Genomic DNA, 115,343 nt, shown 5'->3' on the forward strand with positions numbered 1-115,343 from the left:
CGCCATTGCCGCCGGCCCCGACCCACGGCGTACCGATGTTGGCAGGCATGCCGTTGGAGTAGGACAGGCACTTGCCGTCCTCTTTGTTGCCGAACCAGGCCAGGCAGGCCGGCTGGGCTGTGACCTCGGAACCAGATGTGGATGTCGCGACGAACGCCGGGGCTGCCGCTGCGGCCCCCGTGGCCAGCGCAAATGCGCCAACTGCGACGAACCGTCGCGTCCGCGTGCTCAACAGTGTCACCAGGTCTGCCTCTCTCGCCTGAAGATGCCCGACTGCACCTCACCCTATCGCGATGTGTCTGATCACGCAGTCAGGTCGTCGCCACTGGCCTGCTCGAGCAGGCTGCGCCGGTAGGACTCCATGGCCACCAGGTCGCCGAACAGGGCGTGATATTCGTCTCCCTGCTCCACCGGCGACATGCGCTGCAGTTTGGACTTCACCTCGGCGATCTGGCGGCCCACCCAGACTTCCTGCAGGCGGGCCAGCACGCTGCTGATGTAGCGAGGCAGATGCTCGTCGTCCTCGACGTTGATGGCCTCGACCCCCAGTTCGTTGACCAGGCTGGCCGCCGCCGGGGACGTGGTCTGCTCACGTGCAGCCTCGATCCACTGGGCCCCCGATTTGCCCGATGCCATGCCGCCGGCCGCCTCGATCGCCGAACGCACCGCGGCGTACCCCGGGTGGGTGAAGCTCTCGACTGTCAGCGAGTCGAACACCGGACCGGCGATCGCCGGATACTGCAGGGCAGCCTTGAGCGCCTCGCGCTGAGGCCACAGTGTCGGATCGGTCGGATTGGGCCGCGACACAGGAGCCGCCGCGGGTCTGGCCTGTTGCCGCGCAGGCTGGCGCCGCGAATCCTTGCGACCGCCGCTGGCTTCCTCCCGCACCCGGCCGATCACCTGCGCGACGTTGTCCCAACCGACCCAGCCCGCCAGCTGTCTGGCGTACTCGTCACGCAGGGTCTGGTCCTTGATGCGGGCCGCGATCGGTACGCATCGCCGCAGCGCCGCCACCCGGCCCTCCGCGCTGTCCAGGTCATGTTCGGCCAGTGCGCTGCGAATCACGAACTCGAACAACGGGGTTCGTCGTGCGACCAGATCGCGCACGGCACCGTCGCCGGAGCGCAGTCGCAGATCGCACGGATCCATCCCGTCGGGCGCCACCGCCACGAACGACTGCCCGGACAGGTTCTGCTCCCCCTCGAACGCTTTCACCGCGGCCGCCTGGCCGGCAGCGTCACCGTCGAACACGTAGATCAGCTCGCCTCGGAAGAAGTTGTCGTCCATCATCAGCCGGCGCAGCATCGACAGGTGCTGCTCGCCGAAGGCGGTGCCGCACGAGGCCACCGCGGTGGTCACCCCGGCCATGTGCATCGCCATCACATCGGTGTAGCCCTCGACGACGACGGCCTGATGCCCCTTGGCGATGTCGCGCTTGGCGCGATCAAGCCCGAACAGCACCTGCGACTTCTTGTAGAGCACCGTCTCGGGGGTGTTGACGTACTTGGCCTGGTTCTGGTCGTCATCGAACAGCCGGCGCGCACCGAAGCCGATGGTCTCCCCCGAGGACACCCGGATCGGCCACAGCAACCGGCGGTGGAACCGGTCCATCGGCCCGCGCTTACCCTCCCGGCTGAGCCCGGCGGCCTCCAGCTCCTTGAACTCAAAACCCTTGCGCAGCAGGTGTTTTGTGAGCGTGTCCCAGCCCGACGGGGCGAAACCACAGCCGAACTGGGCCGCCGCGGTGGCGTCGAAGTTACGCTCGGTCAGATACTTGCGCGCCTCGGCGGCCTCATCGGAGGCCAGCGCCTCGGCGTAGAACTCCTGCGCGGCGGCATTAGCGGCCAGCAACCGGCTGCGGCTGCCGCGGTCACGCTGCACGTTGGTCGTCGATCCGCCGGTGTAGGTGACGGTGTAGCCGACCTTGTCGGCCAGCAGCTCGACCGCCTCGACGAACGTGACGTGCTCGATCTTCTGGATGAAGGCATAGACGTCGCCGCCCTCACCGCAGCCGAAACAGTGGAAGTGACCGTGATTCGGCCGCACGTGGAACGACGGCGACTTCTCGTCGTGGAACGGGCACAGACCCTTCATCGAGTCGGCCCCGGCCCGCCTCAACTGGACATAGTCCCCGACGACATCCTCGATGCGGACCTTTTCACGGATCGCGGCGATATCGCGATCAGGAATCCGGCCGGCCACCGGCATAGTCTATGCGCGCGGGGATGTCGCGTTGACCGGGTTGCCCGAGGGCGCTCACACGATCGAAAGCAGGGTGACTCCGGCGTGGTGCAGATGACCGAAGGCGTGGTCGAACACGGCGGGCGCCGAGTGGCCTATGCGGCGTACGGCCCCGCCGAGGGCACACCCGCGCTGTTCATCCCCGGTGCCGGCTGCGGCAGACGGATGTCGTTCGGCCACGAGCAGCTCGACGACCACGGAGTTCGCCTGATATCGGTGGACCGCCCGGGGCTCGGATCGTCCGAATCCGATCCCGGGAAAACCCTCGATACCGTCGGTGCGGACTTCGCCGCGGTGATCGACCGCCTCGTCGGCCGCCCGATTCCCGTGGTCGCCAACTCGCAAGGCGCACCGTTCGGCCTGGCGCTGGCCGGCACCGGGTGGGCTGCTCGGCTCGTGCTGGCATCCCCGATCGACGACCTGGGCTGTCCATCGGTAGCCGCCTTGCTGGCACCCGCGCACCGCGAATTTGTCAGCGCGATCGCGGCCGACCCGGACGGCGCGATGCAGGATCTGTCCGCCTACACCGCGGGCGCCCTCTTCGACATGATCATGGCCGACTATCCGCCTTCTGACCGCGCCGTCTACGACGATCCGGGTTTTCGCACGATGTTGCGCGCCGCGCTCGCCGACGGCTTCGCCCAGGGAGCGCAGGGATATGCCCGCGACACCGTGCTCGCCACGTCGCCCTGGCCGGTTCACCTGCTGACGCCGGGAGTCGAGGTACAGGTGTTGTTCGGGAGCGACGACAGCGTGCATTCGCCCGACCGCGGCGTCACCCTGGCGGACCGGATCGAGGGGGCGACGCGAACCGTCGTCGAGGACGTGGGGGGCGCGTTGCTGTGGGCACGCGCGGATGCGGTCTTGAGCCGGCTCCGGCTGCCGGAACGCTGACGCTGCCCGGGAAATGTCGACCCGGGCCGGCATTCGGCGCCGGGCAGGTTGTCGGTGCAGCTATCCCAGCGGTCTGGGCGAGCGTGCCTCGTGCACGCGTTCCAGCCGGCTCTCGGTGTAGGACGCGATCTGATCGACCACCACGCGCAGCCGGGCACCGTCATCGGCAGCGAGGTCGAACTCGGGCGCGAACTGCGGGTCCAGGCTGCTCGGGGCCTGCGCCCACAACGCCAGCGCAACCTCGTGGACCAGAGTGCGCTGATCGGCCTGGATCTGCAGGTGCCGGTGATCGGACATGATGAACTGCAGCGCCAGCATCTTGAGCAACACCACCTCGGCCCGCACCAGCGGAGGCACGGCAAGGTCGGCAGCAAAACGCCGTACCGGCGCTCCGCCGGCGACCGCCCGGGTCTGGGTGATCGCCGCATTGGCGAACCGCCCGACGAGCTCGCTCGTCATCGTCTTCAGCGCGACCGAGGCCGCCAGGGTGCCATCGTATTTTCCGGCCGAGGCCAATACCGGTAGGTGGGACAGCCGCTCGGCGGCGGCCAGCAGATCGTCGTGGCTGACGCTCGGAAAGTTTCTGGAGCCGAGTTCCGCGAGCGAGGCGGCGGCATCGGGATCGCCGAGCACCCGCAGATCGATCCGGCCGGAGATGACGCCGTCCTCGACGTCGTGCACCGAATACGCGACGTCGTCGGCCCAGTCCATCACCTGGGCTTCCAGGCACGGCCGCTCGGCGGGGGCATCGGCCCGCATCCACGCGGCGGCCTCCGCGTCGTCGTCGTAGAAGCCGTACTTGCGGCGGGTGCCGAAGCTCGGCCACGGATACTTCGCCACCGCGTCCAGCGCGGCCCGCGTCAGGTTGAGCCCGGCCGAACGGCCTTCGGCGTCAAGAACTTTGGGCTCCAGCCGGGTGAGGATCCGGAAGTTCTGCGCATTGCCCTCGAACCCGCCGAACGGTTTGGCGATCTCGTCGAGCGCACGCTCACCGTTGTGCCCGTATGGCGGATGTCCGATGTCGTGGGCCAGCCCGGCCAGATCCACCAGGTCCGCATCGCAACCGAGTCCGATCGCCATGCCCCGCCCGATCTGGGCCACCTCGAGTGAGTGGGTGAGGCGGGTGCGCGGGGTGTCGCCGTGCCGGGGCCCGACGACCTGGGTCTTGTCGGCCAGCCGCCGCAGCGCCGCGCTGTGCAGCACGCGGGCCCGATCGCGGGCGAAATCGGTGCGGTGCTCGGTGGCGGTCCCGGGCAGCGCAGCACCCTTCGGCGACTCGGCCACCAGACGTTGCCGATCGAAGTCGTCATACCAGGACTGCGATTCCCCGTTCACCGACGCACAGTCTGCCAGGAAGCGACGCGCCGCCCCTGCAGCACACTAGATTGACGGTCATGCGTATCGCCCGTCTGCTCTCCATGCTGCTCGCGATCATGATGACCGGGCTGCTGGTGGCCCCGGGGGCGACCGCCGAGCCGCCGCTGCGCCTGGCCACGCAACTCACCGACAACGCGGGGGTGCTGTCACCGACCCAGCGGGCGAGTGTGGAACGCGCCCTCGACCAGCTCTACGACACCAAACACGTTCAGCTGTGGGTGGTGTTCGTCGAAGACTTCTCCGGGCAGAACTACCTGGGCTGGGCCCAGAACACCATCCGGCTCAGCGATCTGGGCGATGACGACGCGTTGCTCGCGGTGGCCACCAAGGACCGCGCCTATTCCTTCCAGGTTCCCGACACGCTTCCCGGCGGCAATGCCAGGGCCGAAGAGATCCGGCGCGACAGCGTCGAACCGGCGCTGCGACGCCAGGACTGGGCCGGCGCCGCGATCGCCGCCGCAAACGGCCTGAGGACCGAACCGGCCACCAAACCGGTTGCCACGCCCGGCGTGTCATGGTCTGCGATGTTGATCGGCATCGGTGTGGTGCTGGTGCTGTTCGGACTGGTGTGGTGGTGGGCCCGGCGGCGGCGGGCCAAGCGTCGCCGCGCCGAATTCGAGGCCGCCAAACGTGTCGATCCGACCGACGCCAACGCGTTGGCGTCGGTGCCGCTGGAGGCGCTCGACGAGCTTTCCCGTTCGATCGTCGTCGACGTCGACAATGCCGTACGCACCAGTGCGGCCGAATTGGAACTGGCGGTCGAGGAGTTCGGCGCGAACCGCACCGAACCGTTCAGCGCGGCCCTGGAAAACGCGAAAAAAGCTCTGGCTCAAGCCTTCAATGTGCGTCAGACCCTCGACGACGATGCCCCCGAGACGCCGCTGCAGCAGCGTCAGCTGTTGACGCAGGTCGTGGTGTCTGCGGCCAGGGCCGACCGTGAGCTGGAAGCCCAGAGTCAAGCCTTCGAACAGCTACGCGATCTGGTGATCAACGCTCCGGCCCGGCTCGACAACATGACCCAGCAGATGGTCGGCCTGACCGCCCGCCTCGAGCCTGCCCGCGAGACCCTGGACAAACTCCACACCCAGTTCGACGCGGCGGCGCTACGTTCGGTGGAGACCAACGTCGAAACCGCCAAGGAGCGGCTGGCGTTCGCGGACCGCAACATCACCACCGCCCGCAACCTGGTGTCGCGGCCCGCCACCGATCAGACCGCACTGGTGGACGCGGTGCGCTCAGCCGAATCCTCGCTCGACCAGACCCGCGTCCTGCTCGACGCCGTGGACAGCGCGGCTTCCGACATCAACCGGGCGCTGGCCGAGCTGCCCGCGGCCATCACCGACATCCAGGCCGGTATCGATCAGGCGACTTCACTGCTGGCGCAATCGGGTACACCGCAGGCCGACAAGCTCAGCACGGCCCGGGACGCCGCCGTCAAGGCTGCCGATGACGCAAGGGCCAACGGCAAGTCCGATCCGCTGGGCACGTTCACCCGGCTCACCAAGGCCGATGCCGAACTCGATCAGCTGCTGGCCGGGGTGCATGAGCAGCAGGAGGCCGCCGAGCGGCTGGCCCGCGCGCTGGAGCAGGCACTGTTCACCGCCCAGTCACGGATCAAGGCGGTGTCGGACTTCATCGAGACCCGGCGCGGCAGCATCGGGCCGGAGGCCCGCACCCGGCTAGCCGAGGCGCAGCGGCAGCTTCAGGCCGCCGAGGCCAAGCGGGCCGCGAATCCGAACGAGGCGGTGGCGCACGCGAACGGGGCCTCGACGCTGGCCGCACAGGCGCAGGGCCTGGCCAACGACGACGTGCGGGCCGCGCAGCGGTCCTACACCTCGCAGTACGGCGGGGGTGGCGGCTCCGACATGGGCGCCGTGCTCGGCGGCATCCTCATCGGCAACATCCTCCGTGGCGGCGGTGGCGGTTTCGGCGGCGGCTTCGGTGGTGGGTACGGCGGCGGTCGCGGTATGGGCCGTCCGACCTCCTACGGCGGCTCGTCACATTCGTCGGGCCGCAGCTACAGCGGCGGTGGCGGGCGCTTCTAGGCGCGTTTCCTTGGCGAGCAGACGCTCCGGTACCCCGGAACGCGCGACAACGGGTACCGGAGCGTCTGCTCGGCGTCAGAGGGTGAGCACCACCTTGCCGGAAATGGCCCGGTAGGACTGCGCCTCCCCCGCATGTTCCAGCGGGAACGTCGCCGCGATCGTGCGCCTGAGTTTCCCGGCCGTGACGAGGGTGGCGAGCGCGGTGAGTCCCAGCCGGTCCGCCTCGACGAACAGCCGGCCAGCGAACTCTGTTGTGGTGTAATCGATCACTTCATCTGCGCCCAGAGACCGCACGTGACCTTCCGCGTCGGGCACCGTCATCCCGATGACAGACGCTCCGGAGGCCTTGGCGATCTGTACGGCCAAGTGTCCCGCCCCGCCGGCCGGAGCGGTGATCAGCACACGGCTTCCCTCGGCGACGTGGGCGGTATCCACCAAGGCCCGCCACGCTCAGCCCCGCCAGGGGCAGCGCCGCGGCGTGCACATGGTCCAGGTTGTCCGGTTTCAGCACGAACGGTGGCGCCTCCGACCAACACCCCGCTCTCGCGGTTCATGGTGTCGACAGGATTCACCCCTGCGTCGCGCACCCGTACCAGAATCTGGCCCAGACCCGGTTCGGGGCGGTCGACGTCGACGTCGACGTCGTGCAGTACGTCAGGTCCACCGAGTTCGTTTTGACTGATGGCTTTTATGACGCTCAGCCCAGGAACCGGTTGATGTCGTGGGCGAAATCGGTGATGTGCTGGAACAGGAATCCATGTCCGGCATCACTGTAGAGCAACACCTTGGCATCGGGCAGACGCTGCGACATCGCGTAGCTGGCATAGGAATTGATCATCACATCGTGTGCACCGTTGGCCACCAGCACCGGCAGCTTCAGCTCGGCGAGCCGGTCATAGTACCCGCCAAATGCGGCGATGGCGCCAAGCTGCGCGCGGTAGGTGTCCGGCTGGACCGCAGCATGCGAGTGCCCGAGCCGAGTGTCCAAACGACGCAACGACACCATACCCGCCGACCGGCCCTCGTCGGTCTCCGGAAAGAAGAGATACAAGTAGTCCTCGTCATCGTTGACCGCGTGACCGAGGATTTCGCCGACCCGAGGCCCGGGCGCCGGCTGCTCGGGCACCCCGGCCGGGGTGCTGCCCGCAACAATCAAGCGGCGCACCAGCTCCGGGGCCCGCAATGCGATGCCCTGCGCGACAATCCCACCCAGCGACCAGCCGAGCACGTCGACCTGGGGCAGGCCCAACGCGCGGATGAACGCGATCCCGCCGTCGGCGAGGCCGTCGATAGTGGTGGGCGCGGGTCCACTGGATGCGCTGGTCCCCCGGTTGTCGAACACGATGACCTCACGTTCGGCGGCCAGTTCATCGAGCAACTTCGGATCCCAGTGGTCGATCGTGCCGCGCAGCCTCATGCACAGCACGAGCGGAACCGTCCCGGGCCTACCGAAGCGGCGGTAGTGGAAGCGTTCCCCCTCAGGCCCACCGACGAAACGGTCGTCGGCCTGATCGGACAGGTATGGCATCGTGGTTCCCTTCTGGTTGGAATCTCATTCGACGTTCACATCGGGCGGTCTGGTGCGGTATCCGTCAAATGACCATCACCACCGTGGCTTTCCACCGCGGCGCCGAGCAGGAGCCGCAGGATTCTGACGACGCGGTTGATCGAGCACACCGCCGCCGTCGCAGCCAGAAGTCGAGATCGTCCTCCCCCTGCAGCGGGTGGTCGGCGGGCAGGCCCGGAGCGCCCATGTTCGTCCAGTAGATGTGGCGCCGGTCGGTGTCCACCACGATGCCGTCCGGGAAGGTGGCCAGCCCGGTGACGATCGGTGTGATGGAGCCGTCGGCGATGGTGACCCGGACGATCCGTTGCCGCGGAGTTTCAGTGCGATGAGGCGCGTGAACATGTCAGCCCTCAGCCCAAGGTGAGGTCAGTCAGTTCGATGGACACCACGAGTTGCTCTGGGACCGGGTGGTTGTCGGCGTCGCGGACGTAGATCATCCGGGTACGTGGGATCACCAGACCGTCGATCTCATCGAAATCCGAGATGTAGTGCGCGCCCGGGGATCCCCCGGCAATGTCGACCTGGTAGTCGCGTCGCCGGATCAATCCGTCGGCATCGACGTAGAGGATCTGGTGCGGGCTGTGGGTGGCGATGGTGTCGGGATAGTCGACGTGCAGCGTGCGCCACCGCTGCCCGTCCTCGGTCCAGGGTTCACCTTCTTCGGCACGCACTCCGGGGAAGGTGAGGTTGAACGGTTCGGCGGTGTAGGTCCACATGGCATACCCGGTGAAGTACGCCAACTGCAATGTGGTCCAAGGTGTTTCGAGGGCGTGTCCGGAAAATGACGCGCGCGGGTCGTCGAGTACCTCCACCACGTCCCCGTCTGTTGTCTCGATACCCACCCGCTGCGGGGTGTAGGCGGTCTTCAGATCCGGCGCGGTGAAGGGCCCCAGCGAAGTGCGTTGGTCTTTGATCCAGACGGTGATCTCACCGTCGTCGACGATCCCGGGGACGGCCTTGATGTCCCAGATGGCGCCGCCGAACCGCTTGTGTGCGGTGACCGAGGTCAGTTCGCGCCAGCGGTCGACTCCGCCGTAGGTGTTCAGGACAGTGGTGAGCAGGTCGGTCATGAGTTCTCCTTAACGGCCGAGGAATTGGCGGATGTGCTGGCCGAACTCGGCCGGGTACTGGTCGAGGAATCCGTGGCCTGCGTCGGGGTAGATCCGCAGCTGGGCGCCGCGGATCTTCTCCGCCAGCAGGTAGCTGTTCTTGGTGGACATCATGGTGTCGTTGTCGCCGTCGGCGACCAGCGTCGGCTGGGTGATGGCCGAAAGCCGCTCCAGTTTTGACGATTCCGGGATACCCCAGGTCATCAGGGCCTGGTACTGCGCATCACGGCAGGCCAGACTGGTTTCAGGGTCACGGTCGGTGTCGCGGGCATGGGTGCGGGCCAGGTACTCCCGGCCTCGTTGGACGCTCTGGTCGGAGCCGGAGAAGAACAGCGCGATGAATCCCTCGGCGGTGATCTCGTCGGCGCAGGCGTATGTGTAGACGTCCTCGGACCAGCGGTGCAGATCGGGGGCACCCTGCGGCGCGGTGCCCGCGAGCACCAGTCGGCGCGGCAACCGCGGGCGCACCAGGGCGATCTCCTGGGCGATGTGGCCACCGAGTGAGAAGCCCAGCAGGTCCACCGTGGCGATGCCCAGCGCATCGATGAACTTCAGGGCGTCGCGCGCCATATCCGTGACGTTGTCGGGGGTGGTCCCGGTGGAGCCACCGACACCGCGCAGGTCGACGGTGATCACCTCACGGTCGGCGGCCAGAACGTCGAGCAGTGCCGGGTCCCAGTAGTCGAGGTTGCCGCGGAAATGCTGGAGGAGCACCAATGGGGGCACCGTGGCTGATGGGTTACCGACGCGCCGATATGCGAACCGTTCGCCGTCGACCTCGATGTCGAGGTTGAGTGCGTGTGCGGCGCCCACCGCGGTGACGACGTCCGTCATCTGGAATCTCCCTGCCGTTGTCGATGACACCAGCCTCGGGACCCTCGACCCTCCGTGGGTATCCGTCAATTGACCACGCAGCCGAGAGGACGCGGTAGCACCTGGCGATGGTCGTTTGACGGATGACCCAATCGGGTGCTTGAGGTCAGACTTGCAGCCATGCCGTATATGGAGGGCTCCGACGGGGCACAGCTGTACTACAAGGACTGGGGCAGCGGGCCGGCGGTGGTCTTCAGTCATGGCTGGCCGCTCAGTGCCGACGCCTGGGATGTGGAGCTGAAACTGCTTGCCGACAACGGTTTCCGTGCCATCGCTCATGACCGGCGGGGGCATGGCCGGTCCGAGCAGACGTGGTCGGGCAACGACATGGACACCTACGCCGCAGACCTGGCGGCTCTGATCGACGGACTCGGATTGTCCGATGTCGTCGTGGTGGGGCACTCCACCGGAGGTGGCGAGGTGGTGCGGTACGCAGCGCGCCACCGCACTGGCCGGGTGCGCAAGGTGATCACTGTCGGCGCGGTACCACCGGTGATGCTGGCATCAGCGGAAAACCCTGAGGGCACACCGCTGTCGGTGTTCGACGACATCCGGGCCCGGGTCCTGGCCGACCGGTCCGCGTATTGGCGGGAACTCGCGGTGGCGTTCTACGGTTTCAACCGGGACGGTGCCGCTGTCTCACAGGGATTGATCGACCATTTCTGGCTGCAGGGCATGCAGGCAGGGCTGGCATCGGCGTACGACTGTGTCAAAGCGTTCTCGGAGACCGACCTGGCCGAGGACCTTCGAGCCCTCGATGTGCCGATCCTGATTGCCCACGGTGACGATGATCAGATCGTCCCGATCCACGATGCAGCGTCGAAGGCGATCGAGCTGGTGCGGTACGGCACCCTACGCGTGTATCCGGGTGCCTCGCACGGGATTCACGGTGACTATCAGCAGCAGTTGGGTCGCGACCTGCTGGACTTCATCCGGAGTTGAGCGTGTCGATGAGGGTGACGTCCCGGGTGGTTACGCCGACGCCGTCACGCCGCCGGAATACCACCAGTGCATGCTCACCGGTGGATTTCTCGATGAACCGGTAGCTGCGGCGTTTGGTGGTGGCCCGGTGTTTGTGACCCCACTGCCCCATCGCGGCGAGCACCGGCACCAGATCATGCCCGGCGTCGGTGAGCACGTAGCGACTGCGCGTTCGCTCGCCGGGCTCCCGGTAATCCTCGACCGCCAGGATGCCGGCGTCCACCAGCTCGGCCAGTCGCGCGCTCAGCACATCGGAGGCCACCCCCAGCCGTTCCCGGAACTCGGAGAACCGGGACCGGCCCAGCAATGCCTCACGGATGATCAGGATGGCCCACCGCTGCCCCAGCACCGCCATGGTGCGGGCGATCGGGCAGGCGTCGTCGGACCACGGGTCGGTGCGCATCCTCACACTCTACCTGGGTTGGCAATGCCAATTCAGCCTGCTAACTTGGCGAGGGTGATAATCGGTCGGTCAGCCGAGTTGGCCAGCGTCACCGACACGCTCGCCACGATCTCCACCACCGGCACAGCGCTGGTCGTCGATGGTGAGGCCGGCATCGGCAAGTCCACGTTGCTATCGGCGATCGCCGACTGGGCGGTGGCCAACGGCTACCGCAGACTTGGCTGTTCGGGCCTGCAAAGCCAGAGCGAGGTGGGCTTCGCCGGCGTCCACGAACTCATCCACCCGGTGCTCGACCACACCGCAGCACTGCCACCCCGCCAACGCACGGCCCTGCTGACCGCCTTCGGGCTGGACGACGGTCCGACACCGGACCGGCTGCTGGTCAGTCTCGCGGTGCTCGGTCTCCTCGAAGAAGCCGCCAGCCGACGCCGAATCATCCTGATCATCGATGACGTGCAGTGGCTGGACCAATCCTCACTGGAGGTTCTGGCGTTCGTCGCGCGCCGACTCGGTAACGCACCGCTGATGATGTTGTGTGCCGAACGCACGGGACTCGACGGCGCCGCACCGTATCTGGACGGTCTACCTCGATTGTCACTGGGCCCACTGGCTCCCGAACACGCCCGACAACTGTTGAACACCACCGCACAGCACGCGGACACCTTGCTGCAGCAGCGGGTGCTCGACCAGGCGGGTGGCAACCCGCTGGCAGTCATCGAGCTGTCCGGCGCCGTCGACGAGCGCGGCAACAGCGCGGTTTTCTCCGGTGAGCCGCTGCCCACCACCCGCCGGGTCGAACGGGCCTTCCTGTCCCAGCTCGACGGGCTGACCGACAACAGTCGCCTGCTGCTGTTACTGATCGCGTCCAGTGATGGGCAGCTGCGTGACATCGACGTCGCAACCGATCTTCTCGGCCTGGCACTCACCGATGAACTGGCCCCGCTGGAGCGGGCGGGTCTGATCACAGCGAGCGGCGGCCGGCTCCACATGCGCCATCCGCTGATTCGGTCGACGGTCTATGGCTCGGCCCCACTGGCCGCGAGGACCGTCGTTCACCGGGCACTCGCCGATGCGACGGTCGACCCGGTCCGTGCAGCGTGGCACCGCGCCGAAGCCACCTTCGGCACCGACGAGCAGGTGGCCACGGACCTCGAAGCCGCCGCCCGCCAGGCCCACGCGCGCGGTGCAGGCGCCGAATCCGCCGCCGCCCTGCGCCGGGCAGCCGTATTGTCCCCCGATCCCGCCGCCCGGGTGCGGCGGTTGGCCGAAGCTGCCGAGATCGCCCGTAGCTCCGGGCTGACCGCCGAGTCCATCAGCATTCTCGGCGAAGCCGAGAGTCTGGGTGACCAGCATTGCAGCACAGGGCAATTGGTGCTCACCCGATTCGTCCTCAACGTCACCGCCGCGATACCGGGCCAGTCGGCCACCGAACTCGTCGCGCTCGCCGGCAAGTTCAGTGACGGCGACATCGAACAGCGTCGGTTGCTGTGGGCTGCAGCCATCGAGTGCCGCCTGCACGGCCTCGCCGAGGAACCCCGTCGCGACGTCGTTGCGGCCCTTCGCCACCTCGATGACGGCGCAGACGATCCGGTGGTGCGCATGGCATTGGCGTTGGTGGACGACACCGGCGCCGGTCAGGACCTGCGCACACGCCTGCCCCGGCTGATCGACGAAGTTGCCGACGACCCCCTGTTGCTGATGGCGCTGGGGTTCGCCGCCGAGGCGGTCGCCGACCGCATACATGCGCTGCAGTGCTGGAACCGCGTGCAGAGCTTATCCAGGACATCAGGGTCAGCTGCCGACGAATGCGAAAGTCAACGCGGTGCAGCGCAACTGCTGTTGGGACAAGGCCGCATCCAGGCCGCGGCAATCGCTGCCGAGAATGCGCTGCGGCTGGCTCAGGACATCAACCTGCCGATGACCGCGGCCTCGGCGGCGGCCACTCTCGCCCGGGTGCAGGTATGGCAGGGCCGGTTCGATCAGGCCCGCGAGACGGTTGCCACGGCGCGTCGGCTGCTGGCGCCCGACCCGGCGATCCTGTGGCATGACGATGCGCACTGGGCGGCGGGTCTGCTGGCGCTCTGCACCGCCGACCCAGCCGACGCATTGGGACACCTGTTGAAGATGACTGGGCACCGGACCTCGCGGCGGTGGGCCATCGCCGATCTCGCCGAGGCTGCGGCCGGAAATGACCGCGCCGACCTGGTGCGGCCGCTGCTCGCTGACATCGAGGATCAAGCCCGACAGCTGGGAACAGGCCTGGAATTGATGCTCACGCATCGTGCACACGCGCTCCTGGCACAGACCGATGCCGAGGCGCAAGAGCATTTCCTGGCCGCCCTGGCCGCTGGCGATGACGCGGCTGCCGAACTCGAAACGGCCCGAACGCATCTGGCATATGGGCAATGGCTGCGTAGACAACGCCGGATCACCGAGGCTCGCACCCACCTGTCGTCGGCGCTGGCCGTGTTCGACGCTGCCGGCGCGGCGCCGTTCGCCGACCGGGCCGCCGCCGAGCTGCGTGCCGCGGGCGTGGCCATTGCCGGTACGCCCCGCCAGGGGCCGGTTTCCAGCCTGACCTCCCAAGAACTTCACATCGCTCAATTAGCCGCCGCCGGCCTGACCAACCGGGAGATCGCCGACCGCATCTACGTTTCACACCGCACCGTCGCGGCCCACCTTTACAAGATGTTCCCCAAACTGGGCATCACCAACCGCAATCAACTGCATACCGTGCTGGACGAACAGTAGTCGTTTCACCGATACCTACGACGCCCACCTTCGATGTGTGCTGAGGACAACCCAAAGGAGATCGACATGACAACAGCAGGGACCCCGGTGAAGGGTGCGGTCGCCCTGGTAACCGGCGGACAGCAAGGCCTGGGTAAGGCGATCGTCGCTGCGTTGCTGGAAGCCGGCGCAGCCAAGGTGTATTCGACCAGCCGCCGCAGCGGAAGCAGCGATGACCCGAGGGTGGTCGTGGTGCAGGCTGACATCACCGAGACCGAGTCCGTAAAGCACCTGGCGCGGGTCGCCGCCGACGCCACCATCGTGGTGAACAACGCCGGCACCCTCGGTGGCCAGTCCCTGGTACGCGATGACCTCGACGATATCCGCGCGGTCCTGGAAACCAACTTCTTCGGCGCGATCCGGGTCACGCAGGCCTTTGCACCGCTCCTTGCCGGCAAGGGCGGTACCATCGTCAACATCGCCTCGGTCCTGTCCTGGCTACCCGGCTACGGTTCGTACGGTGTGTCCAAGGCCGCGCTGTGGTCGGCGACGAATTCGGTGCGACAGGAGTTGAAAGAGCAGGGCACCAACGTGATCGGAGCCTACCTCGGCTACACCGACACCGACATGATCGCCGATCTCGATGTCCCCAAGAACTCCCCCGACGATGTGGCTCGCCAGATCGTCGACGGAATCATCTCTGGCGTACCGGAAGTCCTGGCCGACGACCTCACCCGTCAGGTACACGCACCCATGTTCCCGGTCGCCTAATGTCCGCCTACCGCGCCTACCAAGTCACCGGACAACGGCAATTCGCACTCGTCGAACGTGAGATTGTCCCACCCGCACCTGGCCACGTCAGGGTCCGGGTACACAGCTGCGGTGTCTGCCACAGCGATGTGCTGGCCGTCGAGGGCCTGCGTGCCGACCCGCAGCAACCGGTGGTGCCCGGTCACGAGATCGTCGGCGTCATCGATGCCGTCGGCGACGGTGTCCATACCTGGGTGCCCGGCAACCGAGTGGGCCTGGGATTCCTCGGCGGGCAATGCAATGAGTGTGAGTTCTGCCGCCGCGGGGACTTCGTCAACTGCACCGATCAGCCGACGCCCGGCACCAGCGTGGACGGCGGGTACGCCGAGATCGTCTACGCACGTGCCACCGGACTGGTGCGGGTACCGGATGCTCTCGACGCGTCGGTGGCCGCTCCCCTGCTGTGCGCAGGAATCACCACGTTCAACGCGCTGCGTCACGTTCCGGCTGCGCCGGGTGCATTGGTCGGTGTCCAGGGCCTGGGCGGACTGGGCCACCTCGGCGTGCAATACGCTCATGCACTGGGGTTCCGGGTCGTGGCGATCGCGCGCGGACCCGAAAAAGCTCAACTGGCAACCGATCTCGGCGCGGACATCTACATCGACAGCGCTGCCGAAGACCCGGGCGCTGCGCTAACCGCGCTCGGCGGAGCCGCCGCTGTAGTAGCTACCGCAGCCAGCGGGGCCTCGATGAGCCCGTTGGTAGCCGGGCTGGCTCCCCGCGGGCAGCTCGTCGTGGTCGGCGCCGCACCGGATCCGATCGAAGTGAGCACCTCGGAGCTGATCTTCGGGGGACGGAGCATCGTCGGCAGCCTCACCGGATCGGCTGCCGAGAACGAGGACAATCTGGCGTTCAGCGTTGCCAACGGCATTGCGCCGATGATCGAGCCGGTCCCATTCAAGGATGCCCCGAAAGCATACGACCGCATGATGAGCGGCAAGGCCCGGTTCCGGGTGGTCCTGGAGATCGCAAGGTGAGCACCTTCGTCGAACATCTGAGCCGTCGACTGCTGATCAGCCTTCCCGACAGTTATGAGGATGCGCGTGATCGCTACGAAACACTGGTTCCCACAGTAAATCTCGCGGCGTTCACCAAGGCGACCAACTGGGACGACGTTCTTTCCGAGGCAAAACGGCAAGCACCACATGGCTTTCTGCGGTACTTCAGCACCGAAGTCGCACCGGCGATGAGCGGCTCAGCATCGGCATGGACGTGCAGCGAGTACCTGATGGGTAATCACACCATCGCCGAACGTATGTACCGGTACGACCCTGGCGTCATGTTGCATGCTCCGCTGCGCACGCTGTTGTACGACGCCGGGCACGGCACTGTCTTCGCAGTCGACCAGCCCAGCCTGTTGTTCGGCAGTTACGGCCAACCCGAGATCGCAGCTGTCGGAATAGAACTCGACGGTCTACTGGCGAATCTGATCGAACTGCTAGGCGGCAAGCTGCCTCGTACCGAAAGCAGGTGACGATATGAACACCATGTCCGCGGTCGGCTCCTTCGCGGGACTGTCGATCGACGACCCACAATCATTGCAGGACATCACCGTCGAACTACCCACCCTGCGGCCGCACGACATCCTGGTTCGGGTGCTTGCCGTTTCGGTGAACCCGGTCGACATCAAACGACGAGCTGCGCTGCAGGTCTCGGATGTCCCGACAATCCTCGGCTACGACGCCGCAGGCATCGTCGAGGCGATCGGGCCGGCAGTTACCACACTCGCCGTCGGCGACGAGGTCTGGTACGCGGGCGATGTCAGCCGTGCGGGCACCAATGCGGAGTTCCACGCGGTCGATGAACGCATCGCGGCGCGCAAACCGGCATCGCTGTCGTTCGCCGATGCGGCGGCGCTGCCGCTGACGACCATCACAGCCTGGGAGGCGCTGTTTGAGCGGTTCGCTCTGACCGCCGACTCCACCGGCGACCTGTTGGTGCTCGGCGCGGCCGGCGGCGTGGGTTCGATCATGGTCCAGCTCGCCAAGGCATTGACCGGTGTGCGGGTCATCGCCACCGCCAGCCGGGACGAATCCCGGTCCTGGGCAACCACTCTGGGCGCGGACGTGGTGATCAACCACCACCGCCTACGCGACGAGGCACTGGCCGTCGCCCCCGACGGAATCGACTATCTCTTCTCACCGCATTCAGCGGGCAACGTCGACACCTATGCCGAGATCACGCGTCCGTTCGGACACATCACCGCCATCGACGATCCCGTTGGCCTCGACCTCGGGGCACTGAAAGCCAAGAGCATCGCCTGGCACTGGGAGCTGATGTTCACCCGGCCCCTGTTCGAGTACGACATGACCTATCAGCAGCAGTTGCTCATTCGCACAGCACAATTGGTCGACGAGGGCACCATTCGCAGCACAGTGACCAAGACAATCGACGGCTTCGACGCGGCTGGGCTGCGAGAAGCCCACCGTGATGTCGAGTCGGGCCGTATGGTGGGCAAGGTCGTGGTCACCCGTTCTTGACTCTGTGATCCGACGCGGGGCGGCACTCGCATTGCGGGTGCCGTCCGGTGTACGCGACAAGCCTGTCCAGTGCTGCCGCATCGGTGGTGACGGGCACGGGTTCGTCGAACCCGGCGGTGCGGCGACTGTCGGGAGTGATGATCTGACGGGCCAGGCCGAGCACGAAGTCGGCATGCGCGGCGGTGATGGGCAGTGGGCGGTGCAATGCCTGAGCGAAGTCCCATCCGTGCACCACGAGTTCGATCGACAGTACACCCAGCGCCAGGCGGGCGGCGGTGACATGGCCGGCGAAGACTACGTCACCATCGGTACCCCGACGCCGCCAGGCTTCGATCGTGGTTTCGGCCGCGTCTGCGACGCGAACGTCGATCGGCCGACCATCCGTCACCGAAACGTCCTCGCCCGCCGAATCACCCACCATCGTCACGGTTCCGACCAGATGATCAGCGAGACCGGCCACATCGAAACCCTCACACGGAGTGGGTAGGTGCAGCATGTCGACGGTGATCGTGCCGAGTACCGGCACCAGTGCCGCCAACGCCACCTCGGCGCTCGATAGTTCGTCCATGCCAAGGAATTCTTGTCGGTCCGTGTCCTTCCCGGCATACGACACCTGACTGCAATTCGCAGGCTCAAACCCGCCTCTGTCAGCCGGGATCGGTGACGGCCGCACGGAAGTCGACGTCCGCCGAACAACCGTCAATGTGCTCATACCGCGTCCGTCAGAGATCTGGTGACGTGGTGGCTTAGACGCTCAATCAACCGAGAGGCACTGAAACGATGTCTGCTACCTACCGTTCTGTTGAGGTCGTGGAACCCGGCGGCGCACTGCACCTCGTGGATCGGCCGGTGCCGGAGCCGGCCACCGGTGAGGTCCGGGTACGGGTCGAGGCCTGCGGGGTGTGCCATTCGGACTCGCAGATCGCCGCAGGGTATCTGCCCGGCACCGTGTTCCCGGTGACACCGGGGCATGAAGTTGCCGGTCACATCGAGGCGATCGGTCCAGGCGTCATCGACTGGCACCTCGGCGATCGGGTCGCCATCGGTTGGTTCGGTTTCTACTGCGGAACCTGCTACCGCTGCCGGCGCGGCGACTTCGTACACTGCCAGCGGTCCAAGATCACCGGGGCTGCTTTCCCCGGCGGCTATGCCGAGACGCTCATTGTGCACCAGTCGGGCCTGGCGCGAATTCCCGATGTTCTCAGCGCTATTGAGGCCGCACCGTTGGCGTGCGCCGGCGTGACGATGTTCAACTCGCTGCGGCACACGGGTGCGCGGCCCGGCGACCTGGTCGCGATCCTGGGCATCGGGGGGCTGGGACACCTCGGTGTGCAGTTCGCGGCCCGGATGGGATTCGAAACTGTCGCCATCGCCCGCGGTGCCGAAAAGGAGGTCATGGCACGCCAACTCGGTGCACATCACTACATCGACGCCACCGAAGCCGATGTAGCAGCGGAACTGCGCAAGCTCGGCGGCGCCCGGGTCGTCGCCGCCACCGCCACGAATCGGGCGGCGATCAACGCCACAGTCGACGGTCTGGCCCCGCATGGGGAACTGCTGACGCTGGCCGTGCTGGACGAGGCGCTCGATGTCACACCACTGCAACTGATCAACAGTTCAGGGACCGTGCACGGACATCCCGCGGGCGTCGCGGCCGACACCGAAGACACCCTCGAATTCGCTGCCCTACACGGGATCCGGCCATGGGTTGAGCCGATGCCACTGAGCGACGCCGCCGCCGGATACGACCGGATGATGCAAAACAAGGCGCGTTTCCGGGTCGTGCTCACGATGGCGGACTCTGCGAATGCTAGGTGAGCATCCCCAGGAGTTGGTTGAAGCACTCCGCCATCGAAGGGTGCGTGTAGATCTCGTCACGCAGAGCGGCGGCCGTGATCCCATGCCGCATCGCCAGCGCGACCAGATTGATGATCTCCTGGGCATCGTGGCACAGCAGAGCGGCACCCAGGATCTGGTCGGTGGCAGCATCGACCACCACCTTCATCATCCCGGCGGTCTGGCCGACGATGCGGGCCCGGGCCACGGTGGCCAGCTCGACCACGGGGCTCGCAGCGACGCGGATGTCGTAACCTGCGGCGCGGGCCTGGGATTCGGTCAGACCGACCCGGCCCAGCGGTGGCGTGAGGAATAGGCAGTTGGGTACCGCAACCCGCTGTGAGGCGCTCCGGGGCGCGGCGGCACCGGTGAGCTGATCGAGAACAATGCGATAGTCGTCGAGAGAAATGTAAGTGAACTGCGGCCCACCATTGACGTCGCCGACGGCGAAAATGTGCGGTGCACTGGTGCGGCGGTGATCGTCGACCACGATCGCGCCGGCGTCGGTAATCTCCACCCCGGCCAGGTCGAGCCCCAAATCGGCGGTCTTGGGTTTGCGGCCGAGCGCAACGAGTACATTGTCCGCGTCGACAGTGGCGGAACCGCCGTGGATCAGATACTCCACTCGCGCCGCCGGCGGACCGCCAGGACGCATGATCGTCTGTACCCCAACCACACTCGCCTCCGTGATGATGTCAACCCCACGATCGCCCAACAGTGAACGGGCTGCGCCGGCGACATCGGAGTCCTCGTTCGCCAGCACCGCTGGACGTTGTTCCAGCACAGTGACAGCGCTACCGAACCCGGCGTACATCGATGCGAACTCCAGACCGATGTAGCCGCCGCCCAGCACCACCAACCGGTCCGGCCGCGCGGCCAGCCGCAGCAGTTCCGCGCTGGTGACCGCCACCGGACAGTCGTGCAGCCCCGGCAGGTCCGGAATCACTGGCGTCGACCCGGTACCAATGACGATCCTCTGAGCGGTAACCACTACGGGTCCGGTGTCGGTGCTGACGACCACGCTGTGGGCGTCGACGAAGCGCGCCCTTCCGGTCAGCACCGTCGCCGTGCGCACGAGGGAGGCCAGGTTTACGGCGCGCAAGCCCGCGGTAAGGCGCTCCACCGACGCGACCCCGTCGGCATACGCTGAGGCGCCGGACACGCCGGGCACACGCTGCTCGCCGTGATAGACCATCGACTTGGTCGGGATGCACCCCGTGTTGATGCATGTGCCGCCGTACATCGCGGCCGACTCCTCGACCAGGACCACGTGCTGGCCGAATTTGCCCATATCGGCGGCCAGGGTTTTACCGCCTTTGCCGAAGCCGATGACCAGAAGGTCGGCGTCGATACGTTTCTGTGCTGGACTCGGTTCCATGCCGAAGATGTTGGCCCAGGTGCAGTGCGATCAGGTATCCGTACGATGACTTATTCCAGCGATGTGGTGATCGGCCGAATCCCGGTGTGTCACTGCCAGACACGCACGCTGGCGACAGACTCAAGCGCCCTTGAGCCGCACCGCCAGGTAATCCGACACCTTGTCCAGCGCGATGCGCTCCTGGGTCATGGCGTCGCGCTCACGGATGGTGACCGCGTTGTCCTCCAGGGTGTCGAAATCGACTGTCACGCAATACGGGGTGCCGATCTCGTCCTGGCGGCGGTAGCGCCGGCCGATCGCACCGGCGTCGTCGAATTCGACGTTCCAGTTACGGCGCAACTCCGCGGCCAGGTCGCGGGCCTTGGGTGACAGGTCGGCATTGCGCGACAACGGCAGCACCGCGGCCTTGACCGGGGCCAGGCGCGGGTCGAGCTTGAGCACCGTGCGCTTGTCCACGCCGCCCTTGGCGTTCGGGGCCTCGTCCTCGGTGTAGGAGTCGACCAAAAACGCCATCAGCGAGCGGGTCAGACCGGCTGCCGGCTCGATCACGTACGGCACGTAGCGGGTGTCGGCGCCCTGATCGTAGAACGACAGGTCGACACCGGAATGCTTTGCATGCGTGGACAAGTCGAAGTTTGTCCGGTTGGCGATGCCCTCCAGCTCACCCCACGGGTTGCCGGCGAAGCCGAACTTGTACTCGATGTCGACAGTGCCGTCGGAGTAGTGCGACAACTTCTCCTTCGGGTGGTCGTACAGACGCAGATTGTCCCGATTGATACCGAGGTCGACGTACCACTGCAGCCGCGTCTCGATCCAGTACTTGTGCCACTCCGGCGCGGTCGAGGGCTCGACGAAGAACTCCATCTCCATCTGCTCGAACTCGCGGGTGCGGAAGATGAAGTTGCCCGGGGTGATCTCGTTGCGGAAGCTCTTGCCGATCTGGCCGATACCGAATGGCGGCTTCTTGCGCGCCGTGGTCACCACGTTCGCGAAGTTGACGAAGATGCCCTGGGCGGTCTCCGGGCGCAGGTAGTGCAGACCTTCCTCCGACTCGATCGGGCCGAGGTAGGTCTTGAGCATCATGTTGAAGTCGCGCGGCTCGGTCCACTGCCCCTTGGTGCCGCAGTCGGGGCAGACGATCTCGTCCATGGAGACAGAGTCAGGGTCATCGAGACCCTTCTTGGCCGCGTAGGCCTCCTGCATGTGGTCCTGACGATGACGCTTGTGGCAGTTCAGGCACTCCACCAGCGGGTCGTTGAAGACGTCGACGTGACCGGAGGCCACCCACACCTGGCGCGGCAGGATGATCGCGCTGTCGAGGCCGACGACGTCGTCGCGGCCCGTGACCATCGACTTCCACCATTGGCGCTTGATGTTCTCCTTGAGCTCGACACCCAGTGGGCCGTAATCCCACGCGGACTTGGTGCCGCCGTAGATTTCTCCGGACTGGAAGACCAGGCCGCGGCGTTTCGCCAGGTTCGCAACGGTGTCGATGATGGATGCCACGGTGCATCAGAGTAGCGACCGGCGCGCCGGCAGCGATAATCCACCGCGCCCGGCGGAGCGGTTGACATGCAATATCGCGCATGTATCCTGACCCGTAATGGAAACGATTTCCAATTTCACGGCGAATCAACACGACGACGCACGCGGACACAGCACCGCGCCGGCGCCGGAGTTGCCCCCGCGCGAGGTCCTCGACACCGCGGGCGAGCTGTTGCGCGCGCTCGCCGCCCCGTTGCGGATCGCGATCGTGCTCCAGCTGCAGCAGTCGGCGCGCTGTGTGCACGAACTGGTCGACTCGCTCGACGTGCCGCAGCCACTGGTGAGCCAGCATCTGCGGATCCTCAAGCAGGCCGGAGTGGTGTCCAGCGAGCGCGCGGGACGTGAAGTGCTTTACCAGCTGGTCGACCACCACCTGGCCCACATCGTCGCCGACGCCGTCGCCCACGCCGGCGAGGACCACCGGTGACGGGCGCGGTCCGGTCCACCCGGCAGCGTGCGGCCATCGCCGACCTGCTCAACGAGACCGACGGATTCCGCTCAGCCCAAGAGCTGCACGACGAGCTGCGCCGCCGCGGCCAGGGCATCGGACTGACCACGGTGTACCGCACCCTGCAGTCGATGGCCAACACCGGCAACGTCGACACGTTGCGCACCGACACGGGAGAGTCGGTCTACCGGCGTTGCTCCGAGGACCACCACCACCATCTGGTGTGCCGGGCCTGCGGCGCGACCGTCGAGATCTCCGGCGGCCAGGTCGAGGCCTGGGCCGCCGACGTGGCACGCGAGCACGGTTTCTCCGACGTCAGCCACACGATCGAGATCTTCGGCATGTGCCGCGGCTGCGGCGACGGGGTCAACTGACCGACTTTCCGCCATGGCGCTTCACGCAGGGACGCTAAGCCCGATCGCGGACCAGCGCGAACACGGCATCGCGGGTGAGTGGCGCCAACTCGACGTCACCGGGCGCGTGGGGGTCGATCCACGTCATCTCGTCGATCTCGGCCTGCGGCCGCGGCTCGCCGTCCAGGCTCACCCGGTAGAGCCACGCATCGACTGCGTGGCCGGGTTCATTGGCGGCGGGTGCGGTGAAGTGGCCGAGTTCTTCGGCCGCCGGAACATCAAAACCGACCCCGAGCTCCTCGCGAACCTCCCGGGCCAACGCTTCGATCGGCTGCTCCCCCGGCTCGATCTTGCCGCCGGGCTGCATGAACGCCGTCGTACCGCGCTTACGGACCAGGAGCAGCCGGTCGTCCTCACCGAGCACCACGGCCGCGACGATGCGGATGACCGGCCCGCTCACGACATCAGGTCCCGACGCACGTCGGCGCCGGTGGCCAGCACCATCAGGATCAGGGTGCGCAACGCGTCGTCGGTGAGCCCGGCCGCCGGAAAGTTGTAGCGCAGCATCACGTCGGCCACCTTCTTGGCCGGCCGCTTACGTGCCGCACCTTTGGGCGTCGCGCCGTTGGTCGGAGTGTCGACCAGCTTCTCCACCAACACCACCGTGCCCAGCATGGTCTTGCTGGCATGCTCGGACACCCGCTCGCGAATCTTGTTGTTCAGCGGCAGATCCCACGCCAACGGCTGCGTCAGCGAGACCATCTCCAGGTCCTCGGCGATGGCTACCACCCGCACCGAGGCCACCGAACCGTCGACCGTCACGGTCAGCGCGTCGTCGTCTTCCTCGACGACGGACATCACCTCGCCGAGCGCCGAGGACAACTGCTGCAGGAGGCCGGGCATGTCAGGCCCTGCCGAAGCGACGGTTGCGGTTCACGTACTCCTCGCAGGCGGCCCACAGGTCGCGCCGGTCGTAGTCCGGCCACAGCTTGTCCTGGAACACGAACTCGGCGTACGCCGACTGCCACAGCAGGAAGTTGCTGGCCCGCTGCTCCCCCGACGTCCGGATGAACAGATCCACGTCGGGGATGTCGGGGCGGTGCAGATGCTTGGCGAAGGCAGCCTCGGTGATCCGGCCCGGGTTGATCTTGCCCTCGGCAGCTTCGGTGGCCAGCGCCTGCGCGGCCTCGACCAGCTCGGTGCGACCGCCGTAGTTGACGCAGTAGTTGACCGTGATGACGTCATTACCGACGGTCATCTGCTCGGCGATGTCGAACTCTTTGATGACGCTGCGCCACATCTTGGGCCGCGACCCCACCCAGCGCATGTTCACGCCCATGGCGTTCAGGTTCTCCCGGCGGCGACGCACCACTTCCCGATTGAACCCCATCAGGAACCGGACCTCTTCGGCGCTGCGCTTCCAGTTCTCGGTGGAGAAGGCGTAGACGCTCAAATGTTTGATGCCCAATTCGATCGCACCGCAGGTGATGTCGATCAGCACCGCCTCACCCATCTTGTGTCCCTCGGTGCGGCCGAGACCACGCTGGGTGGCCCACCGACCGTTGCCGTCCATCACCACGGCGACGTGATTGGGTACTTGATCCGCCGGGATGCGAGGCGCGACGGCTTTGGACGTGTGTTGTGGCGGGCGGGCGAAGCGGCCGTTGGTGCCGGCCGGAATCTCCGGGAAGACGACGGGCCAGGTCGAGGTGTCCGGAAAGACCGGATAGTCCTCAGGCGCCGGGGGCAGCTGTGGGTAGGTCTGCTTGTCCCGCTTCAAAGCCATGGGTCATATCCTGCCTGACCAGCGTGGCGCGCTGCTCGGCGACTGTCCGATCGATCCGGTACACCCGTTCGACCAGAGGCAATGTCCGCAACTGGCGCTCCAGGTGCCACTGCAGGTGCGCGGCGATCAGCCCGCTGGCCTGGCTGCGATGCGTCGATGAGGACGCCTCGGCGTACTCCCAGTCCCCCTCGTGCAGCGCCGACATGAGTTCCAGCACGGGTTGGGGCGGAGTACTGGATCCGCTGGGTCGACAGTGCACGCACACACTGCCGCCGGCCGCGACGTGAAATGCCCGGTGGGGACCCGGCGCGGCGCAACGGGCGCACTCTGTCAGGGCCGGCGCCCACCCGGCGATCGTCATCGCCCGCAGCAGATAGGAGTCGAGCACCAACTCGCGGGCCCGGCGGCCGTCGGCGACGGCCCTCAGCGCGGCCACCGTGAGCCGGTGCAGGTCGGGCATCGGTGCCCGCTCCTCCCCGGCCAGCCGCTCGGCGGTCTCCAACATCGCGCACGCACTGGTGTAGCGGCCGTAGTCACTGACGATGTCGGCGGCGAACGCGTCGATGGCCTGCACCTGGGTGACGATGTCGAGGTTGCGCCCCGGATGCAGCTGCACGTCGATATGGGCAAACGGCTCCAGCCGCGCGCCGAACTTGCTGCGGGTACGCCGAACACCCTTGGCCACCGCGCGCACCAAACCATGGTCGCGGGTGAGCAGGGTGACAATCCGGTCGGCCTCGCCGAGCTTGTGCTGGCGCAGCACCACCGCCCGGTCCCGGTACAGCCGCATCGTGACAGTGTCGCACCATGGCCGGACAGGTTCCGTTACGCACCGCCGATATCCTCGAAAGTGATGGCCAAATTTGCGACTTCCGACCCTTTTTCCCGCAAGCCCCCCACCCGTTTCCCCACCCTGACCAACCGGCTCTATCAACTCGCCAGCGGCGCAGTCACTTCTGAGCAACTGGTACAGGAGTCGCTGCACGCCATCACCGCGAGCCAATCCACCCTCAACGCATTCCGCGTCGTGCTGACCGAGCAGGCGCTGGCCGACGCCGCCAAGGCCGACACGGCTCGGGCAGCCGGCAAACAACTCCCGCTGTTGGGAATCCCCATCGCGGTCAAGGACGACGTCGACGTCGCCGGGGTGCCCACCCGGTTCGGCACCGACGGCTCCACCCGCGTCGCCACCGACGACGCCGAAGTGGTGCGCCGCCTGAAGGCAGCAGGCGCGGTGATCGTCGGGAAGACCAATACGTGCGAGCTCGGACAGTGGCCGTTCACCGGCGGGCCGGGGTTCGGCCATACCCGTAACCCGTGGTCGCGCAAGCACAGCCCCGGCGGATCCTCCGGCGGCAGCGCCGCGGCCGTCGCCGCGGGCCTGGTGGCCGCGGCCATCGGATCCGACGGCGCGGGCAGTGTCCGCATCCCCGCCGCGTGGACGCATCTGGTCGGCATCAAGCCGCAGCGCGGACGCATTTCCACCTGGCCTCTGCCCGAGGCGTTCAACGGCATCACCGTCAACGGGGTGCTGGCTCGCACCGTCACCGACGCGGCCCTCGTACTCGACGCCGCATCCGGTAACGCCGACGGCGATCTGCACAAGCCCGCGCCGATACAGGCCGCAGAACACGTCGGCCGCGCGCCCGGGCCGTTGCGGATCGCGATGTCGACGAAGTTCCCGTTCACCGGTTTCCGGGCCACACTGCACCCCGAGATTCGCACGGCGCTGCAAACCACCGCCGATCACCTCGGACAGCTGGGCCACACCGTGGAGGAGAAAGACCCCAACTACAGCCTGCGGATGTCCTGGGACTTCCTGGCCCGCTCCACTTCCGGCCTGCTGGACTGGTCCGACCGCCTGGGCGACGTGGTCTACGACGAGCGCACCGCCACCAACATGAGGATCGGCCGGCTGCTGTCGCAGGACGTGCTGCGCAAGGCCCGGGCACACGAGGCCGCCGTGCAGCGCCGCATCTCCTGGATCTTCAACCTCGTCGACGTCATCATCGCGCCGACCACGGCCCAACCACCGCCGCTCACACACGAATTCGACCGCCGCGGGTGGTCTGCCACCGAACGCGCCGCGATCGCCGCCTGCCCGGTGACCTGGCCGTGGAACCTGCTGGGTTGGCCGTCGATCAACGTGCCCGCCGGGTTCACCTCCGACGGGTTGCCGATCGGCATCCAACTGATGGGGCCGGCCGACAGTGAGCCGTTGCTGATCTCGCTGGCCGCCGAACTCGAGGCGATCACCGGCTGGGCCGCCGAGCAACCTGAAGTCTGGTGGACCGCCCCGTCGCAGACCGATGCATCCCAGGCTGCCGCCGCGATCAACGCGCTCGACGGATAGGCGAACTTCTGACCGGAGGTAAGAAATCGGTCGTGTAGCGTTTTGCCGGGCGATCGAACGTGTGGGCAGGGGGCAACCGCAGTGAGCTATCCGGATCCGTACTATCCGCAACAGCAACCTGCACCGGGGCCCTATCCGCCGGCTCCGCCCGGGCCGCAGGGATATGGCTACCCGCCCAACGCTTACCCGCCCAACGGTGGTTACCCACCGGCTCAGCCCTACCAGGCTTACCAACCGTACGGCGCGCAGCAGCAACCGCCGTACTACCCGTCGCCCACTGCCCCTCCGTCCACAGCTGAGCGTGACAACGGCACTACCTGGCAGATCCTCGATGGCCTGTTGTTCCTGTTCAACGGCCGCTCGATGCGGAGCCTCGGCAGAAATCCACGGGAACGGGTCGTCGCCTGGCTGGCGATTGTGGGCATCACTCTCGCCGGAATCGCGATCATGGTGCTGGTTATCGTGTTGGCGAGCAGATAGCGACGACCGCTGAGCCGATCAGAAGCCCAGTCGGCCCAGCTGCTTCGGATCGCGCTGCCAGTTCTTGGCAATCTTTACCCGCAGGTCGAGATAAACCTTTGTGCCGAGCAGCTTTTCGATCTGGGTGCGCGCGGCTGTGCCGACTTCGCGCAGTCGCGCTCCGCCCTTGCCGATCACGATGCCCTTCTGGCTGTCGCGCTCGACGTACAGGATCGCGTGTACATCAACGAGGGGGTTCAGATCGTCACGGCCTTCTCTCTCTTCGACCTCCTCGATGACAACAGCCAGCGAGTGCGGCAGCTCGTCGCGCACGCCTTCCAGTGCTGCCTCGCGGATGAGCTCGGCCATCAACACTTCCTCGGGCTCGTCGGTGAGCTCGCCGTCGGGGTAATAGGCAGGCCCCGGCGGCAGTTTGGAGACGAGGACATCGGTGAGCACATCGAGTTGTTCGCCCGCGGTGGCCGAGACCGGCACGATGTCGGCATCCGGTCCCAGGAGTTCGCTGACGGCCATCAGCTGTTCGGCGACGCGATCCTTGGGCACCTTGTCGATCTTGGTGACGACGGCAATCAGGGTGGTCCTCGGCGCCACCGCGCGGATCTGCTGATAGATCCAGCGGTCCCCTGGGCCGATGCGCTCATCGGCGGGGATGCACAGACCGATCACGTCGACCTCGGAGTAGGTGTCCTTGACCAGGTCGTTGAGCCGTTGCCCGAGCAGGGTGCGTGGACGGTGCAGACCGGGGGTGTCGACCAGGATGATCTGGAAGTCGTCGCGGTGCACGATGCCGCGGATGGTGTGACGGGTGGTCTGCGGCCGGTTCGAGGTGATCGCGACCTTCTGGCCCACCAACGCATTGGTCAGCGTCGACTTGCCGGTGTTGGGCCGGCCGACGAAACAGACGAAGCCGGAACGGAATTCGCTCATACCGGAGTTCCCGCCCGATCGGTGACGATCACCGCGGCGTTCGCGGACAGCTCCCGCACCGCAGCGACACCTGCGTCGTCGGCGGAGCCGCCGACCAGCACCGCGGCCTCGATTCCGGTGGCACCGCTGGACACTGCGGCGGCCACTGCCGCCTGCAGGGCGGTCAACTGCATCGCCGCGAGGGTCACCGGGGCGCCGGCGTAGGTGCGACCGTCCTGGTCGCGCACCGCCGCGCCGGTGGGAGCCTCGGCGCGGCCCATCGCGCCGCGGGCCAGCACGACGAGCTTGTTGTCTTCTGCGTCAAGCTCACTCATGGCTATCTCGGGTCTCCTGTTTCTCGGATTCAGCTGGGCTGACCAGAACTGTGCCGATCCGCACCCGACCACGGTGGTCGGAACCGCCCTCGGCGCGCAACCGTAGACCGTCCCAGGTGACTTCGGCGCCGGGCAGCGGCACCCGGCCCAGCTCGAAGGCGACCAGGCCACCGACGGTGTCGACGTCGAGATCCTCGTCGGGCTCCATTTCGTAGAGCTCGCAGAGGTCTTCGAGCGGCAGCCGCGCCGACACGCGGTACCGGTGCTCACCGAGGTCCTCCACCGGAACGACCTCGCCGGCGTCGTACTCGTCGACGATCTCGCCCACGATCTCTTCGAGCACATCCTCGATGGTGACCAGACCGGCGATCGCGCCGTACTCGTCGACGAGCAGCGCCATGTGGTTGCGGTCGAGCTGCATCTCCTTGAGCAGTTCGTCGAGCGGCTTGGAGTCCGGGACGAACACCGCCGGACGCATCACTTGTGCCACATTGGTGTCACGACCGCCGTTGGTCGAGTAATAGGTCTGCTGGACAAGGTCTTTCAGGTAGACGACGCCGACGATGTCGTCGACGTTCTCACCGATCACCGGGATGCGGGAATGCCCGCTGCGGACCGCCAACGACGTCGCTTGGCCTGCCGACTTGTCGCTCTCGATCCACACCATCTCGGTGCGCGGCACCATGACCTCACGGGCCGGGGTGTCGCCGAGTTCGAACACCGACTGGATCATCCGGCGTTCCTCGTCGGCGACGACGCCGCGCTGCTGGGCCAGGTCGACGACCTCGCGCAACTCGATCTCGGAGGCGAACGGGCCGTTGCGGAAACCGCGGCCGGGAGTCAGGGCGTTGCCGATCAACACCAGAAGGCGGCTGATCGGCGTGAGCAGCACCGAGATCGCCTGCAGCGGCAAGGCCGACATCAGCGCGATGGAGTAGGCGTTCTGCCTGCCGACCGTGCGCGGGCCGACGCCGATGGCCACGAAACTCGTCACCACCATGATCGCGGCCGAAGCCACCAGACCCCATCCGACACCGAGATGCCCGTCCAGGAAGGAAGCCAACAGCACGGTCGCGGTGATCTCGCACGTGATCCGTAGCAGTACAACGAGATTGATGTAGCGAGGCCGTTCGGCGACCACCCGGCTGAGCCGGGCCGCACCCGGACGTTCCTCACGGACCAGTTCTTCGATGCGCGCGATCGACACGGTCGAGAGGGCGGCGTCGATGGCGGCGAACAGGCCGCCGAACGCGACCAGCACCACGGCACCGAGCAGCGGAAGTAAGCCCGTCACGGTTCGTCGAAATATCGGGACTTGTCGAGCAGGCGCTGGTCTTTCTCGCTCTGCCGGTCGGCGTGGTACGCCTCCACCTGATCAGCCACCCATTCCTCGAGAAGCTGACGCTGCAGCGCGAACATCTCTTTTTCCTCGTCCGGCTCGGCGTGGTCGTAGCCGAGCAGATGCAGCACGCCGTGCACGGTCAGCAGGGCCAACTCCTGACCGAGCGAGTGCCCGGCCTTGGCCGCCTGTTGCTCGGCGAACTCCGGGCACAAGACGATGTCGCCGAGCATGGCCGGACCCGGCTCGGGCGCATCCGGCCGACCCCCGGGCTCCAGCTCATCCATCGGAAAACTCATCACATCGGTCGGACCGGGCAGGTCCATCCAGCGCATGTGCAGGTCGGCCATCGCCGCACTGTCCAGCAGCACCATCGACAGCTCAGCCGCCGGGTTCACGTCCATCTTGGCGATGACGAAGCGCGCGACGCTGATCAGCTCGTCCTCGGAGACATCGATGCCCGACTCGTTGGATACCTCGATGCTCATGATCGGCGGGGCCGTCCGTTCGATGAACGGCGTTGGGCACGGTTGAGCAATGCCGGCTCCTCATGTCGGGCGTACGCGTCGACGATCTCGGACACCAGGCGGTGCCGCACGACGTCGGCGCTGGTGAGTTCGGCGAAGTGGATGTCGTCGATACCGTCGAGGATGTTCATCGCCGCCCGCAGGCCCGAGGTGTTGCCGCCGGGCAGATCCACCTGCGTGATGTCGCCGGTGACAACGACTTTGGATCCGAACCCGAGACGGGTGAGGAACATCTTCATCTGTTCGGCGGTGGTGTTCTGCGCCTCGTCGAGGATGATGAACGCGTCATTCAACGTCCTACCACGCATGTACGCCAGCGGCGCGACCTCGATTACCCCGGCGCTCATCAGCTTCGGAATGAGCTCGGGGTCCATCATGTCGTGCAGTGCGTCGTACAGCGGCCGCAGGTACGGGTCGATCTTCTCGCTCAACGTGCCCGGCAGGAAGCCGAGGCGCTCACCGGCTTCCACCGCGGGGCGAGTCAGGATGATCCGGCTGACCTGCTTGGTCTGCAGGGCGCTGACCGCCTTGGCCATCGCCAGGTACGTCTTGCCGGTACCGGCCGGGCCGATGCCGAACACGATGGTGTGCGCATCGATGGCGTCGACGTAGCGCTTCTGATTCAGCGTTTTGGGCCGGATGGTCTTGCCGCGGCGGCTCAGGATGTCGAGCGTCAGTACCTCGGCCGGGGACTCGTCCTCGGCGCCGGTCAGGATGGCGACGCTGTGTCGCACCGCCTCGGGGGTCACCGCCTGGCCGCTGGAAGCTACGGCGATCAACTCGGCGACCACGCGCTCGGCCAGTGCCACGTCGGCCGGTTCGCCGGTAAAGGTGATTTCATTGCCGCGCGCATGGATATCGGCAGTCAGAAGTCTTTCGAGTGCCCGCAGATTCTCATCAGCCGAGCCGAGCAGGCCCACGATGATGTCGGGCGGAACAGTGATGCTGCTGCGGACCGATTGAGATGCGGTGGCCGACGAGTCAGCGGTCGTGTCGCGGGGCGTCACGTGGAGTTTGTGCCTGCTTTCCGTGTTTTCCTGACGGCCGGCTGCCGTCGTACTGTGGCCAGTTTACCGCTGGTCAACGACGCGCCCCAATGGTTAGGCGCGCCGACGGTGATCGGCGCTCTGAACGGCCTGCGAATCTGGCCGGTGATGTGCCCGCCAGGCCCTGTGGCGAGCGTGTCGCCTGTCCTCGCATTTCCGCCTTTGGAGCACAACAGGCTGCACATTCGTCACAGTGCTCAGCGATGCCTATATGAACTCCGGACGTTCCTATCAGCCTGCAAACGCATCCAGCTTGGCCTGCACCGCGTCGTTGTCCGGGCGGGCGTACGCTTTCCGCGATCCGCGCTCGTAGGAGATGAGCTGGGTACAGCGGTCGGCGGTCCCGGGGACGGTTTCCCCGCTCTTGATCACCTTGCCGGTCCTGGCCTCGCGAAACGTGATCTCGTATTCGACGGAGTAGTAGTCGACTTTGATCTTGTTCCCGTCGTCGTCGTCGACGCACTGGACGGATTTCACCTCGCTGCCCCGCTTTCGCTCCAGGCAGGCGACGACATTTATCTTGGAGAAGTCGTCGGACATTGCCGAATCGGAGGCCGAGAGCCAGATTTCATCGATGAGTCCGAGGCCCTTGAAGTAGGCGACGGCGTTGTACGGCTTGGCGTATTCCGCGGCGTTGGTGATGTGGTCGTTGTCGCACACCTGGGAGAAATCAGATGCCGACTGGGCGACCCGGTCCTGCCCCTCACCACTTACCTTGACGACCATGTAGCCCATGAATCCGACGAACGAGATGCTCACCACGGCAATGACCGCGACGATCACGATGCCGAGGCGCGATTTCTTCGGCGGCATCGGCGGACCGGCCTGAGGCCACTGCGGCGGCTGCCCGTACGAGGGCTGGCCGTAGGGCTGGCCGAATGGCCCCGAACCACCCGGCGCCCCGGGCCACTGCGGCGGTTGCGGTGGGGGCCAGTGCGGAGGCTGCTGCCCGTGCGGGGGTTGCCCGTAGGGCGGCGGACCTTGGGGCGACGGGCCCTGGGGCGGCAAACTCACGGTTGCAGCGTAATGCGAAGCCGGGCAGGCCGACAGCGCGAATTGCCCGATCACAGCGACCGTCGCCGGACTCCGCGCGAGGCAACGGTCCCGGCCCAAAGAAGTGACCGGTGGCGCCACAAACCGCTGTTACGCTCCCTCAGGCAATCTTTGGATGAGTCTCAACACAACGCTTCGGGGGAACGCAAGCATGGCGGGTGGTAAACACGGTTCGAGTAGTTCTCACCACAGCGGCGGCAACACCCACAACCGGTCCGACAGCGGAGACCACCACTCACGAGACCGCGGATCGAATCGTGGATCCGACGACGGCGGCGGGGACGGCCCGTTCAGCAAGTTCGAAGACATCAAAGATGCCGTCGATGGGGTCGGCGACATCGTCGATGACGTGAAATCGATCCTCGAAGGCGATCCGATGGGCGTGGTGGGCCTGGTGTCCGACGGTGCCCAGCTGGCCCAGAGTTTGATGCCCGCGGCCTACGCCACCCCGATCATCGAGGGCGGGTTGATCGGGCTGAACGTGATATCGAAAACGCTGGGCTTCGGCAATCCCAACTCCGGGGAGGACTTCAACGAAGGCGCCACCGGGCTCGAGTCGACCGGTCGCGGCCTCGAGCAGGCCTACCCGAGCTCGTGGGAGGGGTCAAGCTCCAGTGCTTACAGCAGCCAGAACTCGAAGCAGATCGACCGCACCTCGACGCTGATCAAGGCCGACAATCAGGTCATTTCCATCCTGAAGGCCGAGGCCGAGCAGGTCGCCAACACCCGCGACAACATGGACAACATCGCTACGTGTCTTGGCGCGGCCATTGCGCCTGCGATGGCTCTGATGGCGATCCCTATCGGCGGTGAGCCGGCGTCGCTTGCTTTCCAAGCGATCGCCGTCGGCGTCGCGACGGGCGCGGCCAGCATGACCATGAATGAGATGGTCTCCAACGCGATGAGCAACTCCAGTCAGCTGCAACAGGCCATCGCGCAATACCAGCAGGTGAGCAGCGAGGCGAAGCTGGGCGGCGGCTCGATGTCCGGCGCTCCGAGCATGCCAGGCACGGGTAATCCGAATACTTCCGGGAACGGTGACACGCCCACCGGGAGCTCGCCGGGCGGCAGCGAACCGACCGGAGGAACCCCCGCCGGTGGCGGCGGCACGTCGGGCGGTGGCACATCGGGTAGCGGAGGCGGCGGCACATCGGGGGCCGGCGGTGGCGCGTCATCCGGCGGCGGGGGCACACCCAGCAGCTCGGGAGCCGGAGCCACACCGTCGACGAGCGCGAGCTCTCCCAGCGGTGCAGCCGGCGGCGCATCGGGAAGTGGCGCGGGCGGCGGTGCCGGAATGCTGGGGTCGTTGGGATCGCTGGTCGGCCAGGTCGTCCAGGCGGCCACCCAAGCCGCCGGTCAGGCGCAACAAGCTGCCACCCAGGCCGCCCAACAAGCCGCCAGTCAGGCTCAGCAAGCCGCCGGCCAAGGCCAGGAAGGCGATCCCAACGCCGACGGCGAGAAGATTCAAACCGTCGGACGCGAGGAACCCAGCGCTGAACAGGAGGGCGCAGCCGGGGCGGGCAGCGAGGCCCCCGGTGAGCGGGCGCCGATCCACATCGCCGTTGACTTCGACGCCGAACGCCGCGTAGAGATGGACGTCCATCCCGATCAGGTCAACGGCCCGATTCATGTGAGTCTCGACCCCGCCAATCCGACTGCCCCGCCACGCATCACGCGCGAAGTTTAGGTTTGAGAGGAGCCTGATTTGTCCACGAAGTTGCAGGTTCAGACCAGTGAGGTTCGTGATCTGTCCGCCAAACAGCTTTCGGCCGCACAGGGATACGGCTCGACCGTCGGCGCCACCAGCAGCGCCAGCATGTCCGTCCTGATCAGTCACGGGGTGGTGTGTTCCGGAACCGCGATGGCCCTGTCGAGTGTGAATTCCGCCCGAGTCGCCGCGGTCACTGCGATGCAGTCGGTGTCCAGCGACCTTGCCGGAAACCTCGAGACGGCGGCGTCGTACTACGACCAGGTCGACTCGCAGGCCCAGAGCAGCATCGCTGCCCAGATGCATCCGGGTGGCAGCTGATGCCGGGTGGTTGGGACGACGACAGCGACGACGGCGGCGAGCATTTCGACGACGGCATGGATGCGCTGGACTTTGACGGGCCGGCGCACCGCGACGACGACTGGTCCGGTCTGGACGCTCTCGATGATCACGAACCCGATCATGGGACGGGCGGCGATTCCGACACCGAACTGTCCGGCTGGGACACAGCTCCCGACTACCCGGTTGCTCAAACTGACGCGGGGCCTGTCGATTTCGACGTCTACGGCCAGGAGGCCCACGGCACCGACGAGGCGGCTTCCCAGGCTCTGTTCACGGTCTCGCACCCGTCGCACCTGCTGAGCGTGACGGCGTCCATCAGTGGGGGCATCCATGCTGTCGAGCTGTCCCCCGACGCCGGCAGGATGACCGAAAGCCAACTGTCGCAGACGATCAAGGCGACCGCAGATTTGGCCAGCATGAAAGGCCGCTCGGTGCAGTACGAGCTGATCTACGAGTTGATGAGCCGCCAAGGTGTCGACAATGCCACCGTTGCCCGGTACCTGGACTACGACATCGGACTGCCCACTCCCCAACAGGCAGACGAAGCTGAGGCCGAAGCCGTGTCGGCGTATCTGCGCGCGACGCACTGAACCGGGCAGACCCCGGGGGCTAAATCGCCCAGCGTCCGGTCAGCACACCGATCGCGCCCAGCGCGACGGCTGCGGCCGTGGAGGTCCGCAGGACGCTCGGGCCCAACCGGACGGCCCTGGCTCCGGCTGCGGCGAAAGCGGCGATCTCTTCGTCGGCGATGCCGCCTTCGGGCCCGACGATCAGCATCAGTGAATCCGCCTGGGCCAGCGGCAGTTCGGCCAGTGGCTCGGTGGCGGATTCGTGCAGAGCGAGCACCACTGCACCGTCGGCCACGGCGTCGGCGACGCGCTGGGTGAGCGCAGCCGTGGACAGCACACCTTCGACCGCCGGGATGTAGGGACGACGGGACTGCCGGGCCGCGGAACGAGCCACCGCTTCCCAGCGGCGCAGGCCCTTTTCCACCTTCGGGCCCTCCCAGCGGGCCACACACCGAGTTGCCTGCCAGGCGACAAACCCGTCCGCGCCCGCCTCGGTTGCCAGCTCGACGGCCAGCTCCGAGCGATCGGACTTGGGCAGCGCCTGCACCACGGTGATGCTCGGGCGTGCGCGCGAGATGTCGACCCGCTCGATCACCCGCGCCGACAACCAGCCCTTGGCGGTGTCCTCGACGACACAGTGGGCCAGCGTTCCGGCACCGTCGCTCAGGTCTATCTGCTCGCCGGCCCGGATGCGTCGGACATTGGACGCATGAAACCCCTCGTCGCCGTCGACGACGGCGAGCTCCCCCGCGCCAGGCAGCGCGTCGACGTAGAAAAGCGCTGAGCTCACGTGGCAGCCCGCGGCGTCAGCGGCCGGTGAACGTCTCGCGCAAGCGGCTGAACAAACCGCCGGAACTCGCGGAGGCCTGCGTCGAGCGCACCTCCGCGACGTCGCGGGCCCGGTTCTCCTTCAGCTTGCGCAGCAGGTCGGTATCGGTGCTGTCCAGTCTCGACGGCACCACCACATCGATGTGGGCATGCAGGTCACCGCGGACCCCGGACCGCAGATGCGGCATACCGTGCCCGCGCAGTGTCGTCACCGCACCGGGCTGGGTACCGGCCGGAACGGTCAGTTCGGTCGGCCCGTCGAGGATCGCGTCGACGGTCACCGTGGTGCCGAGGGCGGCGTCCACCATCGGCACCGAGATCGTGCAGTGCAGGTCGTCGCCGTCGCGGACGAATGTCTCGTGCTGCTTCTCGTGGACCTCGACGTACAGATCGCCTGCCGGCCCGCCGCCGGGTCCGACCTCACCCTGCGCGGCGAGTCGCACCCGCATGCCGTCGCCGACCCCGGCCGGGATCTTGACGCTGATCTCACGGCGGGCACGCACCCGGCCGTCGCCGCCGCAGCGGTTGCACGGATCGGGGATGACCTCACCGATTCCCCCACATACGGGGCACGGACGGGTCGTCATCACCTGTCCCAGCAGCGAGCGCTGCACGGTCTGGATCTCGCCGCGGCCGTCGCAGGTGTCGCAGGCGACCGGCTTGGAATTGCCGTTGGTGCCCTTGCCCTGACACAGATCGCACAGCACCGCGGTGTCCACGGCCACCTGCTTGGTCACGCCGGTGGCGCACTCCGCGAGGTCCAACCGCATGCGCAGCAGTGAATCGGCGCCGGGACGGACCCGGCCGATCGGTCCGCGCGACGAGGTTCCGCCACCGAAGAACGCCTCGAACACGTCGCCGAGCCCACCGAACCCGCTGAACCCACCGGGCGCGCCGCCGACCGACTCCATCGGGTCGCCGCCCATGTCCACGATGCGGCGTTTCTCCGGATCCGACAGCACCTCATAGGCGACCTGGATCTCGGTGAACCGGCTCTGGGCTTCCTCGTCGGGATTGACGTCGGGATGCAGCTCACGCGCCAATCGCCGATAGGCACGTTTGATCTCTGAATCGCTCGCGCCTTTGCTCACTCCGAGCAAGCCGTAATAATCGCGTGCCACGCTGACCTTGCCTGACCTTTCTGTGCCGGATCGACCGGCTGCCTTACCGAGTACCTAGGACTTCGCCGATATAGAGAGCAACCGCCGCGACATTGGCGATCGTTCCCGGGTAGTCCATTCGGGTGGGACCGACCACACCCATTCCGCCGTACACCTTGCCCGAGCTGCCGTACGTGGTGCTCACCACCGACGTCCCCAGCATCTGCTCGGCCTCGGTCTCATGACCGATCCGCACGGTTACCTTGCCCGCTTCCTGCTGGGCCGCCAACAGCCGCAGTACCACCACCTGCTCTTCGAGCGCCTCCAGCACCGACCGCAGCGATCCGCCGAAATCGGCGGTGTTGCGGGTCAGGTTGGCGGTGCCACCCAGCAGCAGTCGCTCTTCGGTGTGCTCGACGAGCGTCTCCACCAGAACTGTCGCCGAGCGGCCGACGGCATCCGCCAGTGCGCCGTGGCCGTTGAGGTGAGTGGCCAGATCGCTCACTGCGATCGACGCCGCTGTGAGTGGCTTGCCCTCCAGCGCCTGCCCCAGCATCTCGCGGAGTTTCGACAACTCATGCTCGTCGATGGCATCACCGAGCTCCACGATGCGCTGATCCACCCGGCCCGAATCGGTGATGACCACCAGCAGCAACCGGGCCGGCGTCAGTGCCACCACCTCGAGGTGACGCACGGACGAGGTGGAAAGCGTCGGGTACTGCACGATCGCGACCTGCCGGGTCAGCTGCGCCAGCAGCCGCACCGCGCGCCGCAGCACATCGTCGAGGTCGACCCCGGACTCCAGGAAGGACAAGATCGCCCGGCGCTCCGATGAAGACAGCGGCTTGACGTTGTCGATCCGGTCGACGAACTCGCGGTAGCCCTTCTCGGTGGGCACCCGGCCCGAGCTCGTGTGCGGCTGGGTGATGTAGCCCTCGGCTTCGAGCACCGCCATGTCATTGCGGACCGTGGCGCTCGATACGCCGAGGTTGTGACGGTCCACCAGAGTCTTGGAGCCGATCGGCTCCTTGGTGGCCACGAAGTCGGCGACGATGGCCCGTAGCACCTCGAAACGACGCTCGTCGGCACTCCCCACCTGTTCACCTACCCTTCGCAGCAGCGACGTGTGCATTTAGCTCGGTTCATTTTACTGACCAGCAGCAGGTTTACCGATTCTGCGGTGACAGGTCCACACCAGCACGCCGGGCGACACCGGCGCGGGCGCTTACCCACAAGCGTATTAACCTAGGCAACTATGCCGATGGCAACACCGCGCGCTACTGCGACGGAGGCGGGCCGGCGATGATCTTCAAGGGCGTCCAAGAGGGCAAACCGTACCCGGAGCACGGGCTCTCCCACCGGGACTGGTCCCGCATCCCGCCGCGGCAGCTGCGCCTCGATGAGCTGGTCACGACCACCACGGTGCTCGCTCTCGACCGGCTGCTGTCCGAAGACTCGACCTTCTACGGCGACCTGTTTCCGCACGCGGTGAAGTGGCGCGGCGACATCTACCTGGAGGACGGGCTGCACCGGGCCGTGCGTTCGGCGCTGCGGAACCGCACCATCCTGCATGCCCGGTTGTTCGACATGGACGCGCTCGCCCCGACCCCGGCGTGACCCGCCGGCGGTCTCGGTCGGCTGCTAACCGACCAGCGCCTCACGCAGGCTGCGGGGCCGGATGTCGGGCCAGTTCTGCTCGACGTAGCTCAGGCACTCGGCGCGGCCTGCCGCACCGAAGACCACCCGCCAGCCCGCGGGCACCTCGGCGAATGCCGGCCAGAGGCTGTGCTGGTCCTCATCGTTGACCAGCACGTAGAAGGCGCCGTTCTCGTCATCGAACGGATTGGAACTCATCGAGTCTCCTCATCGAGGGGTGGACCAGGTTCGCACCCAGTACCCGGTCGGACAACAGGCCGAGACAACTCAGGTTGGGAAAGCCGGGGCCCTGGGTGAGCCCGGCCAGTCCCGGCAGGAACAACTTCGGGAACACATCGGTCAGTGCCAGGTCATGGCCGATGTGCTCCTGCAGCGAATCACTGCTCAGCGGACCGCCGAGGCCGAGCTCGAGTAGGTCCAGCGCATCCTGGCTGAACAACGGGGCGAACCACAACGAGTCGGCGCCGGACCCGTCGATCACCAGGTCGAAGCCGTGCACGGTCTCGACCGCTTCACCGCCGGTGTTGGTCGACAACGTCAACCGGATCCGCTCGTCGCGGGCCACTGCGTGTGCGACCCGGCCCCGCAGGTGACGGATGCGGTCGTCGGCCAGCAGGGCATCCTGTACCCGCGCCGAGAACACCCCACGATCGGTGCGGGCCAAGGCATCCCGGCGCTCGGCCAGGGTCAGCCCGGTCCACCCGGTCGGATCGGAGAACAGGGTGTTCTCGAAGAATCCCTCGCCGCGGGTGAACAGAGTGACCGTCGGTGAGATCACGGTGATCGTCGAAACCCGGTGGCGGAAGAGCTCGTTGAGCATCGAAGCGGCCGTCTCGCCGCCGCCGATCACGGCGACTCGCTCCGCGGTGATCATCTCGTGCTTGCCGGCCTGATGCCAGAACTGGGCGATCGACATCACCCGGGGGTTGCCCGGCAGCACCGAACGTTCGGCCTGACCGGGCCCGGTGATCATCAGGCCGTCGGCGCACACGGTGCCCTCGGCGGTGCGCAGCGCCCACCGGGGGGCACCTGTCGAACTGTCGGCACCGCCGGCGTCACCATCGACCGAGATCTGTTCCACCTCACCGAGAACCACGTTCATCCCGACGTCCTCGGCCACCCACCCGAGATACTGGCTCCAGCGCCGGTGGGTCGGTGCGGGCCGACCGCGGTCGACCCATTCGGCGAATCCACCGGTGGCGATCAGGTAGGCCTGCCAACTGTGCCGGGTCATCCGTTCGTCGAGTTCGGCGTTACGCCGCGACACCAGAGACGACCGGTAGGGGAAGCCGACGTCCTTCTCGGGCCCGGTGCCGAGGCGATGGTTGCCATCGGTCCAACCACCGACGGCCTGCCAGTTGGCGGCCACCCCGGCACGTTCGACGACGACGACCTCGGGGGCCGGCACGCCCATCGCCCGCAGTTCGGCGGCCTTGGCCGCCACCGCGATGGCCTTGGGCCCGGCACCGATGACGGCCAGGGTGGGGGCCGATGGGGTACTCATGGGGTCACCTCTCGCAACACCTCTCGTAATGCGTCCAGCCACATCTCCTGCAGGGTGGCGATGTCCTCGGCCGACAGAATGTCGGGCAGGGTCCGCCACTGGGTGCCGAGCACGGCCGATCCGTCGCGGTCGATCACCGCGGCCATGATCGTCAGCTCATGGCGCACAGCGACATTGGGTTCGGGAATCGGGGTCACCCCGGTCTGCAACGAACGGTCCTGCAGCAGGGCGTGATCGGCCGCGTCCAGTTCGATACGGCCCAGATAGTTGAGCAGCACCTGCGGATCCCGGTGGGCGCCGAGCCGCCGGCCGGTGTCCTCGCGCAGGTACCGCAGCAGGCCGTAGTCGATGGCGTCGCCGGGGATGGCGGCCACCTGCGCGACGACCCCCCTTACGTCGTCGGCGGTCAGCCGCAACGGATAGATCATGCTGAGCAACCCCGCGGTGTCGCCGGTATCGACCTCGCCGTGACCGGACACCACGGCATCGGACCGGCCGTGGGTTTCCAGCGCCAGCAGTGGCGCCGGGGTCGGCTGACCACGGTGGCAGCGCCAATTGGTCAGCGCCCGAGCGGTTACCGCGGCCAGCACCTCGGTCACCGGCAATGCGCCGGTGAGCAGTCTGGCCGTCACATCGGGTTCGGCGAAGGCCATCTTGATGGTCACCCCGGCCATCCGGTCGGCGGCCGGATCGATCCGGCGCGCACCGATGTCCGGATCGCCACCGTCGAATTGCCGCTCCCAAAAGCCGCAGGTGTCGAGCGTGGCCGCCCGGTCAGAGAGCAACCGGGACCACTGCCGCAACGAGGTATGTTCACGCACGGGCAGCGGCGTCCGGCCGGAAGCGAGCGCATGCCAGGCATTTTCGAGCTCGCCGACCAGGATCCGCCACGATGCCGGGTCCAGGGCCAGCACGTGGGCGGTGAGGATCAGCAGGCCGCCGTCCGTCCGCGGGTGATGCAGCCACACCGCGTCGAGCATCGACCCGTTCTGCGGATCGAGGCGCTGCACCGAAAGGTCGGCCTGTTCGGCCACCGCGGCTTCGAGCTCACCCGACCCGGTCGCCTCCGACAGCACCTCACCGCGCTCATGCGGCACGAGCGTCAGGGCCTCAAGGTCCAAACGGGTGCGCAGCACCTCATGCCCGTCGATCACGTTGCGCAGCAGGGTTTCCAGCTGTGCCCGGGTGATCCCGCCGGGCAGCCGGAACACCTCGGTCTGGGCGAGCCGGCGTGGGTCGCCGTACTGGTACAGCCAGCGCCCGTTCGGCAGCAGCGGGATCGGGGTGATGTCGGGTGCGGCTTGGTCGGCCGCATCTCGGTCCTGCGCGACGGCGTCCGCATCGGCATCGATCGCGGCCGCGAGCTCGCGGACTGTCGCACAGTCCAACATCAGGCGGGCACGCAATGCCACGCCACGGCGCCGCACAGCCTGGACCACCGACAGGGCCACGATGCTGTCCAGCCCGAGATCGAGGAAGTCGGCGGTGACGTCCACGCCCGCGCCGTCAGCGGTCCCCAGCACCTCGGACAGCACCTGGGCCAGCAGCCGCTCGGTGTCGGTGGCGGGGTGCTCGGCCCCTTCGGAGCGTCCGCCGGTACCCAGCGCCGCCAGCGCGGCGTCGTCGACCTTGCCGTTGGTGGTCAGTGGAATCTCGTCGACGGCCACGATGTGGTGGGGCACCAGATGTCTGGGCAGGGTGTCGGTCAGCATTCCCCGTAGCTCGGTGACCGGGGTGTCGGTGACCACATACGCGACCAGTCGCGGCCCGCTGCGGTGCTGCCGTACCGCCACATGGGCGTGCCGCACCCCTGGATGGGCGTGCAACGTCGCGGCCACCTCGCCTGGCTCCACCCGGAAACCACGGATCTTGACCTGATCGTCGCTGCGGCCGAGGAATTCAATGCCACCCGACTCGGGATTCCGACGCACCACGTCACCGGTGCGGTACATCCGGGCACCCGGCGTGAACGGATCGGCCACGAACCGCCCTGCCGTCTCCCCCGGTCTGCCGAGATAGCCGCGGGTCAATTGACCACCGGCCAAATACAGTTCGCCGCACACTCCGTCAGGAACCGGGCGAAGCCAGCTGTCGAGGACGTAGGCCGCGGTCGACTCCGTGGGACGCCCGATACCGGGCTGCGCATACTCGGCGATGGACGCGACGACGGCTTCCACCGTGGTCTCGGTCGGGCCGTAGCAGTTGTGGGCCGACATGCCGGTGCGCTCGCATTCGGCCTGGATCCCCTGCCAGGTGGCGGTGTCGATGGCCTCGCCGCCGAGCGCCAGCACCGCCAACGGCACCTGGGTGAGCAGGCCGGCAGCCCGCAGGGAGGCGAACATCGACGGCGTGGTGTCGATCATGTCGATGGCGAAGCGCCCGATGGTCTCCACCACGGCCTCGGCGTCGCGCTGCACCTCGTCGGAGACGATGTGCACGGTGTGCCCGTCGAGCAGGGCCGCCAACGGCTGCCAGGCCGCATCGAAGGTGAACGACCACGCGTGGGCCACTCGCAGTGGACGACCGAGGCGCTCGGCCGCCGGCCGAAGCACCTGATGGGCATGGTCGGCGCAATAGGCCAACAGCGCCTGATGGGTTCCGATGACGCCCTTGGGTTTTCCGGTCGTACCGGAGGTGAAGACGATGTAGGCGCCCTGCCCGGGGTGGATCGGTGCGGGCCGGTAATCGGTGTCCGTTCCGGAATCGACAGATGCCAGCAGGGTTTCGTCGACGACCAGCGGGTGGCGGCCTGAGCCGATCTGGCGGAGGATCTCGGCAACCCGTTCCTCGGGCATGGCCGGATCCAGTGGCACGATCATCGCGCCCGCCTTGAGCACCGCGAGCATCGCCACGACGTAGTCGGGCCCACGTCGCAACCGGATCGGGACCGGAGCCTCGACGGACACTCCACGGCGGATCAGCGCGGCAGCCAGGCGGTCGGCGGCCTCGTCGAGTTCGCGATAGCTGAGCTCGCCGCCGTCCCAGCTCAGGGCCACCGAACCGAGGCGTTCGGCGGCGGCCTCGCTGAACGTGGTGTGGAAGCCGGTGTGGGAACCACCGGCCCGCTGGGTGATCGGTGGCGCACCGACGGGCCGCGGCTCGTCATCGAGGGTGACCGCGACCTCGCGCAGCGGACGCTCCCAGCGATCCAGCAGCCGCTGGACCACGGTCAGCACCCGTAGTCCCAGAGCACGCGGGTCGAGCTGTCCCAGTGCCCCACCGAGGGTTTCCACGAGCACCGTGAGGCGGCCGTGGGTGGGATGCGCGGCGATGGTGACCGGGAAGTGGGACAGGCTCTCCAACGCCGCGGGCCGCAACACGGCCTCGCCGAGGGCGAACTCGTCGCTGCCGACCAACCCGCCGGGCGGGAAGTTCTCGTAGACCAGCAGCGTGTCGTAGAGCTCACCGATCCCACCGAGTGAACGCAACTCGGTGTGGCTGAGGTAGCTGTGCTCGCGCAGCTCGGCGGCCTCCCGCTGCAGCGCCAGGCACTGACCGCCGACCGGAAGGCCGGGGTCGACCCGGACCCGCAGCGGCACGGTGTTGATGAACAGGCCGACCATCGACTCGACGCCGGCCAGCTCGTCCGGGCGGCCCGACACCGTGACGCCGTACACCACGTCGGCGCGGTCGGTGAAGACCGAAAGAATTGTCGCCCAAGCCATCTGGAACAACGTGTTGACTGTTACGCCGCGTTTCCGGGCGGCCTCGAAGATCGCGGCGGACTGTTGCTCGTCGAGGGTCACCTCGGTGCGGGCCGGCAGACCCGGCTCGGCCGCCCGTCCGGACAACGCCGGCGACAACAAGGTAGGGGCGTCCATGCCGTACAGATGTGCCTGCCACCGTGCCCGGCTGTCCGCTTGATCGCGCCCGGCCAACCAGCCGATGTAGTCGCGATAGGGGCGAACCGCCGAGGGCAGCGCGGTCGCGTCCCCCTTCGCCCCGTAGAGCGCGATCAACTCACCGACGAACACCGGCAGCGACCAGCCGTCGATCGCGATGTGATGGGCAACGATCACCAGTCGCCAGCGTTGCCCGGGCTTTTCGATGAGCAGGAATCGGATCAGCGGCCCTCGACCCAGGTCGAAGCGCCGGGCACGTTCCTCGGATTCCAGGGCGAACGCCTGCGCGTCGTCGGCCTGCACGTGCCGCCACGGCAGTTCGACGGCCGACGGGACCACTGCGACGGGGCGCCTCAGGTTTCCCTGGAAGAAGCTGGCCCGCAGGTTCGGATGGCGCACCAGCATGGCTTCGGCACTGGCCCGCAGCAGCTCGGCGTCGACTGCCCCGTCGATGTCGGCGGCCATCGCGATGAGGTAGGGGTCCGCCCCCTCGTCTCCTTCGGTCAGCCCGGCCAGCGAGTACAGCCCCTGTTGCAGTGGGCTGAGCGCCAGGACGTCCTCAACGCCGGGCGGTGTTCCGGTGGTCGTCATGTCGAGATCCCCTGGTCCTGTCCCCATCCCGCGGTCAACGCGGCGAGCTCGTCGGGCGACAGGCCCGAGGCGGACATGGGCTCATGGTGCACGTCAGCAGCTACGGTGCCGTTACCGTCACCCGCGCGGTCGATCGCGGCGGCCAGATCCGCGAGCCCGGGATGCTCGAACACCATGCGCGCCGTCATCGCCACACCGGCATCCCTGGCCCGCGCCGCGAGCTGCACGGCCAGGATGCTATCGCCGCCGAGGGTGAAGAAGTCGTCGTAGCGGCCCACGTCGGTGGCACCGAGCAGGGTCACCAGCATCGCCGCCAGCGTCACCTCGGTCGGGGTGGCCGGCGGTTCGGCGGGCGCCGTCGAGGTGATGCGCGGACGGGTCAGCCCGGCAGGTTCGATGCTGTCGACGACCGTCAGCACCGCACCGACGAATTCCTCTGGCAGCGCAGCTCGCACGGTCTCCAGGACGGTCTCGGTGTCCACGGTTCCGGGCTCGAGGACCAAGTAGCCGGCCACGGTGGTGGCACCGCGAGTCTCCCAATGCCGGGTTGCAGCGGCGGCCACCCCGTCGATCCCCTCCAGGACAGCCTGCAGACGCGGTTCACCGGTGGTGATGGGCTCCAGCCGGCCGTCGACAGTCCAGCGGGCCCGGTCCCCGGTGCGATACAACCGGCCGTCCCCGAAGGGGTTGGGCGCGAAGCGATCGGCACCGACGCCGGTGGCCGCGCCGGCTGCCTCGTCCACCGCACCGCCGGCGTAGTAGACGTCACCCACGACACCGATGGCCACCGGTTGCCGCCATTCGTCCAGCAGGTAGACGCGATCTGCGCCCTCGGTCTGCGGCAGCCCGGCCGGCGGCACCGCCTTGCGGCTCCAGTCATCGACCAGCAGGTCGCGTTCGGCCGTATCGAGCACCGCGATGTCGCGCACCGTCTGGTCGGCGTCACCGGCGAATGCCCCGACGATGCGGTGCAGCCAGTCCACGAGGCGCGCTGCGGTGGCCGCCTCGTAGAGCTCGGTGCGGTAGATGACGGTGGCCCGATATCCGGCACCGGCTTCGGCGAAGAAGTTGAGCGACAGGTCCGCATGGGCCACGTCGAACGTGGGTTCCAGTGCGGTGAAAAGGGTTTCACCGTCGGCACCGGTGTCGATGACCTGACTTGCCGGCAGGTCCTCACGCACGTGCACCACCACACCGAAAAGCGGATTGCGTGCCAGCGAGCGCACCGGGCTGACTGCGTCGACCACCCGGTCGAACGGCAGGTCCTGGTGCTTGTAGGCGGCCAGCGCCATGTCACGGGAACGCCGCAGCACCTCCCGCAGAGTCGGGTTGCCTGACAGGTCGTTGCGCAGCACCACGATGTTGATGAAGAACCCGATCAGCGCGTCGAGCTCAGGTGCGGTGCGTCCGGCCACCGGTGTGCCCAGCGCGATGTCGGAGCCCTGCCCGGCTTTGTGCAGGGCGATCGCAACGGCGGCCTGCAGCACCATGAACTCGGTGACGCCGAGTTCACGGGCGAGTTCGACGAGCTTGTCCCGGACGCCCACGTCGATGGTGAAATCGAGCGCCTTACCCTCTCCGGTCGGCACCGGCGGGCGTGGAAAGTCCGGTTGCAGGCCGTTCTCGACGTCATGGTCGGCCGACAGACCGGCCAGTTGCCTTGTCCAGTAGTCGCGTTGCTCGGCGATTCGCTCGTCCGCGCCCGAAAGCACTTCGGCCTGCCAGTCCGCGAAGTCGGCGTACTGGACCGGTAGCGGTGCCCAGTCGGGTGCCGTACCTGCCCGGCGGGCGTGGTAGGCGGTCATCAGATCGGTGAACAGCACTGCGCCCGACCAATGGTCGGCGGCGATGTGGTGCACGATCAAAGACAGCACGTGCGCACCCGGAGTGGACAGCACCGCCGCCCGGATCGGCCACTCGTTCTCCAGGTCGAAGCAGTAGCGCCGCTCGGTATCGAGTTCGCCCTGCAACCAGTCCTCACCGGAGCCGTCGGCACGGCGAACCGTCACCGGGGCCGCGGGATGGATGACCTGGTAAGGGACACCGTCGATTTCGCGGTAGGTGGTGCGCAGGATCTCGTGTCGGGCAACCACATCGCCGACCGCCGCTGCCAGTGCCTCGGCGTCGCAGGGTCCGGTCAGCCGGGCCGCGAAGGGCACGTTGTTGACCGGGTTGGGTCCGTCGATGCGGAACTGGAACCACTGCCGGTGCTGGGCCGCCGACATCTGCGACGGTCCGGTGTGTTGTGCAGCCACGATCGGCGGCAGGCCAACGCCGGTACCCGAGGCCTGCAATTCGTCGACGCGAGCGGCCAGACCCGCCACCGTGGCGTTCTCGAACACGTCGGCCACGCCGAGGTCGACCCCGAATCGGGCCCGCACCGCGGCAACGAGTTTGGTGGCCAGCAGGGAGTGACCGCCCAGATCGAAGAACGAATCGTCGGCGCCGACACCGTCCCGTTCGAGCAGTTCACCGAACAGGGCAACGATCTCGTGTTCGGTTTCGGTGTCCGGCGCGCGGAATTCGGTGGCCGAACGAATCTCCGGTTCGGGCAGTGCCCGCCGATCGATCTTGCCGTGCGCGGTGATCGGGATCTCGGCAAGCTCGACGAACGCGGCCGGGATCATGTATTCGGGCAGCGCGGCGGTCACCCTGGCCCGGATGCGGTCGATCTCGACCCGCTCGGCACCGGCGGCCGGCGTGATGTAGGCGACCAGGCTCTTGCCCAGCGACGGCAGATCGCTTACGACCACGACGGCCTGCCCGACCGACGGGTCGACGGAAATGGCCGAGGAGATCTCGCCGAGCTCGATTCGGAAGCCACGGACCTTTACCTGCTCGTCGGCGCGGCCGACGAACTCGATGTCACCGTCGGCGTTCCGCCGAGCCAGGTCACCGGACCGGTACATCCGTCCGCCGGGATTGAACGGGTCGGCCACGAACCGTTCGGCGGTGAGTCGCGGGCGGTCGTGATAGCCGTGCGCGACATGTGTTCCGCCGATGTAGATCTCGCCGATCACGCCGACCGGAACGGGCTGCATCGCGTCGTCGAGCAGATGGATCGTGGTGTTGATCTTCGGTGTGCCGATCGGCACGATCCGGGAGCCCTGCTTGCCCTCCACCTTGTAACGGGTGCAGTTGAGCACCGTTTCGGTGGGTCCGTAGAAGTTGTGCAGCAGGGAATCGAAGGTGGCGAGGAACTTGTCGGCGATCTCGCCGGGCAACGCCTCGCCACCGATCGGCACGCGCTGCAGCGTGCGCCACTCGTTGACACCGGGCAACGACAGGAACAGTCCGAGCAACGACGGGACGAAGTGCATCGAGGTGATGCCCTCGTTGCGCAGCAAATCGGTGAGGTAGCCGATGTCGCCCAGGCCACCCGGCTTCGGGATCACCAGGCGCGCGCCGGCGGCCAGCATGCCGAAGATCTCGCCGATCGACACGTCGAAGCTCTGCGAAGCCACCTGCAGCAGGCGTTCGTCCTCGGTGACCTCGTAATCGCCGCCGAACCAGACGAAGTACTCCGCGATCGGCCGGTGCGGCACCGGCACGCCCTTGGGCAGGCCGGTGGACCCCGAGGTGTAGATCAGGTACGCGGTGTTGTCGGGGCCCAGCGGGCGGATCCGCTCGGTGTCGGTGGGATCGGTGACCGGATAGTTCTCCAGCCCGCCGACCGGCTCTCGCAGAATGGTTTTCGGGTCCGAGTCGGACAAAATGTAGGTGAGTCGGTCCTCGGGATAGGTCGGGTCGACCGGCAGGTAAACCGCACCGGCCTTGACGATGCCCAGTGCCGTGATGACCAGGTCGGGCGACTTCTCCAGCAGCACCGCCACCCGGTCCTCGGTGCCGATGCCCTGCTCGATCAGCCAGTGCGCCAACTGGTTCGCCGACTCGTTGATCTCGCGATAGGTGTAGTGGCGACCCTCGTAGACCACCGCGACGGCATCGGGGGTACGGGCAGCCTGCTCTGTGACCAGCGCGCCCAATGTGGTTGCCGGCGTGTCGAACTGCTCACCGGTTGACACCGAACGCATCCACTCGGCGTCCTCGGCGGTCAACAGGTCCAGCGCGCCCAGCGGCCGGTCGGGCTCGGCGAGCGCACAGTCGAGCAGCACGGCAAAGTGCCGCAGCATCTGGGCGGCGAGGTCGGCATCCAGCACCTCGGTGAGATGTTCGGCCTCCACCACCGCACCCTCGGCGTCGAGTTCGACCATGAAACCCAAGGGCAGCTGGGTGTGTTGGCCGCGCAGCTCGGCGCGTTCGCACGTCACGCCGTCCGGACGGAAGCCGCCGCCGTCGGGCTCGCGGAACCCAAAGCTCACCCGTGTCATCCGCTCGGCACCGTGGCGCCGGTCCGGGTTGAGTTCGGCCACCACCCGGTCGAGGTTGACCCGCTGATGGGTGAAGGCACCGATCGCGGTATCGCGCGTGGCCTCGACCAGGTCCCGGAATCCGAGCGTGGCCTGTGGACGCAGTCGCATCGCCACCGTGTTGCCGTAGTAGCCGATGGTCTCGTCGGTGTCGCGGTTCAAAACCGGGGTGGCGACCAGGAAATCGTCAGTGTGGGTGTAGCGGTGGATGAGTGCACCGAACGCCGCGAGCAACACCATGTAGGGGGTGGCCCCGGTGTCGCGGGCCAGCGCCGCCACCTGCCGGACGGTCTCGGCCGACAACCGGACCGTGCTGCGCTGGGAACGAAAACCGCTGGGCACCACTGAACCCGCGGGGCCCGGCAGCTCCAGCGGCTCCGGCGGAGCGGCCAGCACCTCGCGCCAGTACGCCAGATCCGCATCACCGTCCGGAGCCTCGGATACCGGGACCCGCGGAGTCTCGCCGAGCTGCGTCCCGCTGTACGCCCGGGTCAGGTCGGTGAAGAACACCCGCCACGAGCCGTCGTCCCAGGCGATGTGATGCGCCACAAGCAACATCACGTGTTCGCTCGGGCCGGTCTTGATCAATGTGATCCGCACCGGCGATTCGCTGCTCAGGTCGAAGGCCGTGCCGAATTCACGCTGAGCCAGCACCTCGAGGCGCAGCTTTCGCGCCCGCTCGGACTTGTCGGACAGGTCGTGCACCGTCCACCCCGGGGCCAGGTCATCGTGCACCGTCGCCGTCGGCTCGCCGTTCTCGTCGGCCCGGTAGGTGGTGCGCAGGATCGGATGCCGCCCCGCCACCGCAATCAGCGCGTCGTGCAGCCGCTCGGTGTCGACCACGCCGTCAAGCCGGTAGGACAGGCAGATGTTGAGCAGGACCCCGCTCGGATCGAAACTCTGCACGAACCACATCCGCCGCTGCCCGTCCGACAGCACGGTGGGATCGACCGGCACGCCCGCGTCCGCCTGTCCGGACTCCCCCGATGCTGACGCGAGGCCCCGCTCGGCAAGCCTGCGCCGCATCAGCTCCAGACGCGCGTCGGAGGTGCGGGGGGCAGCCGAATCGGCACTAACCATGTCAGTCACGCGAAAATGCTTCCTTTTCAGGTCTTTCCAAATGCTCGATCACTTCGGCAGCGGTGGCGCCACCGAGGATGGTGGCCAGCGGCACGGCACGGCCGGTGGCCTTCTTGAGCTTCTTACGTAGGTCGATCGCCAGCAGCGAGTCGACGCCGAGATCCAGCAGCGACGCGTCGAGATCCAGTCCGGTGGTGTCGTCGAGCTTCAACACCGCACCGAGCGCGATCCGCATCGCGCCTGTGGCATCGGACGCCTCGGCAGTGTCGACAACCGGAGCCTCGGCAGTGTCGACAACCGGTTCGGGTTGGGCCGCCGCACCGAGGAAGGTCCGCAGTCGTTCCGCGTCGGCGGTGAACACCAGTGGATCGGCCGGGTAATCCCGCAGCCCGGCCTCCACTGCACGGTCGGGCGCCATGGCTCGCAGGCCCGACCGCTCTACCCGACTGATCTCACCGGAATCGATGATGCCGTCTCCCGGCCACAGTCCCCATCGCACCGAGGTGCAGCGCCGACCGTGTTCGCGCAGCTGCGCACCGAGGGCGTCGAGCAGCCGGTTGGCCGCAGAGTAGGCGGCATGGCCATACCCGCCCCACAGGCCGGACACCGAGGAGCACAACACGATCCGGGCATCCGGTTGCATCGGCCAGACCGCGGCCAGGTTGGCCAGCCCGCTCACTTTGGCCGCAAAGGTATCCCGCACCGTTGCACCGGTCAGCTCGTCGCCGGCGGCGATCGTGGCGGACGCGGCCGCGTGGATCACCAGTGATGCCGGGCCGACCGCCAGTTCGGCGACCGTCGCGGCGATCTGTGCCGGGTCGGTGAGATCACAACGAGGAGCGACGATCTCGGTGCCGGGGGTGGAAAGCGCGGCCAGTTGCGTCTCATCAAGGCCGCTGCGGCTGAGCAGCACGATGCGCCGGGCCCCCTGCCCGGCCAGGTGACGGGCATAGTGCAGGCCCACCGCGCCGGCTCCGCCGGTGATGACCACCTCGTCGAACACCCCCGATTCGGCGGTCCAGGTCCGGGCGTCGGAGGTGTCATCGCGCATCCCACGGTGCCAGACCTCGAGTGCGGAACCGTTGCCCCGCAGGGCGATGTCTTCGGCATCGGTCAGCATTGCGCTGATCGTTGTCACCGCGGTGGCGGGGTCGATGGCCGATTCGGCCAGATCCAGGTGGCGGAAGGTCTGGTCGGGATGTTCGTAGCTCAGGCTACGGTGCATCGCCGCCAGTGCGGCGGCCTCGGGCCGTGGGCGCTGCGGTCCGTCGCCGATGGCTTCACCACCGACGGTGACCAGCCATACATCGCGGGTCTCCGGCGAAATCGCCCCGACATAACCCAGTAACCCCTCATCGACGCGGCGGCTCAGAGATTCTGCCGCCGCCACCGCATCGTCGTGCTCGGACACCGGCGCGACCACGACCAGCAGGTCGGCTTCGGCGGGGGCGACCACGGTGGTTGCGTCCATCTCCTCGGCTGCACGTTGCAGCGTGGCGGCGGGCCCCTGTCCGGCGGCCAGATCGAGCACCGCGATCCGGCGCTGTCCGGCAGGCGTGGCGGGGAGGCCGTGGTTCTGCCAATGCTCGACGCCGACCGTCAAGCCCCCTGCGGCCGGCGGTAGCGGTTGCGGTGTGGCCCAGAGGTGTTCGGCGCGCATGGGCGCGAACGGGAAGTCGCGCAGCGACTCGGCGGCATGGTTCGGGAGATCGCTCCAGCGGTAGCCGGCATCGGCCATCGCGACGGAGACGATGTTGGCGCTGAGCCGGTCGGTGACCGGTTCGTCGCGCCGGCCCGATCCCACCATCACCACCGGCCCGCCGGTGAGTTCGGCCGCGTCTTCGAGCAGATCGCCCATGGCGAACAGCAGCGCCGGATGTGCGGAGAGTTCGACGAAGATCCGGGCGCCGCGCCGCGCCGCCATCTCGATGGCGCGGTCGAAGCGCACCGTGCTGCGCAGGTTGGTGTACCAGTAGTCGGTGAATCCGGTTCCGGCCGCCACCACGTCGGCGGTGGCCGAGCCGATGAACTGCACCGGTGACTCAGTGAATCCTGCGGAGGGAAGCAGTGATTCGAGCTCGCCCCGCGACCCGTCCAGCGCGGTGGTGTGCGCCGGGAACCACATCTCGATCTCTTTGGCGAATGCTCCGCGCCCGGCCACGGTCGCCACCGCTGCGGCCACCGCGTCGGTCTCCCCCGACACCGCCACCGATGAGCGGGAGTTCACCACCGACAGTTCCAGCCAACCCGGGGTTTCGGCGACCACCTTCGAGGCTTCCTCGGGTGTGATTCCGAGGACCGCGACGCGGTAGGGCCCGGTCAAGCGGTCCAACACGGTCGCGCGGGCGATCACCACGGCCACTGCGTCGGGCAGGGTGATCGTACCGGCCACGTAGGCCGCACCGATCTCGCCGAGACTGTGACCGACGGTGATATCGGGCAGCACACCGCAGGACCGCCACACCCGGGCCAACGCCACACCGTGGACGAACTGAGCGCCCTGGATCTGCACCTGGGAGAAATCATTGGTGACCGCAGCCGAATCCGGCTCAGCCAGAAGATAATCCAGCGGTGACTCGGCGCCGGCAGCCTGGAACTGCGCGGCACATCTGTCGACCTCGGCCCGATAAACAGGAAGCCGCTCGTAGGCCTGCACGCCCATCGACGGCCACTGACTGCCCTGGCCGGGGAACACGAAGGCGATGCGGGCGCCCGAACCCGATCCCGGTGACCCCGCTTGCGCGCGGGTGACCAGCGGGTGGTCCGCCCCATCGGCCAACGCACGCAGACCCGCGGTGAGTTCATCGCGGTCGACGGCCCGGACCACAGCGCGGTGGCGGCGCAGGCGCCGGGTGGACCGCAGGGTGGTGGCGACGTCGTCCGCACTCACCTCGGGACGGGTGTCGAGATAGCGCAGGATGGCCGCGGCGTCGGTTCCGATCAGTTCCTCGGCGTGTGCACTGAGCAGGACAGCTGTGCGCCCGTCGGGCAGAGAGTGGCCTTCGGTCATGCTGCGGCCCCTGGGACCTCGGGAACCGCGACGATCGCATGCGCGTTGGTGCCGCTCATGCCGAAGGCCGAGACCGCGCCGATGCGCTGACCGTTGACCGCGGGCCATTGGGTGAGCTTGGTCGCCAGCCGCAGACCTTGGCTGTCCCAGTCGATCTCGCGGCTGACCTCATCCACGTGCAGGGTGGCCGGGATGGCCGCACGCTCGGCCGCCAGGATCACCTTCGCCAGACCGAGGCCGCCCGCCGCCGCCTGGGAGTGCCCGACGTTGGATTTCACCGAGCCCAACAACGCGCCGGATCCGGGCTCCGTGGCTCCGTAAGTCTGTGCCAACGAACGCAATTCCGTCCGGTCACCGAGTCGGGTTCCGGTGCCGTGGCCCTCGATCATGCCGACGTCCTCCGGGCGCACGGCGGCCTGCTCGATCGCCTTGGCGAACAACCGCTGCTGTGCGGCGCCGCTGGGCGCGGTCAGACCGGTCGTCCGACCGTCCTGGTTCACCGCGGTGGCGCGCACCTCGGCCAGGACTCGCCGACTGTCGCGTACGGCCGCCGATTTGCGTTGCAGGACGAACATCGCCGCCCCTTCGGCCCAGACCGTCCCACTGGCGTGTGCGCTGTACGGCCGGCAGTGTCCGTCGTCGGACAATGCGTGCTGCTTGGAGAACTCCACGAAGTACCCGGGGGTACCCATCACGCAGACCCCGCCGGTCAGTGCCATGTCGCAGTCCCCCGCACGTACCGCCGACACCGCGGTGTGGAACGCCGTCAGCGCCGACGAGCACGACGTGTCGACGGTCAGCGCCGGCCCGCACAGATCCAGCGTGTAGGCGATCCGGCCGGAGATGACACCCAGCGAGGTACCGGTGATCAGATGTCCGCTGTGATGGGAGAAATCCGACAGCGCCGGCCCATACTCCAGACCCGATGCACCGACGTAGCAACCCACGTCGTGCCCGGCGAGATCATCGGGGTTGATGCCGCTGTTCTCCAGCGCACGCCACGCGATCCGCAGCCCGATGCGTTGCTGCGGATCCATCGCCACCGCCTCACGCGGCGAGATCCCGAAGAAGGCGGGGTCGAATTCCGCTGCGCTGGAGAGGAATCCGCCCAGGTCATGGATACGCTTGAACCCGTCGCGGCGCGAGCCGTCGAACAGTTCGCGAACTGACCAACCGCGGTCGGCGGGAAATCGGCCGAGGGCTTCGCGCTGCTCGGTCAGCAGCGACCAGTAGTCGTCAGCAGTTTCGATCCCGCCCGGCGCCTCGAGGGCCATCCCCACGATCACCACCGGATCACTGCTGTCAGGCCCCGGAAGCTGGCGGCTAGAGCTCATTCACCAGCTCCGCCACGTCCTCGAGCTGGGTGTTGAGGTAGAAATGCCCGCCGTCGAACATCGAGCAGGTGTAGGCACCGGTGGTGTGGGTTTCCCAGCGCCGCAACATGTCCTCACCGATGCGGTGGTCGCTCTCTCCGCCCAGTGCGTAGATGTCCGCGGCGATCGTCACGTCGGCGTCGCACGCGTAGCGGTTGAAGGCGCGGTAGTCGGCCCGCACCGCCATCAGCAGTAGTTCGACGAAGTCGTCGTCAGCGAGCAGCGCCTCGTCGGTACCGCCGAGATCGACCATCTCAGCGATGATCTCGGACTCGGCCATCGGCAGCGCGGGCGCGGCGGCCACGGCCGACGGCGCCTCGCTGGCCGACACCCACAGGGCGTCGATCCCCACGCCGTTGCGTTCGGCGATCCGGGCGAATTCGAAGGCCACCACGGCGCCCATGCAGTGTCCGAACAACCGGAGCGACCCGATCCCGGCCCAGTCGCCGGCATCGAAGAGATCCTTGGCGAGATCTTCCACCGTGGGCGCCGCCGGATGCGACAGCCGGTCGCCGCGCTGCGGGTATTGCATGACATAGGCATCGGAGCCGGCCGCAGCCAGTGCCGTTCCGAATCCCCGGTAGGCCACGGCCGCTCCCCCGGCATGCGGGAAAACCAGTGTGGCTGTTGAACTTTCGGACCCTGGATAACGCTTGACCCAGGGCTTGACGGTGATCTGGGTATCCGGCCCGCTCACGACGGCACAGCGGTGTCGAGAGCGGCCACCGCATCCCGATGCCGCACAGCGAGGGCGAAGCCGTTCATCCCCCGCTCGGGGTTGCGGCGCGGTGCATCGTCGGCAACGACGATGCCTGCGCCCGCGGTCAGTGCCACCAGCATCATCAGGATCGGCGCCGCGGCGCCGGCAGCCGAGAACACACCGATGCGGTCATCGCCGTGAACACCGAGCCGGGCGGTGAGCTCCACCACGGCGTCGTGAGCAGCAGCGTGGGTCACGACCGCATACCCCGACTCGTCGACCGAGCCCAGGAACGCGGGGTCACCGGGCGCGGAACGCACCGGGGTGACGCCGCTCGCGCGGGCCCCGATCCGCAGCGCCTCGGCGACGGTGAGCGCCGGCAGCCAGTTGGGCGGTCCGTCCCCGGTGAACAGAGCCATCCGCACTCCCGTGTGCTCCAGCACCGGCTCGGCCGGGTCAGCAGTGTCGATCGGGACACAGACGCCGCCGGCCGCCAGGATTCCCAGTGAGGCGATCACCGTGTCCAGGCCGGTGGACCCCACGACCGCGACCCGGTCGCCGACGCGTACGCCGGCCACCGCGAGCGCTCCGGACACCGAAAGCGCCTGCTCACGCAGCTGCCCGTAGGTCCAGCGGGTGGTCGGGCCGACCACCGCGATGTCGTCGGGGGCGCCCTGCGCATGCGTGAAGAACCCCTGGTGCAGCGGTTCTGTCGCCACTGCGTGCATGGTCTGCGTAGTCGTGCGACTCACCGCGTCCACAACGACCTCCTGACGATAAGCAAAGCCTGCCCTAACTGAAGTAACTCTAACCTTAGTTGCCGAACGCGAGTTCTGGGGACGTGCGTGCCAACTCGGAGGCCACATCGGCGCTGTCCATGCCCGTGACCTCGAGATACAGCTCGGACACCAGCTGCAGCCGGTCCGAGCCGGATTCCCGGCCCACCAGCACGGCGGCCATCTTCGCCACGGTTCGGGCGGCGAAGACGTCGGCGACCATCACCGTCGAGGTATCCAGCCAGTCCCTGATCCGCGCCACCAGCTGCGTACCCAGCACCGAGTCCCCGCCGAGGGCGAAGAAGTCGTCGTCGACACCGACGCCGGACTGCCCGAGAACCTCGCCGACGATCGCGCACAGGGCCGTTTCCAGCGGGCCCGACGGCGCCCGGTAGCCCCGGCTCTCCGGAGCGCCGAGTGCGGCGAGCATCCGAACCGCTGCGGCGCGGTCGGTCTTGCCACGGGCATAGGGAATCTCATCGGCGACCAGCAGCACCTGCGGGATCATGTGCGCGGGCACCAGCTCTGCCATCGCTGTGGAGATGGCCTGAGCGGCCGCTTCCGCATCGCCACCCGGCTGGTCCACCCGCACCACCGCGCCCAGCAGGTCGTGACCGCCCTCGACCGGGACCAGCACCGCCACCGCCGCGTCCACCCCCGGAACGCGGCACAGTGCGCCCTCGACCTCGCCCAGTTCGATCCGGAATCCGCTGACCTTGATCCGGTGGTCGGCCCGGCCGACGAACTCCAGCGTGCCGTCGGGCCACGACCGCACCAGGTCCCCGGTGCGGTACCAGCGGCGCCCGTCGTGCTCGACGAAACGTTCGGCGGTCAGGTCGGGCCGACCGCGGTAGCCACGGGCGATACCGCGCCCACCGACCCACAGTTCGCCCGGGACCCAGTCGGGGCAGTCCTCACCCCGCGCGTCGACCACACGGCAGCAGTTGTTCGTCAGCGGCACACCGAACGGCACCGAGGTCCAGTGCGACGGCAGGGCGTCGTGGTCGAATCCGACTTCGAAGATCGTGTTGTGCGTCGCGGTCTCGGTGGCCCCGCCGAGTCCGGCGAAGCGCACCCGCGGCGCCGCGGCGCGCAGCGCCCGCACCAGGTCCGGACGCACCCAGTCGCCGCCGGTGGGCACCACCCGCAATGAGGACAAGGATGCCCCGTCAGTGTTCGTTTCACGGGCGGCTACCAGCATCTCGAGCCAACCTGTCAGGAAGTGCAGCACCGTCACCCGGTGTTCGTCGATCAGCCTGACCCAGACGTCTGGATCACGGCGCTGTTCCTCGTCGACGACCACCAGCGAGCCACCCGAACGCAGCGTCCCGTAGACGTCGATCACCGACAGGTCGCACTCCAGGTGCGACAGCGCCAGGCACCGGTCGGCCGGGCCGATGTCGAAGTGGTCGTTGATGAACTCGATGGTGTTCATCGCCGCGTCGTGAGTGATCTCGACACCCTTGGGCTCACCGGTCGAGCCCGACGTGAACAACACGTACGCCAAGTCGTCCGGATTCGTCGCCACCGGCTCGAAATGCGCTGGGTCACCGATGATCTCGGCGTCGGCCACCGACAGGTGCGGCAAGTCCGGATGGTCGGGCCCCGAGCCGCAGACCAGGGCGAAGTCCACCCCACCGGTGCGCAGGATGCGCGCGGCCCGATCGGCAGGCTGATCGACCCCGATCGGCAGGTACGCGGCGCCGACCATCGAGATGGCCAGCAGCGCGACGACCTGTTCGACGCTCTTGGGCCCCAGCACCGCGACCACCTCACCGTGGCACACCCCGCGCGACTGCAGCGCAGCCGCCACCGCCAGCACCCTGTCGTGCAGTTCGCCGTAACTGAGGTTCCCGGCGCTGCAGAACACCGCGGGCGCGTTGGGGGTCGCCGCAGCGTTGGCCAGAAACCCCGAGTGCAGCACATCGCCACTGGGAGTCGACGTCGACGCGTTCAGCTCAGCCCGCACCCGGCGTTGAGACTCGGAGGCCGCGGGCGGATCGGCCGCATCCCAGGCGCCATCATCGGCGGCCAGGCGGCGCAGTTCGGCCAGGTGGTAGGCGAACATGGCCTCGGCAACGCCAGGCCGGAAGGCCTCGGTCCGGACGTCCCAGTTGATCATCAGGCCTTCGGCGAGCGGGGTCGCCTGAGCATCGATGAGTACCTGGGGTCCCTGCGAGATGGTCCACACCGGTACCCCGAAGTGGTCGGTGACGTCACCGGCGAAAAGATCGCCCAGGCCGAGCGCGCTCGTGTAGACGATGGTGGCCAGGGTCTGGCTGCCGCGGTGGCGGCTCACGTCACGCAGCACATCGAGCCCGGACACCGAGGAATGTGCGGCGGTGGCGTGCAGCGTCTCCTGCACCACCCTGGCCCGGGCCGCCGCGGTATCCGCCCCGGTCAGGTCGATGTCGAGCAACAGCGAGGACGTGAAGTCACCGACCAGCTTGTCCACGTCGGGGTGATACGGCTCCCTGCCGAACATCGGCAGGTTGAGCAGGAACCTGGACTGCGTCGACCAGCGTGCCAGCGCGTTGGCGTACGACGCCCCGACCGCCATCGCGGGGGTGATGCCGCGCCGCTGCGCCGCCGCGAACAGTGCGTCGCGGGTCGGCACGTCGAGGGTTTCCCAGAGCCGGATGCTGCGGTGCGGGTTGCGCTGATCGGACAGCGGAACTAGTGGCAGCGCAGGCGGATCCGGCAGATCGGGTACCCGATCGGCCCACCACTGCCGGTCCTGCTCCGACGGCGGCGGAACCGTGGCGGTCAGGCGTGCGCGGTATTCGCGGTAGGTATAGCCCAACTCCGGCAGGTCGGCGCCGCGATAGAACGCGGCCAGATCAGCCATGAAGTTGCGATAGCTCACCGCATCGGCGGCCTGCATGTCCATGTCCACGTGCAGCCGGGTACGCCCACCTGGCAGCAGCGACAGACTCAGCTGGAGCACCTCGTCGTGCAGCATCTGGTGGGACTTGGATTCCCTGATGAGCTCCAATTGTGCTTGCGCTGCAGCCTCATCCAGATCCTGCAGTTCGTAGACGGTGACCGGCAGCGGGCGATCACCGATCCGCTGGGTACCGTCGGGCAGGATCTCGACCCGCAGCATCGGATGCCGCGCGGCCAGTTTCTCCGCGGCGACCCGAAGTCGCAGCGGATCGACTCCGGCTCCGTCGAACTCGACGTACAGATGCGCGCCGACACCACCCAGTTGCTGGTCCTGGTTGCGGCCGACCCAGAAGGCGTGCTGGATCGGGGCGAGTGGGAAGGTGTCGCCCTCGGCATCGGCGATGTCCGGGGCAGGCGCTTCGGCGGGCGTGTCAGGAGTGTGCTCGGCGACCAGTTCGATCCAGGCGGCGACGGTGGGATTGGCTGCCAGGGCCGCGAATCCGACGTTGATGCCCTGCTTACGCCAGCGACCGGACAACGACATCATCCGGATCGAATCGAGCCCGGAGGCAATCAGGTCGGCGTCGGGATCGACGGCGTCGGGGCTGACCCCCAGGAGTTCGGCGACCTCGTCGCGGACCGTCTGGGAACTCGTCGCCACCACGCTCACCATCCTCCGAACAATTAGTAAAGGCTGCCCTAACTTAGTGGAGGTTACCCTATATTCGATCTGCCGACACACTCACCCGACGGGAGCCAGAACACCTATGACCACCGGTTTTGACCGTGAACAGGACGAACTGGCAAACGGATTCACGCGATTCCCCGAGGACCGTGCCGAGGTGTACCGCCAGGCCGGCTACTGGCAGGGCAAAGCACTGGACAGCATCCTGCGCGAGGCCGCGCAGCACTGGCCAGACAAGCCGGCCGTGGTCGACGCCTCTGGCACCTACACCTTTGCCGAACTGGACGCTCTCGCCGACCGTGTCGGTGCCACGCTCGCGGCCCAGGGCATCAAAGCGGGCGACCGCATCCTGGTGCAGCTGCCGAACTCTCGCGAATTCGCGGTCGCCGCTTTCGGTTTGCTTCGCGCCGGGACGGTCCCGGTGCTGTGCCTGCCCGGCCACCGGTCGGCCGAGCTGGGTCACTTCGCCGACGTCAGCGGCGCCGTCGGACTCGTGATTCCCGACGTCATCGCGGGATTCGACTACCGCGAGCTGGCCACCCAACTCGTTTCCGAACACCCCCGGCTGCGCCACGTCCTCGTCGACGGGGACCCTGGCTCCTTCCAATCCTGGTCCGCACTCAAGGATTTCGACGCCCCAGGACCACCGAGCATCACCGTCGACACCAGTGGCCCTGCGGTCCTGCTGGTGTCCGGCGGAACCACCGGGCTGCCAAAGCTCATCCCCCGCACCCATGACGACTATCTCTACAACGCCGCGGCCTGCGCCCAGGCCTGCGAAATGGTCCATGACGACGTCTATCTGGCGGTCTTGCCCGCCGGCCACAACTTCCCGTTCGCCTGTCCGGGCCTGCTCGGCTCGATGACGGTCGGGGCGACGACGGTCTACACCGACGACCCCAGCCCCGAATCGGCCTTCGCCCTGATCAACGCCCACGGCGTCACGGTGACCGGCCTCGTCAACGCCCTGGCCAAGCTGTGGACCCAGGCCTGCGACTGGGAACCGGTACTACCCACCTCGTTGCGCGTGGTCCAGGTGGGTGGCTCGCGGATGTCCCCGGAGGAAGCCCGTTTCATCCACGAAGGCCTGAGCCCGGGACTGCAGCAGATCTTCGGAATGGCCGAAGGCATGCTGAATTTCACCCGCCCCGGCGATCCGGCGGACGTGGTGGAGAACACCCAGGGCCGGCCGATGTCGCCGCACGACGAGATGCGGGTGGTCGACGAGGACGGCCATGAGGTTCCCCCCGGTCAGGAGGGCGAACTTCTGGTTCGCGGACCGTACACACTCAACGGCTACTACCGGGCCGAGGAAGCCAATGCCCGGTCCTTCAGCCCCGACGGTTTCTTTCGAACCGGCGATCGCGTCCGGATCTTCACCGATGGCCCTCGGGCGGGCTACGTCGAGGTGACCGGCCGGATCAAGGATGTCATCCACCGTGGCGGCGAGACGGTGTCGGCCACTGATCTCGAGGATCACCTGCTGACCCACCCCGCGGTGTATGCGGCGGCGGCAGTGGCATTGCCCGATGACTACCTGGGCGAGAAAATCTGTGCCGCTGTGGTTTTCAAGGGCGCACCGATCAACCTGGTTGAGCTGAACGAGTTCCTCGACCAGCGTGGCGCGTCCGCCCATGCCCGGCCCGATGTACTGGTCCCCATGCCGACCCTGCCCACCACCGCCGTCGGCAAGGTCGACAAGAAGAAACTCATCGCCGCGATCACCGAGTGAGGCCTGGCCACACTCGGCACACTTCATCTTAATGTTTTCATAATTTTCCCTTACTTTTCTTAGAGTTGAGGTAGGCTCGGTTCTCGTACCAGGGGGCCGATGTCGCATCTGCGCTCGGAACGGAGGGGACCGTCATGGCCGAATCGCGTTCACATGCCGTGGTTCTGGGGGCAGGCATCGCCGGCCTGCTGACCGCTCGGGCGCTGGCAGAGTTCTACGCCTCGGTGACACTGATCGAGCGGGACACGCTGCCTGATCACCCAGAACTGCGCAAAGGTGTGCCACAAGGGCGCCATCTGCACAACTTTCTCAGTCGCGGTACCCAGGTACTCGAGGAGCTCTTCCCCGGACTCTTGGCGGAACTTGCCGCCGCCGGGGCCGTTGTCGACGACGGCGATGACCTGTCGCGGATCTACGTGCACGCGGCGGGGTATGACGTCAGGCCGGCAGGACGGCTGAGTGATCCGAGAGCACTGGCCGCCTATCAGGCCAGCCGTCCCTTCATGGAGTTTCACATTCGCCGACGCGTCGCCGCGCTCGACAATGTCACCATCCTCGACGACCACGAGGTGGTCGAACCGGTGATCACGGACGACACCGTCACCGGTGCACGAATCATCAACCACAACAACGGTATCGCCATCTCGTTAGCTGCAGACCTGGTGATCGACGCGACGGGACGTGCCGCACGTACTACGCGTTTCCTGGAGAGTCACGGATTCGGCTCGACACCCGAAGTTCACGTGCCTTCGGTCGGCGGCTACTCCAGCCAGTTGATCCACGTCCCGCCCGGACGCATCGGCGATCGGATGGCGTTCGTCAACCGAGGCAGCAGGTCACCCGGATTGTTGCTGGTGGCCTACGAAGACGACGCCTGGATGCTTGCGATCACCTGCCCGGACGGGTGCTGCACCCCCGCAACCGATTTCACCGCGATGGTGGAAGCGGCCGAACAGATGTTGCCCGAGACGATCATGGCCGGACTACGCGACGCCACGCCCGTCGGGCAGGTCTCGATTTCCCGCAGCACCGCCGCCGCCTGGCGACGCTATGACCGGATGCCGCGCCTGCCCGCCGGCCTGGTGGTAGTCGGTGACGCCTTGTGCAACCTCAATCCGCTGTACGGACAAGGCATGACGATGGCCGCTCTGCAGGCGCTGGCGCTCCGTGACTGCCTGCGTGCCGGCCATGCCGATCTGCCTCGCCGGTTCTACCGGCTGGCCGCCGAACAGATCGAGCCGGTGTGGACGGAGAACCGGGCAAACGATCAGCCGACGCCGACGAGCACAAAGCGGACCACTGGGAAGAGGTTGCGCAGCTGGGCCCAACACGCAACGTTGAAAGCCGCGACCAACGACATCGTCGTGGCCGAACGGATCTTTCGCGTCCGCGGCCTGATCGATCCACCTACGAGCCTTCAGGACCCGGCCCTGTTCGTGCGGATCCTGCTGTCCAACCTGCGCCATCCGCACCGGAAGCGGCCGGGCGGCCCGACGAAGAGCTCACCGATGAGACAGGACGCCGGCAATGCTTGAGCAGACCTATCGCGCGGTCCGCGGCCGGCTGAGCGAGCTTGCCGTCACACTGAACGACGAACAGCGTCTGATGCTCGTACCCGCCACGCCACGCTGGACAGTGCACGAGTTGTTGGCACATCTGGTCGGAGGTGCTGCCGACGCGGCCAGCGGACGGTTGGACGGTGTGACAAGCGACCAGTGGACGGCGCGCCACGTCGAGGAACGCCGGCACAAGCCGATCGACGAACTTCTCGCCGAATGGGATCGCGTCGGTCCGGCAGCTGACGCTCTCCTGACAGACGACCAGATCTTCGGACCCAACCTGGCCGCGGACGCGATCTGTCACGAGGCAGACCTACATGAAGCGCTGGGGCTTCCTCGGGTGGACCGTGAACATTGGCAGCCGTTCCTGGAGGCATTGATACTGTACCTCGGAAGACGGCTCCGGCACTCCACAACTGTGCTCATTCACGACGAGCGAGGCCGGCAATGGAATTGCGGTTCAGGGCAGCCGGCCACGCGGTTGCACACCGACGGCTACGAATTGCTTCGAGCCTCCTTCAGCCGCCGCTCCCAGCGCCAGATCGCCGCGTGGGAATGGACACCTGAGCCCTCCGAGCAGATGATCGAGAGCTTCGGATTCTTCGGCCCACGCCACGACGACCAGCCGATTCCACCGGCCGAGACGCCCGCTGACTAGCCCCCGGCCCGAACTTCGCATTCCACCGCCGGGGCCATCAGCTCGATGATCCTGGCGGTGACTGCCGCTGCGGTGGGGTGCTCCCACAGCAGGGTCGGCGGTAGCGACAGCCCGGTCTGCTTCTCCAGCTGGCGGCGTAGCCGCACCGTCATGATCGAGTCGACGCCCAGCTCCACCAACGGCAGGTCGACGTTCACGTCGTTCTCCGACAGTCCCAATTGGCCTGCCACCGCGGTCAATACGTGGGCGGCGAGCTGTTCGGGGTCGTACTCCCCCGCGGTGGACGGCGACGAGTCATCGTCGGGTTCCTCCTCAGGCGCCACGTCCACCAGAATCGGTACCGCGGCGGCAGCCGGTAGGACCGGCAGCACCACAACGTTGGCGGTGTCCTCACACATCGCCAGATCGAGGGCACGGATCGCGTCGTCCGCGCCGACCATCCCCATGCCGAGCGCATCGAGCTGGGTCGCCACGAATTCCGAGGCCGAGCCCATGCCCAGCCCGCGCCACGCGGTCCAGGCAACCGCAGTGGTGCGGTCCCCGAGTCCACGCCGGTGCCGGGCCATCCCGTCGAGGAACGAGTTGGCACAGCCGTAGGCACCCTGGCCGGGGAAGCCTGCCAGATAACCGCAGGAGGAGAACAGCACCATCCAGTCGAGTTGTTCCGGCGGGAAAACCTCGTGCAGGACCAGCGTGCCGTGCACCTTGGGATGCATGGCCGTGGCGAACTCATCGGAAGTCGTATTCATCAGCAGCGCACCGGCTTCCACACCCGCGGCATGGATCACCCCGCGCACCGCCGGCAGCGGACGCAGCAGGTCCCGCAGGGCATCGGCCGAACCCGGTGCGCCGATGTCGACGGCGGCGACGGTGACCGATACGCCGCGCTCCTCCAACGCGGTGACCGCCCGGACCGCGGCTGACTGCTGGTCGCCCGCCCAGGCCGAACGCTCCCCCAGGCCAGACCGCGACAGCAGCACGAGGCGGCGGGCACCGAGGTCGGCGAGCCGCTGGGCCATCCGCAGGCCGAGCACGCCGGTGCCACCGGTGATCAGGTAGGTGCCGCCCGGCGTGCACTGCATCGGGTTGGCCTGCGTGGCGACGACCGAACTCGACGCCGCGAGGCGGGCGGCCTGGGCCACCCCGTCGCGGACCACCAGGACGCCATGTCCGGCCAGCGATCCCAGCGCCGTCAACGGCAGTCGTCCGTCGGCCACATCCAGCACGCCACCCCACAGCTGCGGATGCTCGGCGGCAGCGACCCGACCCAGTCCCCACAGCGGCGCGTGCGTCACGTTGGCGCCTTCGTGGACGCCGACGGTGAGCGCCCACAGCCGGGCGGACAGGCCGAGTTGCTGCTGCAGCGTGAGTGTCCTGGTCACCAGTTCGACGGCACCCTCAGGCGAGTCATCGTCGCGGGGCAACACCAGCACCACCGCGGAATCCCCGAGTTCTGCCGGCAACGAGCCGAATTCGACGATCGAGTCCAGCTCGGCAGGGTCTTCAACCGCACGGTACGGCACCCCGGCCCCGGCCAGATCGTCGACCGCGGCTTCCAGCCGGTCGACGTCGCCGCCGACCAACACCACTCCGCTGGGCGCCTTCTCGTCGCGGGCCGACACCGAATGCCAGGCCATCCGGTGCACGATCCGGCGCGTGTCCGCGGCCGACATTTCGCGCCCCGGATTCTCCAGTTCCTCGAAGGTCATCCCACCGATCGACAGCAGAACAGACCCGGATTCGTCGGCGATCACCACATCGGTGGTGGTGGTCCCGGGCCGGCGCCGGACCGACAGCATCGCGGTGGCCGGCGGCGCGGCATGGACCTGGACCCGCTCGATGCGGGCGGGCATCCTCAGCCGCGGCGGTCCGTCGAAAATCGTCGAGGCGGCCGAGGTCGCCGCGTCCACCAGCGACGCCCAGGTGGCGGGCTGCGCGCCGTCCGAGTCGGAGCTCACCCGGGCCAGCAGTTCACCGTCACCGCGGTGCAGATCCTTGATATCCCAATCGAATCCCATCGCAGCGACCCCGAGTTCGGCGAGGGTGTCGATCACGTGGCGCGGCGCCAACTGCTCTGCGCAACGTGCCCGGGCCGCGGCCAGATCGATGGACAGCTCGACGTTCTCGCCGGCGACGGCATGCGCGACCACCGCACTGCTGTGCGTCAACCATCCGCCGTCCTGCTCCTCGGCGGCATCGGCCAATCGCGAGGCCAGGGTCAGCTCGCGGTCGGCCAGCACCACCTGTAGATCGCGGGCGCGGGCCGGGGCCACCGGCGTGCGCAACCGCACCTCGGTGAGTGCGGCGCCCGCGCGTGAACCCGATGCGGCGCCCGCGCCTGAACCCGATGCGGCGCCCGCGCCGGCCGCCGTGAGGAAGGTGTTCAACAACACTGCGGCAGGAACGATTTCGGTGCCTTGCACCGGGTGGTCCCCGGGGTAGGGCCGGGTGTCGAAGTCCAGCCGGGTCTGCCACATCCGGGTGGCGACAGTTCCGGCCACCTCGGTGCGTCCACCCAACAGTGTGTGACTGCTGGTGTCGTGCACCGCGCTCCCGCCGGATGCCGCCGTGGGTACCCGCCAGAAGCGGCGGTGCTGCCACTGAGTGACCGGCAGGTCGGCATCCCACGGATCATCCTGGGCGACATCATGTTCGATGTCCGACCCGTGGCAGTACAAGGACGCGACGGCAGTCGTGACAGCGGCAGGTTCGGGCGTATTACGACGCAGCAGTGGGATGACGGCGTGCTCATCCATACCCAGATGCAGCAGGGTTTCGACGACGGAGTGCGACACCACCGGGTGTGCGGACACTTCGAGAAACAGCCGGTGTCCGTCCTCGGCGGCCGCCGTGACGGCCTCGGCGAACCGGACCTGCCCGCGAAGGTTGCGCACCCAGTAGTCGGCGTCGCGCGGCGCGGTGGATCGCGGATCGGCCAGCGCGGTGGTGTACAGCGGGATCGCCGCCTCGCGCGGCGGACGAATACCGGCGACATTCTCGGCCAGGGCGCCGGTCAGGTCGTCCATGGCGGGGCTGTGGAACGCCACATCGGTGTTGACCCGACGCACCACGACTCCCTGCTCGGCCCAGCTTTCGCACACCTCCTCGACAGCTGCCGTGACACCCGAGATGACACAGGATTCCGCCGACGCACTGATGGCCGCCACCACATCGGTGCGGCCGGCCAGCCGCTGCTCAGCCTGGTCGAACGGCAGCCGTACCAAAGCCATCGCGCCGCAACCCATCACGGCGCGGAAGCCGCGCGCCCGGTAGCAGGCCACGGCTGCGCCCTGGCGTAGGTCGAAAACCCCGGAGACCACGCACGCCGCGACCTCGCCGACCGAGTGCCCGATCACCGCCGCCGGTCGCACACCGCGCTCGCGCAACACTGCCGCCAACCCGACCTGCATCGCGAAGGTCAAAGCCTGGATCCGGTCCGTGCCACCGAGGTCTGCGCTGCTCAGCGCAGCCCGGGCAGAGAACCCGAGTTCAGGCCCGAACACCTCGTCGACCTCGTCGATCACTCGGGCGAAAGTAGGTTCCGCGGTGAGCAATTCACGGCCCATGCCGACCCAGTGCGAACCGTGCCCGGAGAACACCCAGACCGCATCCCGAGGCTGACCGCCCGGCACGGCGCCGGTGACCAGGTTGTCAAGGGATTCGTCGCGGGCCAACGCGTCGAGGCCGGCGATCAACTCATGCCGGTGCTCGGCGACGACCGCGGCCCGGACCGGTTCGTGACTGCGCCGGGCCCACAAGGTGGCGGCCACCGGCGCCACGTCGTGGTGTCCGGCCCGCAGGTGGTCGGCCAACGCTTCGGCCTGGCGAGCCAGTCGCGGGCCGGAGCGTGCGGAGATCGGGACGATCAGCGCACCAGAACTACTGCGCTCCACAGGATCCGAAGCCACCGGGCCCTCTTCGAGCAGGATGTGCGCGATCGTGCCGCCGTAGCCGTAGCTACACACCGCAGCCTGGCGTGGGGTGTCGGTGCGGGTCCACGGCTCGACTTCGGTGGGCACCCGCAGGCCGCTGTTGGCCCAGTCGACCGCACCGGTGAGTTGCCGTAGTCCGGCGGTGGGCGGGATCGCCTCATGGTGCAGCGCCAGGACCGCTTTGATCAGGCCCATCACACCCGCGCCGCCTTCGAGGTGGCCGATGTTGGGTTTGACCGACCCGATGCGGCACCGGTTCGTCTCGGTCCGCCCGACGCCGTACACCTCGGCAAGCGCGCCCACCTCGGTGGGATCACCTGTGGGAGTTCCGGTTCCGTGTGCCTCGATATATCCGACGCCGGCCGGGTCGACGCCCGACATCCGGCAGGCGAGCCGGAACATGTCCGCCTGGGCAGCGCCATTGGGCGACATGATGCCCACGGTGCGGCCATCCTGGGCCGTGGCACCGCCGCGCACCACCGCCAGCACACGGTCACCGTCACGCTGGGCATCCGCGAGGCGCTTGAGCACGACGACGCCTGCGCCTTCGCCGCGGCCGTACCCGTCGGCGGAGGCGTCGAAGGTCTTGCAACGACCGTCGGGGGCGGTGGCGCCGGCCTCATCCAGCACCCGGGTGAGGCCCGGGCCGATCAGCGCGCTGACGCCACCGGCCAGTGCCAGCGATGTCTCACCCGCCCGCAGCATCTGACATGCCTGGTGCACCGCGACCAACGAGGCCGCACACGCCGCGTCCAGCGCCACGCTCGGTCCGCGGAGATCGAGCAGATGCGACACCCGGTTGGCAATACCGCACAGCGAGGTTCCGATGCCTGTCCAGGCATCGATGCCGGGCAGGTCTTCCATGATCAACTTGCCGTAGTCGTCGGAGTTGACGCCCATCAGCACCGCGGTGTCACTGCCGGCCAGCGCCCTCGGCGACACCCCGGCGTGTTCGAGCGCCTCCCAGCTGACCTCCAGTGCCAGCCGCTGCTGGGGATCCATGACCTCGGCCTCGCGCGGTGCGACGCCGAAAAACTCGGCGTCGAATCCGGGCAGGTCATCGAGGAAAGTTCCCAGCCGCGTGACTTCGCGCAGCACCGCGGCGTTTCGCGGGTCACGCCGCAGGTACGGCTCCCATCGCTCATCGGGCACCTCGGTGACGTTGCTGCGCCCTTCCAGCAGAAAGTTCCAGAAGTCTGACGGGGTCGCGACGTTGCCGGCGACGCGGCAGCCCAGCCCGATGACGGCGATGGGTTCCGGAGTCGAAGCCTCGGTTGCCATGTCAGCAAGACCTCGACGAAAGCAAAGTCTGGATAGGCTTGCCTAAATACGCTGCCGACATGCGGACAATAGTGGCACACGATCCGAAACAGCAGGAGCTCTACCTCAGAACCAGCTGTGAATCCACTGAAAGGGCCGCCCAGCGGTGATGAAGTGCACTTTTACCGGCCCAGGCGGCTGTATCGGCTAGCTTTTCGCCCTCGCGCGGGACCCGCCCCGGGCCTGTTAGCTCACTCACATGGCGGCTCGTCTCCCTCGGCGGCGACAAGGTACGGCGACAACGTGCTCAGCTTTTCGCAGGTCTCCTCGAACTCGCGGTCCGGCGTGGACTCGGCAATGATTCCGGCGCCGGCCCGCAGCCACGTGTGCCCGTCGGCTTCATAGGCCGCCCGGAGCGCCAGCGCGGCATCGAGGGAGCCGTCGGCCGAGAAGATGGCCACCGCTCCGGAGTACAGACCCCGGGGCAGCTCGTCGTGCCGCAGGATCGCGTCGACCCCCTCGGCCTTGGGAATTCCCGATGCGGTCACCGCCGGGAACAGCGCTTCCAGCGCGTCCATGCGGTCCATCGAGGGATCGAGGCGGGCGCCCACCGTGGACCCCAGGTGTTGCACACTTCCGCGCTCGCGAATGGTCATGAAGTCGGTGACCGTCGCCGTGCCGGGCTCGGCGACTTCGGCAATTTCCTTGAGCGAACTGCGCACGGATATCGCGTGTTCGACGATCTCCTTGGAGTTGGACTCAAGATCATCGCGGGCGGCCTGATCGTTGGCTGCGCCGCGGCCGAGTGCCCGAGTACCGGCCAGCGGCTCGGTGATCACCTGCCCGTCCCGGTGCACGGCAGCGACGAGTTCGGGGCTGTAGCCGAGTGCCCGAAGCGAACCGAGCCGAAGCAGGAATGACCGGGCCGGGTTGTTGTTTTGTCGCCCCAGCCGATAGCTCGATGGGAAGTCGAGCCGGAACGGCACGTCGAAGCGCCGCGACAGGATGACCTTCTGGTATTTACCCTGGCCGATCTCGTCGATCGCCGAGGCCACCCGCTCGCGGTAGCTACTACCGTCCTGCCGGATGTCGACGGCACGAGGAGCAGCCGCGGGCGGGACACCCTCGGTGATCAGGCGCCGCACGATGTCGTGGTCGCTCTCGCCGCCACCCAGAATGGTGACCCGTTCTGCAGTGACCTCGATATGCGTCAGCGGGCTGAAGACCCGCGCCAGCGGCGTCTTCGGCGCCAACCGGCCTTCGAGACCGAACTTGTACGCACCGAATTCGAATGCGACCCAGCCGAATGCGGTGTCGGCATGGTTTTCGGAGTCGGCCAACATGAGGTCCACCGCTTCGCCGAGTACAGCACCCGGCCTACCGGTCCACGGCCGACGGGCCGCTACCGCGCCATCCCGGGTCAGTCGCAGTTCATCGCTGTCCAACTCGACACCGCACTGGGCGCCGGCCGCCAGGATCCACCGGTTTCCCCGCTCGTACACCACGTAATCACTGCCGTCGCCGGACAGCGCACGAGCGATCTCGGCGACCAAATCGGCTGGTCCGGTCGCATTGTCGCCCGCAGGCAGCTCGAACGAGGCGAGCGCGGCCGAAGCATTGCAGTCAGCTTGGTCGTTCTTGGTGAGCATTTGGCAAAGATTAGCCTGGCCTTACTCATTGTGCAGACCTACGTATTTACTACGGAATCAACAACATCCGTATAGAAACCACACAGCGGACTCACAGCCTTCCCGCCACACCACCTCGCCGCACCATGAGCTCACCCGCACGACGATCACTCAAGCGGACGGCCATGGAAGAGGCCGCTCGAACCCGGTGCCACAGCTGGATCCGGACCACATCTGGGCCATCTTGTGTATGGACACCAGTGAAGTGTTGCGGCAACCGGGCTCGCAGTCGCGGACGCAGATCGCCCATCTCCGGCAGCGGCCAAGGCTCGACCACCGCATACAGCTGGCGTTGCGGGCGGATGTCAGTCACCACGGACGACTTGCCTGCTTTCTACCCCAGCAGGTCGCGGACGACTCCGTCCGCGAGCAACCGGCCACGGTCCGTCAGCACGAGGGCACCCTGACGCGACAGGAGAAGCCCTTCACCACAGAGAGTTTCGGCCCGAGTCAGTTCGTCGGCATCGAGCAGCGACGTCGGCAGGCCGTCACGCACCCGGACCCGCAACATCACTTCCTCCACATGCCGGTCACGGTCGTCGAGCTCCTCGAAATCCGCTATCGGCAAGCGGTTTTCAGCGAGAGCCTGCGCATAGGTATTGGGATGCTTGACATTCCACCACCGGGTATCGCCCAGGAAGCCGTGGGCTCCCGGCCCGGCGCCCCACCACTCGCCACCGTCCCAGTAGCCGAGGTTGTGCCGGCACTCCCCGCCCTCAGTGCTCCAGTTCGACACCTCGTACCAATGCAGGCCCGCCGCCGAAAGGCGGCTGTCGAGCAGTTCGTAGCGCCGAGCGAGTACGTCGTCGTCGGGCCGCGCGATCTCGCCGCGGCGCACCCGGCGTGCCAGGGCGGTGCCGTCCTCGACGATCAGCGAGTACGCGGACACGTGGTCGACGCCGGCGCCCAACGCGACGTCGATCGATCGCCGCAGATCGTCGTCGGTCTCCCCCGGCGTCCCGTAGATCAGGTCGATGTTGACGTGCTCGAACCCAGCTGCTCGGGCTTCCAACGTCGCCGCGGGCGCGCGCCCCGGGGAGTGCGTCCGGTCCAGGACGGCCAACACCTGCGGCGCCGCCGACTGCATGCCGAGTGAGATCCGGGTGAAGCCGGCCTCGCGCAGCGTCGCGAACATCTCCGGAGAGGTGGATTCCGGGTTGGCCTCGGTGGTCACCTCGGCGTCGGCGACCAGGTCGAAATTGTCCCGGACCGCACCCAGCACCGCAGCCAGGCCCGGGCCGCCGAGCAGCGAAGGCGTGCCGCCTCCGACGAACACCGTCTGCACCGGCACAGCCCCGACCGTGGCGGCAGCCAGGGCCAGTTCGACGCGCAGCGCGGCCAGCCAGCCGTCGGGGCTGGCACCCCCCAACTCGGCGGCCGTATAGGTGTTGAAGTCGCAATATCCGCACCGGGTGGCGCAGAACGGCACGTGGATATAGATGCCGAACGCGCGGTCGTCCGGTGAGCGCTCGCGCGAAGAGCATGATCCAGCGCGCTCCAACCGGGGTCGACCGACGGGCGCGGTACGGGTACTCATGGTTTGATTTTCCCAGACTGTCCAGCGCGGACTTTTGCTCACCCTGAGCGCAAATATGGCCCGGTTAGGGCAGGTGGCGACAATCGTGGCAGAATGTCGGGCGTGACTGCCGCCCACAACAGCACCACCCGCATTGCGCTGGTGGCTCGTCGGCATGTCGATTTCAAGCGCGTATGTAGCTGTTGCTGTCTGCCTTAATCATGCGTTGATTTCGGACCCCGCCCGCCCCATAGTTTCAGCTGGCACCGGATCTGCGCCGCCGGACAGCCACCGGTGATCTGCGCGTTCTAGTGCCAGCTCCTTTGCGAAGGAGCTCAACAGTGACAACCCCCGAGGCCCCAGCCAAGGCCGACCGGCCCGCCAAGAAACCCCGCGACGAGGGTCAATGGGCGCTCGGTAGCCGCGACCCGCTCAACCACAACGAGCAGTTCAAGCAGGAAGACGACGCACTCAACGTGCGGGACCGCATCCTCAACGTCTACTCGCGTGACGGCTTTGCCAGCATCGCCAAGGACGACCTGCGCGGCCGGTTCCGGTGGATGGGCCTGTACACCCAGCGCACCGAGGGCTACGACGGCACCTTCACCGGTGACGACAACGCCGACCTGCTCGAGGCCGAGTACTTCATGATGCGGGTGCGCACTGACGGCAAGGCCCTGTCGGCCCAGGCCGTGCGCACCCTCGGACAGATCTCGGTGGACTTCGCCCGCGACAGCGCCGACATCACCGACCGGGAGAACCTGCAGTACCACTGGCTGCGCATCGAGGACATCCCCGAGGTCTGGCGCCGGCTCGACGAGGTCGGCCTGCAGACCATGGAGGCCTGTGGCGACTGCCCGCGCGGCATGCTGGGCTCGCCGCTGGCCGGCGATTCGCTGGTCGAGGTGCTGGATCCGACGCCCGCGCTCAAGGAGATCGAAGAGCGCTACATCGGCAGCCCAGAGTTCTCCAACCTGCCCCGCAAGTTCAAGACCGCCGTCTCGGGTCTGCAGGACGTCGCCCACGAGATCAACGACGTGTCGTTCATCGGGGTCAACCACCCCGAACACGGGCCCGGCCTGGACCTGTGGGTCGGCGGTGGCCTCTCGACCAACCCGATGCTGGCGCAACGCGTCGGCGTGTGGGTGCCACTGGACGAGGTCGCCGAGGTGTGGGCCGGAGTCGTCGGGATCTTCCGTGACTACGGGTACCGCCGACTGCGGTCGAAGGCTCGGCTGAAGTTCCTGATCAAGGACTGGGGCGTAGAGAAGTTTCGCGAAGTTCTCGAAACCGAGTACCTGAAGCGGCCCCTCCACGACGGACCCGCGCCCGAGCAGGTGCCGCACACCGTGGACCACGTGGGCGTGCAGAAGATTCGCAACGGCCTGAACGCCGTCGGCGTCTCGGCCATCGCCGGACGCGTGTCGGGCACCATCCTGACCAAGGTCGCCGATCTGATGGAAGAGGCCGGCGCGGACCGCGCCCGCCTGACCGCGTATCAGAAGCTGATCATCCTCGACGTGCCCGACGAGAAGCTCGATGCCCTGCGCGCCGGCCTGGACGCGCTCGGCCTGCAGTCGCAGCCGTCGCACTGGCGGCAGAACCTGATGGCCTGCACGGGCATCGAGTACTGCAAGCTCAGCTTCGCCGACACCCGCGGACGGGCCCAGACGCTGGTGCCCGAGCTGGAGGCACGGCTGGGCGACCTCAACGCCGAGCTCGACGTGCCGGTCACCGTGAACATCAACGGCTGCCCCAACTCGTGCGCCCGGATCCAGGTCGCCGACATCGGCTTCAAGGGCCAGATGGTGGACGACGGCGACGGCCCGGAGGAGGGCTTCCAGGTCCACCTCGGCGGCAGCCTGGGCCTGGACAGCGGTTTCGGACGCAAGTTGCGACAGCACAAGGTGCTGGCCACCGAGCTCGGTGACTACATCGAGCGGATCGTCCGCAATTTCGTGAAACAACGTGACGCCGGTGAGCGTTTCGCCCAGTGGGCCGTTCGGGCCGACGAAGCGGACTTGAGGTAGATCGCGAGATGAGCACATTGACTGAAGCGGAATTGATCGAGCTGGTCGAGCAGGGCACGGCCGAATTGGGCGACGCCAGTGCCGAGGAGCTCCTGCGCTGGACGGACAAGCACTTCGGGGACGCCGGCGGGCCGACCAGTAGATCCGGTTACGTCGTGGCCTCCAACATGCAGGACGCCGTATTGGTCGAGATGGCGGCGAAGGTCCGCCCCGGCGTCGACGTCCTGTTCCTCGACACCGGCTATCACTTCGCCGAGACCATCGGCACCCGGGACGCCGTCGAGCAGGTCTACGGCGTCAACGTGGTGAACGTGCGCCCGGAGAACACGGTCGGCCAGCAGGACGAACTGCACGGCAAGGACCTGTTCGCCCGTGACGCCGCGGCCTGCTGCCGCATGCGGAAGGTCGAACCGCTGGGCAAGGCACTCGCGGGCTACACGGCGTGGGTGACCGGCATCCGCCGGGTGGAGGCCCCGACGCGCGCCAACGCCCCGCTGATCAGCTGGGACGCCGCCTTCGGCCTGGTGAAGATCAACCCGATCGCCGCCTGGTCCGACGAGGAGATGCAGGCCTACATCGAGGCCAACGACATCCTCGTCAATCCCCTTGTCTACGACGGCTATCCGTCCATCGGATGCGCCCCGTGCACTAGCAAGCCTGCCGAGGGCGCCGATCCGCGCAGCGGCCGGTGGGCCGGCCAGGCCAAGACGGAGTGCGGGCTGCACGCCTCGTGAGGTACCTGTGACGCTCGTTCTCACCGCACACGGCAGCGCTGACCCGCGCTCGTCGGCGAACGCGCACGCCATCGGCGGGCATCTGCGCCGCCTGCTGCCCGACACCGATGTGCGGGTTGCGTTCTGTGAACAGAACGCGCCCAACCTGACCGAGGTGCTTCCGGATGTCGAGCCGGGCGCCGTCGTGGTGCCGCTGCTGTTGGGTAGCGCCTATCACGCGCGAATCGACATTCCCGAGCTGATCGCCGACGCCGGCGCCGAGGTGATGCAGGCGGATGTGCTCGGTGAAGATCCCCGCCTGCTGCAGGTGGTGCGGGAGCGGCTGACCGCGGTGGGAGTTTCCCGGTTCGACGCCGATCTTGGCGTGATCCTGGTCGGGGTGGGCTCGTCCCATCCCGCCGCCAATGCACGTACGGCCGCGCTGGCCGGCGTGCTGGCCGAAGGCACCCGCTGGGCCGGCACCGAGGTGGCGTTCGCCACAGGTCAGACCCCGTCCCTGCCCGAGGCCGTCGAGCGCCTACACCGGCGCGGCGCTCGCCGCCTGGTGATCGCTCCCTGGTTCCTGGCGCATGGCCGCATCACCGATCGGGTGGCCGAATTCGCTTGTACCGCAGGCATTCCGATGGCCGATCCACTTGGTCCGCACCGCCTGGTGGCAGCCACGGTGCTGGATCGCTACGAAGAGGCGCTTGCCGCGCGCAGCGCCGGCTTCGCCGCCTGACCCCACCCTTTTCCGACCGACCACGCCCCCGGGAACGCCCCGGGGGCGTTTTCACGCGCTTGACACATATACCCCTTGGGGTATGTTTGGACATATCGGTATACCCCCCTAGGTATACAAAGTCGTCCACCGAGGAGTTGAACAATGAAGTTCATCCAGTACTACCTGGACTGTCTGTCCCATGCGTCGTACCTGATCGGCGACGAGTCATCGGGGCGCGCCGTCGTCGTCGACCCGCAGCGCGACGTGTCCGAGTACGTCACCGATGCCGAGAAGCTCGGCATGCAGATCACCCACGTCATCGAGACCCACTTCCACGCCGACTTCCTGTCCGGCCACCTCGAACTGGCCGAGGCCACCGGCGCGACGATTGTGTACTCGTCCGTCGCCAAGCCCGAGTTCGATCACCTGGGAGTCGAAGACGGCCAACACATTTCACTGGGCGAGGTGGTGCTGGAGTTCCGCCACACCCCGGGTCACACCCCAGAGTCGATGAGCATCGTGATCTACGAGCACGCCGATGACGCCGTGCCCTACGGCGTTCTGACCGGCGACACCCTGTTCATCGGCGATGTCGGCCGGCCGGACCTGCTGGCCTCCATCGGCTACACCCGAGACGAACTGGCCGACAAGCTCTACCACTCGCTGCACGAGAAGCTGCTACCGCTGCCCGATGCCACCCGGGTCTTCCCGGCCCACGGCGCGGGTTCGGCCTGCGGCAAGAACCTGTCCACCGAACTGTCGTCCACCATGGGTGAGCAGAAGCAGACCAACTATGCGCTGCGCGCACCGGACAAGCAGTCCTTCATCGAGTTGGTCACCGCAGGCCAGCCGCCCGCCCCCGGCTACTTCGTCTACGACGCGATCCTCAACCGCAAGGACCGCGCCCTGCTGGACGAGGAGGCGAACCCGGAGGCCCTGGACTACCGTCAGGCCACCGAAGCGGTCGCCGACGGGGCCATGCTGATCGACGGCCGCAGCCCCGAGGACTTCGCGCTGGGCCATCTGCGCAACGCGATCAACATCGGCCTGGCCGGGCGCTACGCCGAGTTCGCGGGCTCAGTGGTCAAACCCGACGCCGACATCGTGCTGGTCACCGACCCGGGCGAGGAGCGCGAAGGCAAGAACCGGCTGGCGCGCATCGGGTTCGACCGGGTGCTGGGTTACCTCGACAACCCGGAGCGGACCATGTTCGAACATCAAGACGATGTGACGGTCGCCTCACGGTTGACCGCCGCCGCGTTCGGTGAGCGAGCCGGCTCGGTGGCCGACCTGCAGATCGTCGACGTGCGCAATCCGGGCGAGACCGAGGCGGGCACGATCCCCGGCGCGGTCAACATCCCCGTCGGCCAGCTGCCGGACCGGACCGGCGAATTGGATCCGACCCGCCCGACCGTGGTCTACTGCGCCGGCGGCTACCGCTCTTCGGTGGCGGCCAGCCTGCTGCGCCAGCGCGGCTTCACCGATGTCAGCGACATCCTGGGTGGCTACGGCGCCTGGGTGGACAGCACCCAGGCCGTCTGAGCCGGCGCAAATCGTCTGAGAGACAGGAAAACACAACAAGTATGTCCACCCCAGCCAAGCATGAGGTCCTGATCATCGGCGGCGGCACGGCCGGCATCACCGTGGCGGCGCGGTTGCTGCGCAAGCACTACAGCGACGTGGCGATCATCGAACCGTCCGACCAGCACTACTACCAGCCGTTGTGGACGCTGGTCGGCGGCGGTCAGGCGACGGCGGCCGAGACCGAGCGTGCCGAAGCGTCGGTGATGCCGCGCGGTGCCACCTGGATCAAGAGCGCGGTGACCTCCGTCGACCCGGACGCCAACACGGTCACGTGTGCCGATGGCGCGACGTACTCCTACGACGTCCTCGTGGTGGCGCCGGGTATCCAGCTGGACTGGGAGCGCACCGAGGGCCTGACCGACACGCTCGGCAGGGACGGTGTCTCCTCGAACTACCGCTTCGATCTCGCGCCGCGCACCTGGGAGTTCATCCGCGACACCAAGTCCGGGACGGCGGTGTTCACCATGCCGTCCGGGCCGATCAAATGCGCCGGCGCCCCCCAGAAGATCGCCTACCTGGCCTGCGACCACTGGCGGCGCCGAGGTGTGCTCGACAACATCGACGTGCACCTGGTGGTCCCGACCCCGCGGATCTTCGGCATCCCCGCGATCGCGGACAACTTGGACAAGGTGATCGCCGACTACGGCATCACGCTGCACACCGGAAGTGAAGTGCGGTCCATCGATTCGGCATCGCGCAAGGTGACGATGACGAACGTTGCCGATGGCGTCGAGACGGTGCTGCCCTACGACGTGCTGCACGCGGTCCCCCACCAGTCGGCGCCGGACTGGATCAAGTCCAGCCCGCTGTCCACGAGCCATGTCGGCGGGGACGCCAACGGTTACGTCGACATCGACAAGCACACCATGCAGCATGTGCGCTACCCGAACGTGTTCGCACTCGGCGACGCGGGATCGTCACCGAACTCGAAAACCGGTGCGGCCATTCGTAAGCAGGCGCCCGTGGTGGTCGAGAACATCGGTGCGGTGCTGAGCGGGCGCCCGCTCACCGGGTCGTACGACGGCTACGCGTCCTGCCCGATCGTCACCTCCGCACACGACATGCTGCTGGCCGAGTTCGACTACGACTTCGCGCTGAAACCGTCCTTCCCGCTGCTCGATCCGGTCAAGCCACACCGGCCGTACTGGCTCTTGAAGAAGTACGGGCTGCCCGCCCTGTACTGGAACCTGATGTTGAAAGGTCTTGCCTGATGTCCTCTTCGTCGATCATCGACGCCACCGAACTCAACGAGCTCAAGCAGGCCGGTCCCGGCCCGCGACTCATCGACGTCCGCACGTCCGCCGAGTTCGAAACCGCCCATATCCCTGGCGCTTACAACGTTCCACTGGACCTGCTGCAGGAACATCGCGACGAGATCGCCGAGCACCTCGACGAGAACATCGTGTTGATCTGTCGCTCGGGGCAACGGGCAGGCACCGCCGGGCAGACCCTGCGTGACGCCGGCCTGCCGAACGTCTCGATCCTCGACGGCGGCATGACCGCATGGCAGAACCAGGGATTCGGGGTGCGTCGTGGCGCCCAACGCTGGGATCTGGAACGTCAGGTTCGCCTGGTTGCGGGGTCGATCGTGCTGAGCAGCGTGCTGGGCAGCATCGCGGCCCCCAAGCTGAAATGGCTGGCCGCGGGGATCGGCGCCGGATTGACGACAGCGGCGCTGACGAACACCTGCGCCATGGGCATGATGCTGGCAAAGCTCCCCTACAACCGGGGCGCCTCCTGTGATGCCGACAGCGTCGTCGCACAGCTGATCGGCTCCAAGCAGGCACATTCGGGCGCATTGGCATGATCGCCCTCGCTGTCGCGCTGGCCGTCCTCGTCGGGATGTCCCTCGGACTCCTCGGCGGAGGTGGCTCGATCCTGACCGTTCCACTGCTGGCCTACGTGGCCGGCATGGAGGCCAAGCAGGCGATCGCCACCTCGCTGCTGGTCGTCGGGGTGACCAGCGCGGTCAGCACCCTGTCTCATGCGCGCGCCGGCCGGGTGCAGTGGCGCAGCGGCCTGATGTTCGGCGCGGCCGGCATGGTCGGCGCATACCTGGGCGGCCTGCTGAGCTATGTCGTGCCCGGAACGATACTGCTGACCGCCTTCACGGTGGTGATGATCGCTACGGGTATCGCAATGATCAGGGGCCGCAAGACGTGCGAGCCGACGACGCGGACGATGCCGGTCGCCAAGGTCCTCTTGATGGGTCTGGGAGTCGGGGTGGTGACCGGAGCCGTCGGCGCGGGTGGCGGATTCCTCGTGGTGCCCGCCCTGGCACTGCTGGGCGGCCTGCCCATGCCCGTCGCGGTCGGAACCTCCCTGCTGGTGATCACCATGAACTCGGCGGCAGGTCTGGCCGGCCATCTGAGCACAGTGCCGATCGACTGGACGATCGCCGGTGCGGTCACCGCCGCGGCGGTGCTCGGCAGCCTGCTGGGTACCCGACTCACCGCCCACGTGGACCCCGATGCGGTACGCCGGGCCTTCGGCTGGTTCGTGTTGCTCATGGCATCGCTGATCCTCGGCCAGGAGGTCCACCCCGCCATCGGGCTCACCGCGGCAGGCCTGACGGCACTGGCCGGCCTCGGCAACCTCAGCTGCGCGCGGCTCGGATGGTGTCCGATGCGGTGGCTTTTCGGCCCACCCGCAGCGACAACATGACCACACGCACATACCCCCGAGGGTATGATGAAAGCAAGAAACCCAACGTTAAGGGGACAACATGATCTGCGACGAGGAATCGATCGCCGCCATCCTCAACCGGTTGCGCCGCGCACAGGGACAGCTCTCCGGCGTCATCGCCATGATCGAACAGGGCCGCGACTGCAAGGATGTCGTCACCCAGCTCGCCGCGGTGTCCCGGGCACTCGACCGCGCCGGATTCAAGATCGTGGCAACTGGTCTGCGTGAATGCATCACCGGCGAGAGCGACGAACCGATGGACGTCGCCGAGCTGGAGAAGTTGTTCCTGACTCTGGCCTGACGGGGTGGCGCTGACCACCTAGCTGACGGTCAGCGCCTCATCCTCGTTACTCGCCGGAGTCTGCACTCCCCCGGCGATCTGCGGAACCCGAGTGGCCCGCACATAGACCGTGTCGCCCTCGCGCAACCCGAGCGCCTCGGCGTCGCCGCGGGTGATCTGCGCGGTAAACGGCACATGGGTTGCGGCACCGGTCAGTTCGACCCGCACCTCGAAGCCCAGCATCACGATCCGGTCGATGGTGGCGCGCAGCACCCCGGTGGCCTCCGCTGTCCCATCACCGGCGGCAACAGCCAGCTCCGGGTTGCGTCCCACCCGAATGTCGTGCGGACGCACCAGGATTCCGTTGAGCTCGGAGACGGCACCGAGGAACGACATCACGAACGCGTTGGCCGGCTCGTCATATACCTCCGTCGGCGACCCCACCTGTTCGATCCGCCCCTTGTTGAGCACCGCGATCCGGTCGGCCACATCCAGCGCCTCGGCCTGGTCGTGCGTCACCAGCACCGTGGTGACATGCACCTCGTCATGCAGCCGGCGCAGCCAGGTGCGCAGATCGTCACGGACCTTGGCGTCCAGCGCCCCGAACGGCTCGTCGAGCAGCAGCACCTGCGGATCCACCGCCAATGCGCGGGCCAGTGCCATGCGCTGACGCTGGCCACCGGAGAGCTGGTTCGGGTAGCGGGTCTGAAAACCGGCCAGCCCCACCACTTCCAGCAGGTTGTCGACCTTCTCCTTCACCTCGACTTTGGGGCGCTTACGGATCTTGAGACCGAAGGCCACATTGTCGCGGACCGTCAGGTGTTTGAACGCCGCATAGTGCTGGAACACGAATCCGATATCGCGGCGCTGCGGCGGAATCCCGGTCACATCGCGGCCGTTGATGGTGATGGTCCCGCTGTCGGGCTGATCCAGACCCGCGATGGCGCGCAGCAGGGTGGACTTGCCCGAGCCACTCGGGCCCAGCAGCGCGGTCAACGACCCTGACGGCACCTCGAAGTCGATGTTGTCGAGCGCCGCAAAATCGCCGTAATGCTTGTTCGCGCCCCGAACCACGATCGCGTCGGTCATAGCTCTTGTCTCCTTCTCAGGCCTACTGCGCGGCCTTGATTCGGCGCCGGTCGAGGATCACCTGGACAACCAGGACGATCACGGCCACCGCCATGAGCAAAGTCGAGATGGCGTACGCCCCGTACACCGAGTCAGCGGTGCCGCGGTTGTAGCGGTCGGCCACCAGCAGGGTCAGGGTCTGGGAGGTCCCCGGCAGGTTCGAGGACACCATGATCACGGCACCGAACTCCCCCAGCGTGCGGGCGATGGTCAACACGATGCCGTAGGTCAGACCCCACCTGATGGAGGGCAGGGTGATCCGCCAGAACGTCTGCCACCAGGTCGATCCCAGTGTCGCGGCAGCTTCCTCCTGATCGGTGCCGATCTCGTGCAACACCGGCTCGACCTCACGGATCACGAACGGCACCGTGACGAAGATGCTGGCCAGCACGATGCCGGGGATTCCGAAGATGATCTTGAGTCCGAGGTCGTTCTCGACGAAGCCCAGCAGCCCCGCCGAACCCCACAGCAGGATCAGCGCGACACCCACGACCACCGGTGACACCGCGAACGGCAGGTCGATGACCGCCTGTAGGGCACTCTTGCCGCGGAACCGGTTGCGCGCCAACACCAGGGCGGTGGGAACACCGAACAACACGTTCAGCGGCACCACGATCGCCACCACCAACAGCGACAGGTTCAGCGCCGAGATGGCCGCGGGTGTGCCTACCGATGCGAAGAACGCACCGACGCCCGGACCGAAGGTCCGCCACAGGATCAGCCCGACCGGGACCACCACCAGGACCGTCACATAGGCCAGCGCCAGAAAGCGCAGCAGGTAGCGCACCGACGGTGAGAGCGTCATGCCGAAAGCTCCTCACGTTTGGCCGCACGCGAGCCCACCGCCCGCAACACGAACAGCACCAGGAACGAGATCACCAGCAGCACAATCGAGATCGCCGCGGCGCCGGTTCGGTCGTCGTTCTCGATCAGGGTCCGGATCCACTGCGACGACACCTCGGTCTCACCGGGGACGGCACCACCGATGAGCACCACGGAACCGAATTCACCGATGGCCCGCGAGAACGCCAGACCGGCCCCTGACAGCAGGGCAGGCAGCAACGCCGGCAGGATCACCTTGACGAAGATGACCCGATTGCTGGCACCCAACGAGGCGGCCGCCTCCTCGGTCTCCTGGTCGAGCTCGAGCAACACCGGCTGCACCGAGCGCACCACGAACGGCAGCGTGACAAACAGCAGGGCGATGCCCACACCCCATTTGGTGTGCTGCAGGTGCAACCCGACCGGGCTGGCCGGACCGTAGAGCGCCAGCATCACGAGGCTGGCCACGATCGTCGGCAAAGCAAATGGCAGGTCGATCACCGAGTCGACCAGCCGCTTACCCGGGAAGTCGTCGCGGGTGAGCACCCAGGCCACCACCAGGCCGAAGAAGATGTTCACCACCGTCACGCCGGCCGAGATGGTCAGGGTCACCCGAAACGATTCCAGGGCCGCGTTGGAGGTGACCGCCAACCAGAAGGCGTTCCACCCACCGCCGGCCGCCTGCCACAGGATCGCCGCCAACGGCAGCAACACGATGACGCTCAACCAGATCGAGGCCGCGCCCACGCGCAGCGACGTGCTGCCGTAGCGGCCGGACCGCGCGCCGGGAGTGGACTCCCCCGGCGCGGGCACAGCCGAACCAGGTTCGGCTGCCTCGCTCTGCGCTACTGATGTCATCCAGTCGCCTGCTTGTAGATCTTGGTGATCGAGCCGTTGTCCTTGTCGAACAACGCGGGGTCGACCTCTTTCCATCCGCCGAGATCTGCGATCGTCCACAGCTTCTCCGGCGTCGGGAAGTCCTTGGCGAAGTCCGCCGCCACCGCGGGATCGACCGGACGGAATCCGGCCTCGGCCCACAGCTTCTGCCCCTCGGCGGTGAACAGGAAGTTCTCCAGCGCCTTGGCCTTGTCGGCGTGGGCGCTGGTCTTGACGACCGCCACCGGGTTCTCGATCTTGAAGGTCTGCGGCGGGTTCACGTGCTCGATGTCCTTGCCCTGCCGCTCGACGTTGATCGCCTCGTTCTCGTAGCTGATCAGTACGTCGCCGGTGCCCTGCAGGAACACATCGGTGGCCTCACGTCCCGAACCCGGGCGGGTCTTGACGTGCTCGGTCACCAGCTTGTTCACGAAGTCGAGCCCGGCCGCGGAATCCTTGCCGCCGTTGCTCTTCGCCGCGTACGGGGCCAACAGGTTCCACTTGGCCGAACCCGAACTCAGCGGGCTCGGGGTGACGACCTCGAGCCCGGGCTGAAGCAGATCGTCCCAGTCCTTGATGCCCTTGGGGTTACCCTTGCGCACTACCAATGACACCACGGAACCGAACGGCACGCCCTTCGTATTGCCTGCGCTCCAGTCGTCGGCCACCTTGTCGGCCTTGACCAACCGGGTCACGTCGGGTTCGACCGAGAAATTCACGATGTCGGCGGGCTTGCCGTCGGCCACGGCCCGGGACTGGTCGCCCGATGCGCCGTACGACGTCCGCACCGCAACGCCCTTGCCTTCCTCACTGGCGGCGAAGGCCGGGATGATCTTGCTCCAGCCCGGTTCGGGCACGGCATAGGCGACGAGGGTCAGCGTGGTGTCGGCACCCGCGGCACCCTGGTCACCGCCGGCGACATCACTGGCGCCGCCACCGCAGCCGACCGCCAGCACGCCGGTGGTGGCCAGGACGGTGGCAGTACGCCAGAACTTACTGAGATGGGGCTTGTTAACGGGCACTGAGGACCTTTCTTGCGGACAGCGGACATTGCGAGGTCCGTCATGCGGAAAGGCGAGGGAGGCGAGGAGGCGAGACAACAGCATCCGGGCGCAGAACCACCACCGACACCAAACCGCGGACGGGTTGGAGTCAGCGACAACAGGCGACGTCAGCAACAGCGCACGAACCCACGGCAATGAGAGCCAAGACATGGCTCTCAGTCTTGCCGGACGCTGAATGCATGGCGCGAAGAATAACAGAATTCCGCCGTCGCGCCCGTCGAGCGACAGGTGTCCTCGCTAGCTGGTCAGCAACCACATCACGATGACCAGCACAACCAGCAGAATCAAGATCAACGTGACACGTGAGCGCGGCATACCGTTCACTCCGATTCCACCTCGTCCACCGGGGCGTGGCGCAACCGGCGCAGCCCGGTGCTTCCCCAGCCCAGCGCGCCGTCGAGCACCACCGCGATGCCATAGGCCAACGCCAGCACCACCGGCATCACCACCGCGGTCTGCACGACGAACGGCAGCCCGGTCAGCCACAGTTCGACGCCGTCCCACCAGTTCAGGATTGCCGCCATGGGGCAAGCGTAGGCGATCGTCGACAGCACCCCGTCTTCATCCCGCCGCACCAGTAACGTTCGACACGCGTGTCTTGGGTAGACGACACCCGTATCCGCAGATGATGATGTGCGGATGGTTCTGCAACACACCGAGCCCACGGATGTCGTCGCGGCACTCGACAAGACCCCTGACACCTCGAAGACCCCCGAGACGCCGCTCACGGCGACGGCGCCCGTGCCGTACTCCTCGGGTGCGTCGCTACGGAACCCTTTCCCGCCGATCGCCGACTACGGCTTTCTCTCCGACTGCGAGAACACCTGCCTGATCTCCTCGGCCGGGTCGGTGGAGTGGCTGTGTGTCCCCCGGCCCGACTCTCCCAGCGTGTTCGGCGCGATCCTGGATCGCAATGCGGGTCACTTCCGGCTCGGCCCCTACGGGGTGACCGTTCCATCGGCGCGGCGCTACCTGCCGGGCAGCCTGATCCTGGAGACCACCTGGCAGACCCACACCGGTTGGCTGATCGTGCGCGACGCGCTCGTGATGGGTCCGTGGCACGACATCGACACCCGGTCACGCACGCACCGGCGTACCCCCATGGACTGGGACGCCGAACACATCCTGCTACGCACGGTCCGCTGCGTCAGCGGCACCGTCGAACTGGTGATGAACTGCGAACCGGCGTTCGATTACCACCGTGTCAGCGCCTCGTGGGAGTACTCCGGCCCGGCCTACGGCGAAGCGATCGCACGTGCCAGCCGCAACCCGGACTCACACCCCACGATGCGGCTCACCACCAACCTTCGGATCGGCATCGAGGGCCGCGAGGCCCGCGCCCGCACCCGGCTCACCGAGGGCGACAACGTGTTCGTCGCGCTGAGCTGGTCCAAACATCCCGCCCCGCAGACCTTCGAAGAGGCCTCGGACAAGATGTGGAAAACCAGTGAGTCGTGGCGGCAGTGGATCAACATCGGCGATTTCCCCGACCACCCGTGGCGGTCATACCTGCAGCGCAGCGCGCTGACGCTGAAGGGCCTGACCTACTCGCCGACCGGCGCCCTGCTGGCCGCCCCCACCACGTCGCTACCGGAAACTCCTCAGGGAGAACGTAACTGGGACTACCGCTACTCGTGGATCCGGGACTCCACGTTCGCGCTGTGGGGTCTGTACACCCTCGGGCTGGACCGGGAAGCCGACGATTTCTTCTCGTTCATCGCCGACGTGTCCGGTGCCAACAACGGCGAACGCCACCCGCTGCAGGTGATGTACGGCGTCGGTGGTGAGCGCAGTCTGGTCGAAGAAGAACTGCATCACCTCTCGGGCTACGACAACGCCCGGCCAGTGCGGATCGGCAACGGGGCCTACAACCAGATGCAGCACGACATCTGGGGCACCATGCTCGATTCGGTGTACCTGCACGCCAAGTCGCGCGAACAGATCCCCGAGGCGCTGTGGCCGGTGCTGAAGAACCAGGTCGAGGAAGCCATCAAGCACTGGAAGGAGCCCGACCGGGGCATCTGGGAGGTGCGCGGCGAGCCGCAGCACTTCACCTCAAGCAAGATCATGTGCTGGGTGGCGCTGGACCGCGGTTCGAAGCTGGCCGAACTGCAGGGCGAGAAGAGCTACGCGCAGCAGTGGCGCGCGATCGCCGAGGAGATCAAGGCCGATGTCCTGGCCCGCGGCGTGGACTCCCGCGGTGTGTTGACCCAGCGCTACAACGACGACGCCCTGGACGCCTCGCTGCTGCTGGCGGTGTTGACGAGGTTCCTGCCGTCGGACGATCCGCGGGTGCGGGCCACGGTGCTGGCGATCGCCGACGAACTCACCGAGGACGGCCTGGTGCTGCGCTACCGGGTCGAGGAGACCGACGACGGGCTGTCCGGCGAAGAGGGCACGTTCACCATCTGCTCGTTCTGGCTGGTGTCGGCGCTCGTCGAGATCGGCGAGGTGAGCCGGGCCAAGCACCTGCTCGAGCGGTTGCTCTCGTTCGCCAGCCCGCTGCACCTGTACGCCGAGGAGATCGAGCCGCGCACCGGCCGCCACCTGGGCAACTTCCCGCAGGCATTCACCCACCTGGCCCTGATCAACGCCGTGGTGCACGTCATCCGCGCCGAGGAGGAGTCCGACAGTTCCGGGGTCTTCCAGCCCGCCAACGCACCGATGTAGGGCCGTCAGGCGTTGCCGGACACAGCATGTCTGCCCACCCGGGCCAATCGATGATCAAGCGTCCGCCGCCGTGGCGGCCATATGCAGTGCCAGGGTGGCGGCCTGGTTCGTGATACCCACTCCGCACGCCCAGGTTTCGATCACGAGATTGGAGACAACTGCCAGCGCGTGATCGCACGGCCACTCGGGCTGTTGCTGCTCGGTCGAGAACTGGGTCAACAGCGACTGCTCGGCGACAACGTCAGCGATATCCCAGTGCGTCGTCGCATCTCCGGTACCTATCGAGATGGTGCGCCCGGCGCACGCCTGCCACGATTGCCCGGCCGAGTCGAAGAAGCTACGTGCCTCATCACCCGACGGATACAGCACCACAGTCTGTTCGATGGATTGCCTGGATCGTGGCGTCGACATCACCTGATCACGCACGCCGGTCCAACCTGAACCCGCATACACCGCCTCTTGCGCACCGAAAACCGCTGCCCGGCAGTCTTCGTCAGAAAGATCATTGGCATTGACGTTCATCGTGTCGCTGGTATCGCGGGCCTCCGTGGGTTTCAGTCCGGTCACTCCGACGATCTCGTCGGCTTCCTCCGCGGAAATCAGGAGACCTTCGAGCGCGGATTCGGTGAAGGTTTGGTCGACCACGGGGACCGAGTTCTCCGCCCGCACGGCGCTGCCGTCGACCATCTGCGCGCATCCGGCCATCAGCAGTGATGCGGCGGCGAGTAGTGCGATCACGGGGGGACAGGGCATGTCACCATTGTCACCGACCGGTGGCACCTCGCCGGACACAATCACCGTGCGCCGATCTCTGGATGAGTCGGGACCGACCCGGCACCATCGGGTCATGAGCTACAGCCGCCTCCGCGCAGACGACACTTCACGCATCAAGATCGACGTGGCGATCGGTGTTCTGGTCGCCCTGCGCGGTTGCGCGCCTGATCAGGCTTTTGCCGAACTGGTGCGGGTGGTCCAGCGCACCGGTATCGGAATCGGCAGCATCGCAGGTGCGTTGGTGGATCTTGCCGGCGGCAGCTCGGGCACCACGGCCGACTACGCCGAGGCGTTCAACGCCTGGGGTGAGCTGCTCGCGCAGGCCCGGCGAGTGCCCGTCAGCCCCGTCCGGTGACCTGTGCCCGTGCCATCAGCCAGGCCTCCCCGTCACCCTCGTACGCGGCCAGCGTCTCAAGACCGGCAAAGGCCGCCTCGAGTTCACCGGGGGCGGCCCGGAACCGACCCGGTTGCGCCCCCACCTCACTGAGCACGCAGACGGCCAGCAGGCCGCCCGGCCGCAGGCGGGTGGCCAGCGCCGGATAGAGGCGCGGGTCGCGGAAGCGATGGCACAGCACCACATCGACCTGTGGTCCGGCCGGTAGGCCCTCGTCGAGGTCGGCGACCTCGAATCGGCAGCGATCCGCCACTCCGTGGCTTGCGGCCGTCGCCCTCGCCTGCGTGATCGCCACGGTGGATACGTCGAAGCCGGACACGGTCAACCCGCGCTGAGCCAGCCACACCGCGGCCCGACCGGTTCCACACGCGATGTCGAGGGCCGACCCGGACGCGGGAAACTGGTCGGCGCGGCCGCTGAAGACCTCGGGTAGGGCCGGCACTCGGTCCGGCTCGCGGTCGGCATAGGCCGTGTCCCACCGGGCGCGGTCCTTCTGGCTCACGTCGGCCACCTTATGGGAGGGAATAGCGCCAAACCGTTCGGGGTTAGCCCCTTCATGCGAGCCCTCGTCTACGACCCGCAAGCTCCTGCAAACCTCCGGTTCGACGAAGTGGCCGAACCTTCGGTCGCCGACTCCCAGGCGCTGATCGACGTGCATGCGATCGCGCTGAACTTCGGCGAGGTGCACTTCATCGATCAGATGCGCCGCCCCGGCGAAGTGCCGGGGTGGGACAGCGCGGGGATCGTTGCCAGAGCCGCGGCCGACGGGACCGGACCGGCCGTCGGCACGCGTGTGGTGGGCTTCAGCGGAGCAGCCGGATGGGCCGAGCGCCGCGCGGTCTCCACCGAGAATCTCGCCGAGCTTCCCGAATTCGTCGAATTCGAAGAGGGTGCTGCCCTTCCGGTGGCCGGCGTGACGGCCCTGCAGGCGCTGCGAGCCCTCGGCCCGGTGGTGGGGCGCCGGGTCCTCATCACCGGTGCGTCCGGAGGCGTCGGCCGATTCGCGGTGCAGCTGGCCGCACGGGCCGGGGCGCACGTGGTCGCCGCGGTCGGCAGTGCGCGGCGCGGTGACGGCCTGGAGGAATTGGGCGCGGCCGAGGTCGTGGTGGGGCTCGACGGCGTGACCGAGCCGGTGTTCGGCGTCCTCGACAACGTCGGCGGAAAGCTCCTGGCCCAGGCCTTCAGCCTGGTGTCCGACGGCGGGTCGGTGCAGTCCATCGGGATGGCATCCAACGAACCGACCACCATCGACTTCGAGGCCGAGCGGCGTCGCGGGAATCGGAAGCGGTTGGAGCCGTTCACCGTTCGGGCACCGTTCCAAGCTGATCTGGACTATCTGCTGACGTTGGTGGCCGACGGCGAGCTCGACCCGCAGATCGGTCTTCGCGACTCGTGGGACAACATCGCCGTCGCCGCGCAGGCCCTGCTCGACCGCAAAGTCGCGGGCAAGGCGGTGCTGCAGGTCGACTGACGACGCCTCAGTTGCCCTGGCCGCCCCGGCTCAGTTGCCCTGGCCGCCCCGGCCGCGGCTGACCAGATCAGCCACCGGATCCTTGCCGTTGACGAACCAGTCCCCCAGGATGCGCGCCTTGTAGACCACCGGATTGTGGGACGCCAACGTGCGGGCGTTGCGCCAATGCCGGTCCAGGCCAAGCTCTTCGGACACACCGGAGGCTCCGAGTGCGTCGAACACCTTGGTGGTGGACCGCAGCGCCGATCCGATGATCACCAGTTGCGCCTGTGCGACGGCAACCTCGGCGTCGATCAACAACTCGCGGGCATGGTCGTCGCTGCCGGCCAGCCGGCCCGCAACGATCCGGTCGAGGGTGCGGGCGCTCAATCCCAGGGCCGCCTCGGCACCGAACGCCTCGGCCGAGATCTCTCCGATCACCTGCAAGAGTTGAGCGTCTTCGGCCGGCACCTCGGCGAGGCCTTGCGGATAGTTGCGGGTGCGCCCTCGTAGCGCCGCCGCCCCATCCCGGTGCACCGCCCGGGTGATTCCGGTGAGCACGGCGAGCATCGCGATCTGATAGAAGTGGGCCTGGTAGCTGAACCGCTCGGCCGCCGGGAACACATTGCCCGGTTCAGCGCGTGCCCCCTCGTAACGTGCCGAACCGCTGGCGGTGGTGCGCTGCCCGAACCCCCGCCAGTCGTCGACCAGCGTCACCCCCGGATCCTCCGCGCGCACCAGCGCCGTCCACAACTCACCGTCGCCGCCGCGACCGAGTACATCCAGCCAGTCGGCGTAAAGGCTGCCTGTCGCATAGTATTTCGCGCCCGAGACCAGCCAGTGGTCACCCTGGGCGGTGACCGTGGTGGCCAGGTTGGCCAGCGTGACGTTGTTGGCCTCGGTCCAGCCGCCACCGACGAACTCGCCTGCCAGGAAACGCTTGATCCAGGTGTTGTTGTCCTCGGTCACCGGGGCGTTGAGCCGGTCCTCGACGAAGGCCAGGTGGTTGCGCCAGATATGGGCGACGTTGGCATCGGCCTCCCCCAGTTCGGCCAGCAACAGGAAGGTCTGCTCCAGCGAGGCACCGAAACCGCCTTGCTCCGCCGGGATACGCAAGGTGCCGAACCCGGCGTCGCCGAGCCACCGCACCTGCTCGTGCGGGAACGTCCGGTCGCGTTCGCGTGCCACGTTGCCTTCCGCGATCCGCGCGAAGATCGGCCGGAACACCGACTGCAACTCGGCGTCGTATCCGGACGGCCGCTTGAGATATGTGCCTGCCCTGCTCATCGGATGCTCCCGTCGTGATCGATGCGGTATGCGTACTGGTCTCGGACCGCGAGATACCCCAAGCGGCGGTACAGCTCGTGGGCCTTGCTCGCGTTGTCGATGTCGGTGCCCAGCGACGCGACCGTGAACCCGCGCCGCAACGCCGCCAGCCAGATCTTGCGTAACAACAGTTCTCCGGTCCCGCGTGTTCTCAGGTCGCGGCGTACCCCGATGTAATCGGTGTGTGCGCTGCGTTCCTGCTCGGCGCCGGCGCCTTCCGTGTAGGTCGACCCCAGTACGTAGCCGACCACCACGCCGTCGTCGTTGACCGCGGCAATGCTGAAGTCCGGATTGAACGCCCGACTGCGCAGGTGATGTTCCCAGCGCTGCGGGGTTTTCGACATGTTCCCGAAATGCTCGCTGAACGTATCGAACTGCAATTGCCGCACCTGCTCGGCGAATCCGCCCGAGATCACCTCGGGCCAGGACAGGATCGTCAGTCCGTCGATGTGCGCGGCGGCCAGCGCGGCGCGATCCTCACCGAGCAACGGCTTTCGGGTCGCGACGAACTGGCGCTCCTGACGCGCGCCACGTCGCACCAGCGCCTCGATCGCCACCGGCTGATCGGCCCCGATGTACACCCGCAGATAGGCGCCGGGGGTAGCCACCCGGTGGAATCGGTCGACGGTGTCGTCGACGACCTCCGCGACCGGCGCCTCGGCAACCTCCGGGCTGAATACGAAGTCTGCCAACACTTCCGGTTCGGCACCGTCGGGCTGGTACAGCGCCGCGTACCCCAGCACGTCGGCCGATTCACTGCGCAGGACCACTGCCGACCCGGGGTACACGCCGGCGAGCTGCTCCGCGACGTCGCGCGAATCGGCGGCGAACTTTCGCCCCCGCAGGCCCGGTGTGGTGGCGAGGAAATCTGCGATCAGTGGATGGTCGTGGGCGGTGGCCGCTTCCACTGTCCAGCTGGTGGTCAACGCCTGGTCGGTGAGCGTCATTTCCGGTCCTCATTGATCAGTGCCGCCTGCGACTGCTGGAGCACCTCGCCGATTCCTTCGGCGGCCAGGCGCTGTTGCTCGTCCTCGGAGAGGGTCTGGATGCTGCCGATCCGGTTGGCCACCTCGGGACTGGTCCGCTTGAGGTACCAGTACCAGGACAGTCCGGCCAGCAGGATGGCCCCGAACACGAAAGGCAGGATGTTGAACGGGAACTCGGGTACCGGATAGAAGTTGCTGACGATCACATACCCCAGGCCGATGGTGGCCGCGACCGCGACCGCGAGCCGCGCCGGGGTCAAGGCGCCGATCTTGCGCAGCCAGATCGGCGTCGCGATGACCACCAGCAGGTAGCTCACCAGGAAGCCCCAGTTGGCCACGTAACCGCCGTAGACGTCGAATACCAGACGGCCCGCGGAGCTGAAGGTGGCCGTGATCGAGAACGCGAGGGCCAGGATCCCGACAAACACCACGCCCGCCCACGGTGTCTTGTAGTTCGAGTGCACCTTGGTGAACACCTTGGGCAGCGCCCCTTCGTGCGCGAAGGTGAACAGCGATCGGGACGCCGCCGTGGTGACCGCGGTGACGAACACGATGAACGCGATCGCGACGGCGCCGCTGACAATCTGGTTCACCCATTCCACCCCGACGCTGGTGGCCAGCTGCGGCAGCACCGCCTTGTCGCCGTCGATCTCGCCGAAGTGCAGGATCTGCGGGTAGGTCGCGAAGATGTAGAGCGCACCGATCAGGAGCACCACGCGCAGCAAGGATCTGGCGATGTTGCGGTGCGCGTCCTTGGCCTCGGCCCCGAGCGAGGCGACGCTCTCGAAACCGGCATAGGAACCCACCGCGGTGACCGCCGCGATGAAGGTCGCGCTGGACCCGAGATGCTGGGGATTCCACTGCTCCCAGTCGATGCGGAACCCGTAGCCGATGTAGGAGGCCACGATGATCACCAGGATCGACGCGATGGCCAGCAACTCGAAGGCCAGTTCGTACTTGGCGGCCAGCGACACCCCGCGGTACGGCAGGTACACCGCGACGCCGACCACCACGAACACCAGCAGCAGCCGGAACCAAACCGCCTGCGAGCCAAGGCCGATCGACTCGAGGAACGCATCGAGGTAGAGCACCCCGCCGAGGGTGCCGGTGGTGGCGAAACCGATGTAGCCGAACAGCAGGCTGAACCCGGCGGCGAAGGCGAAGCCGGGGCCCAGACCGTTACCCGTGTAGGTTCCCAGCGAGCCCGAGGACACCGTGCGTTTGGCCTGGAAGCTGATCGTGATGGCGACTAGCACCACGATGGACAGGCCGATCACGGCGGCCCATGCCGCACCCTTGCCGGCCGCCACGAACAGCGAGAACGGTACGACGGCCAGGGCCACGCTGGGGGCGGCGGCCGCCAGGCCCTGGGCAAACACGCCCCAGGGGCCCAGCGCCCCGGATTCCAGTCCGGTCGATTCGGCCGCGATCAGGGTGCGGCCTGCGGCATTCGCCGTCGGGTGCGCCTTCGGGTCTTCTGTAGTGGTCACGGCTATGCCCCTTTCTGACCGCGACGCCTCCCGTCCGTGAACCGGTACGGGTGGTTGAGATGTCGGTACGTGTTGTCACACTGCCGCAATCGGTTTCGCGTCGTCAGCTATGGAATCGGCAGGATTCTATTGCGAATGAACGGAATTCCTGCGGAATGCGGCGGCCGGGTGCCCGCCGGCCAGTAATCCGTCGCCACCGCCGAACAGCTTCTGCCGCAGGGTCGTCGGATCGCCGAGTTCGCGAGCGCGACCGCGCCGGCGCAACTCGGGGATGAGATGAGCGGCAATGTCGGCGAAGCTGCCGGGCGTGACGTGATAGGCGATGTTGAACCCGTCCACCCCGGTCCGCCCGGCATAGGCGTCCAGGGCATCGGCCACGGCCGCAGCCGAACCCACGAACAATTCCCCACCGAACCCGCCCAGTCCCCCAACGTAATCCCGCAGCGTCAAGCGCTCACGGACACCCGAGTCGGTCACCGCGGCGAGGATGGACCGGCTGGCGTCGGTGTCGAACTGCTCGATCGGGCGATCGACGCCGTAGGTCGACCAGTCGACGCCGGACAGTGCCGACAACAGCACCAGACCGCCTTCCAGATCGTGGAAGTCGGCAAGTTCGCGCGCCTTGGCCTGGGCCGCGGAATCGGTACTGTCCGTGACGATCTCGACCGAGGTGATGAACTTCAGCGATTGCGGGTCGCGGCCGTGTCCGGCGGCCCGGCGGCGGATGTCGGTGATGTGGCTGCGCAGCACCTCGGGTCGCGGATCGCTGACGAACACCAGTTCCGCGTTGCGAGAAGCGAACTCCCGGCCGGCCGGTGACGTACCCGCCTGGAACAGTACCGGCGTGCGCTGCGGCGAAGGCTCGACCAGGTGTGCCCCGGGCACGGTGAAATACTTCCCGTGGTGGCCGATGTCGTGCACCTTCGCCGGGTCGGTATACATCCCGCGCTTCGCGTCGCGGATCACCGCGCCGGGCTCCCACGAACCTTCCCAGAGCTTGTAGGTCACTTCCACGAATTCCTGGGCCATCGCGTAGCGCTCGTCGTGCGGGATCTGCCGGTCCCGGCCGATGATGTTTCGCGCCGCGCTGTCGAGCAGCGAGGTCACGATGTTCCAGCCGATGCGGCCGCCGGTCAGATGATCGAGGGTGCTGAACTTTCGCGCCAGCAGGTACGGGCTCTCGTAGGTGGTGGACACCGTGATGCCGAACCCCAGACGCTGGGTGGCCGCGGCCATCGCCGACACCGCCAGCAGCGGATCGGTCACCGGCGTCTGCACCGCCCGCGCCAGCGCGGCACTGGCATCTCCGCCGAACACGTCGAGTTGTCCGACCGCGTCGGCGATGAACAGCAGGTCGAATCCGCCGTCGTCGAGCAGCTTCGCCAGATCCACCCAGTAGCGGACATCGGTGTAGTCGGCGGTGCGATCCTGCGGATGACGCCACAACCCGAAATTGCCGTGCGACACCGTCGACATGGTGAACGCCGACAGCACATACGGTTCGGTCATCACAGCTGCCGCGGCGGGACGTCGAGCCCCAGATGGGATCGCAGGGTGGCGCGGGCGTATTCATGGCGGAACAGCCCGCGCTTGCGTAACACCGGCACCACCTGCTCGACGAAAAGCTCGTGCTGGCCGGGCAACCCGGAATCCCGCAGCACGAACCCGTCGGCGGCGCCGGTGGTGTACCACTGTTCGATCTCGTCGGCGATCTGCTCTGGGGTGCCCACCGCTGCCGCACCCCAACCGTTGACCGTGCGGTACAGGAACTCTCGCACCGTCGGATTCCCGTCGGCTGCCAGCAACCGGTAGCCGGCCAATGCGGTCTGATGGGTCTCGGTGTGGGCCGGGAAGGCCGACTCCGGAACCGGACCGTCGAGATCGGCACCGGTGACGTCGACATCGACCTCGAGCAGCCAACCCGCCTGATACTGCGGGCTGAAGTACTCGTACTCCTGCTGTTGCGCGCGCCTGGCCTCTTCCTCGGTGGAACCGACGAGATACCGCAGAGAAGGCGTGATCAGCGGTGGCCGGGCCCGGCCAAACCGCCGCGACTCCTCGTGAATCTGGGAGTAGAACTCCTGCGCGCGCCTCCGGTTTCCGTGACTGGTGAAGATCACCTCTGCGTGGCGGGCCGCGAAACCCCGTCCGGTTTCCGATGATCCGGCCTGGAAGAGCACCGGCTGGCCCTGCGCCGACCGAGCCGCGCCCAGCGGACCGGCCACGTCGAAGTAGCGGCCGTGGTGATCCGTCGGTTGGATTCTGTTGACGTCGTTGAATATCCCCGCCGCACGGTCTTCGACGATCGTATCCTCGCCCCAGCCGTCCCAGAGCTTGCGCACCACCTCGAGAGCTTCCTCGGCAATGCGGTAGCGCTCGTCATGGGCCACCACGCCGCGGGCGCTGAAGTTGTCGGCCGCGGCCTGCGCGAAGCTGGTCACCAGATTCCAGCCGGCCCGTCCACCGCTGAGGTGATCGAGTGAAAGCAGCTGGCGGGCAAGGTGGTACGGATGGGCCAGGGTGGCCGATCCGGTGACCACCAGACCGATCCGCTCGGTGACCGAGGACAGCGCGGCCGTCGCGGTGAGCGGTTCGAAGTCCTCGGTGATCTTGTAGGGCCAGGTCGCGGGGGGACCGTAGTTCAGGCCGTCGGCGAAGAACAGCGCGTCAAAGGTGCCCGCCTCGGCGGTCTGCGCATAGCTGATCAGCCGCTGGCGTACCCCGGCGGTGCTGTTGTCGATATCGGGATGCCGCCACGGCCCGGTAGACCGGGTATTGCCGAAGGCCAGCAGGTGCAGTTCTCTGGGCACTGCGCCGACGCTACGGTCGCGGGGGGCACGAGCCGAGGGTTGCGCTCAGCGCGAAGCAATCCCGGGCGCGCTACTTCTTGGGCTTGTCCGAAGCGGCATCGGTGGACAGCGCCGCGACGAAAGCCTCCTGAGGAACCTCCACGCGACCGATGGTCTTCATGCGCTTCTTGCCCTCCTTCTGCTTCTCCAGCAGCTTGCGCTTACGGGTGATGTCACCGCCGTAGCACTTGGACAGCACGTCCTTGCGGATTGCCCGGATGTTCTCGCGGGCAATGATTTTCGACCCGATCGCGGCCTGCACCGGCACCTCGAACTGCTGGCGCGGGATGAGCTCCTTGAGCTTGGTGGTCATCTTGTTGCCGTAGGCCGACGCCGAATCCTTGTGCACGATGGCGCTGAACGCGTCCACGGCCTCGCCCTGCAGCAGGATGTCGACCTTGACCAGATCGGCCATCTGCTCGCCGGCCTCCTCGTAGTCGAGGCTGGCGTAACCCCGGGTGCGGGACTTCAGCGAGTCGAAGAAGTCGAAGATGATCTCGCCCAGCGGCATGGTGTAGCGCAGCTCGACACGCTCGGGCGACAGGTAGTCCATGCCGCCGAGCTCACCGCGCCGTGCCTGGCACAGCTCCATGATGGTGCCGATGAACTCGCTGGGCGCGATCACGGTGGTCTTGACCACGGGCTCGTAGACCTCGCGGACCTTGCCCTCGGGCCAGTCCGACGGGTTGGTCACCACGCTCTCGGAGCCGTCATCTCGCACAACGCGATAGACCACGTTGGGCGCGGTGGAGATCAGGTCGAGGTTGAACTCGCGTTCGAGGCGCTCGCGGGTGATCTCCATGTGCAGCAGGCCGAGGAATCCGCAGCGGAACCCGAAGCCCAGCGCCACCGAGGTTTCCGGCTCGTAGGTCAGCGCGGCGTCGTTGAGCTGCAACTTGTCCAGCGCCTCGCGCAGCACCGGATAGTCCGAGCCGTCCACCGGGTAGAGCCCGGAATAGACCATCGGCCGGGGCTCCCGGTAACCGGTCAGGGCTTCGGTGGCGCCCTTGCGCGCCGTCGTCACGGTGTCGCCGACCTTGGACTGCCGGACGTCTTTCACACCGGTGATGAGGTAGCCCACCTCGCCGACACCGAGACCGTCGCTGGGCTTCGGGTCGGGTGAGACGATGCCCACCTCGAGCAATTCGTGGGTGGCGCCGGTGGACATCATCGCGATCTTCTCGCGCGGGGTGATCTTGCCGTCGACGACGCGCACGTAGGTGACCACGCCGCGGTAGATGTCGTAGACCGAGTCGAAGATCATCGCCCGCGCAGGAGCGTCGGCGTCGCCGGTCGGCGCCGGCACCTGCCGGACCACCTCGTCGAGCAACTCGGCCACCCCGACGCCGGTCTTGCCGGACACCCGCAATACGTCGGACGGCTCGCACCCGATGATGTGCGCGAGCTCACCGGCGTAGCGCTCCGGATCCGCGGCGGGCAGGTCGATCTTGTTGAGCACCGGGATGATCGTCAGGTCCCGGTCGAGCGCCAGGTAGAGGTTGGCCAGCGTCTGCGCTTCGATGCCCTGCGCGGCGTCGACCAGCAGAACGGCACCCTCGCAAGCCTCCAGCGCGCGGGACACCTCGTAGGTGAAGTCGACGTGGCCGGGGGTGTCGATCAGGTGCAGGACAAACTCTTCGTCCCCGACCTTCCAAGGCAACCGCACGTTCTGCGCCTTGATCGTGATGCCGCGCTCACGCTCAATGTCCATCCGGTCCAGGTATTGCGCTCGCATCGACCGGTCGTCGACGACGCCGGTGAGCTGCAGCATCCGGTCCGCCAGCGTCGATTTGCCATGGTCGATGTGGGCGATGATGCAGAAGTTCCTGATCTGCGCCGGCGCAGTGAACGTCTTGTCGGCGAAGCTGCTGATGGGAATCTCCTGGTGAGCGTGGGTGTCCAGCACGTGCTGTGCTCCCTAAGGGTATCGAGCAACCACCGTCGCGACACAATCGCCGGGGGTCCCCTCGCCTATGCTCGACACCATGGCGTCGCAGTGGAAGGCGTTCCAACAGGTTCTCAAGGGCGTGATGGACGGTGCCGAGAACCTGGTGTTCAACGAAGCACCCAAGTTCGTGCGCCAGCTACAGACCACCGACAACGTGCCCCGCACCGTGCAGCAAGGCCTTCAACAAGGGCTTCAGCAGGGCCTCAGGCTGGGCCTGGGCGTTCTCGCCGGTGCGGCCGCCCCGGCACCCCAGGCGATCACCGCCGGCCGGCCGGTGTCGAAGAACAGCGTGCCCACCGCACACCGGGCCCGCAAAGTCGTCTACGCGCCCGATCTGGACGGGCAGGCCGATCCGGGCGAGATCGTGTGGACCTGGGTCGTCTACGAGGATGACCCGACCCAGGGCAAGGACCGCCCGGTTCTGGTGGTGGGTCGCGATCAGCGCACCCTGCTCGGGCTGATGCTGTCCAGCCAGGACTACCACCGAGACGATCCGGACTGGATCGGCATCGGCGTCGGCACCTGGGATTACGACGGCCGGCCGAGCTGGGTCCGGCTGGACCGGGTGCTCGACGTTCCCGAGGAAGGCATCCGCCGTGAGGGCGCCATCCTTGACCGTCAGCGATTCGAATCGGTCGCAGTCCGGTTGCGCGCCGAGTATTCCTGGAGCTAGCCCGCCGAGCCGCCGGCTCCCACGAACCGGACGTACGGTCCGGCGTCGTCGACGGTGATCCGGCACTGCACGCCGTACACGTCGGCCACCAGTTCTTGGGTCAATACCTCGACCGGGCTACCGGTGGCCACCACCCGTCCCGCCGACAGCATCACGACGTGGTCGCAGAACATCGCCGCCAGGTTGAGGTCGTGCAGGGCCACCACGGCGGTGACATCGAGGGTGCGGATCAGCGCCAGGATCTCCAGTTGGTGCGCGATGTCGAGGTGATTGGTGGGCTCGTCCAGCAGTAACTCGCTGGGCTCCTGCGCGAGAGCGCGGGCGATCTGCACGCGCTGACGCTCCCCGCCCGAGAGGGTGTGCCACAGGCGGTCGGCCATACCGTCGAGACCGGTGGCCGACAGGGCGGCGGCCACCGCGGCGGTGTCGTCGCCACCACCGCCGAACACCGAGCTGTGCGGGATCCGTCCGAGCCGCACCACATCGCGCACGGCGATGTCCAGGTCGGTCTCCGCGTGCTGGCCGACCATCGCCACCCGCCGCGCCACCGCACGCCGCGACATCCTGTGCAGATCACGGCCGTCGAGCTGCACGACACCCGAGTCGGGCCGATCGATACCGGCCAGCAGTCGCAGCAGCGAGGACTTGCCTGACCCGTTGGGACCCAACAACCCGACCGTGCTTCCGGGGGCCGGATCCACCGTCACACCGTCGAGCACGACCCGGCCGGACCGGATCCAGCGCACCTCGCCCGCCCGCAGGGTCATCGGTCAACCTTCTTGCGCCGCAACAGGATCAACGCGAAGGCCGGCACCCCGAGCAGCGCGGTGACCACTCCGGTGGGTAACTCCTGCGGCGCGAACACCGTCCGGGCCAGGGTGTCCACCCACACCATGAAGACGGCGCCGAAGATCGCCGCGGTGGGCAGCAGACGCCGATGGCCGGGCCCGACGACGAACCGGGCGGCATGCGGCAGCACCAGCCCGACGAACCCGATCGCGCCGGCGGCACTGACCAGGGCCGAGGTCATCAACGCGGTGATCACGAGCAACACAATGCGGGCGCGGGTCACCGAAACGCCCAGGGTCGCGGCGGCATCCTGCCCGAACGCGAACGCGTCGAGGGTGCGTGCGAAGGCCAGGCACACCAGCAACCCGGCACCGACGACGACCGCGCAGATGAGCACGTCGGACCACGACACCCCGGCCAGCGAACCCAGCAGCCAGAACAACACTCCCCTGGTCTGCTCGGCGTCCGCCGAGGACAACACGATGAAGGAGGTCAGCGCCGAGAACAGTTGGGTCCCGGCCACTCCGGCCAGTACCACCCGGTCCGTCCCGCCGCCGGCGGCGTAGGCGAGCAGCAGCACCACGGCGAACGACACCACCGCGCCGATGAAGGCGCCGCCGGACAGGCTCAGCGTGCCGGCGCCGACACCCAGCACCGCGACCAGCACGGCACCCGTCGACGCGCCCGAGGACACCCCCAGCACGAACGGGTCGGCCAGCGGATTACGCAGCAACGACTGCAGAATCGCCCCGCACAGTGCCAACCCGGCGCCACAGATGGCGGCGAGCACGATCCTCGGCAGTCGCAGTTGCCAGACGATGCTCTCCTGCAGTCGGGTGGCCCCTGACGGGCCGACGCCGAGCCGGTCGCCGACGATGCGGTACACGTCACCCACCGACAGTGCGGCGGGCCCGATGGTGATGGCCACCGCCGCCGAGAACACCAGCAGCAGGAGGCCGCCGACCCACAGCCCGCCGAGCCAACCGGTGCGCACGCTCACCGCGGTGAACCGAATCCGAGGTCCCGCAGGCCTTTCGCCACCTTCTCGGCGCCGTCGACCGTGCGGATCGACGGGTTGAGATCGGCCCCGTTGACCACGATGTAGCGACGCTGCCGCACCGCGGTGAGTCCTCGGGTCAGCGGATTCGATTCCAGGAACTCGATTTTGGTCGCCAGCGCGTCCCCGTCGATCGTGCGTCGGCTCAGGTCCGCCAGCACCAGCACATCCGGGTCGCGATCGGCCACGCTCTCCCAGCTCACCTGCGGCCATTCGTCGCTGGTGTCGGCGAAGACGTTACGTGCCCCGGCCGTGCCGGCGATCACCCCGGGCGATCCACAGCAGCCGGCGAAATAGGGGGCACGGATATCGGAGAACCAGAACGCCATATCGATGCCTGTTTCTGTCCCGGTGGCCGAGGCCATCCGTTGACGCAACTGTGCGATGAGCTGATCGCCGCGTTCGGTGACATCGAAGATTGTTGCCAGGTCCCGGATTTCGGCGTAGATCGCGTCCATGGTGAACGGTGCGCTCCGCGCCCCGTCGCCGTTGACCGACGTCTTGCCTTCGCAGTCACTGGGCGCCAGATACGTCGGGACGCCGAGTTCCGCGAACTGATCCCGGTCGGCGACGCCACCAGGCCCGAGGGTTCCGCCGAAGGACGCCGTCACCAGATCGGGTTCGGCGTCGAGCACGCTCTCCAGAGACGGTTTGTTCACCGCGAGTCGTGGCACCCGGGCGTTGTCGGCCGCCAGGTCGGGCCTGACGGGATCGGTCCAGGTGGCGGTTCCGACCATGCGGTCGGCCAGGCCCAGTGACAACAGGATCTCGGTGGAACTCTGGTTGAGCGAGACCGCACGCTGCGGCGGCGTGGCGATCACCACCTGCCTGCCGCAATTCTGCACGGTCACCGGATATCCGGCCGCCCTCTGTGAGGCCGCGGTCGGCCCGGCCTGGGCACACCCGGCCAGTAGCAGCGCACTGATCCCGCCGGCGATCAGCCGGTTCACTGGGCCAGGCCGAACGTCTTGAAACCGGCCGCCAGCTTCTCCACCGCGTCGATCTCCCGAATTCCGGGGTCAAGCTCGGACCCGGTCAGCACCACATAGCGCTTCTCGCGCACCGCGGTCATGTTCCTGGTCACCGGATTCGATTCCAGGAACTTCACTTTCGCGTCGAGAGAATCACCGTCGATGCGCCTGCGGTTGAGGTCGGCCAGGACCAGCACGTCAGGGTCGCGGTCCGCCAGCGACTCCCAACTGACCTCCGGCCAGTCCTCGCGGGCGTCGGCGAAGACATTGGTGACACCGAGTTCGGTGGCGTACAGGCCGGGCGCCGAGCAGCATCCGGCCAGGTACGGCGTCCGCAGCCCCGAGAACCAGAACGCCACAGTGGTGTTGGTCGCCGTGATCGACGGTGCCTCGTCCAGCCGCCGGGTGAGTCGGGCGATCAGGTCCTGGCCGCGCTGCTGCACATCGAAGATCTGAGCCAGCTCGGTGATTTCCCGAAACAGCGTGTCGAATGCCAGCGGCTCAGTGCGGGTGACGGTCTCACCGTCGACCTTCGCTCCGGTGCATACCGACGGTGATTGATACGTCGGGATTCCCAGTTGGGCGAATCTGGCACGGTCGGCGACGACCGCGGGCGTGAAGGTATGCGCGCTGGCCGAAGTCACCAGATCCGGCTCCACGCTGAGCACTGCTTCCAGGCCCGGGTCGTTGTCCGCCAGCCGGGGCACCTCGGCGTTTTCGTCCGCGAGTTCGGGCAGCACCGGGTCGAACCACGTGGTGGTGCCGGCCATCCGATCGGCCAGACCAAGTGCCAGCAGGATCTCCGTCGAAGCCTGATACAGCGCTACTGCCCGCTGCGGAGGCCCGTCGAACGTGACGGTCACGCCACAGTTCTCGACGGTGAGTGGATAGCTGGTGGGGCCGGGCCCGGCAGGTCCCGCGACCGCGTCGTCCGCAGGCGGGTCGGGGCGCCCGCACGCCACCGTGAGTGACAGTGTCACAGCCAACAGGGACAGCACCGCGAATACCCGCACGGCCAAGACTTCCTTCGATACAGGGCTCGGTCGCGGAGCCGTCGACAGTCACACCCGGCCACAGGTGATCGGACTCGAGGCGGTGCCTCATACCGTTGCGCGTCAGTTCCGGTTTCGCACCGGATTCCCCTGTTGGTCGGTCTTCGCACTGTAACAGCCACGATGTGGCGTGATTGCCGGCCCGCGACAGGCAAACCGATGCATCAAATCGGCGTCAGCGGGCACTCCTAGGCCATGACTGCGCTACCACCCGATCCCGATCCGGCCGAGATTCCCGATCTGGAACCCGGCGGCGGTGTCGCTCCCGGCGCCACCCCGCCCGACTCGGCGCAAACCTCGGGCCTGGGCGAACCCGCCCCGCGACCCAGGCACCGGTACAGCCCCACTTCGGTGGCCGCGATCATCGGGGTGGTGCTGCTCATCGCGGTGTTCGTCGCGGTCGGTGTGTTGCTGATCATGAAGATGACCGGCGTATTCGGATAGCCAGGCTGCCGGCCGATTTGCTCTACCGCGGCCGGCGCCACATCGCAGTCATCACGGGTCCGCCGTCGGGCAGCACGATCTCCCCGGTGACCTCGAACCCGAAACGCAGGTAGTAGGGAACGTTGTCGGGGTTGCTCGATTCCAGATACGCCGGAGCGTGTTCGGCGTCGACCCCGTCCAGCCGGGACTGCATGAGAGCGTGCCCGAACCCGCCACCGCGCACCGTCGGATCGCTGCCGATCACCGCGAGATACCAGTGCGGCTCCTCGGGATGGTGCCGCTTCATGAGCTCGACGACCTGTTGGCCTCGCCGCATGTCGCGGCCGAATGCCAACACCATCGTGGGCAGCATCCGCAGTTCCTCGCCCGGAGTCTGCTTCCAACGGCCCGGCCCGTCCCACAGCGCTGCCCCGCCGATCTGACCGTCGCGGACGGCCACTTCGGCACCACCACCGGCGAGGAAGTGGTGGCGTGTGATCGCGGCGAAGAGCCGCGGCAGTCCCTTGGCGCGGCGCGTGTCGTCGGCCAGGATCCACGACATCACGGGGTCATTGTGAAAGGCCCGGGCCAAGACCGCGGAGAGCCGCTTCACGTCGGTCTTGTTCGGCGGATGGACATCGATGGCAGCCACCAGCCCACCATCGCACACGTTTCACCTACTGCGCCGGGTCAGCCGCCTCCTGGGGCAGGTCGCCCCGACGGCGGCGATAGTTCCTCGGTGAGGCCGGGCGCACTACGGCGACGCACAGAGTCTCCGCAAGATCCCAATGCCGTTGCCCGGCAAGGTGTTCACCGATCGCCGTGGTGCCATCGACCCGCTCAACAGCGTCGGGATCGCCTGATTTGCCGGGTCAACGGCTCTGGGTGATGTAGGCCTGCAGCTGTTCCTGCTCGGCCTCGAGTTCTTCCATCCGGGTTTTGACGATGTCCCCGATGCTGACGATGCCGGCCAGCCTGCCGCGGTCGAGGACCGGGATGTGGCGCACCCGGTTCTCGGTCATCAACGCGCTGAGGTGATCGACGGTGTCGCGTGGCGTGCAGGTCGCCACCACCGTGGTCATGATCTCCGACACGGGTTGTGCCAGCAGGCTGCTGCCCCGCTCGTGCAGCTTGCGGACCACATCGCGTTCCGAGACGATGCCGGCCAGCCCGTCGGGGCCCATCACCACCATGGCGCCGATGTTCAGCTCGTCCAGCCCGGCCAGCAGCTCGGTCACCGTGGTCTCCGGCGAAATCGTCACCACCGCCGTGCCCTTGTTTTTCAGCACGTCCGCGATTCGCATCGGCAGCCTCCATCGTGATCCACCTCACATCAGGCTATGTCGATGGCGGTCAGGAAGAAAGGGGCCACGCGGGAGGTCACGAACATCCGGTGCGACCAAGCCGACGAGCAGCCTTTTCGCGCATGTCCGATCCCGGAACGGAGTAGGAATGGGGCCATGATCGAGGTCACGCTGCTCGGCACCGGTAGCCCGATTCCCGATCCGGAGCGGGCCGGACCGTCAACCCTGGTCCGCGCCGGGGGCCAGACATTTCTGATCGACTGCGGGCGTGGTGTGCTGCAACGCCTGGCTGCCGCAGGGTCAGGCGCCAACCAGCTCAGCGCGCTGCTCCTGACTCATCTGCACAGCGATCACATCGCCGACCTCGGCGACGTGATCATCACCCGCTGGGTGAGTACGTTCGCCCCGGACGCTGCGCCCCTGACGATCATCGGTCCCCCGGGCACCGCCGAGGTGGTCGACGCGACACTGCGGGCCTTCGGGCATGACATCGGTTACCGCATCGCCCATCACGCGGATCTGACGGCTCCGCCACCCGTGGAGGTACATGAACACACCACAGGTGCGGTCTGGGATCAGGACGGGGTGCACATCCAGGCCGCGCCCACCGATCACCGGCCGGTGACACCGACCATCGGGTTCCGGGTCGAGCATGCCGGCGCGTCCGTGGTGCTGGCCGGCGACACCGTGCCGTGCGAGAGCCTCGATACGTTGGCCGCCGGCGCGGGAGCCCTGGTGCACACCGTGATTCGCAAAGACCTGGTGAATCAGCTTCCGATGCAACGGATCCGCGACATCTGTGACTACCACTCGTCGGTGGAAGAAGCGGCCGCCACCGCCGCTAGGGCCGGAGTGGGCATCCTGATCCTGACCCACTACGTTCCGGCGATCGCGCCGGGCACCGAGGACCAGTGGCGGGAGTTGGCCGCATCGGAATTCGACCGACAGATCGAATTGGGTGACGATCTGCACCGGGTCCAGGTTCATCCCGGAGTGTGTACCAAGGCGCGCAGCTGATCCGCTGCGCCCGCAACACAATTGAGGTCGGCATCGGTCAGCGGTCGGCCGCGGGCGATGACCACAACGTGCTGGATTCCCAAGTCGGCCAACGCGTGGCAGCGTTCGGCGAGCGCGTCGGACCGCTCGTCGTCGTGAAGTGCCGTGGTCACCGTCCGCTCGATCTGGTGGGCCGGCCGGCCGACATCCGTGCAGTGTCGGTCGAGAACGTCGAGCTGCCTTGCGATCGTGGCGCCGCCGTCGGGTACGTCGAACAGGTTGCAGGCATCGCCGTACTGGGCGACCAGCCGCAGTGTGCGTCGTTCTCCGGTCCCGCCGATCAGCACAGGCGGACGCGGCGCGGTCACGGGTAGTGGGCTGCCGACCGGCTGCGACACGGTCAGATACTCGCCGCGGAAAGCGGTTTGGTCGCCGCGCCACATCTGACCGGCCAATTGCAGCAGTTCGGTCATCCGTTCGAACCGCTCCCCCGTGTCAGGTAGGAACAATCCCATCGCGGTGGCCTCGGCGCTGTTGTAGCCCGCACCGACGCCGAGCCACGCCCGCCCGTTCGACAGCACGTCGAGCGTCGTCACCGTCTTGATCAACAGGGCGGGCGCGCGGAAGGTCGCCGCGGTCACCATCGTGCCCAACCGGATGTGCCGCGTCGCCGCAGCGAGGTAACCGAGCACCGTGTACGCCTCGAGCATCGGCTCGTCGGTCCGGCAGGAGGGATCCGTCTGCACGAGATGATCGGCCACCCACAGGGTGTCGACGGCGGTGCGGTCGAGGAACGTCGCCAGCTCGGCAAGCCGCTCGTGAATCGGTTCCGGCCACGAATAGTTCGTGACACTCACGCTGAGCTTCATCCGTGCCGCACCTGCGCCCGACGCTTCGGCAGGAGCGCACCGGCGACGATGAGCCAGATCAGGCCCGTGAACCGGGCGATCGGCAGGATCACCGCGGCTTCTGGCCAGATCAGTACCAGCGTGGCCACCTCGGCCAGCGCGGCGATGGCCAAACCGGTCCAGGCCAGCGACCGCGGCAACAGTCCGAGGATGAGGCCGGGCACCGCGATCCCGGCGAGCAGCAGTCCGAGCGCGACGATGTGCCCAACCCCGCCCGTCAGGAACACCAGGTAGTACAGCGCGCGAATCAGACCGTCGTCGACCGCCACCTCTGGCCGCGACATCGTCCAGCAGATCAGCCCGGCCAACGCGAGTGATCCGGAGGCGAGAACACCGCCCGCCAGGGCGATGGTCGCACCAGGTGCCGTCACGCCGAGCTGCCGCAACCGGGTGCTCGCCGTCGCGGCGTAGATCGCCAGCGGTACCGACGCCGCGAACGTTCCCACCGCACTGGCCTGCACCGCTCCGTGATGGTCGTGGACATATCGGAGGACATCTACGGCCGCCCCGTACGGCAACGGCATCACCCCGCCGAGCGCAACGCCGACGCCCAGCCCGACCAGCACCAACGCGAGCGAGACCGCGGCCAGCGGGGCCAAGGGCGGTCCACCTTGAGGACCCCCGCGCCGTGGGGACTGGATTCGATCATCCGTTGAATCGTTCATGACTTGAACGATATGCCTGTAGTCACACCGGCGGCAAGGGCCCGAATGTTTTCAGTTGTGAACCATTTGGCGGTGATACGGTTTCGATGTGGAAACTGGGCCGGACACCATCGCATTCCTGCTGGCACAACTCGGCCACCGGGCGGCGACACTGTTCGCCGAGCAGATGGAGACCCTCGAGCTCACCCCTCCGCACGCCGGCATCCTGCGCGCCATCGGCGGGCAGCCCGGCCTCAGTCAGCAGGCCCTGAGCACCCAACTGAGCCTGTTGCCCAGCCGGGTGGTGAGCTACGTCGACGACCTCGAGGACCGCGGCTACGTCGAACGACGCCGCAATCCCGACGACCGCCGACTACACGCGCTGTACCTCAGCACCGCGGGAAAGAAGACACTGCGCCGCATCGGCGAGCTGGCGCGCCGGCACGATGAGCGCATGACCGCAGGCCTCGACGCCGCCCAACGGGACAACCTCCACGTACTGTTGCAGACCCTCGCCGTGCACCACGAGCTGGCACCGCACGTGCACCCCGGCTTTCGCAACCTGGGCCGCGCGGGTGCGGGCCGGCTCAAGCCAGCCGAGTGACCTCCACGACCACATCGAGATCCGTCGAACCCTCACCCGAATAGATTCCCTTGAGCGGGGCCACATCCGAATAGTCCCGGCCCACACCGATACTGACGTACTGCTCATTGATCTTGGAGTCGTTCGTCGGGTCGTAGTGCCACCAGCCGCCGGTCCAGGCCTGGATCCAGGCGTGACTCTGACCGTCGATGGTGTCCCCCACCACCGCCTCCCGCGACGGATGCAGGTAACCGGACACATACCGTGCCGGAATTCCCATGGACCGCAACATGATCAACGACAGATGGGCGAAATCCTGACACACGCCCTTGCCCTCGCGCAGGGCATCCAGACCCGAGGAGTGCACCCCGGTGGTACCCGACACATAGTCGAGTTCGCTGCGCACCCACTGCGCCACCGCCCCGACCGCCTCGAACGGGTCGTGCTCCTTGGCGATCCGCTGTCCCACGCGCGCGATCCGCTTGCTGTGCGGTGTGTAGTGAGTCGGACTGAGCACCTCGTCGAACCGGTCGATCACGGCCTCGGTATCCAGGTCATCCCAGCCGGCCAACTCCTCGGGTTTCTCCGCGACGTCGGTCTCGACCACCGAGGACCCCGACACCTCCAACTCGGTGTGCGGAGCGTGCAGGTCGAAGGCCGTCACCGCGGTACCCCAATAGTCGACGTACCGGTAGGACCTGGTCGCCGGAATGGTCTCGACGCGGTTGAGGATGACGTTCTGACGCGAATCCGACCGCGGGGTCAATCTGGCCTCGTTGAAAGACGCCGTCACCGCCGACTTGTAGGCATATCCGGTCGAGTGCACCACCCGTAGCCGCCACATCTAAACCTCGCCCTCCTCGATCACAACCACATCCCCGTGACCGGCGTCGGTCCAAGCCACCCAGGGTGCGGAGTGGAAGTACTGCAGTGCCAACGCTTCTCCGACATCGCGGCAAGTCTTCTGCAACCCGGCCAGCCGGGCATCCAACGATTCCAGCAGCGCCCCCGGCTGCAGGAACTCGAGCTCACTGCGCGCCCGGCCCAACAGCCGCTGCGCCTCGGCGGTGGCCCCCAGCCGGCTGTGCGGCCGGTTGAGCAACTCGTCGAGACTGTGTTCGGCCAACCGCAGCGAATAGAAGATCGACCGGGGGAACAGACGATCCAGGAGCATGAACTCGACCACCCGACCGGCGTCGAGCACGCCGCGGTAGGTACGTAGGTAGGTGTCATGGGCCCCGGCCGAGCGCAGCAACGTGACCCAGGCAGGCGACGACCCGCTGTCCCCGACCCGCGACAGCAGCAACCGGACGGTCATGTCGACCCGCTCGATCGCGCGGCCCAGCAGCATGAACCGGTACCCGTCGTCGCGGCTCAACGTCGAATCGGCCAGGCCTGCGAACATCGCCGCACGCCCCTCGACATAGGACAGGAACTCGTGGGGGCCCAGGCGTTTGGCCGCGCGTTCCCGCTCGGCGAGCGCGTTGTAGGTGGTGTTGAGACACTCCCAGATCTCGGTCGAGGTGACTTCGCGGGCCCCGCGGGCATTCTCGCGGGCAGCCGAAATTGAGTCGACGATCGAGTTTCCCCCACTGTCGCGGCTGAACGCCACGATGTCGGTCAACGACCACACGTCCAGGCGCCGGGTCGGTGGCTCGATCCCGAGCACCCGCAGCAGCGTGCGTGAGGCCACGTCGGGGTCGACGCTGGAGTCCTCCAACAGCTGGTGCACCGTGACATCGAGGATGCGTGCGGTGTCGTCGGCCCGCTCCACATAGCGCCCGATCCAGTACAACGACTCGGCATTGCGCGCCAGCATCTACCACCACCCCCTGTTACTGCTGTTGTTGAGACGACGAACCATCAGCTGCGCCATCACTTTTGGGCCCCTTGGCGGATTCCGGCAGGGACCGCACCACCTCGGCCGCGGCGAGCTCGCGATCCGCCGCCGATGCCCGCGACGCCAGCACCCAGGTGTCCTTCGACCCACCGCCCTGGCTGGAATTGACCACCAGAGACCCTTCCGGCAGCGCCACCCGGGTCAGCCCGCCGGGCAGGACCCAGACGTCGTTGCCGTCGTTGACCGCGAACGGGCGCAGATCCACGTGCCGGGGTGCCAGCTTGTCGCCGATCTGGGTGGGCACGGTGGACAGCTGCATCACCGGCTGGGCGATCCAGCCGCGCGGGTCGTTGCGGATCTTCCTGGCGGTCGCCGTCAGTTCCTTGGCCGAGGCGTCCGGACCGAACACGATCCCGTACCCACCCGAACCTTCCACCGGCTTGATGACGAGTTCGTCGATCCGGTCGAGCACCTCTTCCCGTTCGGCGTCCACCCAGCAGCGGTAGGTGTCGACATTGGCCAGCACCGGCTTCTCGCCCAGGTAGTACTCGATGATCGTCGGGACGTAGGTGTAGACGAGCTTGTCGTCGCCGACCCCGTTGCCCACCGCGCTGGAGATCACGACGTTGCCGGCCCGGGCCGCGTTGAGCAGACCCGCCACCCCCAGCACCGAGTCGGGCCGGAACTGCATCGGGTCGAGGAACGCGTCGTCGATGCGTCGGTAGATGACATCGACCTGACGCTCGCCCTCCGTGGTGCGCATGTAGACGGCGTTGTCACGGCAGAACAGGTCGCGACCCTCGACCAACTCGACCCCCATCTGCCGGGCCAGCAGCGAATGCTCGAAGTAGGCCGAGTTGTAGACGCCGGGGGTGAGCACCACGACAGTCGGGTCCGCGACGTTGGTGGGTGCGGCGTTGAGCAGCGCCCGCAGCAGGTGCGACGAGTAGTCGCCGACCGCGCGCACCCGGTGGGTGGCGAACAGGTTCGGGAAGACGCGCGCCATCGTGCGCCGGTTCTCCATCACATAGGACACCCCGGACGGCGACCGCAGGTTGTCCTCGAGCACCCGGAAGTCACCCTTGTCGTCACGGATCAGGTCGATGCCCGCGACGTGGATGCGCACCCCGTTGGGCGGGACGATGCCCGCGGCTTCCCGGTGGAAGTGCTCACACGACGTGACCAGCCGACGCGGGATCACGCCGTCGCGCAGGATCTCCTGCTCGCCGTAGATGTCGTCGAGATACATCTCCAGCGCCTTGACCCGCTGGGTGATGCCCCGTTCCAGTCGGGACCATTCAGCCGCCGAGATGACCCGTGGCACCAGGTCGAGCGGGAACGGCCGCTCCTGCCCCGACAACGAGAATGTGATGCCCTGATCGATGAACGCCCGCCCAAGCGCGTCCGACCGCGACCGCAGCTCCGAGGCGTCCGACGGAGCAAGCTCGGCGAAGATCCCCTTGTACGGTCCGCGCACGTTGCCAGAGCCGTCGAACATCTCGTCGAAGGCCTCCGAGTAGCGGCCAAGTTGGTTGTAGCCGTCGAAGACGCCCTGATGTCTGACGCGGCGCGCCGAAGCGGCACGTCGTCCGGCCGGGCCGGACCCGTTCGATCCTGGCCCTTCGGTACGGACTGTTCTCAGGCTCACCCTTGCCATGCTGCCGCACCTGACGCCGTTTCGCCGGGTCAACGGCGCAGCCCGTTTCGGCAGGCCAAAGGCCGATTGACGTGGTACAAGTGTTCGGAACCGGGGCGCGGGCAGCCCATGTTCGGCCGGCGCCGCTTTGGGAGTTCGGATGCCTCGCTGGTACCCTGAACAGTCGCTGCCCGCAGTGCGGGTGTGCGCACCCAGACTTCGGTAACCCCAGCTAGAGAATTACGAAGGAATTTTTACGTGGCCAACATCAAGTCGCAGGAAAAGCGCATCCTCACCAACGAGCGTCGTCGGCTGCGTAACCAGTCGGTGAAGTCGTCGCTGCGTACCGCCGTGCGCGGCTTCCGCGAGGCCATCGACGCGGGCGAGAAGGACAAGGCCGCCGAGTTGCTGGTGTCGACCAGCCGCAAGCTCGACAAGGCCGCCAGCAAGGGCGTCATCCATGCCAACCAGGCTGCCAACAAGAAGTCGGCCCTGGCCCTGGCGCTGAACAAGCTCTGATCCTTCGGTTCAACCCGAAATAGTTTTCCCGGTTCACCGGGTGGCGAGTTCCGCCACCCGGCGTACCGCTGTTTCAAGGGCGTAGTCGGCATCTGCCGCTGCGCCCTTTACGTCTGCGTTGAGCGCGGCGACCACCCGCATGGCCTCGGCCACCGAGTCCCGCGACCATCGGCGCGCCTGCTTCTGGGCCTTCTGCACCCGCCAGGGCGGCATCCCCAGTTCACCGGCCAGCCGGTACGGATCTCCCGAGAGCGGACCCACCCGCGCGATCGTGTGCACCGCCTCGGCCAGCGCATCGGCCAGGACCACCTGTGGCTCGCCGGCCAGCATCGCCCACCGCAACGCCTCAGCGGCCCCCGCGACATCTCCGGTCACCGCCTTGTCGGCGATGTCGAAGCCCTTCACCTCCGCCTTGCCGCTGTGATAGCGGCGCACCGCGACCGCGTCGACCTGGCCTGCGGTGTCGGCCACGAGTTGTGAGCACACCGCGGCGAGCTCACGGATGTTCGAGCCGACCGCGTCGAGCACCGCGGTGACCGTGTCGTCGGACACCTTGGCCCGCAACTGGCGGAACTCGGCCCGCACAAAATCCGCACGCTCGGCCGGCTTGCTGATCTTCGCGCACGGATGCACCTGTGCACCAAGCTTTTTCAATTGATCGGCCAGCGCCTTGGCCCGTCCTCCACCGGAATGGATGACACACAGCACCGTGCCGGGTGGCAGATCGGCTGCGGTCGAAGCGATCAGGGCCACGGCATCCTTGCCCGCCTCGGCGGCCGCCTCGAGCACCACCAGGCGTTCCTCGGCGAACAGCGATGGACTCAACAGCTCGGCGAGCTCGCTGGTGCTGACCTCACCGGCCCGCATCCGGTCCACCGGAACGTCATCGGACCCGGCCTGCTGCCGCAGCGCCCGCAGCACCGCCCCCACCGCACGCTCGACCAGCAGTTCCTCATCGCCCAGAACCAGGTGCAGACCGTCGATCTGTTCGCTCACACCGATGATCGTGTCACGCCGACCCGACAGCCCCGACCACGTGGCCTGCCAGCGCCCAGGCCAGCAACCCGAACACCACCGCGGCCAACCCGCGACGCATCCAGCGCAGCCGCCACAACACCGTCAAGGCCACCCCGCCCAGCGCCACCGACACCACGCCGGCCAACCCCGAAGGCGACGGCACGGCAGCCGCAGGCAAGGCCGCAGCCCAGCGGGCCACCGACAACAGCCACCACAGCTCCGGCCCGGTGAACCGGATCAGCAGTTGGGCTGCACCCGGCCAGACCGTCGAGCACACGGCCGCCGCGGTGCCGAGGACGGTGATCGGCGGAATCACCCAAGCCACTGCGAGATTGGCGGCGACCGCCACCAGGCTGACCGTCCCCGAGATCCCGGCCACCAGGGGCGCGGTCACCAGTTGGGCCACCACCGCAACGCTGACCGCCGCCGCCACCGGGCGCGGCCAGCCACGAGCTTGCAGCCGGCCCGACCACACCGGCGCCAGGACGACGATGCCCGCAGTCGCCCACACCGACAACGCGAACCCGACGTCGACCGCGAGTTCGGGGGTGGCGATCATCAGCGCGATCACGCTGGCGGCCAATGCGGGTACCGCCCGCCGACGCCGGTGGGTCAACACCGCGAGCAGGGTCACCGCCCCCATCACCCCGGCCCGCAACACGCTGGCCGAGGGCTGCACGACGATGACGAACCCGACCAGCCCGGCGCCCGCGAGCAGCACGGCCGCTCGTGGCCCGATCAGTGCCGCGCTGAGCAGCAGCGCACCGCACACGATGGTCACGTTGGCGCCCGACACCGCCGTCAGATGGGTCAGACCCGCGGTGCGGAACTGTGCGGTCGTCGCGCCGGTGACCGTCGAGGTGTCCCCCAGCACCAACGCGGGAAGCATGGCCGCCTGATCGGCGGGCAGCACCGCACGGGCCGCCTCGGCGAAGCCGGCACGGATCCGTTGGGCGGCGCGCTGCACAGCCGATGCCTCGCCCAGCGACGGCTGACCCGACGCCGACAGCACGGCCACGCTCAGATCCCTCCGGCCCGGACGCCCCACGGCCGCCCGGAACGTCGCCGGACGCCCCGGATCGACCGCCCCGAAGCCCGGTGGTGCGAACACCAGGACGCGCCCCGCCATCGGGGCCTGGTCGACCCGATGCAGCCCGGCCCGGAACATCACCCGGCCGCCGCTGATCGTCCGCGGGGTCTCGGCGGGCACGACCTCGACTGTCCCGGTTGCGCCGTAGAGGCGACCGATCGGGTGGTGTTCGACCTGATGCACGCGCAGTCCGACTGCGACGCCGAATCCGCCCGCGACGGCCGCCACCGCCAGAATCGCAGCGGCGACACCCGCGCCCTCATCGTCTCCACACCGGGCGGCCAGCCAGGTCAACCCCACTGCGCCGAGGCCCACCACCACCGCGACACCCGCGCCCCAGACGATGGTCGCCGCCGACACCGACCACGCGGTCAGAGCGGCCGGGACGAGGCGCAGATCCAGTGGCTGCCCCGCGACCCACCCGTCGTCGGCGGGCCCGTCCCTGTCGGAAGCGTCACGCCCGGACCAGCTCACGCAGTTTCTCCAGCCGCGCCGGACCGATCCCGTCCACGTCGCCGAGTTGATCGACACTGTCGAACCGACCATGCGCAGACCGCCAGGCCACGATCGCCTCGGCGGTCACCGGACCGACACCGGGCAGCGTGTCGAGGTCCTCGACCGTCGCCGTGTTGAGGTCCACCGGCCCCGAAGGCGCGCCGGGCGTGGCTTTCGAAGCCCCTTTCTGCGGCACACCGGGTTGCCTGGAAGTCGACGCGTCGCCGGCTACCGAACTGCCCATGGTCGCCGGTTGTCCCGGCGGCGGGTCGATGCCGACCACGATCTGCTCGCCGTCGCCGACCCGGCGGGCCATGTTCAGCCCGATCAGGTCGGCACCGTCGAGTGGGCCACCGGCGGCCTCCAGCGCATCGGCGATCCTCGCCCCGGATTGCAGGGTCACCAGACCGGGCTTGTGCACCAACCCGACCACGCTGACCACCACCGGTCCTGGCGGGGCGTTCGCATCCGGTGTCGGTACCGCCGACGAAACCATTTGCACCGGTGGCAGATTGGCCGAGGCGACCGGCGGTGCCTGCTGACGGATCAAGGTGAAAACGGTGACCAGGATCGCGAGGACCCCGACGCCGGCCAGCACCACGGCGCCGGCACGTCCGGGGTCCGCCCGGACCCTCGTCAACCAGCCCGGGCCGTCCCCCGGTGTCGTATCGGGCAGCCATCTCGACAGCGCGCTCTCGGACGCGGCGCCTTGTTCGCCACGGTCGCTCTGGGCGTCGGCGTCATCTCCGCCGCCCCGACCATCACCGCCGAGACGACGGAGCCGCTCCACCGACAATTCGGTTCCCATGCCCGCGACGGTAAGTGCGGGCCACGACGATCCGAGGCGCCCGGGGCGCCGGCGCACAACTCCTGTGGATGAATCGCGCGCTGGGGATTACCGGGTGGTCACCCCGCCACTCTGGTGGAAGGCTGCTGGGGCGTCGCCCGCTCCAGGTACCGCAGCAGTTCCACCGGGAACGGCAGAACCACGGTGGAGTTCTTCTCCGCAGCCACTTCGACGACGGTCTCCAACAGCCGCAGCTGCAGGGCCGCCGGGTCGGCCGCCATCACATCGGCGGCGGCAGCGAGTTTCTCCGACGCCTGCAGTTCGCCGTCGGCGGTGATGACGCGGGCCCGTCGTTCCCGTTCCGCCTCGGCTTGACGCGCGATGGACCGCTTCATCGAATCCGGCAGCACGACGTCTTTGATCTCGACCCGGTCGATGTGGATCCCCCAGCCCACCGCCGGGTTGTCGATCAGCAGTTCCAGGCCTTGGTTGAGCCGCTCCCGGTT

103 protein-coding genes (2 of these 103 only partly in view) are annotated in these 115,343 nt (G+C 67.5%); 37 read left to right on the plus strand and 66 right to left on the minus strand.

The window, feature by feature from the left end; genetic code table 11:
- Positions 1-244 carry the 5' portion of a DUF7155 family protein gene (locus tag AC4ELS_RS28845; RefSeq protein ID WP_499050821.1) on the minus strand. 56 nt of this gene lie to the left of the window's left edge, so the window shows 244 of its 300 coding nt (coding positions 1-244); its start codon is at positions 242-244; the stop codon falls past the left edge of the window.
- Positions 245-303: 59 nt separating this feature from the next.
- A complete protein-coding gene (gene dnaG / locus AC4ELS_RS28850) occupies positions 304-2,202 on the minus strand; it encodes a DNA primase (RefSeq protein WP_499050387.1) in 1,899 nt (632 codons plus the stop codon).
- Between the two features lie 84 nt (positions 2,203-2,286).
- Between dnaG and AC4ELS_RS28855 the strand changes: the two genes are divergently transcribed.
- A complete protein-coding gene (locus AC4ELS_RS28855; RefSeq protein ID WP_499050389.1) occupies positions 2,287-3,135 on the plus strand; it encodes an alpha/beta fold hydrolase in 849 nt (282 codons plus the stop codon).
- Positions 3,136-3,195: 60 nt separating this feature from the next.
- Here the strand turns inward: AC4ELS_RS28855 and AC4ELS_RS28860 are convergent, their stop codons facing one another.
- Complete coding sequence (locus tag AC4ELS_RS28860) at positions 3,196-4,470, minus strand: deoxyguanosinetriphosphate triphosphohydrolase (protein ID WP_085105632.1); 1,275 nt, start codon at positions 4,468-4,470, stop codon at positions 3,196-3,198.
- Positions 4,471-4,529: 59 nt separating this feature from the next.
- Between AC4ELS_RS28860 and AC4ELS_RS28865 the strand changes: the two genes are divergently transcribed.
- Entirely contained in the window at positions 4,530-6,557 is a 2,028-nt protein-coding gene (locus AC4ELS_RS28865) for a TPM domain-containing protein (protein WP_135358878.1), read from the plus strand.
- A gap of 75 nt (positions 6,558-6,632) precedes the next feature.
- Here the strand turns inward: AC4ELS_RS28865 and AC4ELS_RS28870 are convergent, their stop codons facing one another.
- The 5 genes from AC4ELS_RS28870 to AC4ELS_RS28890 all read right to left on the minus strand — a co-directional run bounded on the left by AC4ELS_RS28870 (position 6,633) and on the right by AC4ELS_RS28890 (position 10,067).
- Complete coding sequence (locus tag AC4ELS_RS28870) at positions 6,633-6,992, minus strand: zinc-binding dehydrogenase (RefSeq protein ID WP_055115379.1); 360 nt, start codon at positions 6,990-6,992, stop codon at positions 6,633-6,635.
- A gap of 262 nt (positions 6,993-7,254) precedes the next feature.
- The gene (locus AC4ELS_RS28875; protein ID WP_055115381.1) at positions 7,255-8,085 is read right to left on the minus strand and encodes an alpha/beta fold hydrolase; all 831 of its coding nucleotides are present in this window, start codon (positions 8,083-8,085) and stop codon (positions 7,255-7,257) included.
- A gap of 64 nt (positions 8,086-8,149) precedes the next feature.
- Positions 8,150-8,350, minus strand: a complete 201-nt coding sequence (locus AC4ELS_RS28880) for a hypothetical protein (protein WP_055115383.1) — start codon at positions 8,348-8,350, stop codon at positions 8,150-8,152.
- Between the two features lie 124 nt (positions 8,351-8,474).
- A complete protein-coding gene (locus AC4ELS_RS28885) occupies positions 8,475-9,194 on the minus strand; it encodes a hypothetical protein (RefSeq protein ID WP_448443446.1) in 720 nt (239 codons plus the stop codon).
- Between the two features lie 9 nt (positions 9,195-9,203).
- Positions 9,204-10,067, minus strand: a complete 864-nt coding sequence (locus AC4ELS_RS28890) for an alpha/beta fold hydrolase (protein WP_055115387.1) — start codon at positions 10,065-10,067, stop codon at positions 9,204-9,206.
- A 159-nt stretch (positions 10,068-10,226) separates the two neighbouring features.
- Here AC4ELS_RS28890 and AC4ELS_RS28895 point away from each other — a divergent pair, with 159 nt between their 5' ends.
- Positions 10,227-11,048 (plus strand): alpha/beta fold hydrolase, encoded by an 822-nt coding sequence (locus tag AC4ELS_RS28895; RefSeq protein ID WP_029121336.1) that lies wholly within the window; start codon positions 10,227-10,229, stop codon positions 11,046-11,048.
- On the opposite strand, the gene AC4ELS_RS28900 is transcribed toward AC4ELS_RS28895, so the two are convergent.
- A complete protein-coding gene (locus tag AC4ELS_RS28900) occupies positions 11,035-11,490 on the minus strand; it encodes a winged helix-turn-helix transcriptional regulator (RefSeq protein WP_029121335.1) in 456 nt (151 codons plus the stop codon). The two genes, AC4ELS_RS28895 and AC4ELS_RS28900, sit on opposite strands and share 14 nt — an antisense overlap.
- A 54-nt stretch (positions 11,491-11,544) precedes the next feature.
- On the opposite strand from AC4ELS_RS28900, the gene AC4ELS_RS28905 reads away from it, so the two are divergent.
- From AC4ELS_RS28905 to AC4ELS_RS28925, 5 genes are all read left to right on the plus strand, one after another.
- Positions 11,545-14,241 carry a helix-turn-helix transcriptional regulator gene (locus tag AC4ELS_RS28905; RefSeq protein ID WP_225504959.1) on the plus strand — a complete coding sequence of 899 codons (2,697 nt, stop codon included), beginning with the start codon at positions 11,545-11,547 and terminating at the stop codon, positions 14,239-14,241.
- A gap of 66 nt (positions 14,242-14,307) precedes the next feature.
- Positions 14,308-14,991, plus strand: coding sequence for an SDR family oxidoreductase (locus tag AC4ELS_RS28910; protein WP_055120381.1), 684 nt, complete (start codon positions 14,308-14,310; stop codon positions 14,989-14,991).
- Complete coding sequence (locus AC4ELS_RS28915; protein WP_499050397.1) at positions 14,991-16,007, plus strand: alcohol dehydrogenase catalytic domain-containing protein; 1,017 nt, start codon at positions 14,991-14,993, stop codon at positions 16,005-16,007. Before AC4ELS_RS28910 ends, AC4ELS_RS28915 begins: the two co-directional genes overlap by 1 nt.
- Positions 16,004-16,504, plus strand: coding sequence for a DUF302 domain-containing protein (locus AC4ELS_RS28920; RefSeq protein WP_081286226.1), 501 nt, complete (start codon positions 16,004-16,006; stop codon positions 16,502-16,504). The genes AC4ELS_RS28915 and AC4ELS_RS28920 overlap by 4 nt, the downstream gene beginning before the upstream one ends.
- Positions 16,505-16,508: 4 nt before the next feature.
- Positions 16,509-17,510: a zinc-binding alcohol dehydrogenase family protein gene (locus tag AC4ELS_RS28925; RefSeq protein ID WP_055115393.1), complete on the plus strand. Its 1,002-nt coding sequence runs from the start codon at positions 16,509-16,511 to the stop codon at positions 17,508-17,510.
- Here the strand turns inward: AC4ELS_RS28925 and AC4ELS_RS28930 are convergent.
- Positions 17,497-18,078: a TIGR03086 family metal-binding protein gene (locus AC4ELS_RS28930; protein WP_055115395.1), complete on the minus strand. Its 582-nt coding sequence runs from the start codon at positions 18,076-18,078 to the stop codon at positions 17,497-17,499. The two genes, AC4ELS_RS28925 and AC4ELS_RS28930, sit on opposite strands and share 14 nt — an antisense overlap.
- A 212-nt stretch (positions 18,079-18,290) precedes the next feature.
- Here AC4ELS_RS28930 and AC4ELS_RS28935 point away from each other — a divergent pair, with 212 nt between their 5' ends.
- On the plus strand, positions 18,291-19,328 hold the full coding sequence (locus tag AC4ELS_RS28935) for an alcohol dehydrogenase (protein ID WP_055115397.1): 1,038 nt from the start codon (positions 18,291-18,293) through the stop codon (positions 19,326-19,328).
- Here AC4ELS_RS28935 and AC4ELS_RS28940 read toward each other — a convergent pair.
- On the minus strand, positions 19,321-20,724 hold the full coding sequence (locus tag AC4ELS_RS28940) for an FAD-dependent oxidoreductase (RefSeq protein WP_055115399.1): 1,404 nt from the start codon (positions 20,722-20,724) through the stop codon (positions 19,321-19,323). The genes AC4ELS_RS28935 and AC4ELS_RS28940 overlap by 8 nt on opposite strands.
- Before the next feature lie 120 nt (positions 20,725-20,844).
- Positions 20,845-22,230 (minus strand): glycine--tRNA ligase, encoded by a 1,386-nt coding sequence (locus tag AC4ELS_RS28945; protein ID WP_499050400.1) that lies wholly within the window; start codon positions 22,228-22,230, stop codon positions 20,845-20,847.
- A 97-nt stretch (positions 22,231-22,327) separates the two neighbouring features.
- Here AC4ELS_RS28945 and AC4ELS_RS28950 point away from each other — a divergent pair, with 97 nt between their 5' ends.
- Positions 22,328-22,696, plus strand: coding sequence for an ArsR/SmtB family transcription factor (locus tag AC4ELS_RS28950; RefSeq protein ID WP_064877901.1), 369 nt, complete (start codon positions 22,328-22,330; stop codon positions 22,694-22,696).
- On the plus strand, positions 22,693-23,091 hold the full coding sequence (locus tag AC4ELS_RS28955) for a Fur family transcriptional regulator (RefSeq protein WP_064877899.1): 399 nt from the start codon (positions 22,693-22,695) through the stop codon (positions 23,089-23,091). The genes AC4ELS_RS28950 and AC4ELS_RS28955 overlap by 4 nt, the downstream gene beginning before the upstream one ends.
- 34 nt (positions 23,092-23,125) lie before the next feature.
- On the opposite strand, the gene AC4ELS_RS28960 is transcribed toward AC4ELS_RS28955, so the two are convergent.
- The 4 genes from AC4ELS_RS28960 to recO are packed head-to-tail and all read right to left on the minus strand — an operon-like array spanning position 23,126 to position 25,646.
- Positions 23,126-23,530, minus strand: a complete 405-nt coding sequence (locus tag AC4ELS_RS28960) for an NUDIX hydrolase (protein ID WP_448443451.1) — start codon at positions 23,528-23,530, stop codon at positions 23,126-23,128.
- Positions 23,527-23,973, minus strand: coding sequence for a hypothetical protein (locus AC4ELS_RS28965; RefSeq protein ID WP_064877895.1), 447 nt, complete (start codon positions 23,971-23,973; stop codon positions 23,527-23,529). The genes AC4ELS_RS28960 and AC4ELS_RS28965 overlap by 4 nt, the downstream gene beginning before the upstream one ends.
- Before the next feature lies 1 nt (position 23,974).
- Positions 23,975-24,856 (minus strand): decaprenyl diphosphate synthase, encoded by an 882-nt coding sequence (locus tag AC4ELS_RS28970; protein ID WP_064877893.1) that lies wholly within the window; start codon positions 24,854-24,856, stop codon positions 23,975-23,977.
- Positions 24,804-25,646 carry a DNA repair protein RecO gene (gene recO / locus AC4ELS_RS28975; protein ID WP_064877968.1) on the minus strand — a complete coding sequence of 281 codons (843 nt, stop codon included), beginning with the start codon at positions 25,644-25,646 and terminating at the stop codon, positions 24,804-24,806. The genes AC4ELS_RS28970 and recO overlap by 53 nt, the downstream gene beginning before the upstream one ends.
- 63 nt (positions 25,647-25,709) lie before the next feature.
- On the opposite strand from recO, the gene AC4ELS_RS28980 reads away from it, so the two are divergent.
- Together AC4ELS_RS28980 and AC4ELS_RS28985 are read left to right on the plus strand one after the other, a co-directional pair.
- Positions 25,710-27,209: an amidase gene (locus AC4ELS_RS28980; protein ID WP_499050405.1), complete on the plus strand. Its 1,500-nt coding sequence runs from the start codon at positions 25,710-25,712 to the stop codon at positions 27,207-27,209.
- A gap of 81 nt (positions 27,210-27,290) precedes the next feature.
- Complete coding sequence (locus AC4ELS_RS28985; RefSeq protein WP_448443457.1) at positions 27,291-27,689, plus strand: hypothetical protein; 399 nt, start codon at positions 27,291-27,293, stop codon at positions 27,687-27,689.
- An 18-nt stretch (positions 27,690-27,707) separates the two neighbouring features.
- Here the strand turns inward: AC4ELS_RS28985 and era are convergent, their stop codons facing one another.
- From era to AC4ELS_RS29015, 6 genes are all read right to left on the minus strand, one after another.
- Positions 27,708-28,616 carry a GTPase Era gene (gene era, locus AC4ELS_RS28990; protein ID WP_448443459.1) on the minus strand — a complete coding sequence of 303 codons (909 nt, stop codon included), beginning with the start codon at positions 28,614-28,616 and terminating at the stop codon, positions 27,708-27,710.
- Entirely contained in the window at positions 28,613-28,930 is a 318-nt protein-coding gene (locus AC4ELS_RS28995) for a cytidine deaminase-like protein (protein ID WP_499050409.1), read from the minus strand. The genes era and AC4ELS_RS28995 overlap by 4 nt, the downstream gene beginning before the upstream one ends.
- On the minus strand, positions 28,923-30,224 hold the full coding sequence (locus tag AC4ELS_RS29000; protein ID WP_064877889.1) for a hemolysin family protein: 1,302 nt from the start codon (positions 30,222-30,224) through the stop codon (positions 28,923-28,925). Before AC4ELS_RS29000 ends, AC4ELS_RS28995 begins: the two co-directional genes overlap by 8 nt.
- Positions 30,221-30,757: an rRNA maturation RNase YbeY gene (gene ybeY, locus AC4ELS_RS29005; protein ID WP_055115434.1), complete on the minus strand. Its 537-nt coding sequence runs from the start codon at positions 30,755-30,757 to the stop codon at positions 30,221-30,223. The genes AC4ELS_RS29000 and ybeY overlap by 4 nt, the downstream gene beginning before the upstream one ends.
- Positions 30,754-31,803, minus strand: a complete 1,050-nt coding sequence (locus tag AC4ELS_RS29010) for a PhoH family protein (protein WP_499050411.1) — start codon at positions 31,801-31,803, stop codon at positions 30,754-30,756. Before AC4ELS_RS29010 ends, ybeY begins: the two co-directional genes overlap by 4 nt.
- 270 nt (positions 31,804-32,073) lie before the next feature.
- Entirely contained in the window at positions 32,074-32,856 is a 783-nt protein-coding gene (locus AC4ELS_RS29015; RefSeq protein WP_499050414.1) for a hypothetical protein, read from the minus strand.
- A gap of 190 nt (positions 32,857-33,046) precedes the next feature.
- Between AC4ELS_RS29015 and AC4ELS_RS29020 the strand changes: the two genes are divergently transcribed.
- From AC4ELS_RS29020 to AC4ELS_RS29030, 3 genes are read left to right on the plus strand one after another with little or no spacing between them, the layout of a single operon-like run.
- A complete protein-coding gene (locus AC4ELS_RS29020) occupies positions 33,047-34,582 on the plus strand; it encodes an EspA/EspE family type VII secretion system effector (protein ID WP_463791388.1) in 1,536 nt (511 codons plus the stop codon).
- Between the two features lie 18 nt (positions 34,583-34,600).
- Complete coding sequence (locus tag AC4ELS_RS29025; protein ID WP_463791389.1) at positions 34,601-34,924, plus strand: type VII secretion target; 324 nt, start codon at positions 34,601-34,603, stop codon at positions 34,922-34,924.
- Complete coding sequence (locus AC4ELS_RS29030) at positions 34,924-35,535, plus strand: hypothetical protein (RefSeq protein ID WP_499050418.1); 612 nt, start codon at positions 34,924-34,926, stop codon at positions 35,533-35,535. Before AC4ELS_RS29025 ends, AC4ELS_RS29030 begins: the two co-directional genes overlap by 1 nt.
- A 19-nt stretch (positions 35,536-35,554) precedes the next feature.
- On the opposite strand, the gene AC4ELS_RS29035 is transcribed toward AC4ELS_RS29030, so the two are convergent.
- The 3 genes from AC4ELS_RS29035 to hrcA are packed head-to-tail and all read right to left on the minus strand — an operon-like array spanning position 35,555 to position 38,538.
- Positions 35,555-36,304 carry a 16S rRNA (uracil(1498)-N(3))-methyltransferase gene (locus tag AC4ELS_RS29035; RefSeq protein ID WP_499050421.1) on the minus strand — a complete coding sequence of 250 codons (750 nt, stop codon included), beginning with the start codon at positions 36,302-36,304 and terminating at the stop codon, positions 35,555-35,557.
- 16 nt (positions 36,305-36,320) lie between these two features.
- The gene (gene dnaJ, locus AC4ELS_RS29040; RefSeq protein WP_064877883.1) at positions 36,321-37,463 is read right to left on the minus strand and encodes a molecular chaperone DnaJ; all 1,143 of its coding nucleotides are present in this window, start codon (positions 37,461-37,463) and stop codon (positions 36,321-36,323) included.
- Positions 37,464-37,506: 43 nt separating this feature from the next.
- The gene (gene hrcA / locus AC4ELS_RS29045) at positions 37,507-38,538 is read right to left on the minus strand and encodes a heat-inducible transcriptional repressor HrcA (protein WP_064877965.1); all 1,032 of its coding nucleotides are present in this window, start codon (positions 38,536-38,538) and stop codon (positions 37,507-37,509) included.
- 206 nt (positions 38,539-38,744) lie between these two features.
- Between hrcA and AC4ELS_RS29050 the strand changes: the two genes are divergently transcribed.
- A complete protein-coding gene (locus AC4ELS_RS29050) occupies positions 38,745-39,059 on the plus strand; it encodes a type II toxin-antitoxin system VapB family antitoxin (RefSeq protein ID WP_064877881.1) in 315 nt (104 codons plus the stop codon).
- Between the two features lie 24 nt (positions 39,060-39,083).
- On the opposite strand, the gene AC4ELS_RS29055 is transcribed toward AC4ELS_RS29050, so the two are convergent.
- From AC4ELS_RS29055 to AC4ELS_RS29095, 9 genes are all read right to left on the minus strand, one after another.
- Positions 39,084-39,296 carry an MbtH family protein gene (locus tag AC4ELS_RS29055; protein ID WP_499050426.1) on the minus strand — a complete coding sequence of 71 codons (213 nt, stop codon included), beginning with the start codon at positions 39,294-39,296 and terminating at the stop codon, positions 39,084-39,086.
- The gene (gene mbtG / locus AC4ELS_RS29060) at positions 39,274-40,602 is read right to left on the minus strand and encodes an NADPH-dependent L-lysine N(6)-monooxygenase MbtG (RefSeq protein ID WP_499050429.1); all 1,329 of its coding nucleotides are present in this window, start codon (positions 40,600-40,602) and stop codon (positions 39,274-39,276) included. Before mbtG ends, AC4ELS_RS29055 begins: the two co-directional genes overlap by 23 nt.
- Complete coding sequence (locus tag AC4ELS_RS29065) at positions 40,599-45,035, minus strand: amino acid adenylation domain-containing protein (protein ID WP_499050432.1); 4,437 nt, start codon at positions 45,033-45,035, stop codon at positions 40,599-40,601. The genes mbtG and AC4ELS_RS29065 overlap by 4 nt, the downstream gene beginning before the upstream one ends.
- Complete coding sequence (locus tag AC4ELS_RS29070; protein WP_499050825.1) at positions 45,032-50,485, minus strand: amino acid adenylation domain-containing protein; 5,454 nt, start codon at positions 50,483-50,485, stop codon at positions 45,032-45,034. Before AC4ELS_RS29070 ends, AC4ELS_RS29065 begins: the two co-directional genes overlap by 4 nt.
- A 1-nt stretch (position 50,486) precedes the next feature.
- Positions 50,487-53,495: a mycobactin polyketide synthase MbtD gene (mbtD, locus tag AC4ELS_RS29075; RefSeq protein WP_499050435.1), complete on the minus strand. Its 3,009-nt coding sequence runs from the start codon at positions 53,493-53,495 to the stop codon at positions 50,487-50,489.
- The gene (locus tag AC4ELS_RS29080) at positions 53,492-54,829 is read right to left on the minus strand and encodes a beta-ketoacyl [acyl carrier protein] synthase domain-containing protein (protein ID WP_499050438.1); all 1,338 of its coding nucleotides are present in this window, start codon (positions 54,827-54,829) and stop codon (positions 53,492-53,494) included. The genes mbtD and AC4ELS_RS29080 overlap by 4 nt, the downstream gene beginning before the upstream one ends.
- Positions 54,819-55,565 carry a thioesterase II family protein gene (locus tag AC4ELS_RS29085; RefSeq protein ID WP_499050440.1) on the minus strand — a complete coding sequence of 249 codons (747 nt, stop codon included), beginning with the start codon at positions 55,563-55,565 and terminating at the stop codon, positions 54,819-54,821. Before AC4ELS_RS29085 ends, AC4ELS_RS29080 begins: the two co-directional genes overlap by 11 nt.
- Positions 55,562-56,287, minus strand: a complete 726-nt coding sequence (locus AC4ELS_RS29090) for an AMP-binding protein (RefSeq protein WP_499050443.1) — start codon at positions 56,285-56,287, stop codon at positions 55,562-55,564. The genes AC4ELS_RS29085 and AC4ELS_RS29090 overlap by 4 nt, the downstream gene beginning before the upstream one ends.
- 94 nt (positions 56,288-56,381) lie before the next feature.
- On the minus strand, positions 56,382-59,903 hold the full coding sequence (locus tag AC4ELS_RS29095) for a non-ribosomal peptide synthetase (protein ID WP_448443479.1): 3,522 nt from the start codon (positions 59,901-59,903) through the stop codon (positions 56,382-56,384).
- 94 nt (positions 59,904-59,997) lie between these two features.
- Between AC4ELS_RS29095 and AC4ELS_RS29100 the strand changes: the two genes are divergently transcribed.
- The 3 genes from AC4ELS_RS29100 to AC4ELS_RS29110 all read left to right on the plus strand — a co-directional run bounded on the left by AC4ELS_RS29100 (position 59,998) and on the right by AC4ELS_RS29110 (position 63,864).
- The gene (locus AC4ELS_RS29100) at positions 59,998-61,647 is read left to right on the plus strand and encodes a (2,3-dihydroxybenzoyl)adenylate synthase (protein ID WP_448443481.1); all 1,650 of its coding nucleotides are present in this window, start codon (positions 59,998-60,000) and stop codon (positions 61,645-61,647) included.
- Between the two features lie 134 nt (positions 61,648-61,781).
- Positions 61,782-63,182, plus strand: a complete 1,401-nt coding sequence (locus AC4ELS_RS29105; protein WP_448443484.1) for an NAD(P)/FAD-dependent oxidoreductase — start codon at positions 61,782-61,784, stop codon at positions 63,180-63,182.
- Positions 63,175-63,864, plus strand: coding sequence for a maleylpyruvate isomerase family mycothiol-dependent enzyme (locus AC4ELS_RS29110; RefSeq protein ID WP_499050448.1), 690 nt, complete (start codon positions 63,175-63,177; stop codon positions 63,862-63,864). Before AC4ELS_RS29105 ends, AC4ELS_RS29110 begins: the two co-directional genes overlap by 8 nt.
- Here AC4ELS_RS29110 and AC4ELS_RS29115 read toward each other — a convergent pair.
- The 3 genes from AC4ELS_RS29115 to hemW form a co-directional block, all read right to left on the minus strand.
- Positions 63,861-69,077 carry a type I polyketide synthase gene (locus AC4ELS_RS29115; RefSeq protein WP_499050450.1) on the minus strand — a complete coding sequence of 1,739 codons (5,217 nt, stop codon included), beginning with the start codon at positions 69,075-69,077 and terminating at the stop codon, positions 63,861-63,863. The genes AC4ELS_RS29110 and AC4ELS_RS29115 overlap by 4 nt on opposite strands.
- A gap of 230 nt (positions 69,078-69,307) precedes the next feature.
- Positions 69,308-70,705 (minus strand): salicylate synthase, encoded by a 1,398-nt coding sequence (locus AC4ELS_RS29120; protein WP_064960321.1) that lies wholly within the window; start codon positions 70,703-70,705, stop codon positions 69,308-69,310.
- A 373-nt stretch (positions 70,706-71,078) separates the two neighbouring features.
- On the minus strand, positions 71,079-72,281 hold the full coding sequence (hemW, locus tag AC4ELS_RS29125) for a radical SAM family heme chaperone HemW (protein ID WP_499050454.1): 1,203 nt from the start codon (positions 72,279-72,281) through the stop codon (positions 71,079-71,081).
- 93 nt (positions 72,282-72,374) lie between these two features.
- On the opposite strand from hemW, the gene AC4ELS_RS29130 reads away from it, so the two are divergent.
- From AC4ELS_RS29130 to AC4ELS_RS29170, 9 genes are all read left to right on the plus strand, one after another.
- The gene (locus tag AC4ELS_RS29130; protein WP_350222970.1) at positions 72,375-72,479 is read left to right on the plus strand and encodes an Ms4527A family Cys-rich leader peptide; all 105 of its coding nucleotides are present in this window, start codon (positions 72,375-72,377) and stop codon (positions 72,477-72,479) included.
- 122 nt (positions 72,480-72,601) lie between these two features.
- A complete protein-coding gene (locus tag AC4ELS_RS29135; RefSeq protein WP_064877851.1) occupies positions 72,602-74,290 on the plus strand; it encodes a nitrite/sulfite reductase in 1,689 nt (562 codons plus the stop codon).
- An 8-nt stretch (positions 74,291-74,298) separates the two neighbouring features.
- Positions 74,299-75,024 carry a phosphoadenylyl-sulfate reductase gene (locus tag AC4ELS_RS29140; protein ID WP_499050457.1) on the plus strand — a complete coding sequence of 242 codons (726 nt, stop codon included), beginning with the start codon at positions 74,299-74,301 and terminating at the stop codon, positions 75,022-75,024.
- A gap of 7 nt (positions 75,025-75,031) precedes the next feature.
- Positions 75,032-75,745, plus strand: coding sequence for a sirohydrochlorin chelatase (locus AC4ELS_RS29145; protein ID WP_499050460.1), 714 nt, complete (start codon positions 75,032-75,034; stop codon positions 75,743-75,745).
- Between the two features lie 144 nt (positions 75,746-75,889).
- Positions 75,890-77,269 carry an MBL fold metallo-hydrolase gene (locus AC4ELS_RS29150; RefSeq protein WP_064960324.1) on the plus strand — a complete coding sequence of 460 codons (1,380 nt, stop codon included), beginning with the start codon at positions 75,890-75,892 and terminating at the stop codon, positions 77,267-77,269.
- Between the two features lie 41 nt (positions 77,270-77,310).
- A complete protein-coding gene (locus AC4ELS_RS29155) occupies positions 77,311-78,522 on the plus strand; it encodes an NAD(P)/FAD-dependent oxidoreductase (protein ID WP_499050463.1) in 1,212 nt (403 codons plus the stop codon).
- The gene (locus tag AC4ELS_RS29160; protein ID WP_499050466.1) at positions 78,522-79,118 is read left to right on the plus strand and encodes a rhodanese-like domain-containing protein; all 597 of its coding nucleotides are present in this window, start codon (positions 78,522-78,524) and stop codon (positions 79,116-79,118) included. Before AC4ELS_RS29155 ends, AC4ELS_RS29160 begins: the two co-directional genes overlap by 1 nt.
- On the plus strand, positions 79,115-79,975 hold the full coding sequence (locus AC4ELS_RS29165) for a sulfite exporter TauE/SafE family protein (RefSeq protein WP_499050469.1): 861 nt from the start codon (positions 79,115-79,117) through the stop codon (positions 79,973-79,975). The genes AC4ELS_RS29160 and AC4ELS_RS29165 overlap by 4 nt, the downstream gene beginning before the upstream one ends.
- A 61-nt stretch (positions 79,976-80,036) precedes the next feature.
- On the plus strand, positions 80,037-80,297 hold the full coding sequence (locus AC4ELS_RS29170) for a metal-sensitive transcriptional regulator (protein WP_055115484.1): 261 nt from the start codon (positions 80,037-80,039) through the stop codon (positions 80,295-80,297).
- Between the two features lie 18 nt (positions 80,298-80,315).
- Here the strand turns inward: AC4ELS_RS29170 and AC4ELS_RS29175 are convergent, their stop codons facing one another.
- From AC4ELS_RS29175 to AC4ELS_RS29200, 6 genes are all read right to left on the minus strand, one after another.
- Complete coding sequence (locus AC4ELS_RS29175) at positions 80,316-81,365, minus strand: sulfate/molybdate ABC transporter ATP-binding protein (RefSeq protein ID WP_499050472.1); 1,050 nt, start codon at positions 81,363-81,365, stop codon at positions 80,316-80,318.
- A gap of 22 nt (positions 81,366-81,387) precedes the next feature.
- Entirely contained in the window at positions 81,388-82,209 is an 822-nt protein-coding gene (gene cysW, locus AC4ELS_RS29180) for a sulfate ABC transporter permease subunit CysW (RefSeq protein WP_055115487.1), read from the minus strand.
- Positions 82,206-83,084, minus strand: coding sequence for a sulfate ABC transporter permease subunit CysT (gene cysT / locus AC4ELS_RS29185; RefSeq protein ID WP_064960328.1), 879 nt, complete (start codon positions 83,082-83,084; stop codon positions 82,206-82,208). Before cysT ends, cysW begins: the two co-directional genes overlap by 4 nt.
- Positions 83,081-84,124 carry a sulfate ABC transporter substrate-binding protein gene (locus AC4ELS_RS29190; protein ID WP_064885571.1) on the minus strand — a complete coding sequence of 348 codons (1,044 nt, stop codon included), beginning with the start codon at positions 84,122-84,124 and terminating at the stop codon, positions 83,081-83,083. Before AC4ELS_RS29190 ends, cysT begins: the two co-directional genes overlap by 4 nt.
- 130 nt (positions 84,125-84,254) lie before the next feature.
- Complete coding sequence (locus AC4ELS_RS29195) at positions 84,255-84,584, minus strand: Ms4533A family Cys-rich leader peptide (protein ID WP_448457131.1); 330 nt, start codon at positions 84,582-84,584, stop codon at positions 84,255-84,257.
- Positions 84,487-84,690, minus strand: coding sequence for a hypothetical protein (locus AC4ELS_RS29200; protein ID WP_064885589.1), 204 nt, complete (start codon positions 84,688-84,690; stop codon positions 84,487-84,489). Before AC4ELS_RS29200 ends, AC4ELS_RS29195 begins: the two co-directional genes overlap by 98 nt.
- Before the next feature lie 115 nt (positions 84,691-84,805).
- Between AC4ELS_RS29200 and AC4ELS_RS29205 the strand changes: the two genes are divergently transcribed.
- A complete protein-coding gene (locus AC4ELS_RS29205) occupies positions 84,806-86,836 on the plus strand; it encodes a glycoside hydrolase family 15 protein (protein ID WP_055115495.1) in 2,031 nt (676 codons plus the stop codon).
- Positions 86,837-86,890: 54 nt separating this feature from the next.
- On the opposite strand, the gene AC4ELS_RS29210 is transcribed toward AC4ELS_RS29205, so the two are convergent.
- Positions 86,891-87,589 carry a sensor domain-containing protein gene (locus tag AC4ELS_RS29210; protein ID WP_499050476.1) on the minus strand — a complete coding sequence of 233 codons (699 nt, stop codon included), beginning with the start codon at positions 87,587-87,589 and terminating at the stop codon, positions 86,891-86,893.
- A 94-nt stretch (positions 87,590-87,683) separates the two neighbouring features.
- On the opposite strand from AC4ELS_RS29210, the gene AC4ELS_RS29215 reads away from it, so the two are divergent.
- A complete protein-coding gene (locus tag AC4ELS_RS29215; RefSeq protein ID WP_448448896.1) occupies positions 87,684-87,965 on the plus strand; it encodes an ANTAR domain-containing protein in 282 nt (93 codons plus the stop codon).
- Here the strand turns inward: AC4ELS_RS29215 and AC4ELS_RS29220 are convergent.
- Positions 87,949-88,506: a class I SAM-dependent methyltransferase gene (locus AC4ELS_RS29220; protein ID WP_448448894.1), complete on the minus strand. Its 558-nt coding sequence runs from the start codon at positions 88,504-88,506 to the stop codon at positions 87,949-87,951. The two genes, AC4ELS_RS29215 and AC4ELS_RS29220, sit on opposite strands and share 17 nt — an antisense overlap.
- A 54-nt stretch (positions 88,507-88,560) precedes the next feature.
- On the opposite strand from AC4ELS_RS29220, the gene AC4ELS_RS29225 reads away from it, so the two are divergent.
- Complete coding sequence (locus AC4ELS_RS29225; RefSeq protein WP_448448892.1) at positions 88,561-89,475, plus strand: zinc-binding dehydrogenase; 915 nt, start codon at positions 88,561-88,563, stop codon at positions 89,473-89,475.
- A gap of 30 nt (positions 89,476-89,505) precedes the next feature.
- Here AC4ELS_RS29225 and AC4ELS_RS29230 read toward each other — a convergent pair whose 3' ends face one another.
- From AC4ELS_RS29230 to lepA, 6 genes are all read right to left on the minus strand, one after another.
- On the minus strand, positions 89,506-90,741 hold the full coding sequence (locus AC4ELS_RS29230; protein WP_448448891.1) for an acyl-CoA dehydrogenase family protein: 1,236 nt from the start codon (positions 90,739-90,741) through the stop codon (positions 89,506-89,508).
- Positions 90,738-91,727, minus strand: a complete 990-nt coding sequence (locus AC4ELS_RS29235; RefSeq protein ID WP_064885565.1) for a GNAT family N-acetyltransferase — start codon at positions 91,725-91,727, stop codon at positions 90,738-90,740. The genes AC4ELS_RS29230 and AC4ELS_RS29235 overlap by 4 nt, the downstream gene beginning before the upstream one ends.
- Positions 91,724-93,256: an APC family permease gene (locus AC4ELS_RS29240; protein ID WP_448448890.1), complete on the minus strand. Its 1,533-nt coding sequence runs from the start codon at positions 93,254-93,256 to the stop codon at positions 91,724-91,726. Before AC4ELS_RS29240 ends, AC4ELS_RS29235 begins: the two co-directional genes overlap by 4 nt.
- Positions 93,257-93,382: 126 nt before the next feature.
- On the minus strand, positions 93,383-94,765 hold the full coding sequence (locus AC4ELS_RS29245; protein WP_499050481.1) for an NtaA/DmoA family FMN-dependent monooxygenase: 1,383 nt from the start codon (positions 94,763-94,765) through the stop codon (positions 93,383-93,385).
- On the minus strand, positions 94,765-96,066 hold the full coding sequence (locus tag AC4ELS_RS29250; RefSeq protein WP_499050484.1) for an NtaA/DmoA family FMN-dependent monooxygenase: 1,302 nt from the start codon (positions 96,064-96,066) through the stop codon (positions 94,765-94,767). The genes AC4ELS_RS29245 and AC4ELS_RS29250 overlap by 1 nt, the downstream gene beginning before the upstream one ends.
- A gap of 70 nt (positions 96,067-96,136) precedes the next feature.
- A complete protein-coding gene (lepA, locus tag AC4ELS_RS29255; RefSeq protein WP_448448884.1) occupies positions 96,137-98,011 on the minus strand; it encodes a translation elongation factor 4 in 1,875 nt (624 codons plus the stop codon).
- Between the two features lie 79 nt (positions 98,012-98,090).
- Between lepA and AC4ELS_RS29260 the strand changes: the two genes are divergently transcribed.
- Complete coding sequence (locus AC4ELS_RS29260) at positions 98,091-98,726, plus strand: type II toxin-antitoxin system PemK/MazF family toxin (protein ID WP_110917007.1); 636 nt, start codon at positions 98,091-98,093, stop codon at positions 98,724-98,726.
- Here the strand turns inward: AC4ELS_RS29260 and AC4ELS_RS29265 are convergent.
- From AC4ELS_RS29265 to AC4ELS_RS29280, 4 genes are read right to left on the minus strand one after another with little or no spacing between them, the layout of a single operon-like run.
- Entirely contained in the window at positions 98,723-99,493 is a 771-nt protein-coding gene (locus AC4ELS_RS29265) for an ABC transporter ATP-binding protein (protein ID WP_448448883.1), read from the minus strand. The two genes, AC4ELS_RS29260 and AC4ELS_RS29265, sit on opposite strands and share 4 nt — an antisense overlap.
- Positions 99,490-100,515, minus strand: a complete 1,026-nt coding sequence (locus AC4ELS_RS29270) for a FecCD family ABC transporter permease (protein ID WP_448448881.1) — start codon at positions 100,513-100,515, stop codon at positions 99,490-99,492. Before AC4ELS_RS29270 ends, AC4ELS_RS29265 begins: the two co-directional genes overlap by 4 nt.
- Positions 100,512-101,522 carry an ABC transporter substrate-binding protein gene (locus AC4ELS_RS29275; RefSeq protein ID WP_499050488.1) on the minus strand — a complete coding sequence of 337 codons (1,011 nt, stop codon included), beginning with the start codon at positions 101,520-101,522 and terminating at the stop codon, positions 100,512-100,514. Before AC4ELS_RS29275 ends, AC4ELS_RS29270 begins: the two co-directional genes overlap by 4 nt.
- On the minus strand, positions 101,519-102,556 hold the full coding sequence (locus AC4ELS_RS29280; protein WP_448448878.1) for an ABC transporter substrate-binding protein: 1,038 nt from the start codon (positions 102,554-102,556) through the stop codon (positions 101,519-101,521). The genes AC4ELS_RS29275 and AC4ELS_RS29280 overlap by 4 nt, the downstream gene beginning before the upstream one ends.
- A 234-nt stretch (positions 102,557-102,790) precedes the next feature.
- Between AC4ELS_RS29280 and AC4ELS_RS29285 the strand changes: the two genes are divergently transcribed.
- Complete coding sequence (locus tag AC4ELS_RS29285) at positions 102,791-103,039, plus strand: DUF6480 family protein (RefSeq protein ID WP_064882454.1); 249 nt, start codon at positions 102,791-102,793, stop codon at positions 103,037-103,039.
- 22 nt (positions 103,040-103,061) lie between these two features.
- Here AC4ELS_RS29285 and AC4ELS_RS29290 read toward each other — a convergent pair whose 3' ends face one another.
- The gene (locus AC4ELS_RS29290) at positions 103,062-103,670 is read right to left on the minus strand and encodes a GNAT family N-acetyltransferase (protein WP_499050492.1); all 609 of its coding nucleotides are present in this window, start codon (positions 103,668-103,670) and stop codon (positions 103,062-103,064) included.
- Between the two features lie 220 nt (positions 103,671-103,890).
- Entirely contained in the window at positions 103,891-104,322 is a 432-nt protein-coding gene (locus AC4ELS_RS29295) for a CBS domain-containing protein (protein WP_064960371.1), read from the minus strand.
- Positions 104,323-104,478: 156 nt separating this feature from the next.
- On the opposite strand from AC4ELS_RS29295, the gene AC4ELS_RS29300 reads away from it, so the two are divergent.
- Positions 104,479-105,339, plus strand: coding sequence for a ribonuclease Z (locus AC4ELS_RS29300; RefSeq protein ID WP_448448875.1), 861 nt, complete (start codon positions 104,479-104,481; stop codon positions 105,337-105,339).
- On the opposite strand, the gene AC4ELS_RS29305 is transcribed toward AC4ELS_RS29300, so the two are convergent.
- Together AC4ELS_RS29305 and AC4ELS_RS29310 are read right to left on the minus strand one after the other, a co-directional pair.
- On the minus strand, positions 105,306-106,175 hold the full coding sequence (locus tag AC4ELS_RS29305; RefSeq protein WP_448448874.1) for a TIGR03560 family F420-dependent LLM class oxidoreductase: 870 nt from the start codon (positions 106,173-106,175) through the stop codon (positions 105,306-105,308). The two genes, AC4ELS_RS29300 and AC4ELS_RS29305, sit on opposite strands and share 34 nt — an antisense overlap.
- An 8-nt stretch (positions 106,176-106,183) precedes the next feature.
- Positions 106,184-106,891, minus strand: a complete 708-nt coding sequence (locus AC4ELS_RS29310; protein WP_448448872.1) for a hypothetical protein — start codon at positions 106,889-106,891, stop codon at positions 106,184-106,186.
- Between the two features lie 88 nt (positions 106,892-106,979).
- Between AC4ELS_RS29310 and AC4ELS_RS29315 the strand changes: the two genes are divergently transcribed.
- Positions 106,980-107,474 (plus strand): MarR family winged helix-turn-helix transcriptional regulator, encoded by a 495-nt coding sequence (locus AC4ELS_RS29315; RefSeq protein ID WP_064882464.1) that lies wholly within the window; start codon positions 106,980-106,982, stop codon positions 107,472-107,474.
- Here AC4ELS_RS29315 and AC4ELS_RS29320 read toward each other — a convergent pair.
- The 3 genes from AC4ELS_RS29320 to AC4ELS_RS29330 are packed head-to-tail and all read right to left on the minus strand — an operon-like array spanning position 107,458 to position 110,950.
- The gene (locus tag AC4ELS_RS29320) at positions 107,458-108,297 is read right to left on the minus strand and encodes a transglutaminase family protein (protein ID WP_448448871.1); all 840 of its coding nucleotides are present in this window, start codon (positions 108,295-108,297) and stop codon (positions 107,458-107,460) included. The genes AC4ELS_RS29315 and AC4ELS_RS29320 overlap by 17 nt on opposite strands.
- Positions 108,298-109,272, minus strand: coding sequence for an alpha-E domain-containing protein (locus tag AC4ELS_RS29325; RefSeq protein WP_055115532.1), 975 nt, complete (start codon positions 109,270-109,272; stop codon positions 108,298-108,300). It abuts the gene before it with no gap.
- Positions 109,273-109,288: 16 nt separating this feature from the next.
- The gene (locus AC4ELS_RS29330; protein WP_448448870.1) at positions 109,289-110,950 is read right to left on the minus strand and encodes a circularly permuted type 2 ATP-grasp protein; all 1,662 of its coding nucleotides are present in this window, start codon (positions 110,948-110,950) and stop codon (positions 109,289-109,291) included.
- 237 nt (positions 110,951-111,187) lie between these two features.
- Here AC4ELS_RS29330 and rpsT point away from each other — a divergent pair, with 237 nt between their 5' ends.
- Entirely contained in the window at positions 111,188-111,448 is a 261-nt protein-coding gene (gene rpsT, locus AC4ELS_RS29335; protein ID WP_055115535.1) for a 30S ribosomal protein S20, read from the plus strand.
- Between the two features lie 33 nt (positions 111,449-111,481).
- Here rpsT and holA read toward each other — a convergent pair whose 3' ends face one another.
- The 4 genes from holA to AC4ELS_RS29355 form a co-directional block, all read right to left on the minus strand.
- The gene (gene holA, locus AC4ELS_RS29340; protein WP_499050828.1) at positions 111,482-112,432 is read right to left on the minus strand and encodes a DNA polymerase III subunit delta; all 951 of its coding nucleotides are present in this window, start codon (positions 112,430-112,432) and stop codon (positions 111,482-111,484) included.
- A gap of 25 nt (positions 112,433-112,457) precedes the next feature.
- Entirely contained in the window at positions 112,458-114,029 is a 1,572-nt protein-coding gene (locus AC4ELS_RS29345) for a ComEC/Rec2 family competence protein (protein ID WP_448448867.1), read from the minus strand.
- Complete coding sequence (locus AC4ELS_RS29350) at positions 114,010-114,858, minus strand: helix-hairpin-helix domain-containing protein (RefSeq protein WP_448448866.1); 849 nt, start codon at positions 114,856-114,858, stop codon at positions 114,010-114,012. The genes AC4ELS_RS29345 and AC4ELS_RS29350 overlap by 20 nt, the downstream gene beginning before the upstream one ends.
- 98 nt (positions 114,859-114,956) lie before the next feature.
- Positions 114,957-115,343 carry the 3' end of an SPFH domain-containing protein gene (locus AC4ELS_RS29355; protein ID WP_448448865.1) on the minus strand. It continues 405 nt past the right edge of the window, so 387 of the gene's 792 nt are visible here — the last part of the coding sequence; its start codon lies beyond the right edge, outside the window; it ends in the stop codon at positions 114,957-114,959.

It is taken from the genome of Mycobacterium shunyiense (genome assembly GCF_058270035.1).

Bases quoted from the DNA above. Each gene is read 5' to 3' on its own strand.
- AC4ELS_RS29050 (WP_064877881.1), top strand. From the start codon at position 38,745: ATGATCTTCAAGGGCGTCCAAGAGGGCAAACCGTACCCGGAGCACGGG.
- AC4ELS_RS28895 (WP_029121336.1), top strand. From the start codon at position 10,227: ATGCCGTATATGGAGGGCTCCGACGGGGCACAGCTGTACTACAAGGAC.
- AC4ELS_RS29095 (WP_448443479.1), bottom strand. From the start codon at position 59,903: ATGGTGAGCGTGGTGGCGACGAGTTCCCAGACGGTCCGCGACGAGGTC.
- AC4ELS_RS29285 (WP_064882454.1), top strand. From the start codon at position 102,791: ATGACTGCGCTACCACCCGATCCCGATCCGGCCGAGATTCCCGATCTG.
- AC4ELS_RS29325 (WP_055115532.1), bottom strand. From the start codon at position 109,272: ATGCTGGCGCGCAATGCCGAGTCGTTGTACTGGATCGGGCGCTATGTG.
- AC4ELS_RS29110 (WP_499050448.1), top strand. From the start codon at position 63,175: ATGCTTGAGCAGACCTATCGCGCGGTCCGCGGCCGGCTGAGCGAGCTT.
- AC4ELS_RS29140 (WP_499050457.1), top strand. From the start codon at position 74,299: ATGAGCACATTGACTGAAGCGGAATTGATCGAGCTGGTCGAGCAGGGC.
- AC4ELS_RS28940 (WP_055115399.1), bottom strand. From the start codon at position 20,724: ATGGAACCGAGTCCAGCACAGAAACGTATCGACGCCGACCTTCTGGTC.
- AC4ELS_RS29215 (WP_448448896.1), top strand. From the start codon at position 87,684: ATGAGCTACAGCCGCCTCCGCGCAGACGACACTTCACGCATCAAGATC.
- cysT (WP_064960328.1), bottom strand. From the start codon at position 83,084: ATGACATCAGTAGCGCAGAGCGAGGCAGCCGAACCTGGTTCGGCTGTG.
- AC4ELS_RS29200 (WP_064885589.1), bottom strand. From the start codon at position 84,690: ATGGCGGCAATCCTGAACTGGTGGGACGGCGTCGAACTGTGGCTGACC.
- AC4ELS_RS28925 (WP_055115393.1), top strand. From the start codon at position 16,509: ATGAACACCATGTCCGCGGTCGGCTCCTTCGCGGGACTGTCGATCGAC.
- AC4ELS_RS28930 (WP_055115395.1), bottom strand. From the start codon at position 18,078: ATGGACGAACTATCGAGCGCCGAGGTGGCGTTGGCGGCACTGGTGCCG.
- AC4ELS_RS29130 (WP_350222970.1), top strand. From the start codon at position 72,375: ATGTCGGGCGTGACTGCCGCCCACAACAGCACCACCCGCATTGCGCTG.
- AC4ELS_RS29235 (WP_064885565.1), bottom strand. From the start codon at position 91,727: ATGACGCTCACCGACCAGGCGTTGACCACCAGCTGGACAGTGGAAGCG.
- AC4ELS_RS29330 (WP_448448870.1), bottom strand. From the start codon at position 110,950: ATGGCAAGGGTGAGCCTGAGAACAGTCCGTACCGAAGGGCCAGGATCG.
- recO (WP_064877968.1), bottom strand. From the start codon at position 25,646: ATGCGGCTGTACCGGGACCGGGCGGTGGTGCTGCGCCAGCACAAGCTC.
- AC4ELS_RS28890 (WP_055115387.1), bottom strand. From the start codon at position 10,067: ATGACGGACGTCGTCACCGCGGTGGGCGCCGCACACGCACTCAACCTC.
- AC4ELS_RS29170 (WP_055115484.1), top strand. From the start codon at position 80,037: ATGATCTGCGACGAGGAATCGATCGCCGCCATCCTCAACCGGTTGCGC.
- AC4ELS_RS28950 (WP_064877901.1), top strand. From the start codon at position 22,328: ATGGAAACGATTTCCAATTTCACGGCGAATCAACACGACGACGCACGC.
- AC4ELS_RS29195 (WP_448457131.1), bottom strand. From the start codon at position 84,584: ATGGCATCGCGGTGGTGCTCGACGGCGCGCTGGGCTGGGGAAGCACCG.
- AC4ELS_RS28885 (WP_448443446.1), bottom strand. From the start codon at position 9,194: ATGACCGACCTGCTCACCACTGTCCTGAACACCTACGGCGGAGTCGAC.
- AC4ELS_RS28915 (WP_499050397.1), top strand. From the start codon at position 14,991: ATGTCCGCCTACCGCGCCTACCAAGTCACCGGACAACGGCAATTCGCA.
- mbtD (WP_499050435.1), bottom strand. From the start codon at position 53,495: ATGACCGAAGGCCACTCTCTGCCCGACGGGCGCACAGCTGTCCTGCTC.
- AC4ELS_RS29160 (WP_499050466.1), top strand. From the start codon at position 78,522: ATGTCCTCTTCGTCGATCATCGACGCCACCGAACTCAACGAGCTCAAG.
- AC4ELS_RS28900 (WP_029121335.1), bottom strand. From the start codon at position 11,490: ATGCGCACCGACCCGTGGTCCGACGACGCCTGCCCGATCGCCCGCACC.
- AC4ELS_RS29300 (WP_448448875.1), top strand. From the start codon at position 104,479: ATGATCGAGGTCACGCTGCTCGGCACCGGTAGCCCGATTCCCGATCCG.
- AC4ELS_RS29115 (WP_499050450.1), bottom strand. From the start codon at position 69,077: ATGGCAACCGAGGCTTCGACTCCGGAACCCATCGCCGTCATCGGGCTG.
- hemW (WP_499050454.1), bottom strand. From the start codon at position 72,281: ATGAGTACCCGTACCGCGCCCGTCGGTCGACCCCGGTTGGAGCGCGCT.
- AC4ELS_RS29080 (WP_499050438.1), bottom strand. From the start codon at position 54,829: ATGAGCTCTAGCCGCCAGCTTCCGGGGCCTGACAGCAGTGATCCGGTG.
- AC4ELS_RS29260 (WP_110917007.1), top strand. From the start codon at position 98,091: ATGGCGTCGCAGTGGAAGGCGTTCCAACAGGTTCTCAAGGGCGTGATG.
- AC4ELS_RS29165 (WP_499050469.1), top strand. From the start codon at position 79,115: ATGATCGCCCTCGCTGTCGCGCTGGCCGTCCTCGTCGGGATGTCCCTC.
- AC4ELS_RS28935 (WP_055115397.1), top strand. From the start codon at position 18,291: ATGTCTGCTACCTACCGTTCTGTTGAGGTCGTGGAACCCGGCGGCGCA.
- AC4ELS_RS29150 (WP_064960324.1), top strand. From the start codon at position 75,890: ATGAAGTTCATCCAGTACTACCTGGACTGTCTGTCCCATGCGTCGTAC.
- ybeY (WP_055115434.1), bottom strand. From the start codon at position 30,757: ATGAGCATCGAGGTATCCAACGAGTCGGGCATCGATGTCTCCGAGGAC.
- AC4ELS_RS29350 (WP_448448866.1), bottom strand. From the start codon at position 114,858: ATGGGAACCGAATTGTCGGTGGAGCGGCTCCGTCGTCTCGGCGGTGAT.
- AC4ELS_RS29030 (WP_499050418.1), top strand. From the start codon at position 34,924: ATGCCGGGTGGTTGGGACGACGACAGCGACGACGGCGGCGAGCATTTC.
- AC4ELS_RS28980 (WP_499050405.1), top strand. From the start codon at position 25,710: ATGGCCAAATTTGCGACTTCCGACCCTTTTTCCCGCAAGCCCCCCACC.
- AC4ELS_RS29155 (WP_499050463.1), top strand. From the start codon at position 77,311: ATGTCCACCCCAGCCAAGCATGAGGTCCTGATCATCGGCGGCGGCACG.
- AC4ELS_RS28995 (WP_499050409.1), bottom strand. From the start codon at position 28,930: ATGAGTGAGCTTGACGCAGAAGACAACAAGCTCGTCGTGCTGGCCCGC.
- AC4ELS_RS28970 (WP_064877893.1), bottom strand. From the start codon at position 24,856: ATGGCTTTGAAGCGGGACAAGCAGACCTACCCACAGCTGCCCCCGGCG.
- AC4ELS_RS29265 (WP_448448883.1), bottom strand. From the start codon at position 99,493: ATGACCCTGCGGGCGGGCGAGGTGCGCTGGATCCGGTCCGGCCGGGTC.
- AC4ELS_RS29105 (WP_448443484.1), top strand. From the start codon at position 61,782: ATGGCCGAATCGCGTTCACATGCCGTGGTTCTGGGGGCAGGCATCGCC.
- AC4ELS_RS29225 (WP_448448892.1), top strand. From the start codon at position 88,561: ATGCGAGCCCTCGTCTACGACCCGCAAGCTCCTGCAAACCTCCGGTTC.
- AC4ELS_RS29175 (WP_499050472.1), bottom strand. From the start codon at position 81,365: ATGACCGACGCGATCGTGGTTCGGGGCGCGAACAAGCATTACGGCGAT.
- AC4ELS_RS29245 (WP_499050481.1), bottom strand. From the start codon at position 94,765: ATGACCGAACCGTATGTGCTGTCGGCGTTCACCATGTCGACGGTGTCG.
- AC4ELS_RS29055 (WP_499050426.1), bottom strand. From the start codon at position 39,296: ATGAGTTCCAATCCGTTCGATGACGAGAACGGCGCCTTCTACGTGCTG.
- AC4ELS_RS29210 (WP_499050476.1), bottom strand. From the start codon at position 87,589: ATGCCCTGTCCCCCCGTGATCGCACTACTCGCCGCCGCATCACTGCTG.
- AC4ELS_RS29070 (WP_499050825.1), bottom strand. From the start codon at position 50,485: ATGGTTAGTGCCGATTCGGCTGCCCCCCGCACCTCCGACGCGCGTCTG.
- AC4ELS_RS29310 (WP_448448872.1), bottom strand. From the start codon at position 106,891: ATGAACGATTCAACGGATGATCGAATCCAGTCCCCACGGCGCGGGGGT.
- AC4ELS_RS29295 (WP_064960371.1), bottom strand. From the start codon at position 104,322: ATGCGAATCGCGGACGTGCTGAAAAACAAGGGCACGGCGGTGGTGACG.
- AC4ELS_RS29320 (WP_448448871.1), bottom strand. From the start codon at position 108,297: ATGTGGCGGCTACGGGTGGTGCACTCGACCGGATATGCCTACAAGTCG.
- AC4ELS_RS29065 (WP_499050432.1), bottom strand. From the start codon at position 45,035: ATGACGACCACCGGAACACCGCCCGGCGTTGAGGACGTCCTGGCGCTC.
- AC4ELS_RS28875 (WP_055115381.1), bottom strand. From the start codon at position 8,085: ATGCCATACCTGTCCGATCAGGCCGACGACCGTTTCGTCGGTGGGCCT.
- era (WP_448443459.1), bottom strand. From the start codon at position 28,616: ATGAGCGAATTCCGTTCCGGCTTCGTCTGTTTCGTCGGCCGGCCCAAC.
- AC4ELS_RS29020 (WP_463791388.1), top strand. From the start codon at position 33,047: ATGGCGGGTGGTAAACACGGTTCGAGTAGTTCTCACCACAGCGGCGGC.
- AC4ELS_RS29100 (WP_448443481.1), top strand. From the start codon at position 59,998: ATGACCACCGGTTTTGACCGTGAACAGGACGAACTGGCAAACGGATTC.
- AC4ELS_RS28910 (WP_055120381.1), top strand. From the start codon at position 14,308: ATGACAACAGCAGGGACCCCGGTGAAGGGTGCGGTCGCCCTGGTAACC.
- AC4ELS_RS28865 (WP_135358878.1), top strand. From the start codon at position 4,530: ATGCGTATCGCCCGTCTGCTCTCCATGCTGCTCGCGATCATGATGACC.
- cysW (WP_055115487.1), bottom strand. From the start codon at position 82,209: ATGACGCTCTCACCGTCGGTGCGCTACCTGCTGCGCTTTCTGGCGCTG.
- AC4ELS_RS29205 (WP_055115495.1), top strand. From the start codon at position 84,806: ATGGTTCTGCAACACACCGAGCCCACGGATGTCGTCGCGGCACTCGAC.
- AC4ELS_RS29230 (WP_448448891.1), bottom strand. From the start codon at position 90,741: ATGAGCAGGGCAGGCACATATCTCAAGCGGCCGTCCGGATACGACGCC.
- AC4ELS_RS29120 (WP_064960321.1), bottom strand. From the start codon at position 70,705: ATGCTCACCAAGAACGACCAAGCTGACTGCAATGCTTCGGCCGCGCTC.
- AC4ELS_RS28965 (WP_064877895.1), bottom strand. From the start codon at position 23,973: ATGCCCGGCCTCCTGCAGCAGTTGTCCTCGGCGCTCGGCGAGGTGATG.
- mbtG (WP_499050429.1), bottom strand. From the start codon at position 40,602: ATGAGTACCCCATCGGCCCCCACCCTGGCCGTCATCGGTGCCGGGCCC.